General features: G+C 64.8%; 82 protein-coding genes. 54 read left to right on the top strand and 28 right to left on the bottom strand.

The window, feature by feature from the left end; translation table 11 throughout:
- Positions 1–191: 191 nt before the first annotated feature.
- The 4 genes from B2747_RS02080 to B2747_RS02065 are packed head-to-tail and all read right to left on the bottom strand — an operon-like array spanning position 192 to position 5,959.
- Positions 192–1,340, bottom strand: a complete 1,149-nt coding sequence (locus B2747_RS02080) for an aminotransferase class V-fold PLP-dependent enzyme (protein ID WP_291156233.1) — start codon at positions 1,338–1,340, stop codon at positions 192–194.
- On the bottom strand, positions 1,337–2,518 hold the full coding sequence (locus B2747_RS02075) for a glycosyltransferase (RefSeq protein ID WP_291156231.1): 1,182 nt from the start codon (positions 2,516–2,518) through the stop codon (positions 1,337–1,339). The genes B2747_RS02080 and B2747_RS02075 overlap by 4 nt, the downstream gene beginning before the upstream one ends.
- Positions 2,519–2,521: 3 nt before the next feature.
- Positions 2,522–4,402 (bottom strand): ABC transporter ATP-binding protein, encoded by a 1,881-nt coding sequence (locus tag B2747_RS02070; protein ID WP_291156229.1) that lies wholly within the window; start codon positions 4,400–4,402, stop codon positions 2,522–2,524.
- Positions 4,403–4,408: 6 nt separating this feature from the next.
- Entirely contained in the window at positions 4,409–5,959 is a 1,551-nt protein-coding gene (locus B2747_RS02065; RefSeq protein WP_291156226.1) for a response regulator, read from the bottom strand.
- Positions 5,960–5,993: 34 nt separating this feature from the next.
- Between B2747_RS02065 and B2747_RS02060 the strand changes: the two genes are divergently transcribed.
- The 5 genes from B2747_RS02060 to ruvA all read left to right on the top strand — a co-directional run bounded on the left by B2747_RS02060 (position 5,994) and on the right by ruvA (position 9,281).
- Positions 5,994–6,386: a hypothetical protein gene (locus tag B2747_RS02060; protein ID WP_291156224.1), complete on the top strand. Its 393-nt coding sequence runs from the start codon at positions 5,994–5,996 to the stop codon at positions 6,384–6,386.
- Positions 6,386–7,273, top strand: a complete 888-nt coding sequence (locus tag B2747_RS02055) for a DnaB-like helicase C-terminal domain-containing protein (RefSeq protein WP_291156222.1) — start codon at positions 6,386–6,388, stop codon at positions 7,271–7,273. Before B2747_RS02060 ends, B2747_RS02055 begins: the two co-directional genes overlap by 1 nt.
- 81 nt (positions 7,274–7,354) lie before the next feature.
- Positions 7,355–8,098, top strand: coding sequence for a YebC/PmpR family DNA-binding transcriptional regulator (locus B2747_RS02050; RefSeq protein WP_291156220.1), 744 nt, complete (start codon positions 7,355–7,357; stop codon positions 8,096–8,098).
- Complete coding sequence (gene ruvC, locus B2747_RS02045) at positions 8,095–8,682, top strand: crossover junction endodeoxyribonuclease RuvC (RefSeq protein WP_291156218.1); 588 nt, start codon at positions 8,095–8,097, stop codon at positions 8,680–8,682. The genes B2747_RS02050 and ruvC overlap by 4 nt, the downstream gene beginning before the upstream one ends.
- Entirely contained in the window at positions 8,679–9,281 is a 603-nt protein-coding gene (gene ruvA, locus B2747_RS02040) for a Holliday junction branch migration protein RuvA (RefSeq protein ID WP_291156215.1), read from the top strand. The genes ruvC and ruvA overlap by 4 nt, the downstream gene beginning before the upstream one ends.
- Before the next feature lie 130 nt (positions 9,282–9,411).
- Here ruvA and B2747_RS02035 read toward each other — a convergent pair whose 3' ends face one another.
- The 4 genes from B2747_RS02035 to B2747_RS02020 form a co-directional block, all read right to left on the bottom strand.
- The gene (locus tag B2747_RS02035) at positions 9,412–11,043 is read right to left on the bottom strand and encodes a M28 family peptidase (RefSeq protein ID WP_291156213.1); all 1,632 of its coding nucleotides are present in this window, start codon (positions 11,041–11,043) and stop codon (positions 9,412–9,414) included.
- A gap of 95 nt (positions 11,044–11,138) precedes the next feature.
- Positions 11,139–12,707, bottom strand: coding sequence for an ABC transporter permease (locus tag B2747_RS02030; protein WP_291156210.1), 1,569 nt, complete (start codon positions 12,705–12,707; stop codon positions 11,139–11,141).
- Positions 12,704–13,414: an ABC transporter ATP-binding protein gene (locus B2747_RS02025; protein ID WP_291156208.1), complete on the bottom strand. Its 711-nt coding sequence runs from the start codon at positions 13,412–13,414 to the stop codon at positions 12,704–12,706. Before B2747_RS02025 ends, B2747_RS02030 begins: the two co-directional genes overlap by 4 nt.
- Complete coding sequence (locus B2747_RS02020) at positions 13,411–13,956, bottom strand: DUF3299 domain-containing protein (RefSeq protein WP_291156204.1); 546 nt, start codon at positions 13,954–13,956, stop codon at positions 13,411–13,413. The genes B2747_RS02025 and B2747_RS02020 overlap by 4 nt, the downstream gene beginning before the upstream one ends.
- Before the next feature lie 150 nt (positions 13,957–14,106).
- On the opposite strand from B2747_RS02020, the gene ruvB reads away from it, so the two are divergent.
- The 19 genes from ruvB to B2747_RS01925 all read left to right on the top strand — a co-directional run bounded on the left by ruvB (position 14,107) and on the right by B2747_RS01925 (position 36,807).
- Positions 14,107–15,135, top strand: a complete 1,029-nt coding sequence (ruvB, locus tag B2747_RS02015) for a Holliday junction branch migration DNA helicase RuvB (RefSeq protein ID WP_291156202.1) — start codon at positions 14,107–14,109, stop codon at positions 15,133–15,135.
- A 118-nt stretch (positions 15,136–15,253) separates the two neighbouring features.
- Positions 15,254–17,536: a GWxTD domain-containing protein gene (locus tag B2747_RS02010; RefSeq protein WP_291156200.1), complete on the top strand. Its 2,283-nt coding sequence runs from the start codon at positions 15,254–15,256 to the stop codon at positions 17,534–17,536.
- 92 nt (positions 17,537–17,628) lie between these two features.
- Complete coding sequence (locus tag B2747_RS02005; protein WP_291156196.1) at positions 17,629–19,833, top strand: GWxTD domain-containing protein; 2,205 nt, start codon at positions 17,629–17,631, stop codon at positions 19,831–19,833.
- Positions 19,830–22,139, top strand: a complete 2,310-nt coding sequence (locus tag B2747_RS02000) for a GWxTD domain-containing protein (RefSeq protein WP_291156194.1) — start codon at positions 19,830–19,832, stop codon at positions 22,137–22,139. Before B2747_RS02005 ends, B2747_RS02000 begins: the two co-directional genes overlap by 4 nt.
- 7 nt (positions 22,140–22,146) lie before the next feature.
- On the top strand, positions 22,147–24,099 hold the full coding sequence (locus tag B2747_RS01995) for a GWxTD domain-containing protein (RefSeq protein WP_291156191.1): 1,953 nt from the start codon (positions 22,147–22,149) through the stop codon (positions 24,097–24,099).
- 126 nt (positions 24,100–24,225) lie between these two features.
- Positions 24,226–25,317 carry a tRNA preQ1(34) S-adenosylmethionine ribosyltransferase-isomerase QueA gene (queA, locus tag B2747_RS01990; protein WP_291156188.1) on the top strand — a complete coding sequence of 364 codons (1,092 nt, stop codon included), beginning with the start codon at positions 24,226–24,228 and terminating at the stop codon, positions 25,315–25,317.
- 458 nt (positions 25,318–25,775) lie between these two features.
- Complete coding sequence (gene tgt, locus B2747_RS01985) at positions 25,776–26,924, top strand: tRNA guanosine(34) transglycosylase Tgt (RefSeq protein ID WP_291156186.1); 1,149 nt, start codon at positions 25,776–25,778, stop codon at positions 26,922–26,924.
- Positions 26,921–27,277 (top strand): preprotein translocase subunit YajC, encoded by a 357-nt coding sequence (gene yajC, locus B2747_RS01980; protein WP_291156183.1) that lies wholly within the window; start codon positions 26,921–26,923, stop codon positions 27,275–27,277. Before tgt ends, yajC begins: the two co-directional genes overlap by 4 nt.
- A gap of 8 nt (positions 27,278–27,285) precedes the next feature.
- Positions 27,286–27,870, top strand: coding sequence for a peptide deformylase (gene def, locus B2747_RS01975; RefSeq protein ID WP_291156180.1), 585 nt, complete (start codon positions 27,286–27,288; stop codon positions 27,868–27,870).
- Positions 27,871–27,884: 14 nt separating this feature from the next.
- Positions 27,885–28,871: a methionyl-tRNA formyltransferase gene (gene fmt / locus B2747_RS01970; RefSeq protein ID WP_291156177.1), complete on the top strand. Its 987-nt coding sequence runs from the start codon at positions 27,885–27,887 to the stop codon at positions 28,869–28,871.
- 22 nt (positions 28,872–28,893) lie between these two features.
- Complete coding sequence (gene rsmB, locus B2747_RS01965; RefSeq protein ID WP_291156174.1) at positions 28,894–30,267, top strand: 16S rRNA (cytosine(967)-C(5))-methyltransferase RsmB; 1,374 nt, start codon at positions 28,894–28,896, stop codon at positions 30,265–30,267.
- A complete protein-coding gene (locus B2747_RS01960) occupies positions 30,267–30,839 on the top strand; it encodes a PASTA domain-containing protein (protein ID WP_291156172.1) in 573 nt (190 codons plus the stop codon). Before rsmB ends, B2747_RS01960 begins: the two co-directional genes overlap by 1 nt.
- 2 nt (positions 30,840–30,841) lie before the next feature.
- Positions 30,842–31,507: a ribulose-phosphate 3-epimerase gene (gene rpe / locus B2747_RS01955; RefSeq protein ID WP_291156169.1), complete on the top strand. Its 666-nt coding sequence runs from the start codon at positions 30,842–30,844 to the stop codon at positions 31,505–31,507.
- Positions 31,504–32,055 carry a TlpA disulfide reductase family protein gene (locus tag B2747_RS01950; protein WP_291156166.1) on the top strand — a complete coding sequence of 184 codons (552 nt, stop codon included), beginning with the start codon at positions 31,504–31,506 and terminating at the stop codon, positions 32,053–32,055. Before rpe ends, B2747_RS01950 begins: the two co-directional genes overlap by 4 nt.
- Positions 32,056–32,120: 65 nt before the next feature.
- Positions 32,121–33,227 (top strand): tRNA (adenosine(37)-N6)-threonylcarbamoyltransferase complex transferase subunit TsaD, encoded by a 1,107-nt coding sequence (tsaD, locus tag B2747_RS01945; RefSeq protein WP_291156164.1) that lies wholly within the window; start codon positions 32,121–32,123, stop codon positions 33,225–33,227.
- A gap of 4 nt (positions 33,228–33,231) precedes the next feature.
- Positions 33,232–34,044, top strand: a complete 813-nt coding sequence (locus B2747_RS01940; RefSeq protein WP_291156161.1) for a prolipoprotein diacylglyceryl transferase — start codon at positions 33,232–33,234, stop codon at positions 34,042–34,044.
- Between the two features lie 131 nt (positions 34,045–34,175).
- Entirely contained in the window at positions 34,176–34,457 is a 282-nt protein-coding gene (locus tag B2747_RS01935) for a FeoA family protein (protein WP_291156158.1), read from the top strand.
- 50 nt (positions 34,458–34,507) lie between these two features.
- Positions 34,508–36,670, top strand: a complete 2,163-nt coding sequence (gene feoB / locus B2747_RS01930) for a ferrous iron transport protein B (protein WP_291156155.1) — start codon at positions 34,508–34,510, stop codon at positions 36,668–36,670.
- 5 nt (positions 36,671–36,675) lie between these two features.
- The gene (locus B2747_RS01925; protein ID WP_291156152.1) at positions 36,676–36,807 is read left to right on the top strand and encodes a FeoB-associated Cys-rich membrane protein; all 132 of its coding nucleotides are present in this window, start codon (positions 36,676–36,678) and stop codon (positions 36,805–36,807) included.
- 254 nt (positions 36,808–37,061) lie between these two features.
- Here B2747_RS01925 and B2747_RS01920 read toward each other — a convergent pair whose 3' ends face one another.
- The 3 genes from B2747_RS01920 to B2747_RS01910 are packed head-to-tail and all read right to left on the bottom strand — an operon-like array spanning position 37,062 to position 39,523.
- The gene (locus tag B2747_RS01920) at positions 37,062–37,811 is read right to left on the bottom strand and encodes a hypothetical protein (RefSeq protein WP_291156150.1); all 750 of its coding nucleotides are present in this window, start codon (positions 37,809–37,811) and stop codon (positions 37,062–37,064) included.
- Between the two features lie 36 nt (positions 37,812–37,847).
- Complete coding sequence (locus B2747_RS01915) at positions 37,848–38,537, bottom strand: HAD family hydrolase (protein WP_291156147.1); 690 nt, start codon at positions 38,535–38,537, stop codon at positions 37,848–37,850.
- The gene (locus tag B2747_RS01910; RefSeq protein WP_291156145.1) at positions 38,534–39,523 is read right to left on the bottom strand and encodes a DMT family transporter; all 990 of its coding nucleotides are present in this window, start codon (positions 39,521–39,523) and stop codon (positions 38,534–38,536) included. Before B2747_RS01910 ends, B2747_RS01915 begins: the two co-directional genes overlap by 4 nt.
- A 53-nt stretch (positions 39,524–39,576) precedes the next feature.
- Between B2747_RS01910 and B2747_RS01905 the strand changes: the two genes are divergently transcribed.
- Entirely contained in the window at positions 39,577–40,011 is a 435-nt protein-coding gene (locus B2747_RS01905) for a DUF6941 family protein (RefSeq protein ID WP_291156143.1), read from the top strand.
- A 267-nt stretch (positions 40,012–40,278) separates the two neighbouring features.
- Here the strand turns inward: B2747_RS01905 and B2747_RS01900 are convergent, their stop codons facing one another.
- The 4 genes from B2747_RS01900 to B2747_RS01885 all read right to left on the bottom strand — a co-directional run bounded on the left by B2747_RS01900 (position 40,279) and on the right by B2747_RS01885 (position 52,031).
- A complete protein-coding gene (locus B2747_RS01900) occupies positions 40,279–41,007 on the bottom strand; it encodes an SH3 domain-containing C40 family peptidase (RefSeq protein WP_291156140.1) in 729 nt (242 codons plus the stop codon).
- Between the two features lie 281 nt (positions 41,008–41,288).
- Entirely contained in the window at positions 41,289–45,146 is a 3,858-nt protein-coding gene (locus B2747_RS01895) for a PAS domain S-box protein (protein WP_291156137.1), read from the bottom strand.
- Between the two features lie 55 nt (positions 45,147–45,201).
- Positions 45,202–49,785 (bottom strand): translocation/assembly module TamB domain-containing protein, encoded by a 4,584-nt coding sequence (locus B2747_RS01890; protein WP_291156134.1) that lies wholly within the window; start codon positions 49,783–49,785, stop codon positions 45,202–45,204.
- Positions 49,785–52,031 carry a BamA/OMP85 family outer membrane protein gene (locus B2747_RS01885; protein WP_291156131.1) on the bottom strand — a complete coding sequence of 749 codons (2,247 nt, stop codon included), beginning with the start codon at positions 52,029–52,031 and terminating at the stop codon, positions 49,785–49,787. Before B2747_RS01885 ends, B2747_RS01890 begins: the two co-directional genes overlap by 1 nt.
- A 297-nt stretch (positions 52,032–52,328) precedes the next feature.
- On the opposite strand from B2747_RS01885, the gene B2747_RS01880 reads away from it, so the two are divergent.
- The 10 genes from B2747_RS01880 (at position 52,329) to B2747_RS01835 (ending at position 62,898) form a co-directional block, all read left to right on the top strand.
- Positions 52,329–52,757: a four helix bundle protein gene (locus B2747_RS01880; RefSeq protein WP_291156128.1), complete on the top strand. Its 429-nt coding sequence runs from the start codon at positions 52,329–52,331 to the stop codon at positions 52,755–52,757.
- A gap of 198 nt (positions 52,758–52,955) precedes the next feature.
- Complete coding sequence (locus tag B2747_RS01875) at positions 52,956–53,501, top strand: cob(I)yrinic acid a,c-diamide adenosyltransferase (protein ID WP_291156125.1); 546 nt, start codon at positions 52,956–52,958, stop codon at positions 53,499–53,501.
- Between the two features lie 11 nt (positions 53,502–53,512).
- Positions 53,513–54,619 (top strand): 3-dehydroquinate synthase, encoded by a 1,107-nt coding sequence (gene aroB, locus B2747_RS01870; RefSeq protein ID WP_291156121.1) that lies wholly within the window; start codon positions 53,513–53,515, stop codon positions 54,617–54,619.
- Positions 54,620–55,010: 391 nt separating this feature from the next.
- On the top strand, positions 55,011–55,919 hold the full coding sequence (locus tag B2747_RS01865; protein ID WP_291156118.1) for a sigma-70 family RNA polymerase sigma factor: 909 nt from the start codon (positions 55,011–55,013) through the stop codon (positions 55,917–55,919).
- Between the two features lie 151 nt (positions 55,920–56,070).
- Positions 56,071–56,454 carry a response regulator gene (locus tag B2747_RS01860; protein WP_291156115.1) on the top strand — a complete coding sequence of 128 codons (384 nt, stop codon included), beginning with the start codon at positions 56,071–56,073 and terminating at the stop codon, positions 56,452–56,454.
- Between the two features lie 228 nt (positions 56,455–56,682).
- Positions 56,683–58,080 carry an FAD-binding oxidoreductase gene (locus B2747_RS01855; RefSeq protein ID WP_291156112.1) on the top strand — a complete coding sequence of 466 codons (1,398 nt, stop codon included), beginning with the start codon at positions 56,683–56,685 and terminating at the stop codon, positions 58,078–58,080.
- An 8-nt stretch (positions 58,081–58,088) separates the two neighbouring features.
- Positions 58,089–59,321 carry an FAD-binding oxidoreductase gene (locus B2747_RS01850; protein ID WP_291156109.1) on the top strand — a complete coding sequence of 411 codons (1,233 nt, stop codon included), beginning with the start codon at positions 58,089–58,091 and terminating at the stop codon, positions 59,319–59,321.
- A gap of 10 nt (positions 59,322–59,331) precedes the next feature.
- Positions 59,332–60,789, top strand: a complete 1,458-nt coding sequence (locus tag B2747_RS01845; RefSeq protein WP_291156106.1) for a (Fe-S)-binding protein — start codon at positions 59,332–59,334, stop codon at positions 60,787–60,789.
- Positions 60,790–60,836: 47 nt separating this feature from the next.
- Entirely contained in the window at positions 60,837–61,355 is a 519-nt protein-coding gene (locus tag B2747_RS01840; protein ID WP_291156103.1) for a hypothetical protein, read from the top strand.
- 439 nt (positions 61,356–61,794) lie between these two features.
- Positions 61,795–62,898 (top strand): YgfZ/GcvT domain-containing protein, encoded by a 1,104-nt coding sequence (locus tag B2747_RS01835; RefSeq protein WP_291156099.1) that lies wholly within the window; start codon positions 61,795–61,797, stop codon positions 62,896–62,898.
- A gap of 61 nt (positions 62,899–62,959) precedes the next feature.
- On the opposite strand, the gene B2747_RS01830 is transcribed toward B2747_RS01835, so the two are convergent.
- Positions 62,960–63,151, bottom strand: a complete 192-nt coding sequence (locus B2747_RS01830) for a hypothetical protein (protein ID WP_291156097.1) — start codon at positions 63,149–63,151, stop codon at positions 62,960–62,962.
- Between the two features lie 245 nt (positions 63,152–63,396).
- Here B2747_RS01830 and B2747_RS01825 point away from each other — a divergent pair, with 245 nt between their 5' ends.
- Together B2747_RS01825 and B2747_RS01820 are read left to right on the top strand one after the other, a co-directional pair.
- A complete protein-coding gene (locus B2747_RS01825; protein WP_291156094.1) occupies positions 63,397–64,842 on the top strand; it encodes a magnesium chelatase in 1,446 nt (481 codons plus the stop codon).
- 229 nt (positions 64,843–65,071) lie between these two features.
- Positions 65,072–67,186, top strand: a complete 2,115-nt coding sequence (locus B2747_RS01820) for a TonB-dependent receptor plug domain-containing protein (RefSeq protein WP_291156092.1) — start codon at positions 65,072–65,074, stop codon at positions 67,184–67,186.
- Positions 67,187–67,432: 246 nt separating this feature from the next.
- Here B2747_RS01820 and B2747_RS01815 read toward each other — a convergent pair whose 3' ends face one another.
- Positions 67,433–68,971, bottom strand: a complete 1,539-nt coding sequence (locus tag B2747_RS01815; protein ID WP_291156089.1) for an MFS transporter — start codon at positions 68,969–68,971, stop codon at positions 67,433–67,435.
- Between the two features lie 24 nt (positions 68,972–68,995).
- Here B2747_RS01815 and B2747_RS01810 point away from each other — a divergent pair, with 24 nt between their 5' ends.
- A complete protein-coding gene (locus B2747_RS01810) occupies positions 68,996–70,270 on the top strand; it encodes a vWA domain-containing protein (RefSeq protein ID WP_291156087.1) in 1,275 nt (424 codons plus the stop codon).
- Between the two features lie 70 nt (positions 70,271–70,340).
- Here the strand turns inward: B2747_RS01810 and B2747_RS01805 are convergent, their stop codons facing one another.
- The gene (locus tag B2747_RS01805; RefSeq protein ID WP_291156084.1) at positions 70,341–71,066 is read right to left on the bottom strand and encodes a sugar transferase; all 726 of its coding nucleotides are present in this window, start codon (positions 71,064–71,066) and stop codon (positions 70,341–70,343) included.
- A gap of 491 nt (positions 71,067–71,557) precedes the next feature.
- On the opposite strand from B2747_RS01805, the gene B2747_RS01800 reads away from it, so the two are divergent.
- Entirely contained in the window at positions 71,558–72,433 is an 876-nt protein-coding gene (locus tag B2747_RS01800) for an FkbM family methyltransferase (RefSeq protein WP_291156081.1), read from the top strand.
- A 60-nt stretch (positions 72,434–72,493) separates the two neighbouring features.
- Here B2747_RS01800 and B2747_RS01795 read toward each other — a convergent pair whose 3' ends face one another.
- Positions 72,494–72,748 carry a hypothetical protein gene (locus tag B2747_RS01795; RefSeq protein WP_291156077.1) on the bottom strand — a complete coding sequence of 85 codons (255 nt, stop codon included), beginning with the start codon at positions 72,746–72,748 and terminating at the stop codon, positions 72,494–72,496.
- A gap of 9 nt (positions 72,749–72,757) precedes the next feature.
- On the opposite strand from B2747_RS01795, the gene B2747_RS20210 reads away from it, so the two are divergent.
- The gene (locus B2747_RS20210; RefSeq protein ID WP_414652165.1) at positions 72,758–73,540 is read left to right on the top strand and encodes a glycosyltransferase; all 783 of its coding nucleotides are present in this window, start codon (positions 72,758–72,760) and stop codon (positions 73,538–73,540) included.
- A 229-nt stretch (positions 73,541–73,769) separates the two neighbouring features.
- Positions 73,770–74,606: a glycosyltransferase gene (locus B2747_RS01790; protein WP_291156074.1), complete on the top strand. Its 837-nt coding sequence runs from the start codon at positions 73,770–73,772 to the stop codon at positions 74,604–74,606.
- A 63-nt stretch (positions 74,607–74,669) separates the two neighbouring features.
- On the opposite strand, the gene B2747_RS01785 is transcribed toward B2747_RS01790, so the two are convergent.
- Positions 74,670–76,574, bottom strand: coding sequence for a bifunctional homocysteine S-methyltransferase/methylenetetrahydrofolate reductase (locus tag B2747_RS01785; protein ID WP_291156071.1), 1,905 nt, complete (start codon positions 76,572–76,574; stop codon positions 74,670–74,672).
- Positions 76,575–76,589: 15 nt separating this feature from the next.
- Here B2747_RS01785 and metH point away from each other — a divergent pair, with 15 nt between their 5' ends.
- On the top strand, positions 76,590–80,276 hold the full coding sequence (gene metH / locus B2747_RS01780) for a methionine synthase (RefSeq protein WP_291156069.1): 3,687 nt from the start codon (positions 76,590–76,592) through the stop codon (positions 80,274–80,276).
- On the opposite strand, the gene B2747_RS01775 is transcribed toward metH, so the two are convergent.
- Genes B2747_RS01775 through B2747_RS01765 form a run of 3 tightly spaced genes read right to left on the bottom strand, consistent with a single transcriptional unit; the run spans position 80,263 to position 83,770 of the window.
- The gene (locus B2747_RS01775; protein ID WP_291156066.1) at positions 80,263–81,384 is read right to left on the bottom strand and encodes a glycosyltransferase; all 1,122 of its coding nucleotides are present in this window, start codon (positions 81,382–81,384) and stop codon (positions 80,263–80,265) included. The two genes, metH and B2747_RS01775, sit on opposite strands and share 14 nt — an antisense overlap.
- Entirely contained in the window at positions 81,381–82,613 is a 1,233-nt protein-coding gene (locus B2747_RS01770; protein ID WP_291156063.1) for a glycosyltransferase, read from the bottom strand. The genes B2747_RS01775 and B2747_RS01770 overlap by 4 nt, the downstream gene beginning before the upstream one ends.
- Positions 82,595–83,770, bottom strand: coding sequence for an ATP-grasp domain-containing protein (locus B2747_RS01765; RefSeq protein WP_291156061.1), 1,176 nt, complete (start codon positions 83,768–83,770; stop codon positions 82,595–82,597). The genes B2747_RS01770 and B2747_RS01765 overlap by 19 nt, the downstream gene beginning before the upstream one ends.
- A gap of 60 nt (positions 83,771–83,830) precedes the next feature.
- On the opposite strand from B2747_RS01765, the gene B2747_RS01760 reads away from it, so the two are divergent.
- From B2747_RS01760 to B2747_RS01750, 3 genes are read left to right on the top strand one after another with little or no spacing between them, the layout of a single operon-like run.
- On the top strand, positions 83,831–85,423 hold the full coding sequence (locus B2747_RS01760; protein WP_291156058.1) for an exosortase C-terminal domain/associated protein EpsI: 1,593 nt from the start codon (positions 83,831–83,833) through the stop codon (positions 85,421–85,423).
- Positions 85,424–86,578: a GNAT family N-acetyltransferase gene (locus tag B2747_RS01755; RefSeq protein WP_291156055.1), complete on the top strand. Its 1,155-nt coding sequence runs from the start codon at positions 85,424–85,426 to the stop codon at positions 86,576–86,578.
- A complete protein-coding gene (locus B2747_RS01750; protein ID WP_291156052.1) occupies positions 86,575–87,672 on the top strand; it encodes a glycosyltransferase family 4 protein in 1,098 nt (365 codons plus the stop codon). The genes B2747_RS01755 and B2747_RS01750 overlap by 4 nt, the downstream gene beginning before the upstream one ends.
- A gap of 26 nt (positions 87,673–87,698) precedes the next feature.
- Here B2747_RS01750 and B2747_RS01745 read toward each other — a convergent pair whose 3' ends face one another.
- Complete coding sequence (locus B2747_RS01745; protein ID WP_291156049.1) at positions 87,699–88,910, bottom strand: DegT/DnrJ/EryC1/StrS family aminotransferase; 1,212 nt, start codon at positions 88,908–88,910, stop codon at positions 87,699–87,701.
- A gap of 400 nt (positions 88,911–89,310) precedes the next feature.
- Between B2747_RS01745 and B2747_RS01740 the strand changes: the two genes are divergently transcribed.
- The gene (locus B2747_RS01740; RefSeq protein ID WP_291156046.1) at positions 89,311–89,967 is read left to right on the top strand and encodes a hypothetical protein; all 657 of its coding nucleotides are present in this window, start codon (positions 89,311–89,313) and stop codon (positions 89,965–89,967) included.
- A 57-nt stretch (positions 89,968–90,024) separates the two neighbouring features.
- On the opposite strand, the gene B2747_RS01735 is transcribed toward B2747_RS01740, so the two are convergent.
- The 4 genes from B2747_RS01735 to B2747_RS01720 all read right to left on the bottom strand — a co-directional run bounded on the left by B2747_RS01735 (position 90,025) and on the right by B2747_RS01720 (position 95,503).
- Entirely contained in the window at positions 90,025–91,050 is a 1,026-nt protein-coding gene (locus B2747_RS01735) for a GNAT family N-acetyltransferase (protein ID WP_291156043.1), read from the bottom strand.
- An 80-nt stretch (positions 91,051–91,130) separates the two neighbouring features.
- Positions 91,131–92,066, bottom strand: coding sequence for a polysaccharide deacetylase family protein (locus tag B2747_RS01730; protein ID WP_291156040.1), 936 nt, complete (start codon positions 92,064–92,066; stop codon positions 91,131–91,133).
- Between the two features lie 135 nt (positions 92,067–92,201).
- The gene (locus B2747_RS01725; RefSeq protein ID WP_291156037.1) at positions 92,202–93,026 is read right to left on the bottom strand and encodes a polysaccharide biosynthesis/export family protein; all 825 of its coding nucleotides are present in this window, start codon (positions 93,024–93,026) and stop codon (positions 92,202–92,204) included.
- Positions 93,026–95,503 carry a polysaccharide biosynthesis tyrosine autokinase gene (locus B2747_RS01720; RefSeq protein WP_291156034.1) on the bottom strand — a complete coding sequence of 826 codons (2,478 nt, stop codon included), beginning with the start codon at positions 95,501–95,503 and terminating at the stop codon, positions 93,026–93,028. Before B2747_RS01720 ends, B2747_RS01725 begins: the two co-directional genes overlap by 1 nt.
- 359 nt (positions 95,504–95,862) lie before the next feature.
- Here B2747_RS01720 and B2747_RS01715 point away from each other — a divergent pair, with 359 nt between their 5' ends.
- From B2747_RS01715 to B2747_RS20195, 8 genes are all read left to right on the top strand, one after another.
- Positions 95,863–97,359 (top strand): sigma-54-dependent transcriptional regulator, encoded by a 1,497-nt coding sequence (locus B2747_RS01715; RefSeq protein WP_291156031.1) that lies wholly within the window; start codon positions 95,863–95,865, stop codon positions 97,357–97,359.
- A gap of 115 nt (positions 97,360–97,474) precedes the next feature.
- Entirely contained in the window at positions 97,475–98,845 is a 1,371-nt protein-coding gene (locus B2747_RS01710) for a citrate synthase (protein ID WP_291156028.1), read from the top strand.
- Between the two features lie 35 nt (positions 98,846–98,880).
- The gene (locus B2747_RS01705; RefSeq protein WP_291156025.1) at positions 98,881–99,750 is read left to right on the top strand and encodes an XrtA system polysaccharide deacetylase; all 870 of its coding nucleotides are present in this window, start codon (positions 98,881–98,883) and stop codon (positions 99,748–99,750) included.
- Positions 99,747–100,781, top strand: coding sequence for a GNAT family N-acetyltransferase (locus tag B2747_RS01700; protein WP_291156022.1), 1,035 nt, complete (start codon positions 99,747–99,749; stop codon positions 100,779–100,781). The genes B2747_RS01705 and B2747_RS01700 overlap by 4 nt, the downstream gene beginning before the upstream one ends.
- 50 nt (positions 100,782–100,831) lie before the next feature.
- Entirely contained in the window at positions 100,832–101,635 is an 804-nt protein-coding gene (locus B2747_RS20205) for a polysaccharide deacetylase family protein (RefSeq protein WP_414652164.1), read from the top strand.
- Positions 101,636–101,679: 44 nt separating this feature from the next.
- Entirely contained in the window at positions 101,680–103,482 is a 1,803-nt protein-coding gene (locus B2747_RS01695; protein WP_291156019.1) for an ABC transporter ATP-binding protein, read from the top strand.
- A gap of 3 nt (positions 103,483–103,485) precedes the next feature.
- Entirely contained in the window at positions 103,486–104,664 is a 1,179-nt protein-coding gene (locus tag B2747_RS20200) for a glycosyltransferase family 4 protein (RefSeq protein WP_414652162.1), read from the top strand.
- 6 nt (positions 104,665–104,670) lie between these two features.
- Complete coding sequence (locus B2747_RS20195) at positions 104,671–105,555, top strand: glycosyltransferase family 2 protein (protein ID WP_414652161.1); 885 nt, start codon at positions 104,671–104,673, stop codon at positions 105,553–105,555.
- Positions 105,556–105,583 lie beyond the last annotated feature (28 nt).

Here is a 105,583-nt window from a genome sequence, read left to right as displayed (position 1 = left end):
TAGACATTATTCAGGACGCGACACGGCGGTAGGGGGTCGATGCCAACGTCAACGTTGACTGCAGTACCAGTCGCACACGATCGCATCTCTGAGCTCATTGGTTGCCCATCTCGCATTCATCCATTTCTGTCTCGTCTTCACAACTCGCACCATCTGGCTTCTGGATATCTCAAGACACGAGCAACGAGAAATCAAGCGTCGAGGAGTGCCAGCGCCCGGCTGATTTCGTCGGCGGTGTTGTACATATGCGGCGACAGCCGGATTGCACCCTCTCGCACCGTATGCACCACGCCGCCCTCACGCAGCCGGGCATGCATGCCGTCCAGGTCAGTGGGCGTGAATGAGAGCACGCCCGCGCGGCGGGCGGGCTCGGCCGGCGTTACCAGCGTCACGTCGCGGCGGCTCTGGGCCCAGTCCACCACCATGTCGCCGAGCTGCGTGAGGTGCTGCGCCACCTGTGCCACGCCTGCTTCGAGCAACAGGGCCGTGGCCGCATTGGCCACCGCAAAGTCGTGGTAGGCAATGGTCACCACCTCGAAGCGTCGCGCGTCGTCGAAGAAGTCGAACTCGTAGTCCGTGAGACGCGTGTAGTCCGTGCTGCTCTTCATGCAGGCCCAGCCCACATCGTGCGGCTCGAGGCTGGTGATGAGGTCGGGCCGCACGTACACGAAACCCGTCCCCCAGGGTGAGAGCTGCCACTTCTGCGCGCCGCTCGCGAACACATCAATGGGCAGCGCGTGCACGTCGATGGGTCGCACGCCGCAGCCCTGGATGCCATCCACGATGAAAAACACACCCTTGGCGCGACAGGCCGCGCCGATGCGCGCGAGATCGGCCACATAACCCGTGGCAAACTGCACCCAGCTCACCACCACGGCCACCACGTCGCTGCGCTGCTCAATGGCGGCGACCAACGCGTCTTCATCCGGCAGACCGTTCGTGCGCGGAATGAGATCGAGCGAAATGCCGCGCGAACCCAGGGCCTGAAACGGATACACACAACTCGGAAACTCACCATCGAACGTGAGTATGCTGCCCGGCCTGAGTGGCAACGCTCGAGCGGCGAGATTGAGCCCGTAAGTGGTGTTGGGCATGAGCGCGATTTCCTCGGCACGCGCACCGATGAGCGCGGCAAACTGCGCGCGCGCCGTGGCCGCGGCGTCCTGCATGCGCGGCACCGAGATGTGATGCGGCTGCTGCCGGAGGGCCGACCATTCGTTGGCCGCGGCCACTGCGGCAGCCGGCAGGGGGCCCACGGAGGCGGCGTTCAGATACATGGACGCGTCGTTGTCCATCCACCCGTATTCGCGGGCGCGCAGCTGCAGAAGACTGGGAGTCATGAGAGCGGAGAGGAAGTCGGGTCGAGCATCACGCGCAACCCGTGAAGTATGGCACGCGGTGCACGAACGCGGTGGACGTGTCGCTGGGCGGCCGCCCCCATACCGCGCCGCCACTCGGCGTCGCCCAGCACGCGCGCCAGATCAGACAGCAACTGGGCGCCGTCGTCCATTGGCGAGACCTGATGACCGACTGGAGGCGCGTGCAGTCCCGTGACACCCGGCAGTACCAGATCGGCCTGCTGATGTTTGCTCGGCACGACGACCGGCGTGGCGCGGTGCATGGCATCCAGCAAGGCCAGCGTGCCGGCATCGCCGCCGTCCACCACCCACAACACATCCTCGCCGCGCGGTGAGGCCGCGATCCACTCGTCGAGCGACTGTACACACAGCGCGCCGGCCATGCCCAGAGCGGCCGCATGGATCCTGGCATCCTGCAACGAGGGCGCCTTGCCACGCTCCCCGCCCTCGGCCACCAGCGTCAGCTGCAATGACGGTTGGCGCTCATGCAAAGCCCCGACGACACGCAATGCATGCCGGCCCTCGTCATCGAGCTTTGGGGGAAGCAGCAATGTCACGCTCGGCGAGGCGACGGGCGATGATACCGCTGGCAGAGGCGCCGTTGGCAGAGGCGCCGTTGGCAGAGGCGCCGTTGGCAGAGGCGCCGCTGAGAACACGTCGGCGCGCACGGGGCCGGTCGGTGTCAGCCGCAACACGCCAGTCGCAGAAGCGGTATCCTCCGCATCTGGCGGTGGCCAGTATACCGTATGCTGGCCGGCCTCCATGCGCCGTACCGTGCCACGGACCAGTGCCGCGCGCTGGCGCCATCCCGCGCGTTCTGTGCGCGAAGCCGCAGATTCACGCCACACCACCGGACCGCGTGTCCCCATGGCCAAGGCCGCGGCGGCCGCATCATCGCCGCTGCACACCAGCACGGCATCAGGTCGCAGCGCCTGTACCACCTCGCGCACACTCTGCGTGCGCCGCCACCACCCGTCGGCCCGAACATCGCGCAGGGAAAGCCGCGGCCATTCAGCGCGCGCACCGCGGGCCATCGCCGATCCGGGCACGCAGGCCAGGGCCACCACGTCGCCCTCGGCGGCGAGTGCCTGCAGCCAGGTGCCGAGAATGCGGGCGTGCGCGCCCCAGCGCGGGTCGGTGCTGAGTCCCAGCACCCGCATGACTCAGGCCGTCGTGGCGACGGCCACGTCGTCCGCCCGGTCGACGGCGCGCTCGGCGCTCCGGTCAAACTGCAGCGCGTGCAGGCGCGCGTAGGCTCCGCCCTGTGCGATCAGTTCCCCGTGTGTGCCCTGCTCCACCAGACGCCCGGCATCAAACACGAGAATGCGGTTGGCGTGCTGAATGGTGGCCAGTCGATGCGCGATGACAAATACCGTGCGGCCTTCGAGCAGGCGATCAATGGCCTCCTGCACGAGACGCTCACTTTCCACGTCGAGTGCGCTGGTGGCCTCGTCGAGAATGAGCAGCGGCGGGTCACTGAGCAGCGCGCGGGCAATGGCCAGACGCTGACGCTGGCCGCCGGAGAGACGCGTGCCGCGTTCGCCCAGGTTGGTGTCCCATCCCTCCGGCATGGCCTCGATGAACGAGAGTGCATTGGCGGCGCGTGCCGCCGCTTCGAGTTGCGCCTGAGTCGCGTCCGGCCGCCCGAAGGCCACGTTGGCGCGCACGGTGTCGTTGAACAGCACCGTGTCCTGACTGACAATGCCGGTCAGTGCGCGCAGCGCATCGAGACGGATGTCGCGCAGGTCCACCCCATCGAGGCGAATGACGCCACCCGTCGGGTCGATGAAGCGCGGCAGCAAGTCCACCAGCGTACTCTTCCCCGCGCCACTCGCCCCCACGAGCGCCACCACCTCGCCCTTTCGGGCGGTGAAGGTGACGTCCTGCAGCGCGTAGCGATCGGACTCATAGGCAAAGCTGACGTTCTCGAAGGCGATGCTGTCGTTGAACGTGGCCGTATGGCGCGTGCCACGATCGCGGGCAGTCTCGGTTTCCGCGTCGAGCACCTCGAAGATGCGCTCGGCGCTGGCGAGAGACTGCTGCGCCGCGGCAGGCGCCTGCGAGAGCTGCTTGAGCGGCTGCAGCAGACGCATGACCTGGATGAGGAACACCAGCAGCTCGGCGCCAACCATGGCCTTCTGATCCACCAACTGCGCGCCATACCAGAGAATGGCCACCGCGGTGAAGGTCCCGAGTGTTTCGGTGACCGGGCCCGACAGCAACGCGAGCCGCCCCACCCGCACAAAGCCCTTGGCAAAGGCGCCGTTGCGCTCGGTGAACTTGGCTTCTTCGCGCGCCTCGGCACGATACGACTTCACCAGCCGCACCCCACTCACCACTTCCTGCACAAGACTCGTCATCTCGCCCTGTTCGTTCCCGAGACGGCGATAGCCCTTGCGAAGCTTGCGGAGCACGGGCTGAATGGCGCCAACTGTTATCGGTGCAATGACCAGAGCCGCAATCGAGAGTTGCCACGAGAGCGTGAACATCGCGACCAGCGTGGCTACTACCTGTGCGAAACTCCACAGTGACCGCGTTACCAGTTCAGTAACGACGGTCTTGGCGCTGGCCGTGTCATTGAGCACGCGAGCGATGATCTGCCCCACCTTGTTGCGCGTGAACCACGGCAGCGGCAGCCGCAGCAAGTGCGCATACAACGCGTCGCGCAGATCGCGCACGACGAACTCCTGCAGCTTCACACCCACCTGCCCACTCAACCAGATGAGTGTGTTCTTGAGTGTGACGGCGGCAATGACAATGCCCATGACGCGGAGCAGTGAGCCCTTGCGATCCTGCTCGTCCAGAAGGAAGCCGATCGTGGCATCAAGGACTCGGCCAACCGTGCCCGTCGCCGGCAAGAGCGAGTCGGCCTCGAACAACGCATTCAGAAACGGAATGAGCAGCGTGAACGAGAACACATCGGCAAAGGCCGCGGCCGCATTGAGCAGCACCACGGCCACCAGCTTGCCCTTGTGTGGTCCGACAAAACGCCAGAGACGGCGCCAGAGCTGCGATGCGGGCGTGCGATAGGTACCAGTACTCACGTCGCCTCAGCGCTTGGGCGTGAGCAGGGACACCGGCAGGATGCATTCCTCCGGTGACACGCCGCCATGCAGGAAGGACCCGCGGTACCGGCCCTGATACTCGCGCAGCTTGGTGGGATACACAAAGAACGTGTCGCCGGCAGCCAGCAGCGTGTTGGTGCCCGGCGAGCGATGCGGCAGACGCAGGTCGTCGGGATTGCTGAACAACAGCGCCTGCTCGGGGCGCTCGGCACGGATGTCTTCGCCGAATTTGTAGCGCAGGTTGGCCGTGGCGTCGCGCTTGGCAAACACTGTGGCCGGCGTGTTGCAGTGCAGCGCACCGTGATCGCTGGTCACGACCACCGCAACGTTGCGACGCGATGCTTCCTTGAGGAGCGAGAAGAGCGCCGAGCGTTCGAACCACTGCCGCGTGAGCGCACGCAGCGCGATCTCGTCACGCGCCACCTCGAAGAGAATCATCGACTCCGAGCGGCCGTGCGTGAGCATGTCGACGAAGTTGAACACGAAGGCATGCACGCCGTCGCCGGCAATGGCCGCCGGCAGATGCCGTTCGAGGTCGTCGCTGTCGGAGGCCGACGTGAGCTTCTGATAGCGCACCGGCACCGGATGTTGCAGTGCGGCCAGCTGCGCCACCAGCAAGTCCTTTTCGTGCGCATTGAGCGCCTCGTCGTCTCGCTCACCCCACCAGTCGGGATGGCGCGCGGCAATCTCGCCCGGGAAGAGGCCGGAGAACAGCGCGTTACGTGCGTAGGGTGTGGCCGTGGGCAGAATGGAGAAGTAGTGCGAGGTCTCCACCTCGAACCACGGCGCCAGCAGCGGCTCGAGCACGCGCCACTGATCGAGGCGCAGGCAATCGATGATGACGAAGATGACCTTGCGATCGCGCGAGAGTACCGGCAGCACGAACTCGCCGAACACGTCCACCGAGAGCGGCGGCCGATCGCCTTCCTCGTCGCGCAGCCAGCGCGGATACTCGCTGCGCATGTAGGTCGCGAACTCGCGGTGCATGTCGGGATAGAGGCCACGCAGCGACTCGTGCAGGCCCAGCTCTCCCGCTTCCGCGAGGTCCACGTCCCACTGCATGAGTTCGGAGAAGCGCTCGATCCAGCCACGCCAGTCGAGCCCCGCATAGCGCTCGGTCTCAATGGCGCGGAAGCGCTCCACGAAGGCACGAGCCAATGCCTGCGAGCGGATGAGCGGGCCGTCGAGAATCTTGGTGATGACCGACAGCACCTGCCGCGGCGTCACCGGTTTGACGAGATAGTCGCGGATGTTGGCACCGATGGCTTCCTTGAGCGTCGCGTCCTCTTCGCTCTTGGTGACCATGACCACGGGCAGAGCCGGCGCGAGTTCGCGGATGTCCTTGTAGGCATCAAGCCCGCGGGTACCGGGCATCTGCTCGTCCAGCAGGACCAGATCGAAGGGGTGGCGACGGAGCAATTCGAGGGCGTCATCGGCGTTGGTGGCCGTTTGCACCTCGTAGCCCTTGTCTCCCAGCAAGAGGCGATGCGGCTCGAGCAGCTCCGCCTCGTCGTCCACCCACAGAATCGTCTTCATCCCGAAAGTTACCACGGCGTGGTAGGTTTGTGCCGTGCAACGACTCCCCTACGCTCTCGATTCCCTGCGTTTTCCCCTGCCCGCACTGGCATCGCTGACGGGCCGCCTGCCGCTCGGCGGCGGGCGCGAGGTGGCCCTGGCCGCGCTGCTGGTGGCCAGGCTGGCGCAGGGTGTGTTACCCGACGAAGGCCTGGCACCGGCCGATCGTGCCACGCGTGCGGCGGCGGCCAAGGTTTGGCTGGCCTCCCTTGCGCTGCCGGCGCCCACCCGGGTGCCCTTTGCCCGCTGCCTCGACGCCACCGCAACCTCTCCGCTGGCGACGGCCGGCGCGCTGCGTTCGCTCATTGCCGCCGTCAATTCCTATCTCGACGGGGCGGCGGTGCAGGAGCTGGAGAAGCTGGCGCGACAACTGGCGGCGGTGTCGTGATGCACGACAGCGACATCTCGCCGCTTACCCGGTTGGTGTCGCAGTTGGCGGCGCGCATGGATGCGGGCGAGTCCTCACCGGCCCACGCCGGCCTGCAGCTCGCAGACGACCTGGTCCCGAGCGGCTTTCGGACGCTGGACCGGGCGCTGGGCGGCGGATTTCGCCGCGGTGATCTCGTGGTGCTGGGCGGCGATCATGCGGCGGGCTGCAGCGCGCTGGCACTGGCCATTGCGCAGCGGGCCGCCCTCGGGCCCACCGGGCGACTTGGCCGCGCGCTGCTGGTGAGCTCCGAGCAGTTGCCGTCGCGAATTCACGAACGCCTCCTGGCCGCCGAGGCCCGGGTGCCGCTCGACTTGCTGCGGCTTGGTGCCGTGTCTGAGGAGGAACACGTGCGCCTGGCTGCGGCGGCCCTCGCTCTGCGTGATCGCGTGCCGGTGGTGGAGACGGTGTGCAGCGGTCGGGTAGACGACGTGGCCACGGCGCTCGATGCGAGCCCCGGCACAGCGCTCGTGGTGGTGGATGCCCTGAGCGGTTTTGTGCATGGCTCAGGAGGCCTGGACGACGCACTCGCACAGGCGGTGCTCGAGTTCAAGCGGCTGGCGCTCAAGCGACAGGTCGTCGTGCTGCTGACCACACATCTGGGCGCGCTGGATCGCACACGGCGCGACCTACGGCCTCGACTGGCGGATTTCGGCATGCGCGACGCGGTGGGTGCCCACGCCGATGTCGTGCTCGGACTCTACCGCGAGGAGCTGTACGAGGCCGACCTCGGGGTGGCCGGCGCGGCGGAACTGGCGGTACTCAAGCAGCGGGACGGGGCGCGGGGCTACGTGGATCTGTACTTCGAGGGGCGGTTTGTGCGCTTCGAGGATGTGCTCGACGGCTAGTCCGGGCAGGAACAGCCACGGCGGTAGCACTGCCCCCAGCCCCCTTGATACATTCCGCGCGTACCCCTGCAAGAGGATCGCATGGCTGGCCATAGCAAATGGAAAACGATCAAGCGGGCGAAGGCCGCGACCGACAAGAAGCGGAGTTCGCTGTTCACGCGTCACATCCGCGAAATCACCATGGCCGCCAAGCTTGGCGGCGGTGACCCCGGCGGCAATCCGCGCCTCCGCACCGCCATCGACAACGCCAAGGCGGTCTCGATGCCCAAGGACAACATCGAGCGCGCCATCAAGAAGGGCACCGGCGAGCTCGAGGGCGCAGACTACACTGAAGTGCTCTACGAAGCGTATGGACCGGGCGGCGTGGCCATCATGATTCAGGCCGTCACCGACAATCCCACGCGCACCGTGGCCGATGTGCGGCACAAGCTCTCGCGCAACGGCGGCAACATGGGCACGTCCAACTCGGTCGCCTTCATGTTCGACCGCAAGGGGCAGATGACCGTGCCCGCCGACGGCGTGAATGAGGACGCGCTCATCGAAGCGGCGCTGGAAGCCGGCGCTGATGATGTGTCGAACGAAGGCGAGGTGTTCGTGATCACCACCGAGCCCGCGTCGCTGCACGCGGTGAAGGAAGGGCTCGAGTCGAAGAAGTACACCATCGACGACGCGGAACTGGCGTGGGTGCCCAAGAACACCGTGAAGGTGGAAGGCGACAACGCCACCAACCTGCTCAAGCTGCTCGAGGCACTCGAAGAACTGGACGACGTGCAGAAGGTCGACGCCAACTTCGAGATGGACGAAAGCGCCATGGCCGGCGCGTGACCCACGTGGCCGGTCGGCCGAGCCACGGTCGTCCGGTGGTCGGTCGACCGTCGTTGGTGCTCGGCATCGACCCGGGCACCGCCGTGACCGGCTACGGGGTGGTGGCCTTCGACGGGCGCACACCAACCCTGGTGGAATGCGGGGTGCTGCGCACCGCGGCGCGTGAACCGCTGCCCAATCGACTGCACGACATTCACGAGGGCGTGCGCGAGGTCATTGAACGGCATCGCCCCGACACGCTGGCCATCGAAGATGTGTTCTACGCGCGCAATGTGCGCACCACCATCGTGCTCGGGCATGCGCGCGGTGTGATTCTGCTGGCGGCGCAACAAGCCGCGCTGACCATTCACGAGTATCCGCCGGCCGAGATCAAGAAGGCCATCACCGGCCGCGGCAGTGCCACCAAGGAGCAGGTGCAGTTCATGGTGGCGCGCTTGCTGAAACTCAAGGCCGCCCCGCAGCCCGCTGACGCCGCCGATGGTGTGGCGGCCGCACTCTGCGCCTGCCTGCAGTCCTCGCTTCCCCGCCCCGCGATGCCGACGCTGCCGTCGCTCGCCTCACTTGCTGCCAAACGTCGCGCATGATTGCCCAGGTTACCGGCACCATTGTTCACCGTGAGCTCGAACGCGTGGAACTGCTCACCGCGGGCGGCGTGGCCTACGAGTGTCTCATTCCGCTCGGGGTGTTCGAAGCCTTGCCGCGCGACAACGGCCCCATCACGCTGCACACCCACCTGGTCGTGCGCGAAGATGCCTGGCACCTCTACGGCTTTCTGCAGCCCTACGAGCGGGCGGTGTTTCAGAAGCTGCTGGTGGCCAAGGGCGTGGGGCCGGCGCTGGCACTCGGCATTCTCTCGGCCCTCACGCCGGATCGTGTGGTGCGTGCGCTGCGCGACAAGGACATCACGACGCTCATGCGTGTGCCGCGCGTGGGCCGCAAGAAGGCCGAGCAGATCATTCTCGACCTGGCCGACAAGATGGACAGCATCGGCTCGGCGCCGACACAGGCGGGTGGCGTGGGCGGCGGGTCAGCCGTCAGCGATGACAGTGTGCGCGCACTGGTGGCGCTGGGCTACAATCAGGCCGAGGCCGACCGTGCGGTGCGCGCGGTCATGGAGGCCGGCAGCGCACGCGAGGTGAGCGCGATTGTGAGGGCGGCGCTGGGGATGCTGACGGGGAAGTAGAACAAACCCAAAACTCAAAACTTGAACTCAAAGCTCAAAGCTGACGGATGCCTGCGGCGCGCATATCAGCGCCGCCAGATTAGGTCAGCTTTGAGCTTTGAGTTGAAGTTGTGAGTTTTGGGTTTTCCCGTTACCGCCGGTACCCCGCCGACTCGCGCTGCGGCCGCCCGCAGTTGGGAATCGAAATCGGCGGACCGTTCGGCGCGCTCGGCGGCAGCGGATTGAGCAGCGTGCGCGAGCTGGGCTGCGGATCTTCGCTGGCCAGGTACGCGAACATTGCGGTCAGCGTCGCGTTGTGCTTGAGGTCATCCTGCATGACCTTGTCGAACGAATCGCGATTGGTGTGCCAGGTGGTGAGACTGTAGTCCCAGGACAGCGCACCGAGACTGGCGGCCGGCGCTCCGTGGCAGAGGAAGCTGGCGTGATCGGAGCCACCGCCCACCCCACTCGGGCCCGACAGCCGCAGATACTGCGTGAGCTGCGACGGCATCTCCGCCATGTACTGCGCGAGGCGCGGGCCGTTCTCCGGCAGAATGCTCGGCCCCGTGTTCACCACGCGGCCCGTGCCATTGTCCTGATTGAAGAGGAACTGCAGCCCCTTCACCACTTCCGGATGATCGGCCGCGAAGGCGCCCGAGCCGTTGAGGCCCTGCTCTTCGCCACTCCAGTGGCCCACGAGAATCGTGCGTGACGGATTCGGCAGCACCGTCTTGAGAATGCGAAGCGCCTCGAGCATGGTCACGGTGCCCGTGCCGTTGTCGGTGGCGCCGCTGTGGCCTTCCCAGCTGTCGAAGTGCGCCGAGAGCACCACGTACTCATCGGGCTTGGCCGAGCCCTTGATCTCGGCGATCACGTTGAACACCGGCTGCTCGCCGAGGAACTCCGACTCGGCCGTGAGCTTGACCTTGGGACCCTGCTTGTTCTGCGCAAGGCGGAACAGCATGCCGTAGTCTTCGCACCCGATATCGAAGGTGGGCAGTGCGCTGTTGCGCGGCGAACCGAAGATCTTGTCGATGCCGGGATAGTTGGACCAGTACGATTCGAACACCGCGAGTGCACCGGCCGCCTTCACATCGGCGTAGAACGTGGGCACGCGCTGCGTCAGACCCCGATAGGTGGCGTCAAGATCACGCTGCACCGTATCGAGGGCGGCGGCCGAGGCGGGCGTGGCAAACTCTGCGACCTGCTGCGGCATGCGGCAGGTGAGACGAGGCGCGCTGGCCAGTACAATCTTGCCCTTCACCGTGGGCAGCCAGGCCTTGAACTCCTCCGGCGAGCTGTAGGGCTGCAGCGTGATAACCTCGCCCTCCACCCACTTGCCGCCGGTGTTGCCGCTCCACGAGAGCATGGTGGCTTCGAGCGGCTTGACGCGCGGCGCGGTGAGTTGCGCAAACGCGGCGCCACGTCCCCACGAGTTCCAGGTGCCGTAGCGCTCCTTTCGCGCGGTCACGCCGAGCTGCTTGTACGTGGCCAACAGCCAGTCCTGTCCGCGATTCATGCCCGGCGAGCCAGTGAGACGCGGGCCGACCGAGTCCATGAGCTGCTGCGCAAACTTTGCCGCCTGCGAACGCTGCATGCCCTCTTCCCAGATCTTGAGGATCGCCGGATTGGTGGGCGCATCCTTGCGCACGTAGTCCGGGAGGGGATTCATGGGCAGGGCCTGCGGATTGGGCTGCACCGGCGGTCCGCCTCGGCGCGGCTGCGCAGCGAGCGGTGACGAGAGCGCGGTGAGTGCCAGCAGCGTGGCAAGCGACTTGTTCATGGGGAGCGTTGGGTGGATGGGACGACTACGGTGGATCAACTAGCAAGTGAACCGATGGCACATGACCTGGATCATCCTCGCCGCGCTGTCGCGCGTCACTGCCGCGGCGAGAGTCCGTCGACGAGCGAGGTGCGGTAGGCCTTCCACGCCGGCACGAAGCCAATGAGCATGCCCGCGCCCATGACGATACCGAGGTAGAGGTACTCGGTGCTGCCCAGCGCGCGCAGCGCGAGATGCAGACCGAAGCGCTGCTCAACGGGCCCCTGCGCCAGCGCGAGGCCGGCGTACACGAGGGCCACACCAATCACGCAGCCGAGGAAGGCCAGCAGCGTGCTCTCGAGCACCAGCAGCGAAAGAATGGTGCGCGGGCCCGCACCGATGGCTCGCAGAATGGCCATCTCCCGGCGGCGTGCCTCGAGCGACGAGTAGAGCGACACCAGCATGCCAGTGATGCTGATGGCCACCGCGAACATCGCGATGATGCGCAGGCCCACCTCGGCGTTGCCGATGTTCTGCCAGAGCTCCCCAAGCGCGACACCGGGGATGAGCGCGGTGAGCGGCTCGACGAGATCGGTGTTCATCTCGCGTTGCAGCATCAGCGCTTCGAAACGGTTCTTGGTGCCGACAAAGAATGCGGTGATCTGATCATCGCCGTGGTCGTGCTCTTCCTTGGCGGTGTCGGCTGCCACTGGCTTCGGCTTGGGCGCAGGACGCGGCGCCTGCCTGACCTCAGGCGGCGCCTCCGCCCCCGGCATTACGAGCGGCGTACCCGCTGGCGGCTGCGCCCCCGGCATGACCATGGGCGTGCCCGGCGGTGGCTCCGCACCCGGCATGACCATGGGCGTGCCCGGCGGCGGTTCTGCGCCCGGCATCACCGTTGACGCCGGTGTCTTTGCCGACGTCGCCGCTACCGTTTCTCCGCCCTTTGCTCCTGCCCCCTCGGCTCCTGCCCCCTCGGCTCCTGCCCCCTTGGCTCCCGGCTCAATGGCTTCTGCCGTCCCGGCTGCCGCCGTTTGCTGTTCACCCTCCTCGTGCATCGCCTCGATCCCCTCCAGCGTCACGTAGACACTGCGATCGATGGGCGTGAACGTACGCGCGAGAATGCCGACGACCTTGAAGGGATGCGCTTCATGGCTGGACGTCCCGATGTCCTGCAGTCCATGTACGACCACCACGGGCGTGCCCACTGCATAGCCAAGGCGCTGCGCCACGTCGTAGCCGATCACGACGTCCGTGTCACCCACCGCCGGTCCGCCGGCCGTGAACGTCAGCGATGCATTCTGCCGATAGCGGTAGCGCTCGAAGAACTCGGGCGTGGTGCCAATCACGCGGAACCCACGATGACTGTCACCCAACGAGTACGGCACCACCCACTTCACTGCCGGATGTTCGGCCCAGCGCTGCATGGTGGACAGCTTCACACTGCCCGCCGGCGACCCGATGCCAAACACGGAACTCAGTAGAATCTGCAGCGTGCCACCGCGCGCGCCCACGATGAGATCGACACCACGAATGGTGCCGGCAAAACTCTCGCGCACACCGGCGCGCACGGTCTCAATGCCCACCAGCAGCGTCACGCTGAGCGCAATGGACGCCACTGTCAGTCCGGTGGTGAGCTTGCGGCTCTTGAGCGAAGCCAACGCCAGACGCAGAATGAGACTCATGCGCCGCTCCCCACCGTGGCTGCCGTGTTGATCTCGCCGAGCTCCACGATGCGCGAGAACAGCGGCATGAGCGTGTGATCGTGGCTCACGAACACCAGTGTGGCCTGCGCCTTCTCACACGAACGGAAGAGCAGTTGCAGAAACTGCTCACGCCGGTCGGTATCGAGCGCACTCGTAGGCTCGTCGGCAATCACCACTTCGGGGTGTCCGATGAGCGCCCGCGCCGCCGCGACGCGCTGCTGCTGACCCACACTCAGCTCGCCAATGGGCGTGTCGAGATAGCGCGCAATATCCAGCTCACCGGCCACCTCGCGCACAGCCGCGTCGAAGGACTGAGTGCCCAGTCGCGCGCGCCGTCCGGCATCGAGCCGGATGGGCAGCAGGATGTTCTCCTTCACCGACAAGTACGGGATGAGATTGAACATCTGGAACACGTAACCCAGATGCCGCGCGCGAAACGCGTCGCGGGCGCCACTCGACATGCGTGTGAAATCCTCACCCAGCACCTGGACCTGCCCGCGATTGGCCTGCAGCACTCCTGCAAGAAGGCCGAGCAGCGTGGTCTTGCCACTGCCGCTCGGCCCATGCAAAAACACCGTCTCACCGCGGGCGATGGTCAGCCGCTCAATCGCCAGGACGTCGCGCCCCGCCTTGTAGGCGAAGCGCACGTCAGAAAGGGCGACGGCGGGCGCCGTCGCCGTACTCATTTCGCCGAGTAGGGTTCGACCTTCAGGCCTTCGAGCTGGTAGCCCACCGTGCCGTAAGGGCTCTCCACCGAATTGATCTTGAGACGGCCCGACATCCACACCGCATCGAAGAGGTTGAGCTTGATGGCCTTCTTGCCCGTCATCTCCACCATCACGATCTGGTTGGGCGGCGGCGGCGGCGTGTGCACGCAGGCGCCGTAGTAGGGCACCAGCAGGAACTCGGCGCCTTCCTCCTGGAAGTCATCGAGCGGCACCACAAAGCCGGGGATGCGCACCAACTTGCCGTCGAGCTTCTTGAGCGTGTCCGTGGCCTTGCCGTTGGAGTAGTCGAGACCAGCCAGCACGCGCCAGTCGATGTTGACGGCTTCCTCGGCAGCCACGCCCGTGACGGGCAACGCCGTGATGCGCGGCCCGGGCACAGTGGCCGGCACACGGGCAGCGCCCTTTGCGGCAGCACCCTTGGTGGGCGGCACGAAAGCCGAGCTCACCGCCACGAGGGCGGCAATGCCGGCGAGAGACAGCAGGGAGGATATGCGACGCATGATGGCAAGCTCGGGTAGGCGGACGGGCCAGTCTCTAAACATACGCAGCCCGTGGTCAAATGCTGGATACCCCAACGCGGGTGCCCAGTGCCCAATGCGGTGCCCGATCTGGTGCCCGGCAGGGCCGCGATCTTCGGTATATTTCCGGGCATGAGTCGCGCCGAAATCACCACGCCTGAGGCCCTGTCCGACGAAAGTGTCGTCGAACTGTCGCTGCGTCCGCAGCGGCTGGCCGAGTTCATCGGACAGCGCAAGGTCAAGGAAAGTCTGGGCATTGCCATCGAGGCCGCCCGCGTCCGTCGTGAGCCACTCGACCACATTCTGTTTTTCGGCCCGCCAGGTCTGGGCAAAACCACCCTGGCCGATCTCATTGCCCGTGAGCTGGGCGTCAACCTCACCACCACGTCGGGCCCGGCCCTCGAGAAGCCCGGCGACCTGGTCGGTCCCCTCACCAACCTGCGTGAAGGGGACGTGCTGTTCATCGACGAAATCCATCGTCTGCGGCCAGTCATCGAGGAGTTCCTCTATCCGGCCATGGAGGACTACCGCATCGACATCCGCCTGTCCGAGGGCCCCAAGGCGCAGACGGTGACGATGAACATCGAGCGCTTCACCCTCGTGGGTGCCACCACACGGCTGGGCATGCTCACGGCGCCCATGCGGGCGCGCTTCGGGCTCATGCACCAGTTGGCCTTCTATCCCGTGGAGGAGTTGGAGGTCATCGTGCGCCGCACCGGCGAGGTGCTGCGGGTAGAGATGGACGCGGCCGGCGCCCACGAAATTGCCAAGCGCTCCCGCGGGACGCCGCGTGTGGCCAACCGCCTGCTGCGTCGCGTGCGGGACTATGCCCAGGTGCGCGCCAACGGCCGCATCACGCTCGATGTGGCGCAGGCCGCCCTGTCCCTGCTGGACGTGGACCATTTTGGTCTCGATGACATGGACAGCCGCCTGCTCAAGGCCATCATCGAGAAGTTCGACGGGGGCCCGGTGGGGCTCGGAACCATCGCCGCGGCCATCGGCGAGGATCCTGGAACGATTGAAGAGGTATATGAGCCATTCCTTGTGCAACACGGTTTTCTGCAGCGGACCCCCCGGGGGCGCGTGGCCACGGCCCACGCCTACCGGCACCTGGGGTTCGTCCCACCCGCAGGCGCCGCGGAGCAGCCCGGCCTCTTCTGATTGGAGGCGGCCGGTTTCCCCACCCGCCCTCCCTTCAATGTCCCTCCCCTCCCATTGCCGCACTCCGGGCCGGAATTGCCGGTGGCGGTCACGCACGTTGTCTGCAGTGCTTGTTGGCATGGTCGCCTGGCCTCATGGCCTGCGCGCTCAGCCGGTTCTGTCCACGGTCCCTGCCGGCTCGGCGGCGGCCGAGGCCGATGCGCTGGTGGCCCGCGGTGACACCGCTGGCGCGGTGGCGTTGCTGGAAACGCGCGTGCGCCGCAGCATGCGCGACGGGGTGAGCTGGCACCGGCTGGGGCATCTCTACTGGGAGCAGGCCCGGTCCAGCCGGCGCGGCGGCTACATCAGTGACCCGCGCACTATTCGCCTGCTGCAAGCCGCCGACTCAGCCCTCCGCCTCGCCACACAGTTTGCGCCCGACAGTGCGCGCTACTGGCTCAATCTGGGGCGCTTCAACCTCGAGTCGGGCGTGTCCACCATGCGCTTCTCCGGCACACAGCAGGCGGACAAAGCGCTGAGCGTCGCGAAACGCCACGGTGACGCGCTGCTGACGGCTGAAGCCGAAGATCAGGTCGGGCAGGCGGCGTGGCGTCGCTTCGAAGCCACGTCCAACCGCGCGCTCATCGATCCGCTCAACCGCATCCAGCTTGGCGCCAACGGGGCCCCGACAGCGTCCGACCCCACCGCCCTGCTGAATCCGGACAACGGCCTCAATGCCGGCGCGTTCAACCGCAACCTCGGTCGCGACTACGTGATGAGTGTTGTCAAACATCTCATCAAACCACCAACGGGTGCCGCCGATCTGGAAACGGCGCACGCGCACTTCCAGCGCGCCGTGCAGCAGAATCCGTCCTCGCAGCGATACGCGCGCCATCTCGCCATGACGATGGCCACGCGCAAACAATGGGAGGAGCTCCGGCAGTTGGCGTCAGAACGGGCGAAGGCATTTCCCTTCGATGCCGAATCGCGCCTGCTGCTTGGCCTCGCCCTGTGGCGCAGCAACCAGGTGAGCGCCTCCCGCGCCGCCTTCGACAGCGCCCTGGTGCTGCTCGACGAACGCGAGCAGGCACGCCTCACCAGCATCACGCGCGTTCTTCGGCCCGGCAGCCCCATTGCCAAGGCCCGCGCGGGCACTGGCATGGACTCGCTCACCTACAGCAAGCTGCCTGTCGGTCAGCAGCAGGCGGTGGCACGCGCGTTCTGGGAATCCAACGATCCGCTGGCCAGCACGACCGAGAATGAAATGCAGTTGGAACTGCTGGCCCGCGTGGTGTACGCCGACCTGCGTTGGACCGATGATATGCTGGGATACCGGGGAGCCGACACCGATCGCGGTCGCATTCTGGTGCGCTATGGTCCACCGGATCTCGAAATCACCATGAGCAGCGCCTTGACGGCCAGTCGATCTGGTGGTGAAGCCGGCGTGACGCTCGTCTGGTCCTACGATTTTGGCATCACCTTCTTCTTCGATCTGCGCCCGGGCTTCGCCAGCGCCGACATCGCCATGTACGATCAGCCCTTCGTGGAAGGCGTGTTCGAACAGCGGCCGCTCTCGATGCACAACCTGGCGGTGGCCCGGGATGTGGACAGTCTGCCACTGCGCCCCGTGCAATTCCGTGCCACCGGTGACTCGACGGATGTGGTACTGGTGGGCGCCTTCACGCCTCGGCAATTGCTGGGCGACCTCGAACTCGAGTCGGTCACCATCGCGTCGCTCGTCAAGGCCACGGATTTTCTCGCTCCCAATCCATCGGCCCAGCGCGGCGAGTTTCGCGTCGCGTCGGCCGCGCTGGACACCCCGACGTCGCGGCACTGGACGCAGCGTGTTGGGCGCAACGTGACCATGCTGCGGGTTGAACTCACCCAGGACGACTCGCGGCGCGCGTTGCGCAACACACAGCTGCTGCAGGCCGACAGTGGCCGCGGCTTCGGCATGAGTGACGTGCTCATCACTCGCCCCTTGCCACCAGAACGCGCGCCCAGCGCCACCAGCACGCAGCGCTGGTCTGCGCTGGGCCTCACTCCGGTTGGGGATGTGGCCGATTCGGGGTCCACCATTGGTCTCGTGTGGGAGGTGTACGACCTGGCGCCCGGTGAAGCAGTGACCGCACGCAACGGCCAGTACCGGGTGTCCGTGCAGTTGCAGTCCGAGCGCGGTGCCCTGGCCACTGCCACGCTGCGCCTGCGGGACGGACTGGGCCGCCTCATCGGCCGGCCCGGTAGCAACGACCCGTTCAGCATTGCCTTCGACCGCACGGCTGTGGTGCAAACGCTGAGCCTCGACTACGTATCGCTGGACCTTGGAACGCTCCCCCGTGGGCGCTATCGCCTCCGGGTGGACATTCTGGATCTGAACTCGCAACGCAAGACATTCCGTGATACCGCACTCGAGGTGCGGTAACGTGTCGCAAACGTGTCGCAACTGAATCCCTCCTGACTGTGCTGCGCCTCCCGCCCCTCCGCTTCACCCTCGCCCTTGTTGCTGCCGCCACCGTGCCGCTCTCTGTTCGCACGGCTGAGGCCCAGCGCCTCCCCATCGGCGCCGCAGCCGGCAGCCCCGCCGCCATTGCCGACTCGCTCGTCATGCGCGGCGATACGGCCGCCGCCATGACGGTGCTCACGAGCGCGGTCAAAGCCAACTTCAAGGACCCGGCCGCCTGGTACCTGCTGGGACTCATCAACTGGGAGCGCGTGAAAGACGTGCGCTCGGCGGCCTACATCAAGGACAAGAACAAGCTCAAGATGGTGGCCGCAGCCGACAGTTCGCTGCGCATTGCCACCCAGCTCGCGCCCGACAGTGCACGCTACTGGCTGTCGCTCGCGCGCTTCAACATCGGCTCGGGCTATTCCACCGTGCTGTTTGCGTCGCAAGGCAACGCCAAGGAGGCCTATCAGGCCGCCGAGTCCACGGGCGACAACCTGCTGCTGGCCGAAGCGGCCGACCTGCAGGGCATGGCCATGTGGCGCCGCTATGAAGCCAGCGCCAACCGCGGCTTCACGCAGGACGGACAGCGCGTCCAATTGGCCATGAACAACAACTGGCCACGCGACAAGGCGCTCGACTACGTCAAGAGCTTTGTCAAGAAGATCGAGCCGCCCACCGGTGAGAGCGACTATCAGGCCGCCTTCGAGAAGTTCATGGTGGCTGTCGATCGCGACTCGAGCAATCAGCGCTACAGCCGGCATCTGTTCATGGCGCTGGCCGAGCGCGGGCGGTGGGAGGAACTGGAGGGCGTGGCGTCGCGTCGCGCGCGGCAGTTCCCGCTGGACTGGCAATCGCGCCTCGTGCGGGGCATGGCCCTGCACCGCCTGCAACGCTACGCCGATGCGCGCGTGGCGTTCGACAGTGCACTGGCCATGATGGATGAAAGTGACCGCGAATACATCACGCGTTTCACGCGCATTCTGCGCCCCAAGGCCTCGAAGGATCCGCAGTTGGCCGGCGGTGATGCCAAGACCTTCAGCGAATTGCCGGAAGGACAGCGTCGCGGATTGGAAGAGATGTACTGGTACATGAATGACCCGCTCACGCTCACCAACGAGAACGAAATGCGCCTCGAGTTTCTGGCGCGTGTGGTGTACGCGGAGTTCCGCTGGACCGACGATGATCGCAATCTGCGCGGCGCGGAGAGCGACCGGGGCGACATCTACATTCGCTACGGTCCACCCGACTACCAGGTGGCCGTGCAGGGCAACGCCAATTTCCAGGCCGCGACGCTCACCAGTGGCGCCACGGTGGTGTGGTCGTACAAGATCGGCCTCACGTTCTTCTTCCAGCTGCAGCCCGGCTTCGCCAGCACACGGCTGGCCCTCAACGATCAGGACGCGGTGGAGCAGATCAAGCAGGCCGTGCCCGTGTCCTGGGCCAACCTGCCCGGCTCGGCCATGATCGACACCATCCCCATGCGGGTGACGCGCTTCCGTGCGCGCGGCGATTCGTCCGACGTGGTGATTGCCACCCGCATGCCGGTGGACTCACTGCTCAAGGGACTCGATGTGGACCGTGCGCCCATCGACTTCGACTTCCGCGTCTTCGACCAGTTTGTGCGCGTGCAGGGCGTGGAATCCGACCAGCAGTCGTTCCGCACCGATACGGTGATTGGCCGTCCGGCCCGCGAGTGGACGCGTCGTCTGGGTCCGGGCATCAACGTCGTGCGCGTGGAAGCCATGCAGGGTGATTCGCGACGGGCGGCACGGGCCATGATCCGTCTCATGCCCGAGGCGGCCAGCGGCTTTGGCATGAGTGACGTGTTGCTGGGCAGCAAGCCCTCGCCGCGCAGCGAGGCCAGCGCACCACGCAGTTGGCGTGACGTGGCCATCACACCGGGTGTGGGCGAGTTTGCCGCCGGCGGGACGCTGGGCCTCTTGTGGGAGGTGTACGATGCCGGTGTCCGCGATGGCAACGCGCGCTACCGCGTGACCATCACCGTGGAACGTGTCGATCGCAGCGGGGTGTCCGGTTTCAGTCTGCGCGTGCTCGAGGGCCTGGGCCGCGCGGTCACCCGCACCCAGCGGGGACGCGACAAGTTCAGCATCACGTTCGACCGCACGGCGGCCGCCGCTCCCACCCTGGTCGAATATCTCTCGGTTGACCTCGGTGGCTCACCGGCCGGCGCCTACACGTTGCGACTCGAGGTGGAAGATCTGGTGAGTCGCAACAAGACCAGCCGCTCCACCACCTTCCGTATCAACCCATGATGCGCTGCCTCGCGGGAAGCCCCGGTTCACGCAGCGTCAGGACGTGTGGCCTGTTGCTCGCCCTGAGCGGGGCACCTGCGGTGGCGGCGGCCCAGCCCATGGCGCTCGACGGGCCGCCTGCCCCACGTGTGGGCGCGCTACCTGGCTCTCCCACGGCGCGCGCCCTCGAGATGATCGACAATGGCGACACCACGGCCGCGGTCGATTTCCTGCAGGCTTCGGTGAAGCGGCAGTTCAAGGACGCGTCGGCCTGGCATCTGCTTGGCCTTTTGCGATGGGCGCGTATTGCGGAGGTGCGCGGGCAGGCGTACGTGCCACGGCTCGATCAGATCAAGGAGATTGCCGCCGCCGACAGTTCACTGCGCATTGCCACCCAACTCGCGCCGGACAGTGCGCGTTACTGGCTTTCGCTGGCCCGTTTCAACATTCGCTCGCCGTACAGCACCACGCTCTACGCCTCGCAGTGGAACGCGCGCAGCGCCTACAACTCCGCCAAGGCCAACGGCGAGGTGGACCTTCTGGCCTTGGCCGCCGACCTCCGCGGCATGACCATGTGGCGGCGATACGAAGCGGTTGCACACCGCGGCTTTACCATGGAAGGCCAGTCCATCAGTGACACGGCACTGCGCAATGTGCCGCGGGACAAGATCGCAGAGGCCATTTCGTCGGTGCTGGTGCGACCCAAGACCTTCACGGGGCTGGTGGACTATACCGGAGCCATCGATCGCTTCACCGAAGCCACCGAGTACGAACCCACGAGTCAGCGCTATGCGCGGCACCTGTTCATGGCGCTGGTGGAGCGCGGGCAGTGGCCGGAGCTGCTGAGTGTGGCCACGCGGCGCGCGCAGACTTACCCCTTCGATCACTCGTCACGTATGGCGCGTGGCTTGGCCCTGCACCGCCTGCTGCGCTATGACGAGGCACGGGCGGCCTTTGACAGCGCCTTCGTGCTCATGGATGACACCGAACGGGAATGGCTTACCAGTCTCACCCGCATACTCAAGCAGCGCGCTTCCACTGATCCTCGGCAACAGGGGCTCGACTCGGTCAGCTATCGCCGCATGACACCGGCGCAGCAGCAGGCCTTTGCGCAGATGTTCTGGTTCCTCAATGACGATGTATCGCTGAGCGGCACGTCCATTCATCATCTCGAGTTCCTGGCGCGCGTGACCTACGCGGACCTGCGATTCACCGATGAAGATCGTGGACTGCGCGGCGCGGCGACGGACCGGGGTGATGTGTATATCCGCTACGGTCCACCGGATGACCAGTACACGCAGGGCAGCGGAGCAACCGTCGCACTCAACTGGGTCTACTTCCAGCCGAAGGCGCTGTTCTCCTTCTTCATCACGTCCGGGTTTGGCAGTGCGCGATTCAGCCAGACAACGAGGACTGAGTTCGAGTATCTCACCGAGGGTCGCCCGGTCTCGTGGAGCAACGTGCGAGCCCGAGCCCCCCTCGATACCATTCCTCTGCACATCGCACGATTCCGTGGCAGCCGCGACTCAACCGATGTCGTGGTAGCCGCCCGCGTTCCGCTGGATTCGTTGCTGGGGAACGTCGAGATGGACGAGCTGCCCGTGTTGTTGCGGGTGAAAGCCATGGATGCCGCCGCCCGCACCCGCACCATCGATTCCGCCATGCAAACCGTAGTGCGGCCCGTCGCCGCACCGAGCCGTGAGCAGTCCTGGCGGCTACGTGCGGATTCGGGCGCGAACATTCTGCGCGTCGAGGCCCTGCAACCCGACGTGGACCGTGCGGCACGCGCCCTGTCCGTTATTGCGCCGCTCTCCACGCGTGGCTTCGACATGAGTGACATCATGCTGGGAACTCCGCCGGGTGACCTGACGGGTGCGGCCGCCAGCGCGCCGCGTCGCTGGCATGATGCAGGGATGTCCCCGCGCACGGGCCTGCTGGGCGCGCAGCGCGTGCTGGGTCTGTTGTGGGAGGTCTACGAGCCCAGCGTGCGTGACGGTGCCATGCAGTACCACGTGGATATCACGCTGCGTCCCATTGCTGAGCCAGGCACCATGTTTCCGCTCGTGCCGCTTCCTGAGCTGGCGCTGGGCCTCAAGCTGGTGGAGAAACTCGGGCGCGCCATCAAGCAGCGCGTGAGTCCCGGTGGCATCAGCATTTCGTACGAGCGGGCGCCGCCGGTTCCACCAGACGGACCGGTCGTCTCCGTCGAGTATCTCTCGATTGACCTGTCCAACATGCCGAAGGGGCACTACGAACTCACCGTGACGACAGAAGATCCCGTCACGAAGAAGCGCAGCGCGCGGACGGCCAACCTGGTGCTGCCGTGAGCGCGCGATGAAGGTTCTTTTTGTGAAGGGGCCACGTGCATTGCGTCTGCTTGTTGGATGGTTTGGCATGGTTGCGCTTCCGTTGGCCACGGCGCAGACCCAGTCCCCTGCCGACACCGCCGGCCTGCTGGCGTTCCGCCGTTACGAAGCCGGCGCGCACACTGCCGTGCCGCGCGGCAACGAGCGCGCCATGATCGCCGCTGCCACGCCGCGTGAAGCAGACCGATTGTTCTCCGGCGGCGCGCTGGACATCGTGGAACGCGACGGCCTCGATCGCCGTGATCAGCTGCGTGCTGCGCTGGCGCGCAACTACGTGTTTCTCGATCCGCCGCCGGGGCAGGCCGATTTCCTCGTTGCGCTGAAAGCGTTTCGTGACGCGGTAGCCAGTGAGCCACGCAATCGCACGGCCTGGCGACACCTGTTCATGGCGCTCGCCGAGTCGGGAGATTGGGTGTCTCTCGCGTCCGAATCGCAGCGCGCCATGCGGCTCATTCCGGAGTTTGCGCCGGCCCATCTGGCCTTGGGCCTCGCGCGCGTGCGGCAGGATGATTTTGACGGGGGCGCCGCGGCGTTTCGCGAGGCGCGGCGCAGCATGGGGGCCGGCACCTGGGCACAGTTCACGTCACTGACCCGCCTGCTGCAACCCAAGGCGTATACCGTGCAGTTGCGGCATGTCGACTCGGTGTCATTCGTGGCGCTTTCGCCCGAGCGTCAGCAGCAGGTGGCGGAACGCTACTGGACGCTGGCCGATCCCCGCCCACGTACGGCGTTGAACGAAGCCGAAGTGGAGTTTCACGCGCGCCTCGCGTATGCCGCGCTGCGCTACGTGGTGCCACAGGGGGAACTGGGCGGTGTGGATACGCACCGTGGTCGCATTCATGTGCGCTATGGTCCGGCCGAGCGTATCTATCGCTTTGGCTCGATGTACTGGTGGACCTACGAAGACGGCACGGTGTTCGGGGTGCCCGCCATAGGGTCGTATTCTGTGAGTACGCTCCGCGACAATGTCCTGGAGGACTCGCTGCTGGTGCAGGCGCCCATGAGCTGGAAATCCATGTCGCTGGTCAAGCGTACACTGGGCTTGCCGGCGCGTGCCGCGCGATTCCGCGCCAGCGGCGACTCCATGGACGTGGTGTTGGCGGCCACCCTGCCCACGGCGGCGCTCATCGGCAACAGCGACTTGGGTGGCAAGCTGCCACTCGATGTGCGGGTGGATGTCACCGGTTCGTCCGGGCAACGCCTGTACGAAAGCGCACGCGCCGAGTCGGTGGACAGTGAGAAGTTGCCGGTGGCCATCAACGGCAGCTGGCTCGCGCGACTGCCGGCTGGTCGGCATGTGCTGCGTGTGCACGCCGAGCAAGTGGATCTCGAGCGCGCGGCGCGCACGCTGCTCGATGTCACCGTCGATTCCACCACAGGCTTCGGCATGAGCGACATTCTGCTCGGCACCGAGGCGACCGCCGTGAGCGGCACACTGCCCACACGCTGGCGCGATGTGCGCGTGGCGCCACTCAGTCAGTTTGTTGTCATGAACACACCGCTTTCGCTGGTGTGGGAGGTGTATGACCTCAAGACGGAACCTGAAGGCGTGCGCTTCCGCACGAGCATTGCACTGCGGCGCACATTCAAGAACAACCTGCCAGGAATCGTGGCCCGCGTGCGCGCCAACCTGCGGGATATCATTATGCGGGACGCCAGTGGCACCGGCACGGTGGAAGTGAGTTTCGATCAGAGTCGTCCGACGGGCCGCGTCCCCGGTGTCACCGCCGACTACGTCTCCATCAATCTCGATGGGCAGCCGGCCGGCACCTACATATTGGAATTGTGCATCACCGACCTCGTGAGCGGGCGCGCGACGTGGCGTTCGGTGCCATTCACGCTGGTGCCCCGTGACGCGCCAACCACGCCGCCGGCCGTTACACCAGCGGCCGATAGCCTGAGCGGCCGACCGCGGTCTTGATCGGCATTTGATGGGCGTTTGATAGGCGTTTGATGGGCGTTTGATGGACATGCGCGCATGGCCGGCTGCGCTTTACCTGGCCGCCGGTTGCGCCCGCGCAAAGTTTGGGTTGTTTTACGCGTTCTGATGAGCAACCCGCCCGCCTCCCCTCCCACCGCACCGGACACGCTGCCGCGTGGCGCACGCGTGTCCGACTACGACTATCCTCTGCCGGAGTCGCGCATCGCGCAGCACGCGGTGGAGCCGCGCGATGCCAGTCGGCTCATGGTGGTGGATCGCGCAACGGGCGCCCTGTCGCATCGCACGTTCCGCGACGTGCTCGATCTCATTCCCGCGGGCGACGCGCTCGTGCTCAACACGACGCGCGTGTTTCGCGCGCGTCTGCTGGGCCAGCGGGAGAGCGGCGGGCCGGCCGAGATTCTGTTGCTGCGGGCCATCGACGCCACGCACTACGAGGCGATGATTCACCCGGGTGGCAAACTGCGTCCCGGTCGTGTGGTGACCATCGCGCCCGACTTCAAGGTGGAGATCGTGGACACCACACCGCGTCGCACGCGCGTGGTGCGACTGCTCACCACGGGCCCCTACGAAGGGCGCGCCGATCTGGCCATTGAGCAGCACGGACACATTCCGCTGCCGCCCTACATTGAGCGCGCCGACGACGCGAGCGACGCGACGCGCTACCAGACGGTATATGCCAACACGGCCGGCAGTGTGGCGGCGCCCACGGCGGGTCTGCACTTCACCGACGAGTTGCTGGCGGCGCTTGATGCCAAGGGTGTGGAGCGGGTGAACGTGCTGCTGCATGTGGGGCCCGGCACCTTCCGCCCCATCAGTGTGGACGACCCCGCCGAGCACGTGATGCACGAGGAATGGTGCGAGGTCACACCGGAAGCGGCGGCGCAGCTCAACGCAGTACGCGCACGCGGCAACAAGATCTGGGTGGTGGGCACCACGGGTGCGCGCACGATGGAAACGGCCACCGACGCGCACGGCGTGGTGCAGGCGTTTCGCGGCGAGACCAACATTTTCCTGCGGCCGCCGATGACGTTTCGTGGGGTCGACCGGCTGATCACGAACTTCCATCTGCCGAAGTCGACGCTGATCATGTTGGTGGCGGCGTTCGCGGGCTATGAACTGACGATGCGGGCGTACGAAGCGGCGGTTGAGGGGGAGTATCGGTTTTATTCATATGGGGATGCGATGCTCGCGCTTTAACTGCTACCGCAGTTTGGGCTAACTGCCACCGCAGTCTGGGCTTACTGCTACCGCGGTCTAGTTGCCACCGCAGTTGGGGCGCTGCTACCGCGGTCGGAACCGCACCCGCGGTCTGGGCTACCGACACTGCGGTTCTTGACCGCTACCGCAGTGGTGGACTGCCACGGCAGTCTGGGTCAAACTGCAGTCGAGGTCCTCAGCCCAGGCAGTGGGTCGGGGCCCCGACCCCGACCAGAACCATGACCCACTGCCCGGGCGGACGACTCCGACCGCGGTTTGACCCCAACGGCGGTAGCTGTCCCCAACTGCGGTAGCAGTCAAAGACCGCCCGTTCGGTAGCCAAGACCGCGGGGGCGGTTCCGACTGCGGTAGCAGCGCCCCAACTGCGGTAGCAACTAGACTGCGGGTGCAGTAAGCCCAAACCGCGGTAGCAGTTCACTCAACAAAAGCGGTAGCCCGTGTTCCACTTCTCCCTCGAGTCCCGCACCGACCGCGCCCGTTCCGGCGTCTTCCACACCCCCCACGGCCCCGTGGAAACGCCGCAGTTCATGCCCGTCGGGACCCTCGCGTCCGTGAAGGCCCTCGACCCCGATGACCTCCACCGTCTCGGGGCCTCCATGATCCTCGCCAACGCCTACCACCTCCGCCTCCGGCCCGGCGACGACCTCGTCCGCACCATGGGCGGCCTCCACCGCTTCATGCAGTGGGATGGCCCCATCCTCACCGATTCCGGCGGCTTCCAGGTCTTCTCGCTCGAAGGACTGAGAAGAATTGAAGAAAGCGGGGTGGAGTTCCGTAGCCACATCGATGGCTCGCTCCAGCAGTTCACCCCCGAGTCCGTCATGCGCATCGAACGCAACCTCGGCGCCGACGTCATCATGCAATTCGATCACGTCGTCCCCGGACAGTCACCCCACGACCTCGCCCAGGTCGCCATGGAGCGCAGCCTGCGCTGGCTGGACCGCTGCAAGGTCGAGTTTGACCGCCTGCAGGACGAGGACCCCGATGCCCCCACCCCCGTCCAGGCCCTCTTCCCCATTGTCCAGGGCGGCATCCACGCCGATCTGCGTCAGGCCTCGGCACGTGGCATCAAGAGCGCCGGCGATTGGGTGGGCTACGGCATTGGCGGGCTCTCGGTGGGCGAGGCCAAGCCCGACATGTACGCCATGCTCGACGTGGTGGACCTCGAGCTCCCCGAAGACCGGCCCCGCTACCTCATGGGCGTGGGCTTCCCCGAGGACCTCGTGGAAGGCGTGGCCCGCGGCGTGGACCTGTTTGATTGTGTGGCCCCCACCCGCATGGGCCGAACCGGCGCGTTTTTCACCACCACCGGCCGCCGCAGCATCAAGAACGCCCAGTGGCGCCTCGACCCGTCCCCGCTCGAGGAGTCCTGCACCTGCGTCGCCTGCGCCCGCTTCAGCAAGGCCTACATCCGACATTTGTTCATCACCGAAGAAATTCTCGGACTCCGCCTCCTGAGCCTGCACAATGTACATTTCCTTGTTGCGCTGATGCGCGACGCCCGGGCCGCCATCCAGGACGGCAGCTTCGCGGGCTGGAGCCGTGACTGGCTCGCCCGCTATCACTCTCGCACCACCTCGTCATGACCGGTTCCATCATCGCCAGTTTCGCGCTCCTGCAGGCCCCCGCCGGTTCGGCTGTGCCGCAGATGATCTTCATGTACGGCGCGATCTTCGCGATTTTCTACTTCGTGCTCATTCGCCCGCAGCAGAAGCAGCGCAAGCAGCACGAAGAGCGCGTGAAGAGCCTCAAGAAGGGCGACGAAATCGTCACCGCCGGTGGCATCGTGGGTGAGGTCATGCACATTGCCGGCACCGGCAATGACGGCGTCGCCAAGCTCACCGACCGCATCACCATCAAGTCGGGCGAATCCAAGCTCGTCGTCGAGCGCGGTCGCATCGCCGCCGTCGGTGGTGGCAACGCCACGCCCAACGCCTAAGGTCGCCCGTGGCTCGTCTCGATATCCACGTCCTCGGCTCGCCCATTCTTCGTCAGGAGACCGAGCGCGTTACGCAGATCACGCCCGAGCTTAGGCGTCTGGTGGACGACATGTTCGACACCATGGACGCCGCCAGCGGCGTGGGCCTCGCGGCGCCGCAGGTGGGGCGCAGTGAACGGCTGGCCGTCGTGGATGCCGACGACCAGCGCCTCGTGATCATCAATCCGGAAATCGTGCACCACGAAGGTGGCCTGGTGCGCGCCGAGGAAGGCTGCCTCTCCATTCCCGAGGTGTACGCGGAAGTGGACCGTCATGCGCGTGTGACCGTGCGCGCGCAGGACATCGACGGCACCTGGTTCGAAATCGAGAACGCCGGGGATCTGCTCGGTCGCTGCCTGCAGCACGAAATCGATCACCTGCATGGCAAGATCTTCTTCGACCGACTGAGTCTGCTCAAGAAGCGGCGCGCCATGCGCGAGTGGGAAGACGAGAAGCGCAAGTATCCGCAGAACGTGCGGGTCCTGCCGGTGGGTGACCTGCCGCCAGAGAAGTCGGCGGCCATCAAGGCCGGCAGCAAAGCCGACGCCAAGTAACGGGGACTGGCCCCATGCGCATTCTCTTCTGGGGCACGCCCGACTTCGCGGTTCCGCCGCTCCGGGCCCTGCTCGGCGAAGGCCACGATGTCGTGGCGGTGGTCACGCAGCCCGACAAGCCACGCGGCCGCTCACGCACGCAGCTCGATCCGTCGCCGGTCAAAGTGGTCGCGCTCGAAGAAGGCCTGCCCGTACTGCAGCCCATCAAGCCGCGCGGTGAGGAGTTCATCGCCGAGCTCAAGGCGCTCGATCTCGACTTGTCGGTGGTGGTGGCCTATGGCCATATCCTGCCCAAAGCCGTCATCGACCTGCCGCGGCTTGGCACGCTCAACATTCACGCCTCGCTGCTGCCCGTGCTGCGCGGCGCCGCACCCATTCAGGCCAGCATTCTCGAAGGACACGCCGAGACCGGTGTGACCATCATGCAAATGGTGCCCGCGCTCGACGCCGGTGACATGCTGCATGTGCTGCGCACGCCCATCGGGTCCGACACCACCTATGGCGAACTGCATGACCAGTTGGCCGAGATGGGTGCGCTGGCCATCGTGCAGGCCCTCACGCTCATCGAGGCCGGCGCCTCGCGCGCGGTGCCGCAGGACGACTCGCTGTCCACTTACGCGCCCAAGATCGATCGCGACATGGCGCGCGTGGATTTTGCCTGGCCGGCCACGCAGGTCTCGCGCGTCGTGCGCGCCTTCGACCCGAGGCCGGGCGCCTTTGCCACGCTTGCCGGCAACACCGTCAAGCTCTTTGGTGCGCGCCTCGTGGACGACGGCCACGACGCGGCACTCGACGAGCCACTGCGCGAAAGCCCGCCGGGCACGGTGCGCAGCATCGACGAACAGGGCCTGCTCGTGCGCTGCGGCAGCGGCGCCGTTCGCATCAGTGATGTGCAACCCAGTGGCAAGGCGCGCATGACCGCCCTCGCCTGGGCGCGTGGCCGCGGCGTGCAGGTGGGCGATCAGTTTGAGCCCGGCCTCGCATCACGAGGCGCGCCGTGACGACGATCGTGAGTACCCGACAGTGAGCGCCACCGCACGTCCACCGCACCGCGGCTCCGCTTCGTCGGGAGCAGCCGGTGTCACACCGTCCCGTGTGGCAGCGGCCATGCTGCTCACCGACCTGCGGCAGGGCCACCTGCTCGACGCGTCCTTCGATCGTCACGCAGGCCCGCTCGATGCGCGCGATCGTCGTTGGGTGCAGGAACTCGTGTGGGGCATGCTGCGCAGTCGCGCGCGTCTCGACGCGCAGCTCAGTGGCCTCGTACGCGGCGGACTCGCTGTGCTCGACGCCGATGTGCTCGACCTGCTGCGCATGGGCGCGTATCAGCTCCTGCACATGGGTTCGGTGCCGGCCTACGCTGCCATCGGGCAAACCGTGGAGCTCAGCAAGCGCCGCCATGGTATTGGCGCCAGCAAGCTCGTGAACGCGGTGCTGCGTCGCCTCGATCGGGAGCGCGATACGCTGACCGCACAGCTTGCGCAGCAACAGCAACGCGGCGACATGTTCGACGCCCTCGCGCTCGAGTATTCCCACCCGCGGTTCATCGTGCAGCGCTGGGTGCAGCAGTTTGGTGAAGCCGACGCCGCGCGATTGTTGGCGGTAAACAACGCGGCCGCGCCCATGGTGCTGCGTCCGCACGCACGCAGCGTCGAGGTGCTGGCCGCCGAACTCGCGGACTCTGGTGTGACCGGCACGCCCGTGCCGCTCGTGCCCGACTCGCTGCAACTGGACGGGCCGGTGGCGCTCGCCGACCTCGGTGCGTTCCGGCAGGGCCACTTCTACGTGCAGGATCCGGCCGCCACACTCGTTGTGCAGTACGCGCATGTGCCCGAGCACGCGGTGGTGGCCGACCTGTGCGCGGCCCCCGGCAGCAAGGCCCTCGAACTCGCGCGACGCGCCCGTCTGGTCATCGCCGCCGATCGCAGTCTGCATCGCGTACGGCGCATGCAGGCCGGCTTTGCACGCCTGGACAGCACCAACGTGCTGCCCGTGGTAGCCGATGCCCTCGCGCCGTCACTGCCGCTCATGGACGCGGTGCTCGTTGATGCGCCGTGCACCGGCACCGGCACCTTCCGTCGGCACCCGGATGCGCGCTGGCGACTGCGCGTGAGTGATGTGCCCGTGCTGGCCGCCGTGCAGAAGCAGATTCTCAAGTCGGCCGCCACGCTCGTGCGTCCCGGCGGTTTGCTCGTCTACAGCACCTGCTCGCTCGAACCCGAAGAGAATGAGGAACAGGTGCAGTCGTTTCTCGCTTCACACCCTGACTTCATGCTCGACGCGCCCCCACAAGGCACCGTGCCCGATGCCGTGCTCGACGCCGGCCTGCTGCGTGTGCTGCCGCAACGCCATGACGCCGACGGGGCATTTGCTGCTCGCATGCGGAGGCGCGCCTGATGGCCAACCAAACCACGAAGACCAGCGGCACGGCGAAGAAGAAACGTGGCCCGGTCACAACACGCACCTGGCTCATTCGTCTCGGCGTGGCGGTGCTGGCGGGCCTCGCCATCGGCGGCGCCGGCGGGGTCGTCACCGTGAACACGCTTGAGCCGGGACGTGCGGGCAGTGTGGATTCACTGCAGCTCATGCTCGACAGCCTCGCCAGTGGCCAGCAGGCCAAGGCCGACGCGGATCCCATCGACTCGGCCATCAGGGCGGCCGAGGCCCAGCAGGCCGAACAGGCCAGACTGGAGGCCGAGGCCAATGCGCAGGCCGATGCGGTGGGCCTGCTCACGGTGCCGTCGCTGCTCGATCTCGAGGAAGGCGAAGCGCGCAACCGCATCGTCGATGCCGGCCTGCAGGTGGGCGAGGTGCAGTTTCAGTCGAGCCCCAAACCGGCCGGCGTGGTGCTGGGCACCTTTCCGGTCTCGGGCGCGCGCGTGAATCGCGGCGCCACCATCACGCTCGTGCTCAGTGATGGACGACCACAGGCCGACACGCTGGCCGTTTCTCTTTTCTCACTCCGCTGATCATGTCCGTACGCATCGCTCCATCCGTTCTCAGTGCCGACTTCCGAAAGCTCGGCGATGAGCTGGCCATGTGCGTGGCCGGTGGTGCCGACTGGATTCACGTGGACGTCATGGACGGCCGCTTCGTACCCAACCTGTCATTCGGCACCAAGGTCATTGAAGCCGTGCGCAAGAGCACCGACAAGGTGGTCGATGTGCACCTCATGGTGGTGGAGCCGGAGAACTACTTCGACGACTACGTGAAGGCGGGCGCCGACGTGCTCACCATTCACGCCGAGGCCGCGCCGCATCTCGACCGTCAGCTCATGCGCATCAAGGAGCTCGGCGCGAAGGCCGGCGTGGCCCTCAACCCCGGCACGCCGCTCAGTGCCATCGAGGAAGTCGCGCATCTGCTCGATCTGCTGCTGATCATGAGCGTCAATCCGGGGTATGGAGGGCAGAAGTTCATCGAGTACTCGGTGGACAAGATCGAGCGCGCGCGGTTTCTGCTCGATCAGGCCGGCAGCTCGGCGGTACTCGAAGTCGACGGCGGCATCAGCCGCGAGACCATCGCGCGCTGCTGGCGCGCCGGTGCCGACACCTTTGTCGCCGGCAACGCGATCTTCGGCGCGGCGCATCCGCAGTCGGAGATCGCCGTGTTGCGCAACCTCTGCTCGGAAAGCGTATGACGGTCAAGCAGCAGTGGATGATCGTGCTGGGCATCGTGGCCGTGCTGCTGGGCGGCGCGTTCACGGCCTCGCACTTCCTCAAGGACGAACTCACCAGCGTGACCGTGGGCTCCGATGCGCCGGGCTTTGCGGCCAAGACGCTGACGCAGCCCGCGGCCATGAAGTCGCTCACCAACTATCGCGGCGAAGTGGTGCTGCTCAACATCTGGGCGACCTGGTGCATTCCCTGCCGCGTGGAAATGCCGAGCATGGACTCGCTGCACCAGGCGCTGGGCCCCAAGGGCCTCAAGATCGTGGCCGTGAGCGTGGACAACGCCGGCCAGGAGCAGGCCATCCGCGATTTTGTGCAGGAGTACAAGCTGGGCTTCGAGGTGTTGCACGATGAGTCGGGCAGCATTCAGGGCATCTATCGCACCACGGGTGTGCCCGAAACGTTTGTCATCGACCGCAAGGGCGTGATTCGCCGCAAGTCCATCGGCGCCGAAGACTGGAACTCCGAGGGCAATCGCAAGCTCATGTCGATGCTGCTCGACGAGCCGCGTCCCTGACGCGTTGTCATGCGCGACACGCCGTAAGCGATACGTCATGAGCGACACGCCTTGAGTCACACACTGTGAGCGACACTGCACGTCCACTGCGCCTGCTGGGCATAGAAACGTCCTGCGACGAAACGTCGGCGGCGGTGGTGTGTGGTGTGCAGCAATATGGTGCCGACGGCGAGGTGACACTCGGGCAGGCGACCATCGAGTCGTTGGTGATTCTTTCCCAGGACGTGCATCGGCTCTTTGGTGGCGTCGTGCCGGAAATTGCGAGCCGTCAGCATCTCACCGGCATCGTGCCGGCAGTGGATACGGCGTTGCGCGAAGCCGGCGTGAACATGGCCGACATTGATGCGGTGGCGGTCACGCACGCACCGGGTCTGGTTGGTGCGCTGCTCGTGGGCACGAGCTACGCCAAGGGCCTTGCGCTGGCGCATGGCAAGCCGGTGGTGCCCGTGCATCACATGGAAGGGCATCTCTTTGCCACGCTGCTCGAACATCCCGACGCCGCGCCGCCGTTCACCGCCCTGCTGGTGAGTGGAGGGCACACGCTGCTGCTCGATGTGCCGGCCTGGGGCCACTATCGCCTGTTGGGTCAGACGCGCGACGATGCCGTGGGGGAAGCGTTTGACAAGGTGGCCAAGCTGCTGGGCCTGCCCTATCCCGGCGGACGTCCCATTGAGCAGTTGGCGGCCACGGCCGAGTCGCCGGAGTACGGCCACGCGCACTGGTTCGCGCGGCCCATGCTGCGCAAGCGCGCCGTGGTTACCGACGCGGACTACTACGACTGTTCGTTCAGCGGCCTCAAGACGGCCGTGCTCTACGCGGTGCGTGCCGCAGAAAAGGACGGCACGTTGGATGCCCAGCGCGCCAGCATTGCGCGCGGCTTTCAGGATGCCGTCATCGACACGCTCACCGAGAAGGTGTATCGCGCGGCCAAGGCCCACCGGCGCGGCCGCATCGTGCTGGGCGGTGGCGTGGCCTGCAATGGCGCGCTGCAGCAGGCGCTGCGCGAACGCTTTGCCGGGCGAGGGGGGACGGTGTTTGCGCCCACCCCGCGTCTCAGTACCGACAACGCCGCCATGATCGCCGCGGCGGGGTTATATCGTTTCGGTCGCGGCGAGTTTGCCGCGCCCAGCATGACGGCTACGGCGTCCTTGCCCATTCCCGGTCTATCTTGAGTTGATGTCGCCCATCGTTCATCACCCCACGAGTTTCTCGCTCGGTCCGCTGGAGCTCACCGGCTTCGGCCTGGCTGTGCTCGCGGCCTTCGCCATTTCGCAGATCATCTGTCAGCGTGAACTCTGGCGCCGCGGGCAGAACGCGGAGGCCGAGGCCATACCGGATATCGTCATGGCGGCGCTCATTGGCACGCTCATTGGCGCCAAGAGCTACTATGTGGTGCTCACCGGCGACCCCGGCGCATTCTTCAGCCGCGGCGGCTTTGTCTTCTGGGGCGGCTTCATGGGTGCGGTGGCACTGTGCTGGGCCGTCATCAAGTACAAGAAGCTCGACTTCCTGCGCATTGCCGACGTGGCCGGCATTGCCATTGCCGCGGGTTATGCCGTGGGACGCACGGGCTGCTGGGCCGTGGGTGACGACTATGGGCGGCCGTGGAACGGCTTCCTCGCCACCCAGTTTCCCGAGGGCGCCCCACCGAGCACCGTAGGCGTCATGAGCTCCATGTTCGGCGTGCAGTTCCCCGAGGGCAGCGATCCGGCTTCGGTGGTGGCCGTGCACCCCACGCAGCTCTACGAGACGGTCATGGGCTTCGGCATGTTTGTCGTGCTCTGGGCCCTGCGCAAGCATCCCCACAAGGCCGGCTGGCTGTTTGGCCTCTACCTCATTGTGGCCGGCATCGAGCGCTTCGTCGTGGAGTTCTTCCGCGCCAAGGACGACCGCTTCTTTGGCCCGCTGACCGCCGCGCAGGTGATTGCCATCGTGCTGGCCGTGCTGGGCACGGGCGTGATGGCAGCGCGGCGGCAGACGGCTCGCTAGTCCGCGTGGCGGGGCGTCAGGTTACAGGCGCCCCGCGCGCAATCCCCGATTGGAGTTCTCCCCATTGCACATCCACCCTTGGGCTGAGTACTATTCATTGTCACCTTTGAGAAACATTCTCATCTAGATCCGTGAACCACGCCAGCCTTCCCACCCTGCAGTCGACCGAGAGCGCCACGCGCACCTGCGCGCTGAGCAGCTGCCGCGCCGGTACGCGCGTGACGGTCGTCGATATCGAGTGTTCGGGCGACGAAGCCTGCCGCCTCCGCGCACTGGGTTTCTGCGAAGGGACGTCGGTCAATGTCATCGACGCGCGCGACTCCATGCTCCTCGAAGTGCGCGGCACGCGCCTCGCCCTCGGCGCGGCGCTCACGGCGGGCATCACCGTTCAGCCGTCTGCGGCCCGCGCCTGAGCGCGGCGCTGCTGTGCTGAACCTCGCGGCGTGAACACCACGGTGCGGCCATGACCGCTCCAACCGCCGAGTCTGCTTCGGGCGCCACTGCGCCCCTGCCGCCAAGCGGCACGTTGCGGGTCGCCATCATCGGCAACCCCAACACCGGCAAGACCACGCTCTTCAACGCGCTCACCGGTCTGCGCCAGCGCGTGGGCAATTTTGCCGGCGTCACCGTCGAGCGCGTGGAAGGCGCCTTCAAGGGCCCCGGCGGTCAGCGTGTGGCCGTGCTCGATCTGCCCGGCAGCTATTCGCTGTCTGCCGGCTCGCCCGACGAACAGATCGCACTCGACGTGCTGTTGCAGCGTGACGCCGATCGTTGGCGCCCAGACGTCGTGCTGGTTGTGATCGACGCTTCGCACCTCGAGCGCAATCTCTTCCTGGCGGGCCAGGTCATCGAACTCGGGGTGCCCGTCGTCGTAGCACTCAACCAGATCGATGTGGCGACGGCGCAGGGCATCAACATCGATGTGCCCGAGTTGTCGCACGAGTTGGGTGTGCAGGTCATTCCGACGGTGGCCAAGCGCGGTGAGGGGCTCGACCCACTCAAGTCGGCGCTGGTGCGCGCCGGCACGCTGCCGCTGCCCGAGCGGCGCTTCCGCTTGCCGGCCGATGTGCAGCGTGCACTCACACCCGTGGAACAGTGTCTGCTGCGTGAAGGCCTGCATCCCTCGGCCGCTGGCATGGAGGCGCTGCGTCTTCTGGGTGTGCAGCGCACCGAGCCGCATCTCGCGCAGGTGCCTGATCTGCGCGACGAAGTGGTGGCTGCCATGGAGAAGCTGCGCGGCGCCGGCTACACGCCCGCGCGTCTCGAAAGTGAAATCCGCTACGCGTGGATTGCCGATGTGGTGGGACGCACGGTCACGCGCTCGGCGCAGGACAGCGTGTCTTTCAGTGATCGGGTGGACCGGGTGGTGCTGCATCGCGTGTGGGGGCCGCTGATTTTTCTGCTGCTCATGGCCGTGGTGTTCCAGGCGGTCTTCACCTGGGCGGCGCCACTGATGGACGGCATCGAGGTGCTCATTGGCGCACTCGGTGGTGCGGTGGCTGAGCGCATACCCGAGGGCGACCTGCGCAGTCTGGTGGAAGGCGGCCTGTTTGGCGGCGTCGGGTCGGTGCTCGTCTTCCTGCCCCAGATCGCCATTCTCTTTGCGTTCATCACGTTGCTCGAGCACTCGGGCTACATGGCACGCGCCGCGTTCCTCATGGATCGTGTGATGCGCCGCGTGGGGCTGCACGGCAAGAGCTTCATTCCCATGCTCTCGGGTTATGCCTGCGCCGTGCCGGGTGTCATGGCCACCCGCACCATTGAGGACCCCAAGGACCGTCTCGCCACCATCATGGTGGTGCCGCTCATGAGCTGTTCGGCGCGCCTGCCGGTGTACACGCTGCTCATTGGCGCCTTCGTGCCCACCACAGCGCTGCTGCCCGGCCTTACCATGCAGGGCGCCACCATGCTGGGCATGTACCTCCTCGGCACGGTCACCGCGCTGGTGGTGGCGGCCATCTTCAAGCGCACGCTGCTCAAGGGCCCGGTGCGCCCCATGATTCTGGAGTTGCCGCCCTATCGCTGGCCGAGTGTGTGGTCGTTGCTGGTCTCGGTATGGCAGCGTTGTGCGCTCTTCCTGCGCCGCGCGGGCACGGTCATTCTCGCGCTGTCCATCGTGCTCTGGGCCATGGCCACCTATCCCAAGGCCAGCGTGGATGCGTCGCTGCCGGAGGAAATGCAGGCCGAGCAGCAGCTCGAGTACTCGCTGCTGGGTCGCGTGGGCAAGGCCATTGAACCCGCGGTGCGTCCGCTGGGGTATGACTGGAAGATCGGCGTGTCCATCGCGGCCAGCTTCGCGGCGCGCGAGGTGTTCGTGTCCACCATGGGCACCATCTACGGTGTCGGTGGGGAGAACGAAGCGGCACTGAGCGAGAAGTTGCGCGCCGAAGTGGACCCGAACACGGGGCAGCGTCGCTACACGCCGCTTGTCGCCATCGGGCTGATGGTGTTCTACGTGTACGCGCTCATGTGCATCAGCACGGTGGCGGTCACGGTACGTGAGGCAGGCGGTGGCGCGGTGGGATGGCGCTGGGCCGGCATCCAGTTCGTGTACATGCTGGCGCTGGCGTGGGTGGCCGCCTGGCTGGTGTACGCAGGCGGACGGGCACTCGGCTTCGGAGGATAGCGCAGATGTCAGTCGATACGCTGGTGGTGTTCGGCATCGTGGCGGCGGCCGTGGCGTTTACGGCGCGACGGGCATGGAAGGCGCTGCGGCCGGCGCGCAAGACCGGTTGCGGGTCGGACTGCGGGTGCGGGCATTAACAGCCAACTGCGACAAGCCAACTGCGGAACAGCAAACCGCGACAGCCAACAGCGAAACGGCCAACCGCGATAGCCTGCGCGTCGGAAGCCATTACCTCAGCAGCCGTAACACGGAAGCCTCAACCGCAGCCCTGCAGTTGAGGCTTCTGCCATTAAGGCTTCCGAGCATGCAGGCTTCCGGCGCGCAGGCTATCGCCGTTGGCTGTTTCGCGGTTTGCTGTTCCGCAGTTGGCTTCTCGCTGTTTGCTGTTCACCTAACCCCGAAGCACCATCGAAATCTCCGACCACGCGTCGTCGGCAGCGGCAAACACCTCTCGCGCCTGCTCCACCCATCGCCGCCACTCGGCCAACTGGCTGTCCATCGCGCTGCCGCGCAGCGCCTCGCCGGCCACCCGCATGCGCGCGAGCGCCTCGAACAGCGGCGCCGCCTCGTCCTCCATCACCGCTTCCAGCGCACGCTGCTCGGCGGGTTGGCTGGCCAGCGTACGGGAGAGATCGGTGAGCACCTGCTGCATGCGTGTGCTGAGCGCCGCGCCATCGAGCAGCGCGACCTGCCGCAGCGGATCACTCACGCCCTGCACCGCCCGCCGCGCATCCAGCAGTGGCGCAAACCACGCGTCATGCGCGGCCGCCAACGGATCGTCGGGTCCGGTGGCCGGCACGCGCGTGAGACCGAAGGCGCGCAGCCCGCGTGTGAGTTCGGGCATGAGGCAGGCCGCCGCGAGCAAGGAAAGCGCGAGTGGGCGCAGGTCGTCACCACCCGTCAGTTCGAGCACATCGTGATCGCGCAGATACAGCGTGCAGCGCTGCGGATGGATCGCGAGCCCTTCCAGTCCATCGAGTGCGAGCCGCCACGCGGCCGCCGCCGGCCACTGCAGCAGCAGCGCCCCGTCATCGAGTGAGGCCTGGCCCGCGGCATCGATATCGCGGCCGCGCACGATGCCGTGCACATGCACGGCGACCGTGGGCAGGGGTGGGGCGGGTGGCAGCGCGGAATCGGCCATGAGCGTCACGTGTGCGTTACGTGTGTTACGTGTGCGTCAGGCGAGAATCGCGTCGAGCGCCGCGTCGGTATCGGCCAGCGACTCGAGCACCGCATATGGCGCATGCTGCGAAAGATCGTGGGTGCTGAACCGACCGGTGGCCACGCCAATGGCGCGCACGCCGAGGCTGCGGCCGCAGTGAATGTCCGCTGGCGTGTCACCAATGATCACCAGCTGCGAACCGTCGATGTTGCGCCCAAGCAAGGTGTTGGCGCGCTGCTGCGCCACGGCGGGCAGTGCGCTGCGCTCTTCGTGGTCGCTGCCAAAGGCGTTGGCGCGGAACTGCTCCCAGGCAATGTCCACCGCTGCGAGCTTGCGCTGTGCGCCCGGCTCGATGTTGCCGGTCAGCAGTCCCAGGGTTACGCCTTCGTGCGCGCGCAGCCGTTCCAGCAGTGACGGCACACCGGCCAGTCGTTCAGCCTGGGCCGGGTTGTGGTCGAGCTCACGCGTGAGCTGCGCGAGATAGAGATCGAACACATCGTCCATGCGCGCATCGATGGTGGCATCCGTGAAGCCGGCGGCACGCATCTGCTCGCGGGTGATCTGCCGGTCCGTCTTGCCATCGTAGCGATAGTCCGGGCTGCCGGTGGTGCCGAACACGGTCAGCAGCGCACGCTCCATGGAGCGGCGTCCGGCGCCGTCGGTGCGCAGCAAGGTCCCATCGATATCGAACAGAACGAGCTTCATGATGTGGTGCGAGGACGAAGATCCGGCGTGCGATGCGCACGACGGGACACGAGCAACCCACCCATGATGCAGGCCGCACCCAGCAACTGCCAGCCGGTGGGGCGTTCATGCAGCAGCAGAGCGGCTACCGCGAGAGCAATGATGGGCTGCAGGTTGCCGTACATGGCCGTGCGTGTGGGGCCGAGGACCCGCACACCGCGATAGAACAGCAGATAGGCAATGACGAGCGCGCCCACCCCGGCATACACCACAGCGCCCCAGGCCTTCCAGTCGAGCGTCGTCCAGTCCAGACGCAGCAGGTCGGGCACGGCCACGGCACCAATGAGCAGCGCCCCACTGGCCATGGTGAGTGCCGAGAGGTGCAGCGGGTGAGCGCGCTGCGTGTAAGGCTGCAGCAGCACGCTGAACACGGCCCAGGTGATGCTCCCCATGGCGATGAGCGCGGCGCCCAGCATGACCGTGCCGCCACCTGCGAAGCCGCGCGTGCTGCCCACCACGCAGCCCACACCCACGAGTTGCAAGGCAATGCCGGACCAACCAACCAGCGGCAGACGCTCGCGTCCAAGGAGACGTGATACGATGGCAATCCACGCCGGACCCGCGGCCACGATGAGTGCGGCCACGCCGGCCCGTGTGTGGGCCATGCCGAAGATGAACAGCAGCTGATAGATGCCGTTGCCCATGAGCCCGAGCCCCAGAAGCTTCCAGGTATCACGCTTCGTGGGCCAGGCGCGATCGCGCACGGTGGTGGCCACCGCAAAGAGCACCGCCGCGGCGAGGGTCACGCGGGCGCCGTTGAAGGCCAGCGGCGACATGACCGCGAGGCCAGCCTTGACCACGGAGTAGTTGACGCCCCAGATGACCGCCATGAGCACCAGCCCGAGGTCGGTAGCCCCGAAGGCGGGGCGCGCGGCGAGTGCCGTAACGGCATCCGTTGCGGTATCCGATGCGGCGGCGGTGCGCGGTGGGGACGTGGCCAGAGACATCCCGAAATCTAGGCGGGCCTCCGCCCCGGGCGGGAGCCGATTAGCTTTGCGCGATGCACGTATCCTTTGCGCTCTTCGCCGACGCCGCCAACCTCTCGCAGGAAGGCAAGCTCAATATCCTGGGCATCTTCGACGCCCTGCACGTGACGCAGTTTCCCGCGCTGCACCCGCGGGCGACGTTCGTGCTGCGCATGAAGGCCTCCACGCGCGACGCGGGCACGCACCCGATGCTGCTGCGCTGGATCAACCCGCGCGGCGTGGAGCTCTGGCACTCGGAGGCGCAGCTCGACATCGGCGCGCCCGCGCCAGGGCAGCAGGAGATCGACATGCCGATCATCGTGCAGCTCGACCTGCCGCTGGACATGCTGGGCGAGTTCACCATGCGCGTGTCCATCGATGGCCGCGAGGCGACGGTGTCGTCGCTGCATGTGCGCGGCACGCCGCCGGCGCCGGTGGTGCCGGCGGGACCGGGGCAGCTGCCGGCTTGAACTGCGAAGGGCGACAGCCGAACAGCAAACCGCGATAGCCAACGGCGAAACGGCCAACCGCGATAGCCTTCGCGCCGGAAGCCTGTACCTCAGCAGCCGAATCACGGAAGCCTCAACTGCAAGTCCTGCAGTTGGGGCTTCTGCCGTTGAGGCTTCCGAACATGCGGGCTGCCGGATCAACGGCTATCGCCGTTGGCTGTTTCGCTGTTGACTGTTCCGCTGTTGGCTGTCGCCGTTGGCTGTTTCGCGGTTGGCTATCGCAGTTGGCTATCGCAGTTGGCGGTTCCCCGCCCCAACATACTCGGCCGCCAAGTAGTCCGGCCGCTCCTCCACCACGCCGCCGCGCCGCAGCGCACTGTGCACCATGCCGCCGTCGCCGGTCGCCAGGCCTACGTGGGTGATGCGCCGATCCTCGCGATCGGAGAAGAAGAGCAAGTCGCCGGCCGCATGCGGGGCGTGCAGATCCACCGACGCACACTGCGTCGCCTCCGCCTGCTGCCACGCATCGCGAGGCAGGGCCACACCATGCAGGGCATAGCAGCGCTGCACCAGGCCCGAGCAGTCCACGCCCCACGGCGTGCTGCCGGCCCAGCAGTAGCTGGTACCCGTGAAGAAGCGGCGCGCCGTGTTCACCACCGCCTCAACGTTTGCGGGGAAGTGCTCGGGCAGCGCATCAATTGGCAGCCACTCACCAGACACCACCTCGCACTCCGCAGCGAAGCGGGCGCCGAGCGGCAACGCCTGCACACCCGAGGCGCGGCGGACCACGCAGCCGAGGGAGACATGCCACGCCGCCTCATCACCTTGCGTTGGCGCGAGATAGCCACGATGCGTCCATCCCTCGTAGGCATCGGGGCCACGCACGTGCAGCCAGTCGCCGCGCTGCTCGAGCACGGCAAGCACCTCACCCGCCAGCAACTGCGAGGTGAGCGCGGAGGAAACGCGGGGCTCGCCGAACAGGGGGGCGAGAGCGGATTTTACGGTCTGACGGGACATGCCTTGAAGCTATAGGGAACGGCAAACCGCGGAACGGCCAACCGCGGAACGGCCAACCGCGACAGCCAACGGCGAAGCAGCCAACCGCGATAGCCGGTGGTCCGGAAGCCCGCATGCTCGGCAGCCTCAATGACAGAAGCCCCAACTGCAGGCCCTGCGGTTGAGGCTTCCGTATAGCGGCTTCTGAGGTAAAGGCTTCCGGCGCGAAGGCTATCGCCGTTGGCTGTTTCGCCCTTTGGCAGTCGCGGTTTGCTGTTCGGCTGTCGCTGTTTGCTGTTCCGCTATCGCAGTTTGCTGTTCATGGCGGACAGCAACGACCCCACCCTCCCCTCCATCTCCGCCAGCGTGAACGGCTTCGCAATGACCGGCCGCCCCGTGAGACGGATGAACCGCGACGCGCTCGCGCTGTGCAGATCGCCCGTCATGAAGACCACTCGCGAGGCCTGACGGGGGAACGAGGTCTGCAAGGTATCGTACACATCCTCGCCCGACAGCCCGCGCATGCGCAGGTCCAGCAGCACGAGATCGTACTCCGCCGCGGCCAGGCACTCCAGCGCGGCCGCTCCATTGTCCACGCTGTCCACCGCGTAGCCCTTCTTGGTGAGATAGCGCTGCACGGCCATACGCAGCGTGTCCTCGTCCTCGATGAGCAGAATACGACGAACGGGTGCCGTCGCCTCACCGGCCAGCGGCTCGCTACCAAGGCCAGACGTGGCAGCGGATGTCTCCGCTGCACTGACCAGCAATGCCTCCGGCACTGCCTCACCAGTCGACAACGCCGGCAAGCGCACGATGGCCGTGGTGCCCTCGCCGGAGACTGACTCAACCGTCAGCGTGCCGCCGTGATCGCGCACAATGGTGTGTGCGATGGTGAGCCCAAGCCCTCGATGCCCACGATGTCCGCGTGTGGTGAACATCGGCTCGAACACCCGTGAGAGCTGCGACGCCGGAATGCCGGGCCCCGTATCGATGACCCGCAACACCACGCCCCGCGCATCCCGCGCCGTGCGCACCATCATCTTGCGAACGCCTGCCCGCTCAGCCAGTGCCTCTTCGGCATTGGCCAGCAGGTTGGAGAGCACCTGCTGCAACTGCAGCGGATCGCCGTGCACGGTCGGGAGGTCGGCCTCGAGCTCGGCCAGCACCTCCACCCCTGCGGCCCGCAGCGAGAAGCCGTGATGCTCCAGCGCGCGGCGCACGATGGCGTTGATGTCCACCACCGTACGTGGTCCGCCGGCCTCGGGCGACTCGCCCGTGGTCTCGAGCAGATGCCCGACAATCTGCGACGCCCGACGCGCCTGCTCGATGATCTGTTCGAGCGCCAGCTGGTCTTCGCGACCAAGTGTCGGTGATGACACCTGCAACTCCGCGACAGCCAGCAGACTGGTGAGCGGATTGTTCAATTCGTTGGCCATCTGCCCCAGCGACTGACCCACCGCGGCGAGACGCGCCTGCTGCAACTGCGTCTCGTGCAGGATCTCATCGCTGGTGATGTCGCGCACGATGCACAGCGCACCGGTGACCGCGCCGTTCTCGTGCAGGGGCGCTGCCGTCACCATGGTAAGCCGCGAACCCTTGGCGCCGAGGCAGCGCAGCTGCAGCTTGCGATGCTCGCCGGCAAGCACCGCCGCCATTTCGTGGCGCGCGATGTCATGATCCACCGAATCGACGAGGGTGAGATACGGCGCGCCGATGATCTGCTCGCTGCTGAGACCGGACTCGTTCAGCATGCCACGGTTGACCGAGGTGAAACGGCCCTCGGCGTCCAGCGTGAAGATCGCGTCGGTCGCGTTCTCGATCACGCCACGATAGAGCTGCTCGGAGCGCTCACGGGCCACCGCATCGGCCCGCTGGTCGGTCACGTCGCGCAAACAGGCCACCGACCCGATGATCACACCCAGTTCGTGGAGCGGCGCCGTGGCCACCTGCACGCTGCGGCGTGTGCCGTCGCGGCGCAGCACCTCACACTCGTAGCGCGGCTGTTCCCCACGCATCACCGCCTGCTCATTGGCACGCACCACCGGCCACCACTCACCGGGCACCAGCGGCTCCGCAGTCTCCCCCACCAGGTTCAGACGCTGAAACAGCGCGTGCGCCGCGGGATTCGCAAAGGCAATGCGCCCGTCCACCTCGGTGATCACGATTGCATCGGACACCGTATCCAGCACCTTGCCATGCTGTTCGGCCAGACGCGAGGACTCGGTGACATCGTCGAAGGTGATGACCAGGCCGCCTGCCGGATGCGGCGCGGCCAGCAGGGCAAACAGACGGCCCGTGGCGAGATCACGCACGGCTTCCCGCACCGGGACGCCATCTTCGAGGGCGCGCTCCATGAACGCGTCGAGCGCACGGCCATCGGCCTCGTCACCCGGGCCCAACAGCGCCACGCGAAAACGCGTGCGCAGCAACGCCGACACCGAACGACCACACATTTCCGCCGCGCGCGTATTGCAGCGCACCACGCAGCGCGCCTCGTCCAGTACCACAATGCCGCTGGCGGTGCTGTCAAAGGCCACCTTCCACTCCTGCGTGGCCTTTTCGATCTCCTCGAAGAGGCGCGCATTGACGATGGCCACCGACACCTGATCGGCCAGGCGCTTGAGCACCTTGGCATCGTCCTGATCGAAGGGGCGCTCGCGGTTGATGACCGCAATACCGCCTATCGTGCCCTGGCCCGTGACCAGTGGCGCGATGACGGTGCGCTGAATGCGCGCCAGATGCTGCACCGTCTTGTTGAGCGCCACCTCACCCGTGAACTCGTTGGCCAGCACCAGTTCGTTGCTTTCCACGGCACGGCCAATGAGACTCGACGCCACCGGGAGATGCACCCCACTCAACACATCGGCGCTGCCGTGCGCCGCCACGATGTGCAGATAGTCGCCATTGCGGAGCGCAATGCAGGCGCCTTCGACGCCAAGCAGCGACACCGAGTGCCGCAGAATCAGCCGCAGCACTTCACCAAGCCGCAGGGACTCACCCACAGCGCGCGCCACATCGGCCAGCGCTTCGGTGGTACGACGCTCCCGCTCACTCTCGGCGTAACGACGCGCATTGGCGAGGGCCGTGGCCGCCTGCGACGCCATGGTCGACAGCACCTCTTCGTCTTCCGCCGAGAAGACGTTGACATGCGAAGAGTGCACGGCCAGCACGGCCAGCAGCCGGATCCCCACGCGCACGGGCACCACGATGACCGAACTGGCCGGCGTCGCCTCACCCACGATGTCGTAGAACGACAGCGGTGCCACCAACCCCGCACGCTCGCGGGCGCGGTCGGCATCACGGTCGCCGACACGCACCGGGCGGCCGGTGCGCGCCACTTCGGCCACGAGGCCATCGCCGAGGCGCACGGTGGCTCGCGGTCGTTCAGCGCCGCGCACAATGCGCAGCGTGGTGGTCAGCAGGTCATTGGTGAGGTCGGGCACCATGAGCGCCACCCCGTCGCATCGAACGGCGCGCTGCGCCTGACGTGCGAGCTCACGCACGATCTCCTGTTCGTCGAGCGAACGGGCCAGCGAAGCGCCAGCCTCCTGCAACAATTGCAGGCGCGTATGGCGCTGCTGCGCCACCGCTTCAAGGGCGTCATGCCCCACACGTGCCGCCAGATGGCGCACAATGGCCGCCAGATCACGCTGCCGAATGTCGCTCGGGCGCCGACCATCGCGCGGATTGGCAATCTTCACGAAGCCCAGCACGTCGCCGTGCGGGCCACGCATGACACCGATGATGAGATCCGTGGGCAGCCAGCGATCGTCGTCGGCCGATGCACTGGGGTCGGTGCCATAGAACTCAAGCGCCACCCACGGGTCGCTGCCATCGAGCAGATAGAGGTCCCCGACCTTGAATCGATCGAGATGTTGCAGGCGTCGCCGCCACACCGCACCCGGCAGCGCCTTGAGTGGCATCGGGCCAGGGGCCCCGACCTGCGGAAACACCTGCGAGTCCGTCTCCACCACCAGCGTGGTGTTGAGAGACTGATCGCGCAGGGATACGACCACCTGCTCGAAGCCCAGGTCCTGCAGGCCATGGACCGCCGCCTGCACACGCCCCGCCGTGGAATCGGCGCGGTCGATGGAATCCAGCACCCCGTGAAGGGCGGGCTGGGTATTGGCGGCGGGCAGGAACTGGGGCGGAGAGACCATGGCGTAGAGAGACGAGCCAGCGGCCTCGACCGTTACAGAATGCGCCCCGATCCGTTCAGAAGGTCCAGAAGCGGAAGAAATCGATACCGATCTGCGGCGGCGTCTGCTGGAACGTGCGGGAAATGCCCAGGCGTCCGCAGGCCTGCGCCGACGAGCCGGGTTCGAGGCCGGCCTGTACCGACAGCCCCCCGTCAAAGCGGCGTTCGACCTTCACGCCAAGCCCCTGCGCAAACAGCGACAACGCGTCCCCGCTGCCGGTCTGCGGCGCAAGGCCACACAGGCCGGTGCTGAAGGTCAGGAAGGTGTTGCGCGCCACCTGACCGCCAACACCCACGCGCGTGGACGCGAGAATGCCCAGGCCGTTCTGGCGCAGGTTGGCAGCGTCGCCGGGATTGAGTGCCGTGGGCTCCACCTGCACCACATCAAAACGCCCACCCGCCAGACGACTCGACAAATACGAACCCGCCAGACGAAGTGCGAGCGTGGCGCCCTGCTCGGCATATGTACTGCCTAGCACCGTGTACGCCGGTTCGCCGGTAACCAGATAGCTCAGCATGTCGCTCTCGGGCAGCGGCGGATTGTCGGCGCTGGTGAGCGCGAGCGTGGGACGCTCCACGGTGCCGCCGATGTTCACGCGAATGCGCACGTCCTGGCGATTGGAGTTGGCACGCGTCTCGCGCACCGTGTGCAGCGCCGCAATATCGAGCGTGGGCTCGAGGTCCGGGTCACCGAAGAATCGCACCACCCCGCGCTCCACCTCGAAGGTGGGACGGGCAATGCCGAGGTTGAGCTGATAGGTGCCACGCTCCACGGTGAGGGAGTCGGCCAGCGCGAGTCGCGCACCTCTCACATCGCGCGGCGCCGAGCGGGTGAGCCGCAACTGGCCACCCAGCTTGAGGTTGGCCTCGGGCGAGCGCAGCCACACGTCATCCCCGATGCGCAGGCGCACATCGTCAAGCTGCAGATTGCGCATGATCATGCTGGGCGCATTCGGCAGCAGCGCATTCACCCCAAAGCGTGTGGTGTCGATGAGATCGAGATCTTCGGGCACATCCAGCGCGCGGCGCTGTGCCAACTGATTGATGTACACGCGCCCGCGGTCCACACGCACGGCGCCGCGCAGCACCGGCGCCTCACTCGAACCCTCGAGTGTGATGGGCCGTGTGGTGGTGAGCGTCAGTGAGGCCGACCGGGCCTTGTCCACCGCCAGGAAGTTGTTGGCCGTCAACGTGAGGTTGAACGAGGGCTTGGCGATTTCGGTAATGCCAATAACACCCGAAAGACCCAGCGAGTCGGTGGGTGCCCCACTGCTGGCACCAAAGCGCCGAATCTGGATGGTGTCGCCCAACAGACCCACATCGGCTGACGCCTTCTCGAGGCGGATACCGAGATTCTCGAGCGACAGCGAGGCGTTGTCCACGCGCAGCTGACCACGCAGCCTGGGGCGATCCCAGGTGCCCGTGAGCGCAACATCGGTTTCCAGCGAGCCACTGGCGCGCGTCACATCGGGGAAGAGCGACTCGAGCAGCGAAAGATCCGTGCGCGCACTCTCGATGCGACCCGTAAGTGGCTGATCGATGGTGCGCCGTTCACGAGGCGCGAGGGCCAAGTCCATGGGCAGCGACGCCGACATGACGAGGGCGGACTGCCCACCCACTTGCAGCGACCCTTCGACGCCGAGCCTGAGTGAATCGTAGTGTGCGCGCGCGAACAGCTCACCGAAGCGCACTCGGCCAAGGACCGCGTCCGCGAGGCGCACGGTGCCATCCATGCGCGGGGCCTCACGAGTGCCGGACAGCGTGAAGTCGGCATTCATCGCGCCACGGGTTGGACTCTCACGGCGCAGCAATCGTCCGATGTCACTGAGCGGCACACGGTCGGCGACAAACTGTCCGCCCACCCGCCCACTGTCACCAAGCGCTCCGCGCAGCAGCAACCGGCCGGTGTCGGTGTGCTGCAGCACCAGCGAGTCGAGCACACCACGACCGCCACCCAGGAGCCGCAACGTGGCCGGCGCCACGAGGGCAAAACCACGTGGTCTGGCCAGTCCGCTGTCCACCCGCACCGACACCGTATCGAATCGCACGTCGGTGCTGTCCCCCACGCGCGTAACGCCGCCCGCCACCTGCAGGCGACTCTCCGACGGTGTGCGCAAGGCCACCGAGAAACGTTCGGCCAGCCCACCCTTGAGCGTGGACCGCGCCGTGGCCGCCGACACATCGAGACCCAACAGCAGGGCCGAATCAGCCGTGGCGACCAGCATCCCGTTGGCCCCGCGCAGGACATCGGCCACCTGCAAGTCAAAGCCGGCGCGCAAGGAACGCGTGCCCGCCACCACCACGTCCCGCAGATCGGCGCGCGCGTCGAGATCGAGACCGCGCGTGTCGAGCGAATCCACGGAGCCGAACAGCGTGCCACTCATTTCCACGGTACCACGCAGGGTGTCGGTGGGCAGAATGAACGGCGTTCGGGTACTGTCGCGTGGCGAAAGCCAGGGACGCAGGCCGCCCAGCGAATCAATCACGAGATTGAAACGCAGCGCATCGCGGCGCGCCGCATCGAGTCCGAGACCGCCGCGCGCAACGAGACGAAGTGCCGAGCTCTCCACCTGCAGCGTGTCCACCCGCACGTGGCCCGAATCGAAGAGCACCGACACGGTGCCGCCAAAGAGCCGCGCATCGGCAATGCGCGAGAACTGATCGACCGTGGCCGTGAGCGGACCGCGGATGCTGCTGGTGATGAATTCGTCGGTGGTGCTGTCCACGGTGGCCTGGAGGTTGACCAGACCGGCCATGGTGAGTGCGCTTGCGGGCAGGCGCGTGTCGCCAAAGAGTGACTGCAGGTTGGCACCGCGTGCGCGCCAATTGCCATTCGCGCCCATGACCGGCACCAGCGCATCGGCCGTGCCCGTGAAACTCAATTCGCCGCCTTCACCGGCGAGCGTGGCCTGCAGGTCGAAGGCATCGGCCATGCCCTTGGCCACAATGCGCCCCACGGCCGACCCGCGCAGCGGCATATCGGGATACGACCGCGACAGCGTGGTATACGACAGGGGCACGGCCTGCAGATCCACATCGAAGAACGTGCCCTCGGGAACCAGCGTGTAGCGACCAGCGCCGGTGAAGCGCGAGGGCTGTCCCGGTCCGTCTACCAGCTCGAGATCGGCGTTGCTGAAGAAGGCGTCGTACCACAGCGAATCGAGTCGCACCCGGCCGCGCGCAAAGCCGTTGAGTTCCGCAAACAGCGGGTTCACATAGCGTGGCGTGCGGAAGTCGAGCTGTTCGATGTCCAGATCGACGCCTTTGAGCACCGCCTCCGCGGGAGCAAAGATGTTGAGTCGCCCGCGCGCCCGTGCGCGACTCACCGCACCCGGTACGTGCTCATCGAAGTAGGCCAGCTGGGCATCATCGAGTTGCCAGTCGGGCAGGAATCCGCCGCGTCCTGTTACCCGTCCGCGCAGAGCGCCCTGCCAGTCGTACGGGAAGGGCTCCCCATTGAACCAGCGCAACAAGTCGGTGTGTGCCGGCTCCAGCTGCAGGTCCACGTCTGACAAACGGGTGACCGGCCCACCAACCCCCCAGGTCATGCGCCCCATGAGCCGCGAACGCAGGGAGCGCGCGTCCATGTTGGTGATCTGGTAGTCGATGATACTCAGGTTGCGCGGGTCGTTGCGCATGGTGAGGAAGGCACGCCCGCCACCCACGTGGGGCACGGTCTCATCAATCCACGCCAGATCGGTGAGTGACACGGTGTCGAGTTGCAGCCGGATGTCGTAGCGCACCGGCTTGCCGCCGCCCCACACGATCTTGGCCCCTCCATGCGCACGCGAACCGGGCAAGGCAAAGCGGGCGCTGTCCACGAACAGCGAGTCACCCAGTTTGAGAAAGCGCCCCTGCAAACCCTGAAACCAGAAGGGCGGATACACCCACATCACGTCCAGCTTGCGCACGGCGAAGGCCTGGCCGGCGCTGTCCGGATCGGCGAGGCGGCTGCGCCCGAGCGCCACGTTACCTCGCACAAACCGATACACCTGCACATAGCGCCCGTCTTCAGCGCGGCGTTCACCGTCGAGCCGCGTGAGGTTGTAGCGCAGCGCGCTGTCACGCTTGGCGCCGCGCAGGGTATCCGACAACTGCCACGGCAGACGGGCAACAAATGTGGCCTCGTGCAGCGTGGTGGTGTCGATGACGATGTAGCGCCCGAAGCGATTGGGCGTGCCCTTGGGTTTCGACGGGCCACGCCGCAGCGCACGCTTCCAATTCCAGTCGTCGTTGCCGTAGTCAATGAGCGTGATGCGGGGCCGCGTGACTTCCAGCGACTTGATGACGATGCGCGCATCGAGCAAATCGCGCGGGTCGTAGGTCAGCCGAATCGGGCCCGTGGTGAGGAAGGGCTTGCCGTCGGCGGTGCGCAGGTCCAACGAGTCGATGGCCAGCTCGGTGAACAACGTGCCGTGCAGCCCACTCACGTGCAGCGTACCGGGAATGGCAGCGCGCGCAATGGGCAACACCGTGCGCAGAATGAACGCCCGTCCGCGATCGGTCTGCGTGAGCCCCACCACGCCACCCACCGCCGCGACCAGCAGCAGCAGGAGCACCGTAGCGGTGCCCAACACGACGGTGCGGCGGCGCGGTGCCATCAGAAGGCCTGCCCGATCCAGATGCTCGGATTCAGTCGTCCGAGCAGACCCGTGCGCCGCGTGGGTCGGAACGTGGCCGGGCAGGAGCCCGAGGCCTGCACCGGCGGCGCGCCCGGCTGGATGCTCTCGTTGATGGCCAGCTGATTGCCCGGGCTCACGCAGTACAGCGGCGCCACTCCAGCCTGCAGCGGTGCATTGAAATACGCCGCACCGGCCGGCAGCGCATACGGGTTGTAACCAAAGTCAACGCGAATGGCGCCGAAGGGAGAGGCCACACGCACACCGAGACCCGGCGTGACCTTGATGATGGGTCCATCGCTCGCAAGCGAGGCGCCGCGCGCCACGTCACCGCGGTTCCACAAGCGCCCGGCGTCGGCAAACGCCGCCAGCTGCAGCAGACGCGGCAACACCGGACTTGGCCACTGTGCCTCGAGGTTGGCGACAAACAGCGTGTTGCCACCCGTGGGAACCACGCGCTCGGTGACCGTGGTGGAATCGACGCGGAAGAACTGACGTCCTCCTTCATCCACCGCCTGATAGCCGCTCACGATGTACACGGCGGGGCCCAACTCATTCTGACGGAAACCACGCACGGTGGTGGGGCCACCGGCGTAGAGTCGTTCCTGCGGCGGAATGAAACTGCCCACGCCGGCGCCGCTGCCCTGCCCCTGCACCAGTCCCCCCCGCACATGGGCGGTGACGGTGGCGCTGCCCAACTGGTGATACCACGACACATCGGCCGTGGCACGATTGAACTGCTGGGTACGGTCGCTGCCAATGAGGGTGCTTGCATGGCGCAGCGAGACGCGGGCGAGCGTGCCCCCCGACGGACGCAACGGGTCGTTCAGTCGCTCGCGCGACATGCTGAATTCGAGCGCCGCCAGTCGATTGTTGCGCTGCAGGAAGCCGCGCAACTCCGCGTCACAGGCGTTGAACACCGCGCAGAAGAACGCCGGCTCCGCTTCGGTACGTCCAAGCTCCAGCTGATACGACAGTGTGCTGGGCGTGCGCGTGGCCGCTCGGCGTGCAAACGGATCGGTCACGGAGAACACGCCACCAATGGGCGTGCGACGCAGGAAGGCGCGGTACTCGCTGAGCGTGGAGCTGAACACGGTCAGCGAGGGCACCCGCGCCTGCTCGGCACGCACCGGCTGCCGCAGCGTCATCGAGGTGTAGTAGTTGAGCGTGCGCGAGTACGGATCGGAGCGCGCCTGCCCCTGACACAGTTCCGGGAATCCATCCACCGGCGCACCGAGTCCGATCTTGCTCACGCGCGCGGTCAGCTCGAGACGCTGTGCGTAGGGCAGGAAGTCGCGATCGGTCAGCGAGGCCTGCGTGCGAAAGCAATCGAGTGTGGCCCAACCCATGCCACCGCGCACGGCAAACCGGTCGCCTTCCACCAGGCGCGCCGTGAGATTCACCAGCGTATCGCCGGCCGGCTGCAGGCTGTCGGGTTGAATCTCGACACGTTGAAAGACGTCGGTCTGATAGAGATTGCGCTGCGCGTCGATGATGGCGCGGGCGCTGTACCAGTCGCCAGGCGACACATTGAGCGCGCGACGAATCATGGCATCCGACACCTGACGACTGCCGTCGGGCGACTCCACCTGCAGGGCAATGCGTCCGATGCGCGCCCGCGCGCCCGGCACCACCGACACTTCCACATCGGCGGTGCGCGCGCGGGTGTTGGTGGTGTAGGCCAGCAGCGCCTCGGCCTGCGGCCAGCCGCGATTGCGCAGACGGCGCACCAGCGTGTCGCGACCCGCCTCGAGCGCCGAGCGATCAAAGAGGCCGCCCACCTGCAGCGGGAAGTCACGCGCCGCGGCCGCGATTTCCGGGTTCTCACTCGTGCCGCGCAGCACCAGCGCGCTCACGCGCATGGGCTCCCCTTCGCGTACGACAAAGGTGATGTCGATCACCTGCCGCTTCTCATTCTGCTTCACGGTCCGCACCAGCGTATCCACCTGCACATCGGGATAGCCGCGGCGGCGATAGAGCGAGGCAATGCGCTGCACGTCGCGCGCGAACTCCACCGGATCGAGGCATCGTCGCTGCCCGACGAGTGGCACACCGGGAAAGGTGGAGGGCAGCGTGGCGACGGTGGCGGCGAGTGCGGACGCCGAGTACTCGCGATTGCCCTCGAATCGCAGGGTGCGCACCTCGCGATCGCCGCGCTCGCAGGACAGGTCCTGGGCGGCGAGGGGACCCGCGAAGGCGAGGGCGAAAAGCAGGAGTGAGGGGCGCACGACGGAGGGAAGTTAACAGCCCGCAGCTACCGTCGAACAGCGGAATGGCCAACTGCGGAACAGCCAACTGCGAAACAGCCAACTGCGATAGCCGGGGGCTCGGAAGCCTGTGCGCCAGAAGCCGGAGGGCAGGAGCCTTGACTGCAGGACTGCAGTTGGGGCTCCTGTGGTAGCGCTTCCGGCGCACAGGCTTCCGAGCCCCCGGCTATCGCGGTTGGCTGTTGCCCATGCGTTCCCATGTCCCAACTCTCGTCGTTCTGATGTCACACCATCTCATTTCTCAGCGCATGCTGGGGCATGAGCGATTCCCGCCATCTCCGCGTGCTCTCCGCCGCCGAGGACCTCGCCGTGGCCGTGCTGTCCGTCGTGCCGCTGGTCAATGCCCGCCGTGCACCCGGTGTGCGCGGCCAGCTGGCCCGCTCCGTGACGGCCATCGCCGCCAACGTAGCCGAAGCGGCCAACCTGGGCACGGACCCGAACTTCAAGCGTCAGCTGCGCCTGGCCCTGGCGTCCGCCAATGAAACGGGCAGCCATCTGCGGGTGCTCGAGCGCACCGGCGCCATACCGCGGCAGCACATCTGGCGCTGCGAAAACAAGCGGGTGGCAGTGTGCAAGATGCTCGTGAACCTCATTCGCGCCATTGAGGAGCGGGAGGCACACGAGGAGGAGGAACGGCGGAATGGCAAACCGCGGAATAGCCAACCGCGAAACGGCCAACCGCGATAGCCGTGCCTCGGAAGCCTTGACGCCAGAAGCCATAGACCAGAAGCCCCAACCGCAGCCCGGCAGTTGGGGCTCCTGCGGTAGCGCTTCCGGCGCAAAGGCTTCCGGCGCGAAGGCTATCGCGGTTGGCTGTTCCGCGGTTGGCTGTCGCAGTTCGCTGTTCCGCCGTTCGCCGTTCCCCCCCCAATTACCTTGCCAGACATGAAGATCTATACCCGGACTGGAGACGAAGGGGGTACCGCCCTCTTCGGCGGCGGGCGCGTGGGCAAGGACCATCCCCGCGTCGAAGCCTATGGCGACGTCGACGAGCTCAATGCCTCCCTCGGCCTCGCCCGCAGCATCGACATGATGCCGCGCATCGACGAAGTCCTCGTGCCCATTCAGCGCGATCTCTTTGCCATTGGCGCCCTGCTGGCCACGCCTGATCACGAAAAAATGCGCGAGCAGCTCGCCAAGGCCCGCATCGACGACGGACGCATCGCGGAACTCGAGCGCGCCATCGATGCCTGCGAGTCCGAACTCGAGCCCCTGCGCAGCTTCATCATTCCGGGTGGCACCCCCAAGGCCGCCGCGCTGCATGTGGCCCGCACCGTGTGTCGTCGCGCCGAGCGTCGTGTCGTGCATCTCGCCAGCACCGTCGAGCTGCCGCACCTCGTCATCATCTATCTCAATCGCCTTTCCGACCTGCTCTTCATGCTGGCCCGCGTCGCCAACAAGCGCGCCGGTGCCGGTGAGGTGACCTGGTAACAGCAGTGGACGTGGCACCGCTCACGCCCCTGCCGCTGTCCTACCCGGTGTACTGCGCACCGGGCGCGCTCAGTGCGCTCGGCCACATCGTGCAGCAGCACGCGCCCGCGCATCGTTATGCCGTCATCTGTGACGACGTCGTCGCCCCGCATCATGCCGCGCGCGTCATGGCGGCGCTGCAAGCCATTGCGCCGGCCGAGCGTGTCAGCTTGCTCACGCTGCCCGCCGGCGAGCAGCACAAGACGCGCGCCGAGTGGGCGCGGCTCAGCGACGAGCTGCTGGCCTGGGGCGCGGGACGCGACACGACCATCCTCGCACTGGGCGGTGGGGTGGTGGGTGACCTCGCCGGTTTTGTCGCCGCCACCTTCATGCGTGGCGTGCCCGTCGTGCAAATCCCCACCACGCTGCTGGCCATGGTGGACGCCGCCGTGGGCGGCAAGACGGCCGTCGACACACCGGCCGGCAAAAATCTCGTGGGCGCGTTTCATGACCCGGCCGCGGTGGTCATGGACACCGAGGTGCTGAACACCCTGCCGCCCGAAGTGCTGCGCACCGGGCTGGCCGAGATGCTCAAGCACGGCGTGCTGACCGACGCGGACTACTTCGTACGGGTGCAGGACACGGGAAGTCGGCTCGCCGAACTTGATGACCGATCGCGAGCTGCAGCCCTCACGCCGCTGGTGGCCGAGAGCGTGCGCATCAAGGCCGCCGTCGTGGCAGAAGACGCACGCGAAGGTGGCAAGCGGCAGGTGCTCAACTTCGGGCACACCATTGCCCACGCCATCGAAAAGCAGCTCGACTATCAACTGCCGCATGGCGACGCGGTGGCTCTGGGCATGATTGCCGAAGCCCAGCTCGCGGAACTCGCGGGTGTGGCGCGTGAGCCGCTGGCCGCTCGCATACGCGAGGCCGTGGCCGCGGTGGGGCTGCCCACCGTGATGCCCGCAGGAGTGAGCCGGGACGCTGTGCTGGCCGAGACCCATGGCGACAAGAAGGCCCGCGCCGGCGCCGCCCGCTACGCCCTGCCCGTGGCCTTGGGCGAAATGGACCCGGGCGACGGGCGCTGGTCGCGCCCCGTGTCCGACGCCCTCGTTCGACAGGCCCTCGACGCGATCTGACTGCCGTGTCGAGTCGCTGAGTTCGCGAGTAGGATGGGCCGATTGAACTGCCTTGTCGCGGATGACGCGGATGGGGCGGAAACCGCACGGATCACTGCATTGAAATCACCTCGCTTCCAAACAATGCGGTTTATCCAGACCGCTTGATCCGTGCGGTTTCCGCCCCATCCGTGTCATCCGCGACAAAGCAGTTAAACCAACCCAAGGCAGCCAAGCGCCTTATTACTGAGGCAATACCACAAGAAATGTCACAAAGGTGGCGCCGGACTGTCCCATTTGCGCCATCGCGAAAATTTTCATTGACCGCCCGGAACCCGTGTCGTATAGTGGCGCTCCCACCTCCTTCCGGGCCCACTGCGCTCGGACATCTGGACACGTTCGGCGAGGACGTATGCAGGCAGCAGCTGCGACCAGGACACCCGAAGCTCGCGCGAAGGGCTTCTTCCGTTCCGCTCCTTCCACCGCCTTCGATCAGTACCTCCACGACATTCAGAAGCTGCCGCTGATCACCGATGCCGCCGAAGAGCGGCGTCTGGCTCGCCTTGCCCAGAAGGGTGACGAATCCGCCGCCGAACGGCTCGTCACGGCCAATCTGCGTTTCGTGATCAGCTACGTGAAGAAGTATCAGGGACACGGTCTCGACCTCTCCGAACTCGTGGCCATCGGCAACGAAGGCCTGCTCAAGGCCGTGCGCAAGTTCGATCCCGACCAGGGCGTCAAGTTCATCTCCTACGCCGTGTGGTGGGTGCGTCAGGCGGTGCTCAAGGCGCTGGCCGAGCAGACACGCAGCGTGCGCATCCCGCTCAACCAGAACTCGCAACTCATTCGCCTCGCGCGCGGCGAGATGGTGCTCTCGCAGGTCCTGAACCGCGAGCCCACCGACGAGGAAATGGCCAAGCTCCTCGGCGAGCCCCTCGAGCAGGTGCGGCAGGCACGACAGATCTCCAGCACCGAAGTCTCACTCGACGCGCCCATCGACCGTCAGGACCGTGAGGCCTCCACTCTGGGTGAGCGCTTTGCCGGCGAGACCCACGCCGACATTGAGGAAGGCACCGACTTCCGGCTCATGCGCGAGTTCATCGACCGTGTGTTCCGCAAGTACCTCACGCCGCGTGAGCGCAAGATCCTGTACCTCTATTACGGGCTCGACGAAGGGGCGGAAGCCATGACCCTCGAGCGCATCGGGGCCCTCATGGGTGTCACCCGTGAGCGCATCCGGCAGATCCGCGAGCGGGCCTTCGAGAAGCTGCGCGAGTCGCCTGACGGGCGCGCGCTGGCCGGGTTCTGGGGCGCGGCGTAAGCCAGCTCATCTGTTTTGAGCGCGACGGTTAAAGCGAGCTCATCCGTAAGTCATTGCGTTGTGCGGATTTCCGCATTCGTCTAACTTTCAGGAACGGCGGCACCCGGACGAACGGGCAGTCGCCGTTTCCTGTTTCAAGCGGAGTAGTGCAGTGCCTCGTGCGTTGATCGTGGATGATGAAGCCGGGATACGGTTCGCCCTCAAACGGTGGTTCGAACGCCAACAGTATCAGGTGGACGAAGCCGATGACGGTGAAGTCGCGCTGCGCATGTTGCGCGAAAGTCCCGACGCCGAGGACCAGCGCTACGAGGTCGTGGTGTGCGACCTGCACCTGCCGCACCTGAGCGGCGAGGCCGTCCTGGGGCTGCTGCGCACCGAGCGTCCGGACCTTGCCCAGCGCATCATCCTCACCACCGGCGACGCGGTGGCGGATGCGCCGGCAGGGTCGGTGATGGCGGAACACCCCTACGTGCTGCAAAAGCCGTTCGACCTGGCAACGCTCCGCGATATGGTGGCGACAGTCCGAGGGGTTTGAACAGCGACTGCAAACTGCGGCACAGCAAACAGCGAAACGGCAAACGGCGGCAGCCTTTACGCCAGAAGCCATTACCTCAGAAGCCACACCCCGGAAGCCCCGACTGCAGTCCTGCAGTTGGGGCTTCTGCCTTTCAGGCTTCTGGCGTAAAGGCTTCCGAACCACGGCTATCGCGGTTTGCCGTTTCGCGGTAAGGCCGTCGCTGTCTGCTGTTGTAGATTCCGCCGCATGCGCAATCGTTTGTCCTCCATCGTCGGGGAACGCTGGGTCAAGTCCCGCCCCGCCGCCCTCGCCCCCTACGATGCCGACGGTCTGCCCGGCTACCACGCCACCCCGTCGCTGGCCGTCTTCCCGGGCACACGCGAAGAACTGATTGCCGTGGTGCGTGAACTCGCCCGCACCGGCACCCCCTTCGTGCCCCGCGGCGCCGGCACCGGGCTCTCAGGCGGCGCCCTCGCCGACGGCGTCGTGCTCATCGGCCTCAATCGCCTCACGCGCATTCTCGACGTCGACCCGGTCAACCGACTCGCGCGCGTGGAGCCCGGCGTCGTCAATGCGCGGCTGTCGCGCGAGACCGTCAAGTTCGGCCTGCACTACGCGCCCGACCCCAGCAGCCAGACGGTCTGCACCATTGGCGGCAACGTGGCCGAAAACGCCGGTGGACCACACTGCCTCAAGTACGGCGTCACCCTCAATCACGTGCTCGAGTGCGAAGTGCTGCTGCCCGATGGCTCGCTGGTACGCCTTGGTGACGCCCACGGCGAAAGTGAAGGCTACGACCTGCTCGGCACCTTCGTGGGCAGTGAAGGCTGCTTTGGCGTGGCCACGCAGGTCACCGTGCGCCTCGTGCCGCTGCCCGACGCCGTGCATACCCTGCTGGCCGACTTCTCGCAGGTCACCGACGCGGCACGCGCCGTCTCGCGCATCATTGCCAGCGGCATTGTACCGGCGGCGCTCGAGATGATGGACAACGCCACCATCCGCGCCGTCGAAGCCAGCATCTATGCCGCCGGCTATCCCGTCGATGCCGCAGCCATCCTGCTCTGTGAAGTGGATGGCCCTGACGCGGGTCTGGACGAGGACGTGGCCATCATACGCGAGGCCTGCATGGCCAACGGCGCGCGCGCCGTACGAGTCGCCACCGAGCCCGCCGACCGCATGCGACTCTGGCAGGGCCGCAAGAAGGCCTTTGGTGCCATGGGCCGCATCGCGCCGTCGCTCGTGGTGCAGGACGCCGTCGTGCCACGCACCCGACTGCCCGAGGTGCTGGAACGCATCGAGGCCATTGGCATCCGGCACGGGGTGAAGGTGTGCAACGTGTTTCACGCCGGCGACGGCAACCTGCATCCCAACATTCCCTACGACGCGCGCGATGCCCAACAGGACGCCCGCGTGCATGCGGCCATGAAGGACATCATGCAGACCTGCATCGATGCCGGCGGCACCATTACGGGTGAACACGGGGTGGGCCTCGACAAGATCGGCTACATGGACCGACTCTTCGACGCACCCACACTCGATGCCATGTGTCGCTTGCGCTCGGTCTTCGACCCCGATCGCCGTGCCAATCCCGGCAAGGTCGTGCCCGTGCACAGCTGCCGCGAATGGGCGGGTGTGGTGCGATGACTGACGTGATGTCTGCAACAACGCATGCCGTCACGCCCGTTGCCCACATCGTGCGTGACCACCTCGAAAGCCAGCGTAGCTTCCGCCCCCTGGGCTCCGGCACCTGGCGGCACGGTGGCGGCCCCTTTGCCGACGCCACGCCGGTGTCGGTACGTGCACATCACGCCAACGTGGTGGAATACGAACCCGGGGACCTGGTCATTACCGTGGGCGCCGGCATGACCTGGCGTGAACTCACGCAGGTCACGGCCGCACATGGGCAGATGTTTGCGCTGGCGCCCTATGGCAGCGAAGAGAGCACCCTGGGCGCCATGGCATCCACCGCCGCCACTGCACCACTCGCACTCGGCGATCTGCTCATGCGAGATCTCGTGCTGGGACTCGAGGTGGTGGACGGCACGGGTGAGGTGCTGCGTGCCGGTGGCCGCGTGGTGAAGAACGTGGCCGGCTTTGATCTCGTGCGCCTCTTCACCGGCGCGCACGGCACCTTGGGCATCATCACGCAACTCAGTCTGCGTCTGCATGCCAGGCCGCCGCATGATCAGCTCATGCGCGTGACGCTCGAGCAGCCCGTGGTGAACGCGTTGGCCACCTGCCTGCCCGCGCTCATCGCGCAGCGTGCGCCGCTGCCCATGCTGCTCTGCCACACGCCAGGTCAGCCGCTCACTCTCTGGGCGCGCGTGAGCGGCAACGCTGCGCGTGTGCAGGCGCTGCGTGCGCATCTCGCCGCACTCGCGGGCGTGAGCCCGTCTGACGTGGAGGACCTGGGTGCCATCGACGCCAACGTGGACGCCAACGTGGACGCCAACAGCGGAGCATCGGGTAGCGCCAACGATCCCTCGCCACTGGACGGCCTGCGTCACACGCCGGTCGACGCCGCCGTGATGCGACTCCGCACGCCGCGAAGCGACGCCCTGCCCTTTGTGCAGGCCGTACACCGCACGTTCACGAATGCCTCCTGGCAGTATCACGTGGAGCGCGGCGGCCTGCGACTGGTCGTACCGCGTGATCACGCCTCGCACGAATCGCTGGACACACAACTCGATCTGCTCTACCACCACGCCGCCGCGCAGGGCGCACTGCATCGCATCAGCATGGCATGGGATCAGGGGCGCGCCGTGCCCGCACCGCGTTCCGCTCTCGATCAGCAGGTGAAGGCACGATTCGACCCGGCAGGGCTCTGCAGCCCATGGCGCGTGGCGCCCGAGTTGCTGCACGACGCCGTAGTGCAGACGCCATGAGCATCAATCCATGAGCAACGTGTCAGCCAACATCGTGTCAGCGAACATCGTGTCAGCCAACATCGTGTCAGCCAACGTCGCGCCCAGTCCCTGTGCCCTGCCGCATACGCCGCTGGCCGATGCCGCCAAGGGCCTCGATGCCTGCGTGCACTGCGGCTTCTGTCTGCAGGCCTGTCCCACGTATGTGAACCTCGAGGACGAGAACGACTCACCGCGTGGTCGTCTCGTGCTCATGCGTCGTTTGCTCGACGGCGACATCGCCCCCACCGACCCCGAGGTGGGCGCGCACTTCGATCGCTGCCTCGGCTGCCGCGCCTGCGAAACCGCCTGTCCGTCGGGTGTGCCCTATGGCGAGCTGATCGAAGCCACACGCGCCACGCTCGCGCCGCTGCGTGGCCTGCCACTGGTGGCACGCGTCATTCTGCGTGTGTTCCGCATGCACGCGCTGTTGCATACGGTGTTGTTCGCGGCGCGCCTCTTTCGCGACACGCGCCTGCCCGCTTGGCTCGCGCCAAAACTGCCGCGCCGTCTTGGCTTTCCCCTCGCGATGTTGGCCAGCACACGACCAACGCCACTCACGCGCACCCACGGCTCCCGCCCTTCAGCTACCGCAGTGCCGTCCTCGAGCGGCTCCCACTCTACGGCTTCCGGAGTTGCTGCAAGCAACGGCTTCCGCGACACGGCTATCGCTGTTTCCTCCGCCAACGGCTTCCGTGACACGGCTATCGCTGTTTCGCTGTTGGAAGGTTGTGTCATGCACGGTCTGCTGAACCACATCAACCACGACACCCAGACCGCCGTCCAAGCCAACGGTGCCAAGTGCATCGACACGAAAGGCCAGCGCTGCTGCGGCGCTCTGCACGCTCACGCCGGCGACATGGACGGCGCGCGCGCCCTCGCCCGCGCCAACATCGCCGCCTTCGAGCGCAGCAACCCCGACGTCATCATCGTCAACGCGGCCGGGTGTGGCGCCATGCTCAAGCAGTACGGCCATCTGCTGCACGACGACCCGTCCTGGGCCGAACGCGCCACGCGCGTTGCACAAAAGACCCGCGACGTGAGTGAGTGGCTCGCATCGGTTGGCCCAAAGACCGGCAGCACCGCGTTGCCGCTGCGTGTCACCCACGACCCGCCCTGTCATCAGATGCATGCGCAGCGTGTCGTGCGTCAGCCGCTGGCCGTGCTCGAGCACATTTCGGGTCTCGAGCTCGTGCCGCTCGAAGACGCCGATCAATGCTGCGGGAGTGCGGGCATCTACAATCTCGTCGAGCCCGATACATCAGACGCCGTGCTGGCCCCCAAGCTGCAGCGCATTGCCGAAACGCACGCCGAGGTGCTGGCCACCGGCAATCCCGGGTGCCTCATGCAGATTGGCGCGGGCCTGCACCTCGCCGGCTCGAGTGTGGTCGTCAAACATCCCATCGAGTTGCTGGCCGCGTCGTACAACCAGTCAGCGGCAACGCGGTGAACGCCGGCCCACCCGTCCAGCACGCAGTCATTCTCGCATTTGACGGCGTGCTGTTCGACACCCTGCCTGCGCGCACGGCGGCGCTGCATGAAGCGCTGGCTGCAGAGGGTATGCCCATCGCCGAAGAGCTCGTGCGCGACGCGCTGCCCGGCCGCGCCATGGCCGAGGCCCTGCAGCAGCTCGACCCGACGCCACAGGATTTCACACGACACGACCTTGTGCTGCTGCGCGCGCAGCGTCTTTACGCCGGCATCATCGCGCATGGTGTGCCCCTCGTGCCTGAGGGACTCGCGGCGCTGCGCGATGCCGTGGCGGCGGGCCATCGTGTCGTGCTGCGCAGCGACAGCGAACGCCGTCATGTCGAGCCGCTCTTGGCGCTGAGTGGGCTCGACACACAGGTCAGCTTGCTGCGCTGCGCCGACGACCCGCCTCGTGGCGCCGGCAGCAGTTTCGACCGCAGTTGGCAGCACATCGACGAGCGGTTGAACCGACTTGGAGTTGCCAGTGCGCAACGTCAGGTACATGACCTTACCGCTCGTCCCCCTCTACCGGCAGTCGATCCTTGACCTTCTTCGATGTTTTTCAGTACGCGCTGAAACGAAGCCTTTGAGCCTTGCTCTGCGCGAGCTCTCGACGATTCGGCTTCTGCACCGACACTCGTTACTACCGCGAGATCGTCAACCGCTCACGCAGAGAACTGCAGGAGAACAGCAGAGAGCGCAGAGGAGTCGATCGTCCACGGATTGGCTCTCATGTCTGATCCGTGTGGTTTCCGCCCAATCCGCGTCATCCGCGACAAGGCAGTTTGACCCAGACAGTTGCTCTCTGCGCCCTCCTTTCCTCCTTGTCTCAGCGTGAGCGGTTGACGATCTCGCGTAGGCCGCGAGGTCGGTCGGTGCAGCCGGATCGTGAACAGCTCACGCAGAGGGAACGAGGACGCAGAGGGCGCAGAGGAGGAAGGCAAGGTCAGTCGTTTCTTGGCTGCAGGTCGATAGATTTCCAACCATGCCCATCGACTCGACCGACCTGCTCTATCCGGCGCCGCTTGGCGCAGACGACGTGGAGGCCTACCACGACCTCCGTCGCCGCGCCGTGTGGTTCGAGGCGCAGAACCATTGGAGCACCATTGCCGGCCCCAAGGCCGCCGAAGCGCTGAACGGGCTCGTCACCAACGACGTGGCCGCGCTCGAGGTGGGACGCGGCCTGCACGCCGTTGCGCTCACGCCCAAGGGCAAGGTGGTCTGCGACATGTACGTCGCGCGCCTCGACGACGAGACCTTCCTCTGCACGGTCATTCGCGACTGCGCCGAGGCCTGGCTGAGCATGGCGCGCAAGTACATCAATCCGCGACTCGCCAAGGTGCACGACGACCACGAGTCCTGGGCCACCTGGCTGGTGTACGGCCAAATGGCCGCCGACGCCGTGGCGCGCCTCGGCAGCGAGAACAGCGCCCGCTCGGAACCGGATGCCCCCGGCGGCGCGTTGCAGGAGCGTATCGCGAAGCTGGACGCGTGGCCCGTGTGGGGACACGCCCCGTGGAGCGTGGATGGCATCACCGTGCGGCTCATTCGCGCGCCGGTCATGGGGGCACTGCCGGGCTTCGTCGTACTCGCCCGCGCAGAAGATCGCGAAACACTCTCGCGTTTCGTGCAGGCCTCCAGCTACCGTCGCGGCAGTCGGGCGGTGTGGAACGTGGCACGCATTGAGGGCGGCCGACCCGCCTACGGGGTGGACATGGACGAGAACACCATCCCGCAGGAAGCCAATCTCGACATGCTCGGTGCCATCTCGTTCACCAAGGGCTGCTACACCGGACAGGAGACCGTCGCGCGTGTGCATTTCCGTGGGCATGTCAATCGCCATCTGCGGGGACTCACCGCACAGGAGGTGCTGCCACAGCACGCGCGTGTGCTGGACGGCACCGGCAAGGACGTGGGTGACGTACGCAGTACCGTGGTCTCGCCGCGGCTCGGCGCCATTGCCATGGCCATGATCCGTCGCGAGGTCGCGCCTGGCGACACGGTGCAGGTGACGGGAAGCAACGGCAGCATTTCCGCGACGGTGGTGGCGCTGCCATTCGATGAAGCCACGACCGAAGCGGCCGGATAAAAAACTGCGGGCGGAAGCCAGAAGCTCCCGCCCGCAGCTCAAAACCCCGAAGGGTCTCGAATTACATCTTCTTGGTCGTGTCAGCCGTGGAATCCGTGGCCATCGAGTCAGCCGGCGGAGCCATCATGGCCGAATCCGTGGCCGGGGCGGCGGCGGCCGGAGCAGCCATCGCCGAGTCAGCGGCGGGCGCCTCTTCCTTGGCGGAGCAGGCGGCGAGAACGAGGGCAGCAGCGACGAGGGCGATGCGCTTCATGGAGAAACCTCAACGGGGCGGTGTTTGCGCCGTGCGGCCAGAAAAGCGCACGGCCCCCTCGGCGGATGTGCCGACGGGGATCTTGCACCTCCAAACTACGGTCAGGTCACACCCTGTCAAGTGAAAGGTGGTGCTAAGAATCACTTCAGGCTGCGATCTGCAAAGCGTTACACCCCAAGCATTTTCTCAACTCCGGAAGGCGCTGGTCCCCGGATCGGCGCTCCACTTCTCACCATTTTGAACCTGTGACGCGACTTCCTGACACCCTGGGCGCCCTGAAACGTTCCGGCTACGCCGCCAATCGGCCCGGATCCGTGAAGGAAGAAATCCGCCGCAACCTCATCGCCCGCCTGCAGGATGGCGGCCCGCTGTTCCGCGGCGTGCTGGGCTATGAAGACTCGGTCATGCCGCAGATCGTCAACGCCCTGCTGGCGCGGCACAACTTCATCCTGCTCGGGCTGCGTGGTCAGGCCAAGTCGCGCATTCTGCGTGCGCTCATGACCCTGCTCGACGAAGCCATGCCGGTGGTGGCGGGCAGTGAGGTCAACGACGACCCGTTCCGCCCCATCAGCCGGTATGCGCGTCTGCTCATCGACGAGCACGGCGACGACACGCCCATTGCCTGGGTGGCCCGCGAGCAGCGCTACGTGGAGAAGCTGGCCACGCCCGACGTCACTGTGGCCGACATCATCGGTGACGTGGACCCCATCAAGGCCGCGCGTGGTGGGCATCTGCTGAGCGACGAGCTGACCATCCACTACGGCATGTTGCCGCGCGCCAATCGCGGTATCTTCGCGCTCAACGAACTGCCCGATCTCGCCGGCAAGGTGCAGGTGGGCCTGTTCAACATCATGCAGGAAGGCGATGTGCAGATCAAAGGCTATCCGGTGCGTCTTGCACTCGATGTGCTGCTCTGCTTCACCGCCAACCCGGAAGACTACACGGCGCGCGGCAAGATCATCACGCCGCTCAAGGATCGCATCGGCAGCGAAATCATCACGCACTATCCGGAAGATGTGGACCTGGGCGTGGCCATCACGAAGCAGGAAGCGTGGACGGCACGCACGGGCAGCGTGGAGATCCGTGTGCCCGATCTCGTGTCGGAAGTGGTGGAGCGTGTGGCCTTCGAGGCGCGCGAAGACAAGCGCATCGACAAGCGCAGTGGGGTGTCGCAGCGCATGCCCATCACCACACTCGAGAACGTGGTGTCCAACGCCGAGTCCCGCGCGCTGCGTCAGGGCGATCGTGAGGCCGTGCCGCGTCTGGGCGACGTGTATGCGGCGCTGCCGGCCATCACCGGCAAGATGGAGCTCGAGTACGAGGGTGAACTCGTGGGTGCGGCGGCCATCGCGCGCGAACTCATTCGCCGCGCCTGTCACGCCACTCTCGAAGCGCGCGCCGGTGATCTCGACACCGACAGCATCGTGATCTGGTTCGAGCAGGGCAACCTGCTGCAGATCGCCGATGACATGGCGGTGGATCTGGTGCGCAAGGGCTTTGATCTGGTGCCCGGCCTCGTCGATCTCGTCACGGCCGTGGGTCTCGCGCCGCGCGACGACGATGCGCTGGTGGTGGTGGCCTGCGAGCTCGTGCTCGAGGCGCTCGTGGCGCGGCGGCGCATCTCGCGCTCCGACGTGGGCATGTACACGCGGCCGGAGCGCGAATCGCGCCGCAAGCGCGACGAGTACTGATTCGCTCGGCGGGCATCGGCTGTACTGATTACCACGGATTGCGCGGACAACACGCGGAAACAACAGGAAGACAGCGTCTCCTTGTCTTCGGAGGTGCTTTCCTGTGGTTTCCTTTGTTGTCCGCGGAATCCGTGGTAGTCAGTAACGAGCCGGGCCATTAATCGACCGTTTAGGTGCGCGCGCTAGGCTTCAGGGCTGAACACTCCCCGCCGGTACTCAGCCCCGCCGCATGCGCCGACCTTCGGTTCTCCCCCCCGTCCTGCTGACCCTGTTGCTGCCTGCCGCGCTTGGCGCGCAGCAGCGTGACGCCAAGCGCAGCACACCCGACACCTCCGCCCGACGCATCGAGCCCATGGCGGTGCGCGGCAGCCGCGCGCCCTCGGTGACGGGCGGCGCCACGGCCGTGGTCATCCGTCCCGATTCGCTGCCCGTGCCGCTGCAGCCTGCGCCGGCGCTGGCCGACGTGCTGCGCCAGACGGCCTTTGTGCTGGTGCGCCAGAACTCACGCGGCGAAACGGAAATCGGTGTGCGTGGCAGCGACTCACGGCAGGCAGCCGTGCTGCTGGACGGCCTGCCGCTCTCGGTGGGATGGGACTCACGCATGGACCCGTCCATTCTGCCCACCACCGGCATCGAGCAGATCACGGTGGTGCGCGGTCTCGCCACCCTGCTGGGCGGCGCGAACACCCTGGGTGGTGTCATTCGTCTCGACCTCAATGCCCCGCTGCCCAGACGCGCTGGTGGCATGGCGCCGCTCTCGCGCAGCGCCACACTGGGCACGGGCATCGATCAGTACGGCAGCCGTGTGCTCTCAGCCAATCTCTCGCAGCCTTTCGTCCTGGGCAACGGCACGCTGCGGGTGCGCGGCGGCGTATCGTCGCGTGCGCGTGACGGCTTCGCGCGATCGGGCGGCAACCCGGGCAATGGTCTGACTGGTGGCGCGGCCGATCCGGGTGATTTGCGCAATACGCGGCTGCGCACCAACACCGATCAATCACAGCTCGACGGTTTTGCGGCGCTCAGGTGGGACAATGCGGACGGCGCCTATGTGGGACTCACCGCCACCGGCTATACGGCTGAACGTGGCGTGGCCCCCGAGCAGCACATCGCGTCGCCGCGTTACTGGCGCTACCCGGCGCAGTCGCGCGCATTGGGTCTGCTGACCGCGGGCACCGGCGTGCGTCAGACGCCACTGGGCTACGGCACGCTGTCAGCGAGTGTGGGACGCACCACGCAGGATCTCGAAATCGAGACCTACGCCAATCGCGACTACGCCACCGTGACCGCGCTCGAACTGGGTGCGGAAACCACCGACATCGCGCGCATTGAGGGCACGCACTCGTTGCCCGGCAACCTGCAACTGCGTGTCGCGGCCACCGACAGTCGCGTGCGGTACGACGAAACCATGGCCGCGCAGAACCCCGCCTCGGTGGCCACACGCTACGAGCAGCGTCTCACCAGCGTGGGCACGGAGCTCGACATCCCGGTGCACGAGCGGGTGCTGTTCAGCGGCGGCGTGGTGCACGACCGCGCCAGCACACCGCGCACCGGCGGACGCGAGTCGCTGGGCACCCTCACACAAACCGGCTGGCGCCTGGGCACCACGCTGCGCATCAACGATGGCATTCGCCTGCACGCGTCGGCCAGCGAGCGCGCGCGTTTTGCCGCGCTGCGTGAACTCTACAGCGGCGCGCTCAATCGCTTTGACCCGAACCCCACGCTGCGTCCTGAAACCCTGCTGGGATTTGAAGGCGGCGTGACCCTCGACGGCGGTGCCTTCGCGGCGCGCGGACTGCAGTTGCAGCTCGTGGGCTTTGCGCACCGCCTCGACGACGCCGTAGTGCGTGTGACCCTGCCCAACCGCCTGTTCCGCCGCATCAACCGCGATGAGATCAGGAGTCATGGCGCCGAGGCGCTGGTGAGCTACAGCCCGGCGGCGCTGCGCGGCGCGACGATAACGGGCGACGTGACGCTGCAGCGCATTCGTGTGCAGGACCAGACCATCACCAATGCGAGCGACCGCTTCGCGGAGCACAATCCCGAGCAGCGCGCGTCGCTGGCATTCATCTCGCCGCTCATGAAGGGCATTCGCGCGAGTGCGATGACGCGCTACACGGGCGCGCAGTACTGCCAGCATCCGGACTTGGGGCGCCAGGTGAAGCTCGACGCACAGACCGTCGGCGATGCGGCCCTCACGCGCACGTTTGCCTTGCGCGGACGCGGACTGCTGCAGCGACTCACGGCGCTGGTGGCCATGGACAATGTGAGCAACGCGACGGTGTACGATCAGTGCGGGTTGCCGCAGCCGGGAAGGACGCTGCGGTTTGGCCTCACTTTGGGTTGAGCGACGGCACAGCAAGGAGCGGCACAGCAAACAGCGGAACAGCTGACAGCGAAACGGCCAACGGCGGCAGCCTTAACGCCAGAAGCCTGTACATCAGCAGCCAAGACGACAGCAGCCCCAACTGCAGGACCTGCGGTTGGGGCTGCTGTATTCAAGGCTTCCGGCGCAATGGCTTCTGGCGTAAAGGCTGCCGCCGTTGGCCGTTTCGCAGTTTGCTGTGCCGCTGTTTGCTGTCGCCGTTTGCTGTTAGACCACCCGCCAGAACATTCCCCGCCTCCACGCCGCCCCCGACGCCACGGCCAGCACCAAGGCACAGGCCGCAATCGCCTCCCCTCCCCCGATGAGCCGCGCCAGTGCGCCCAGCGCCAATGCGCCCACGGCCTGCGACAGCCCCACAAACACCAGCGAATAGAACGCCATCAGACGGCCGCGATAGCGCTCGTCCACCAGCAACTGCAGCACGCCATTGCTGAGCGAGTTGAACATGATCATGGCCATGCCCGTGAGCAGCAGCAGCGCATAGGCCAGCCATGGGGTGCGCGTAAGGGCAAAGGCCAGCAGCAGCAGCGGAAAGGCCAGCGCTGCCCCGATGAGCACGCGCCCCCTATGGGGTTTGTGCGACACCGGGCCGGCCACGAGCAGGGCGCCGATCAGTCCCCCGATTCCGACCATGGCCAGCATGGCGCCGTAGCCCTCTGCCCCGAGCCCCAACTGCTCCCGCGCCACCACGGGCATGAGGGCAATGAAGGGACCGCCGAGTATGGCGCCGATGGTGACGAGCAGCAGCAGCTCGCGCACGGGACCGGGGAGGGCGAGGTACCGAAGGCCGTCCCATGCGCTGCGGTTGGTCGCGGAGAGCTGGACCAGCAAACTGCGATAGCCGGGCACCGAGAGCCTACTGCGAAACGGCAAACCGCGAGAGCCCTCACGCCGGATGCCTTCATGCTCGGAAGCCCCAACCCCAGAAGCCCCAACCCCAGTCCCTGCCGTTGAGGCTTCTGCCCCAATGGCTTCCGGCGCAAAGGCTTCCGGGGCCGCGCTATCGCCGTTGGCCGTTTCGAACCCCGCGGCTGTCGACCCACCGCTGTCGCGGTTTGCTGTTTCGCCGTTTGCCGTTTCGCTGTTTGCTGTTCTTACCCGCGCCAACCCCCACAATACCCACCCGAATGACAAGGCATTGAGCCCAAAACACCACGCAATGCCGAGCTTCCCGATGACCGCTCCCCCCACCGCCGGCCCCACCACCCGCGCCAGATTGAACCCGCTCGAATTGAGCGCAATGGCCGGCTGCAGGTCCTCCCGTCCCACCAGCTGAATGATCAGGCTCTGCCGCGCCGGGATCTCCACCGCGCTCAAGGTCCCCTGCACCAGCGACAGCCCCAGCAGCAGCCCCACCGTCACATGGCCGCTGAGCGTCACGCCAAAGAGCACCAGCGCCTGGAGCAGAAACAGCGTCTGCGTGATGCGCACGATGCGCAGTTTGTTGCCCCGGTCCACCAGCGCGCCCGCGTGCATGCTGAAGAGCACGATGGGGAGAGCCCCCATGCTGGCCACCAGGCCCACCACGAAAGCCGAGTTGGAGAGTTCGAGTGAGAGCCAGCCCACGGCCATGGTCTGCATCCAGGTGCCGACCAGCGACGCCGTCTGGCCTGTCCAGAACAGGCGGAAGTTCCGGTGGGTGCGGAGCACGCGGAACGGGTCCGAACGGCGGGGACCTGAGGTGCCCCCCACGTTCGTGGGATTCATTTCGGGATCGCTTTCGACGGGCCGAGCGTACAGACTCATGGGAGAAGGTTAACCGGAGAGCATATGCGGTCTCACACGTACACGAAGTTCAATCCGCAGTGGGCGGACGCGGTGGACCTGCAGGCGCTGCTCGACCAGCTGGCGGATTTCCTGCTGCAGTCGGGATTTGCCGGTGGCCAGGGCGCCTACTGGGGCGAACCCGACGAAGAGCCCGACAAGTCACTCGATGCCCTCAAGGAAGCCATCCTGCGGGCGCTCATCGAGAGCGGGCAGCTCACGCCCGAAATGCTCGAGGCCCTGCGCGGCGAGGGCGATTCCGTGAGCGAGGAGCAACTGGCCGAACTGCTCGACGGTCTGGTGCAGCGTCTCATGCAGGACGGCTACCTCAAGCTCTCCGGTGATGCCAACGGTGAGGGCGGCGACCGTCCCCTCACCGGCAAGGGCTCCATTGGCCAGGCCGCCGCGCGCGACGTGCAGTTCTCGCTCACGGCCAAGGGCATGGACTTCCTCGGCTACAAGACCCTGCGCCATTTGCTGGGCAGCTTCGGCAAGGGCAGCGTGGGCAGTCACGACACGCCGCAGTTGGCCACGGGCGTGGAGAGCGACGCGTGGAGCAAGCCCTACGAGTTTGGCGACACCTTGAACCTCGACGTGCCGGCCACCTTGGCCAACGCACTCGGGCGCACCGGATCGCTGGACGTGCCCATTGATCTCGACTACAAGGACCTCATGGTGCGGCAGAGCGAGTATCGCTCGAGCTGCGCCACGGTGCTCATGCTGGACTGTTCCCACAGCATGATTCTGTACGGCGAAGATCGTTTCACGCCGGCCAAGAAGGTGGCGCTCGCGCTCACGCATCTCATTCGCACGCAGTTTCCTGGCGACACCATTCGTGTGGTGCTGTTTCACGACAGCGCCGAGGAAATTCCGCTGGCCACGCTGGCGGGCAGTCAGGTGGGGCCGTATCACACCAATACGGCGGAAGGGCTCAAGCTCGCGCGGCGTTTGCTGATGGCGCAGAAGAAGGACATGCGGCAGATCATCATGATCACCGACGGCAAGCCCAGCGCGCTGACCATGCCCGACGGGCAGATCTACAAGAACAGCATGGGACTCGACGGGTACGTGATTTCCGAGACTCTGCGTGAGGTGGCCGCGTGCCGCAAGAGCGGCATCATGATCAACACCTTCATGCTCGCACGCGATCGTGCGTTGGTGGAGTTCGTGCGACGGGTGAGCGAGATCAGTCGCGGCAAAGCCTACTTCACCAACACCATGAGTCTCGGGCAGTTCGTGCTCATGGACTTCCTCAAGAAGAAGACGAAGCGGGTGAGCTGAGCCTATAGGCCCCGCCCACCCGCTCGTTATGTCGTCGTGCCGCCCATTGGGCGGCGAAATCAAGTCTGCCTTACCAGCCGCCGATGCGCAGCAGCATGACCGGAACCGTGCGGGCCATGATGCGAATGTCCTCGGCCAGCGACTGCCGCCGCATGTAGGCGATGTCGTAGGCCACCTTGCGACGCACGTCGTCGATGGTCTGGTCGTAGGGGTTGGACACCTGCGCGAGGCCGGTGATGCCGGGGCGCACGCGCTGACGCACGGGGTACTCGTCGATCTGCTCGCGCAAGCGGACAAAGATGGACGGACGCTCGGGGCGCGGGCCCACGATGTTCATGTCGCCGCGCAGCACGTTGAAGAGCTGGGGCAGTTCATCGATGCGCGTGGCACGCAGGATCTTGCCGACCCGCGTGACGCGATCGTCGTTTTGCTTGGCCCACACCGCCTGGCCATTGGCCTCGGCGTCTACCCGCATGGAGCGGAACTTGAAGATGGTGAACGGGGCCCCGCCGAGGTCTTCGCGGCGGCGCTCGTTGAGGGCGCGGGTCCGGGTCCAGCGGCGGTCGAGGCCCACCCGCTCCTGCATATAGAGAATGGGGCCGCGTGAGCTCAGGCGAATGGCGAGGGCCGCCAGCAGCATGACCGGCGCGGCCAGGACGAGCATGAGACCGGCGACGATGATGTTGAAGACCCGGGTGGCCAGCTCGGAGCGGGGCCGGGGTTCGAAGTCATCGTAGGGTCCCGGCGTCGGGACCACGGCCAGCGGGCGTACAGCGTCCCGTGACCTGGGGGTCACGCGACGCGGGCCGGGACGCGGGCCGCCTGCGAGCGAGGAGAGGGAATGGATACCGGACATTGTGGGGAGAACCGGAGAGTGGCGTATTCCGGGGTTACCGTCAAGACGCAGTGATGGGGCTCAGTGTCACACTGGGAGCAAGAAGCCGGCCAGACTGCTGCGGCAACACAAACCCTTATTTTGTATGAAGATTCCCTCAGCGGGACCATAGATGGTGACTTCGCGTCACTAGTTTAGGACTAGGCAGTCCGAAGCGTGCGCTCAACGGCTGACGTTCTCGGACTACACGTTGGCCGCTTGCAGAGGAACACTTAGGGCAAACATCTCAGCAGACATCCGGCCAAGGCCAGCGGCTCGAGTTGCCGACTTCTTTCGACTGCGACAGTATCCAGAGAAGCCGAAATCGCAAGCGACTTAGCCGTCCGCTGGTATATGTTAGCAATGCTCATCCTGCCAAAAGACACTTCACTTTGGGTAATCCACTTAGTTGTATGAACGACCTGCCAACTGGCGTTACCCGCCCCTCGATCGCGCTGTTTCGACCAACACCCACCTCTGATCTCACGCGAATCGGTCGGGCTGGTGACGGTGGCTACGTTATTCCAAGTCGAGTACTAGCGCAAACAGATGTACTCATCGGTCTTGGAATTGAGAACGACTGGTCATTTGAAGACACTGTTCGCAGGACTGCTCGCCCTCGCCTGACCCTGGGAGTAGACGGCACTACAGGGAGCCGGGTATACCTCTATCGAGCTTTTCGGTCCCTCATCGGAGCAGTGAAGGCCCTTATAAGACTCAAGCGGAGCGAGGTAATCTCGTCGATTCGGTCAACCGCGCTTAACATTCGCCGGCTCAAGTCTTTCTCGTTGTTTTGGTATGCGAGTGATGCGCGCTTTATCGAAAAGATGATTCGGGGCAAATCAGTTGTGCGCTCGCCACTCGCCGATGAGGTTACGTGGGCGGAGATCGAAGCCCATTGCAGGCCATCTGACCGAATCGTACTCAAGATCGACATTGAAGGCAGCGAGTATGAAGTCTTGCCCGATGTCCTCTCAAGTTGGGCTAAAGTCATTTGCATCACAGCGGAGTTCCACGACCTCGGAGAGCGCTGGACAGACTTTTGCCGCATCATCGAAAACCTTTCGGACAGGTTTATTGTCGTACACGCTCACGCGAATAACTTTGCAGGAGTCGTTCCCGAGACAAACGTGCCTGAAGTAGTGGAGATCACGTTCCTTTCGCGTTCCCTTCTTTGCGAGAATGAACATCTCGAACCTACTTGCGTTCGATACCCGATTGCCACTCTCGACGTAACTAACAACAAAGATCGTCCTGACCTCGCCCTCAGATTCGATCTACTCGACTGACCAATAGCGGATCGAAGCCAGATGATCTCCTGGAAACGGAACTCGGCAACTCAGGAAACATCATTTCGCGTCTGCATCCATGCCGCCTCCAGCGGTGGCATGGGTGTCGACATCGAAGTTTTGACGAAGGCCCTCGTTGAACTGGGGCACCGTGTTTGGGTTCGTGGCAAGGCTCAGGATTCCGCGTTGAACAAACAATTGCCGAAGGTTGCCACTGCTCTTGAAGTCGCACGACGGCGTTCGTCTCGCATACTTCGGCGACCGCTTTTCGACCTGAACGTGCACATTGAAACAATCAATGAACACCACGCGCATACGGCGGCGATGAATGTACTCATGCCGCATCCCGAGTGGTTCATGCCTCACAATTTGGTTCACCTTAACGCTGTCAATCTTCTCTGGGGAAAGGCGCGCGACACCTTAGACCAGCTGGGGCACCTCGGGAAGCCGATACGGCTGGTAGGATTCACCAGCCTAGATCGAGGAGCAGAGTTCTCCCACGAGCTTCCATCAAACAACCTTTGTCTGCATATCGCGGGACACAGTCACGTCAAAGGTACATTTGCCCTCGCAGCGGTATGGAAGCGACACCCGGAGTGGCCTACCCTTACCATTGTCGGAGACCTTGCAAACGGGGGGGAAGAGTGTTCTCGAATCGACTTCTCCTCAAACAATATCAGACACATTAGGAACAGGATTCAGGAAAATGAGCTGACTCAACTAAGGCGTGTACATGCCTTTCACCTACAACCGTCCGAGTCCGAAGGTTTTGGGCACGTAGTTAATGAAGCATCCAGTTGCGGTCGCGTATTAATAACAACAGACGCACCTCCTATGAACGAGCTCATCCCACCAGGATGCGGACTACTTGTTCAGCCGCTCGATTCATCGCCTTTGAACTTTGGACGCAGATATCAACTGGCACCCGATCATCTTGAGCAGACCATAGCCAAAGCCTTCGCTCTCTCGCTTGAGGAACGTCGAGCACTTGGTTGCCGTCTCCGCGCTGAGTACCTGGCTCGCCACAAGCTATTTATGCAGAATTTGGACCTCGCACTCCGAGAGCTTTTCACTGTGGCATCAACAGACGGAGGTTTGCGTGTTTAGGGGATGGGGTCGCATCAGCAACATGCTGCTTCAGGGAAGTCTTTCTCGCGCTACGGGCATTTTGCCCCGGTTCTCAAGAGACGCCAACTGCATCCACTTGGTGTCTCTTGGATGCAACGAGGTCCCGCCTTCCCGTTACGGGGGAATAGAACTCGTTGTGGCGAACCTAGCAGTCGGACTTCGAGATCTTGGCTTAAGGATTCGGGTTTACTCTCCTGGCACGTTGCACGTGTCGGGCATTGAACACTCACAAACTCTTCTCCAACCTTCGACCAAAGTTGACGGCAGAGCCAACGCGAATGACCCAGCTCACTTGAATGCGGTTAGGAAGGAGCTGGAGCAGCGTGTCAAGCCTGGAGATGTCGTGATCTTGAACCATCCGGACCACTACTCGCACTTGCACAGTGGTATCCAGTGGAGATGGCGTGCTCACGTACTTGAGATCGCGCATTGGACGTTTGTCTCACTTCCTGACCACATAGTCTATCCGTCGCACGCACTACAGGCTGAAATTTCCAAGCCTGGCTGGGTTATTCCGCATGGCATCGACCTTCAATTCAAGTCTGCTGATGTTGAGCGCGACAGCTTTCTGTTCTTCGCGGGAAGACTAACGCGTGACAAAGGCCTGGACATTGCCTCAGAGGCTGCACAGTTAGCTGGAGTTGAACTGGTGCTTGCGGGTCCGAGACCAGACCAATCGTTCGCAGCAGAGCTTCTATCGCGCTCTCACGTTAAGTATGTTGGCGAACTCAGTTACGCCGAACTCCTTGAGTACTACGAGCGGGCGGCTGCCGTAGTTTATATGACGCAATACACCGAACCGTTCGGCCTGACAGCGATTGAAGCCATGGCGATGGGCTGCCCAGTCATTGCAACTGGATTGGGTGGAACAGGGGAAACAATTGTTGACGGTCTGACGGGCTACTACTGTCAAACTGCGGATGAGATCGCTGCGATTATTCCTCGTTTAAGCTCACTAGCTGAAGAAGCCATCGTGGCACACGCACGAAGGTACACGCGTGAACGCATGGCCTCTGACTATCTCGCGCTATTTGCAGGTTTGTAGCGTCGCGACGATTGTCCTCCATGAAAAACGTGTGGTATCGCGGTGACTACTTTGCAGTTTGGCTCACCCAAACACCTGCAACGCCAACTCCGCCTTCCCAAACGGCGCGCTCACCTGCACACCCTGCACCACCCCGCGCACCCGCTCCAGGGCTTCGCGTGCAATGGCAATGCCTTCGGCCACAGCATGTTCCTTGCTCTTTTCGTTCGCCCTGCGCATACGGTCCAGGACCTCCTGCGGCACCGTGACTCCCGGCACCTCGTTGGCCAGAAACTCCGCGTTGCGCGCACTCACCAGCGGCCAGATGCCGGCAATGATGGGAATGCGCACATCGTCAATGCTCGCAACAAAGGCCTCAAGCTGCGCCGGGTCGAACACGGGTTGCGTAATGGCATATTCGGCCCCCGCCTCCACCTTCCAGTGAAAACGTCGCAGCTCATGGTCCGGGTCGATGGCCACCGGATTCACGCCCACGCCAATGACAAAGCGCGTCGGCTCCCCAATGGGGTTGCGACCGGGGTCGAGGCCACGATTGAGCTTGGCCACCAGGTTGGTGAGGCCAATGGCATCGATGTCAAACACCGCCGTCGCATCGGGATAGGGCCCCATCTTGGGTGGATCGCCGGTAATGAGCAGCATGTTGCGCAGTCCCAGCGCCCCCGCACCCAGCAGGTCACTCAGCATGCCCAGCAGGTTACGATCGCGACAGGCATAGTGCGTCACGGCTTCAATGCCGTGTCGCTCGATGATGAGACTGGTGGCAATGGCCCCCATGCGGCTCTGCGCGCGTGGGCCATCGGGCACGTTGATGGCATCCACGCCCGCCGCGGCCAGCATGGCAGCGTCCTGTTCCAGCTTGGCTGTGTCAATACCACGCGGTGGCACGATCTCCACGCTGGTCACAAACGCCCCCGCCGCCAGCTTGGCCCCCAATCGCGAGCGCTCGGCCAGTGGCACGGGCTCACGCCCCGGCGCCCCCTGACCTGTGGCCAACATTTCTCGCGTGGTGCCCACGCTCACGCGCGTACGTGGCGCCAGAGGACGAATGCCCTCCACCATGGCCTTGATGTGCTCGGGCGTGGTGCCGCAGCAGCCACCCACCACCTTGGCGCCGGCCTGCACCAGGTGCCGCGCATACGTGGCCATGTACTCGGGGCTGGCCATGTACATGCTGCGTCCGCCCACGTCACGCGGCATGCCGGCGTTCGGCTGGGCCGACAGCTTGCAATCGGTCACCACCGCCATGCGTTCGATGGCCTCGAGAATGGTCTGCGGCCCCACCGAGCAATTGAGCCCGATGATATCCACGCCCCAGCGCTCCAGCACCCGCGCTACATCCTCGGGGGTGGCGCCATAGGCCGTGCGCAGGTCCGGACCAATGGTGGCCTGGGCGATGATGGGCACACTGGCCTGCACCTCACGCGCCGCCATGATGGCCTGCTGCAGCTCCTCCAGGTCGCCAAAGGTCTCCAGCACAAAACAGTCGGCGCCGCCCTCCAGCAGGGCCCGCATCTGCTCGGCAAAAATGCCGCGCGCCTCTTCACGGCTGGTGGGCCCATAGGGCTCGAGACGCACACCCAGCGGCCCCACCGCCCCGGCCACGAGGCGATGCTCCCCGGCCGCCTCGCGCGCCAGCTCCGCCGCCTTGCGGTTGATTTGCGTGACCTGCGTGTCCAGACCATACTGCGCCAGCTTGAGACGATTGGCGCCGAAGGTGTTGGTTTCCACCACCTCCGCACCCGCCTTTACGTACTCCGCGTGCACCGCGCGCACGAGATCGGGGCTGCGCAGCACGAGTTCATCGTAGCACTGGTTGATGAACACCCCGCGGTTGTAGAGCATGGTGCCCATGGCCCCGTCAAACACCACCACCTGTTCGGGGTCGAGAAGGCGCGCCAGCTGTTCGGCGCGGGGCGTTGCGGCAGGAACGGAAGGCGAAGCGGGGTGCTGCTCGGCGGCTGTGGTCATAGGTAGTTTGAAGATATGCACGAAACCCTTGTTGCCGAGCGGGCCGTGAACATCGAGGCCCGATCCCGCCGTCTGGCGGCCCTGCCCCACGCCCTGACCTCACGCATTCTCGTGATTGACGGCGCCATGGGCACCATGCTCCAGCGTCATCGCCTCACCGAGGCCGACTACCGGGGCACGGGCCGCTTTGCCGACTGGCCGACGGACCTCAAGGGCAACAACGATCTGCTCGTACTCACGCAACCGGCGCTGGTGGCCGATGTGCACCGGCAGTATCTGGCCGCCGGCGCCGACATCCTCGAAACCAACACCTTCAATGCCAATGCGGTGTCCATGGCCGACTATGGCATGGAGGCCCTGGCCTACGAGCTGAACGTGGCCGGCGCCGCCCTCGCCAGGCAGGTGGCCGACGAATTCGACACCCCCGAGCGCCCGCGCTTCGTGGCCGGTGTGCTGGGCCCCACCAACCGCACAGCGTCCATTTCCCCCGAGGTGGAGAACCCGGGCGCCCGCAACGTGACCTGGGCGGCCCTGGTGGAGGCCTACAGCGAGGCCATTCGCGGCCTGGTGGACGGCGGCGCCGACCTGCTGATGGTGGAGACCATCTTCGACACGCTGAACGCCAAGGCCGCGCTGTTTGCCATTGCGCAGTATGCCGAACGCACGGGCTTGTCGCTGCCGGTCATGATCTCCGGCACCATTACCGATGCCTCGGGGCGCACGCTGTCGGGGCAAACCGCCGAGGCCTTCTGGTATTCGGTGTCGCATGTCAAACCCCTGAGCATTGGCCTCAACTGCGCGCTCGGCGCTGATCAGCTGCGCCAGTATGCGCAGGAGCTCGCGCGCATTGCCGACTGCCACGTGAGCGCGCACCCCAACGCGGGACTGCCCAACGCCCTGGGTGGCTACGACGAGTCGCCCGAGCGCATGGCCGAGCAGATCGGCGAGTGGGCACGGAGCGGCCTTGTGAACATGGTGGGCGGCTGCTGCGGCACCACGCCCGAGCACATTGCCGCCATTGCCGCGGCCGTGCAGGGTGTCGCACCACGCGCCGTTGTCACGCCGGAGCCGCGACTCAGGCTGAGCGGTCTCGAGCCCTTTGTGGTGGGCCCCACCACGAACTTCGTGAATGTGGGTGAGCGCACCAACGTCACCGGGTCGGCGCGCTTCGCCAAGCTCATTCTCGAGGGCAACTACAGCGAAGCCCTGGCCGTGGCACGGCAGCAGGTGGACAGCGGCGCGCAGGTCATTGACGTGAACATGGACGAGGGTCTGCTGGATGCCCAACACGCCATGGTCACCTTCTTGAACCTGGTGGCCAGTGAGCCCGACATTGCGCGTGTACCCATCATGGTGGACTCGAGCAAGTGGAGTGTGATCGAGTCGGGCCTGCAGTGCCTGCAGGGCAAGGGCATTGTGAACTCCATCTCGCTGAAAGAAGGCGAAGCGGAGTTTCTGCGGCAGGCACGTCTGGTGCGGCAGTACGGGGCCGCCGTCATTGTCATGGCCTTTGACGAGGAAGGCCAGGCCGACACGGTGGAGCGCAAGGTGGCCATCTGCACGCGCGCCTACCGCCTACTCACCGAGCAGGCGGGGGTGCCGGCGCAGGACATCATCTTCGACCCCAACATCTTTGCCATTGGCACAGGCATCGAGGAGCACGCCGACTATGCGGTGGCCTACTTCGAGGCCACCCGGCGCATCAAGGCCTCACTGCCCGGTGCGCGGGTCAGTGGTGGGGTGAGCAACGTGAGCTTTGCCTTCCGCGGCAACAATCCGCTGCGCGAGGCCATTCACGCTGTGTTCCTCTACCATGCCATTGCCGCCGGCATGGATATGGGCATCGTGAATGCCGGGCAGCTCGTGCCCTACGAGGACATTCCGGCCGACCTGCGCGAGCGGGTGGAAGACCTCGTGCTCAACCGCCGGCCCGATGCCACCGAGCGGCTCATGGAAGTGGCCGAGCAGGTGAAGGGACGCACGGCCAAGGTGGTGGAGGATGCGGCATGGCGTGCACTGCCGGTGAACGAACGCCTGGCCCACGCGCTCGTGCATGGCATCGATGCCTGGGTGGTGGAAGACACCGAAGAGGCTCGGCAGCAGGTGGACCACCCCATTGAGGTCATTGAAGGCCCACTCATGCAGGGCATGAACGTGGTGGGTGACCTGTTTGGTGCGGGCAAGCTGTTCCTGCCGCAGGTGGTGAAGAGCGCGCGTGTCATGAAGAAGGCCGTGGCGCATCTCATTCCGTTCATTGAGGCGCGCAAGACCGCCACCAGCAAGCCTGCCGGGCGTGTGCTCATGGCCACGGTCAAGGGCGATGTGCACGACATCGGCAAGAACATCGTGGGCGTGGTGCTGCAGTGCAACGGCTACGAGGTGATCGACCTGGGCGTCATGCAAAGCTGCGCCAACATTCTCGACAAGGCGCGCGAGCACAACGTGGACGCCATTGGTCTCTCGGGACTCATCACGCCCAGCCTCGAGGAGATGACCTTCGTGGCCAGTGAGATGCAGCGTCAGGGTTTTGCGTTGCCGCTGCTCATTGGTGGGGCCACCACCAGCAAGGTGCATACGGCGCTCAAGATCGAGCCCGTGTATAGCGGCCCGGTGGTGCACGTGCTCGATGCCTCGCGCGCGGTGGGCGTGACCAGTCAGCTGCTCAGTGACGAGCGACGCGATGGTTTTGTGGCCGACCTGCGGCGGGAGTATGCCGGCATTCGTGAAGCACGTGAAGCGCGAGGGAGCAACGAGCGTCTCATCTCCATTGAGGCGGCGCGGGCCAACCCGGTACGCATTGACCTGAGCGTGCCGGTGCCGGTGCCCACTTTCACGGGTGCACGCACGCTGGCGCCTTATCCGCTGGAAGACCTGGTGCCGTACATCGACTGGACGCCGTTCTTCCAGACCTGGGAGCTGGCGGGCCATTACCCGGCCATTCTGCAGGATCCGGTGGTGGGGGAGTCGGCGCGTACACTCTATGCCGATGCCCAGGCCATGCTGCACAAGCTGGTGAGCGAGGGCCGCATTGAAGCACGAGCGGCCTTTGGCTTCTGGCCGGCCAACGCCACTGGCGATGACATCGTGCTCTGGGCCGACGAGTCGGCAACGGAGCGCGTGGCCACGCTGCATATGCTGCGTCAGCAGCTCGACAAGAAGGGCGATGGCCGCCCCAACTCCTGTCTGGCCGACTACGTGGCGCCCATGGGCAGCGGGGTGACGGACTATGTGGGCGCGTTTGCCGTAACCACGGGTCATGGTGTGGAGGCGCTGGCGGCCGAGTACCGTGCGGCGCATGACGACTACAGCGCCATTCTCGTGCAGGCCCTGGCCGACCGACTGGCCGAGGCCTTTGCCGAGCGGCTGCACCAGCGCGTGCGTACGGAATTCTGGGGCTATGCGTCGGGTGAGGCGCTGGACAACGAGGGGCTCATCAAGGAGCGCTATCAGGGTATACGGCCGGCGCCAGGGTATCCGGCCTGCCCGGATCATAGCGAAAAGGGCACGTTGTTCCGCCTGCTGGATGTGCCGGAACGCGCCGGCATTCGTCTAACGGAGAGCTTTGCGATGACCCCGGCAGCCGCGGTGAGCGGCTGGTACTTCTGGCGTCCGGAGAGTCGGTACTTCGGCGTGGGGACGGTGGGGGAGGATCAGCGCACAGACTACGCGAAGCGTCGAGCAGAGTCGCTCAGCGCGGTGTAGCTCCCGCGCTGACCATTCTGTATATCGCCTCGTGCCGCGCAATCCATGCGGCCGGTGCAAACTGGGCAGCAACGCGCGCGCGCGCTGCGTGTGCGCGCTGTTGCATGCCACCTGAATCGTGCAGGGCCGCATTGAGCGCCCGTGCAATGGACTCAACATCTGGTGCGCACAGCATGGCGTCGGCGTTGGAAAGCAGTTGGGGAACACCACCAACCGACGTGGCGACAATGGGCACGCCTGCCCACATGGCTTCGAGCAGAATCATGGGCGTCCCCTCGGTACGCGAGGTCAAAGCCAGCAGGTCAAACGCCGCGAGATATTTGCTGGCCTGGGGCACAAGTCCGGGAGCATGAAGTACTGGCGAGCCATTGAGTGTCGCATGCAGTGACCTCGCCTCTGCCATGGCTGGGCCATCACCAAGTACCACGAGGCTCGCCGGTTTCTCAAGCTGGGCTGAGGCACGAATAAACAGGTCGGGGCCTTTCTCGTGACTGACCCGCCCGACCCATCCAATGAGTGTGCCCTGAACGGGGAGCCCAAGCGCTTCACGAGCCGCTTCGCGTGAAAGCGCCTGCGGATTGGGAGCCACGGCGTTTTGCAGCAGATGAACGTTTCGCTCAATGCCATGACGAGCCAATCGGTCAACGATAGGCTGTGAAACCGCCACCACCGCGTTGGCACGGCGCGCTGCCTGAATCTGCAGCCACTCGTAGAAGCGTCCGCGCCGCGACCCACCCACAAAGCCGTGCAAGGTCATGACGTGGGCCCGGCCCGCCGAACGCGCAACGCCGCCGTTAACGGCATCAGCCCGGTAGCCATGGGTATGCACCACGTCAGCATTGATCGCTGCACCAAGCTGCCGCACCGCCCGTCGCTCACCGAGATAGTCCCGCACCCCAAGCACCAGAGGGTGCACGGCAACACCGGTGTCTCTCAGCGCCTCGACCACGGGATGCCCCGTTTCGCTTCCAGGCACCAAGACCACGGCCACGTGAACCGCATGGCCCTGACCGCGCAGTCCGACTGCCAGCTGCACCAGTACCGATTCGAGGCCACCAGTTCGCGCCGGCGCCGCCACCTGCAGCACACGGAGTGCCGGGTTGCTCATCCGGCCGACGGCATGTCGGACACCGGCCGCTGCGTGGGCTCCCACACCGCCGCCTTTTCATTGCGCAGCAGATGCAACCAGGCGCGCCAGCCCGCCACGATGCTGATGAAAATGTAGCCCGGGAATGCCACCAGCTTTGGCAGACGCTTGTTTTCTGGCCACACAATCACCAGACGTGCGAGGGCGAGACCCACCAGCATGCCCAGCGTGAGCACGAGCGTATAGGGCGCGGATTGCAGCAAAAACAGCGGACCGAACACCCAACCCAGCAGCGAAGGGAACAGCATCCAGCGTACGAGCTTGTGCGAGAACATCATCCACGCATAGCTGCCATACTTGAACGGGTTCATCATGTCACGCAGGTACAGCAGTGTGGCCAGGCCGCGCCCCATGGTGCGGCTCTTGCGCCGCAGTTCCGCCTTGAGGGTTGGGGTGCGTGGCACGAGGCAGGTGGCGGCATCGACACTCACCGCACGATAGCCATGTGCACGCGCCACACTGGCTGCGGCAAAGTCGCGAGCCAGTTCGGGTGGCAATTGCACCATCTGCAAATGCCGCCGGTTGGCATAAAAACATCCACTCGCGCCCACAATGCTGTGCACCTGCGTTTCCCACGAACGCAGTGTCATTTCCATGCCCACATAACTCGACTCGGCCTTGTTGCCCTCGCGCGCCTCGTCACCAATGGAGATGTCACGCCCCGACGCGAGACCCACGCTGGGGTCCAGCAGAGCGCGCACCAGCGGCTTGAGTGAGTCACGCGGAATGAGAATTGACGCGTCGATGGAGACCACGATGTCGCCCTTGAGATGCGGACCGGCCGCATTCTCTCCGGCCGGTTTGCCGCTACGCTCGGGCATGCGGAACAGACGCACCCGCGGGTCGCCGTAGTTGAGCACGAGGTCGTCGGTGCCATCGCTCGAGCAGTCACTCACCACCAGCACGTTCAGCTTGTGCGCGGGATAGTCGGTGGCGAGGGCATGGTCCAGCGTTTTGCGCAGACGCTTCTCCTCATTGTAGGCCACAATGAGCACGGAAAGCTCCGGCCAGTCGTCATCACGCGTCGGTTCCGGTGGCATGGCAAAGGGCCTGCGCAGACGGGCCAGCGCCCACACCAACGCCGGATACAGCACAAAGGCGTAGCCACCCAGCAGCAGCGGCATGGCCACCAGGGTCCAGCCAATCCAGTCGGTGGCGCTCAGGGATGCCGTCACTGTCGTCGTATCCATCGCAGAAGTTCTACCACAAAAGGCATGGGGTCGGACCAACGAAACACTTCGGGGCGGTCGGCCCAGCGTCGGTCGGCCAGCGCGCGCAGTGCCGCACGCGCGCCAAGCCGGAGGTCCGGGGGCGCCGCCAACTGCTCGGCCGACTTGCGCCAGATGGCCAGGGCATGATCCAGCTCCCCCAGCTCCCAGTACGTCCGTGTGCCATGACGCACCACCGGGGACTCAGGTATCGGCTGGCCAAGCGTGGCGGCCACCAACGCAGCCGGGAAATCCACTCCGGCATCGATGGCCAGTTGCACCGAGCCCCAGAGCCGCGCGTTGATTTCCATGAGTACCGGCTGGCCCGTGGCCGCGTCCTCCTTGAACTCGATCATGGCCGGGCCTTCGTAACCCAAGCTGTCCAGCAACGCCTCACAGCGCTGCACCAGATCGACGGAAGGGGCCAGCGCCTCACGATACGTACTCACACCGCCGGCCGGCGGCTTTTCACGCAGACGCCGATGTCCAAAGCTGAGCAGCGTGTGACCTTCGCGGCGCAGCAGGAACACCCCGAGGCCCTGACCGAACACCCGTTCCTGAATCATGAGCGGATAGGCGGCCGGCGGATAGGCGGCAACGGCCTGCACCACCTCGGCCCAGTCCGCCGCAAAGCGCACACTCAACGAGAGGCTCTTCCCGTTGTGCTCCACCACGGAGCGGGCCGGCTTGATGACCCAGGCGCCAGCGCGGGGCTCGGCCTCTTGCAGGTCGGATGGATGCTCCAGCACCACCTGCCCCGGCACTCGAATGCCCAGCTCAGGCGCCCGCTGCATGAGCAGGGCCTTGTCGCTGGCCACCTCGTAGGCCTCGGGTGTTGGGCCGGCCACCAGGGCCCCATGCAGATGGGCCCCCAGCAGCGCTCGTGAGGCCCGGTCGGTAACCGGCAACACCACCTGTGCCTTGTGAGCCGCCACGGCTTCCCGTACCGCCTCGCGCAAACGCTCCGGCGCATTCTGCGACGGGGCGGGCAGGGTGACATGTACCGCAACGGCCCGCGAGGCGGCCGCCAGACCAGGCTGCACGCCAATGGTCACCACCCGGTATCCCGCACGGGCGAGTGATCTGGCTGCGGCCAGAGCCGCCCGTTGTTCGGGATCCGTGACGAGAACCGTAACCATCGGTCTAGGAGAAGTGAAACGCGCGCGTGCCGCGGCGCTCGTCTAATTTATCGTTGATACATGACCTCTGTCTCCGCCACCGCCTTCGAAACCTCTGCGCCAACCCAATCGCGGGTATTCGTGATTGGTCTGCTGGTGTCAACGCTGGCCCTGGCGGCCACGTGGTGGTCGTTCCCCTCGGTGTGGCTGGACAATCGCACCCACGGATTTCTGGCAGCGGCGCTGTCCGGATACATGCTCTGGACCCAGCGGCGCGCATTGTTGTTGCAAGGTGAACCCCAGTGGGCGGCATTGCCTCTGGTGCTCGGTGGCTCATTTCTGTGGTTGGCCGGGCAGATCATGTCCGCGCAGGTCATCCATCAGTTTGCTGCCCCGGTGTTGCTCTGGTGCTGGCTGCTGGCCGTGAAAGGACCGCGGGCGGCGCGGGCGGCCGTGCCGGCGGCACTGGCCCTGTCGCTGGCGCTGCCGGTGTGGGAGGTCCTGACCTGGACCTTGCAGCTCCTGGCTTCGTCGATTGGTGGCATGGTGGTGCGACTGGCCGGTGTGAAGGCCACAATCACCAAGGAAATCATCACCACGCAGTACGGCACCTTCATTGTGGCCGATAGCTGCTCGGGGCTGGGCTTCTTTCTCACCGCACTCACGCTGGGACTCAGCTACGCCTTGCTCTTTACCACCCAGTGGACGCTGCGCTGGCGCATTGTGGCCACCGCGGCTGCGCTGGCGCTGGTGGCCAATTGGGTGCGTGTGGTGGGCCTGGTGCTGATTGGGCATCACACGCGCATGCAGTCACCGCTCATGCAGGATCACGAGCTCTTTGGCTGGGTGATTTTTGCTGTGGCCATGGGACTGTTCTTTGCGTTGGCGGCGCGCATGGAACGCTCGTACCGCGCAGCCAACCCGTCTGGCCCCGATCACGAGCAAGCGAGCGCGCATGCGCGGGCAACGGATCGAGTGACCATGCCGTCACGGCAGCCCATGCTGCCGCTGCTGCTGGCCACGGTAGCGGCGCTGGTAGGCCCGCTCTTGCTGTATGGCGTGCGGAGCAGCCCCAACGCACCGGATATTGCGCCGCGTGTCCTCGGCATTGCCCCACGCGCCGACTGGCAAACCGTTGCACAAGACAGCACGGCGCTTCCCGCCGATTCCGCCTGGGCCCCGCGCTTTCAGGGGCAGAGCGCGCATGCGGTGCAGTACTTCGCGCGCACGGGGAATGTGGCGCAGCAAGTCGTGCGGGTCGACCGACTGGTGTACAACCAGGAACGACAGGGCGCCGAGCTGGTGGGCGGTGGCAATCGGGTGGCGGCTGACTCCACGGTGCTTGAGCAGCGTCTTGTTGGCCCCTTGGACAATCAGGCCCGCACGGTGTCGCAGTGGGTGGTGCGTGAAGGGCAGCGCGCGCGCGTGGTGTGGTCGTGGTATCGTGTGGCCGGCATGGAGACCTCATCCAATGCCAAGGCCAAGCTCATGAGCCTGATCGCGTTTTTTGCGCGTGAGGAAGGCGGTGAAGCCGTAATGGTTTCCACGCCCTGCGACGGTGGCGCCTGCGCCGAGGCCAGCGCACGCCTGTATGAATTTGTCACCGGACGACCGCTGCCTTCGCCACAGGGTCAGGCACCAGACGCAGCGTCTCGGGTCAACTCGGCGTCGTAGGTGCAGAGTACCACGGGCGGACTCAGGCTGGAGCTGGCCACGTCGCCAACCGCGCTGGGCGCTCACACGGCGGCGTGGCAGCAATTGGCGGCCGAGTGTGAGGTGGGTGATTGGTTCTGCTCTCCGCTGTGGCTGATGCCCTGGTTTACGCATTTTGCCACCACCATTCCATGCCGCGTGCTGTTCGGGTACGAGGCCGAGCAATTGGTGGGAGTGCTGCCACTCGTCGGGCCCGTACCGGCTGGCTTCGGGCGCGGGTCGCTGTGCAGCCCGGTGAATGTGCAGGTGCGTCGCGTGGGCCTCATGATGCGGCGACGGGACTCGGATTTCGCCAGTCTGGCGCTGCACGAAGCCCTGCGCCTTGCCCCCAATGGCTGCGTCACACTGGGTCGTGTACCGCTGCATTCGGATGTGGACGCGGTGCTGGATGCCTGTGTCGGCGCTCTGGGTCTTGAGCACTATACCACGCCGGAAACCAGCAGCGCCGTGAGCGACCTGCGCGAAGGCTGGCCCGCCTATCTGGCCACGCGCGACGGCAAGCTGCTGCGCAACTTGCGCGCGCGCGAGCGCAAACTGCTGGCCGATGGACAGTGGCAGTTTGTTGACGTCGCCGCAGCAGAGGAGCTCGATGGCTTCTGGATGGCCGTGCTGGACATTGAGGGGGCAAGCTGGAAGCAGGACGCGCACTCCGCACTCACACACGAACCCATCGTGGCAGATTTCTACCATGATGTGCTGACGCGGGCCGCGCAGCAGGGGGCGCTGCGCTGCCATCTGCTCCGGCACGAGGGGCAAGCGGTGGCCTATGCGGCGGGTGTGGAGATACGCGGCGTGTACTACCTGCTCAAGAACTCCTACAGGGCATCACACAAGACCTGGGCACCCGGCATGCAAGTGGTGTGGTACGCCATGCAACAGAGCGCACAGCGAGGCGCGCGGGTGTTCGACTTTCTGGGTGATGTGGCGCCGTGGAAGCGTGACCTGGCCACTGACGTGCCGGCCTACAGCAGCCGCACCCTGTTTTCCCGTGGCAACCTGGGCGGGCGGCTTCGTGCGTGGATGGAGATGCAAGTCAAACCGGCGGTCCGAGAGAGCCGCTGGTGGCAGCGCTACAGGGCCCGCGAAACCGCAAACGCCCGGTTGAACGAAACATGACCACACGACGCATTCTGCAGGTCATCGAAACCGGTGGTCCGGGTGGGGCAGAAACCGTCTTTGCCCGCCTTTCGAGTGGCCTTGTCGAGCAGGGGCATGCCGTGCACGGCGTCATTCGCGACGGCAGTTGGCTGCCGGGTGAACTCAAGAAGCGCGGACTGCCGTTCTCTTTCTTTCCGCAGGGCGGCTCCTTCAATGTGGCAGCGGTGAAGGAGCTGCGTGCGCTCATTCGTACGCACGCTATCGATGTGGTGCACGCGCACCTCTTTGATGGCGCCGTGTACGCCTCCATGGCGGCCCGCAGTCTCGGCGTGCCCTGCGTGGTAACGCTGCATGGCCAGGTGGACGTGGCTCGGCGCAACTGGCGCATGGCACTCAAGCACCGCGTGTTTACTGCCTGTGTGGACCGGGTGGCGCTGGTATCCGATGCGCTGCGCCGAGACCTGAGTGGGGAGTTGGGGGTAAGCGCTGCTCGGCAGGTGGTCGTACACAATGGTGTGCCGGTGCCTCCGGCATTGACGCAGGGCTCAGCAAACGAGGACGTGAAGCGGGTGCTGGCCATCGGCAACATCCGCGCACCCAAGAATTATCCGCTGCTGCTGGAGACGCTGGCCGGCCTTCGCGAGCAGTTGCCTCGCGTGGAACTGCACATTGCCGGTGAGCCCGACCGCGGCGGACTGCAGCAGCACCTCGAGCAGCAGGTTCGCCAATTGAGGCTCGAGGATGTGGTGACCTTTCACGGTTTTGTGGCCGACCCCAGCGCCCTGCTCAACATGGCCGATGTGTTTGTGCTGGCATCGAGCAAGGAGGGCTTTTCGCTGGCCACCATTGAGGCCATGCTGCACGGCGTCCCGGTGGTGTGCACACGCAGCGGTGGTCCCGAGGAAATTGTGCGCGATGGGGATACCGGTGTGCTGGTGTCCGTGAATGACGCCTCGGCCCTGCGTGACGCGCTGCTGCAAGTGCTGCGAGACCCTGAGGGCGGTCGCGCCATGGCAGAGCGCGGGCGGGCCGATGCCGCCGCACGATTCAGCCTGGCGCACATGGTGGCGCGCTATGAAGCCTTGTACGAAGAGGTCATTGGGCCGCGCTGATGTGCTGCTGAGACGGCGTTGCTGTGTCAGCGCAGCCGCAGGAGTGCCTGCACAATGCGCCTGCGCAGCGCCTGCGTGGTGCGTGCATGCGTGGGCAGGGTAAACAGTGATTGGGCGAGCTGCATGGCTCCGGGCATGGGCACGCGCGCGTTCACGATGCGCGCCGCAATTTCCGGATAGGCGTGCAGGGTGCGTGGATACGACCGCACCACACCCAGTCCATCCAGTTCTGCCGCTTCTGGTGGAAGGTGCACTGGAAAACGCAGGGCGCCCTGATGCGCTTCGTCGGCGCAGGGTGCCACGAGCAGTTCCGGGCGCGCACTCAGTTGTTCGCGATACCAGGCGTTGGCGGCGCGCCGGATGGCGAGTTGCGCAGGTTCCTGCAACAGCGCTGCGCGCAGCAGCGCATACATGCTGGCGGCCGGCGCGCCGATGTGGGTGAGCTCGTGGTAAGTAGTTGCGCCCACCCCAAGCGCCGGGACTCGGCGTACACTGCCATAGAGCAGCGGATGCGACAACCACTCCGTGAGGGCCGCTTTGGCAACGTGACTCAGTGCCTGAGCGGTGGTGGGAGTGTTGTCGGCGCCGGTGAGCCAAGCAGAGTCAACGTGTGCGGTGCGAGGGCAGAGCAGCAAGCCACCGCCACCTGCGTTGAGCCCCTTGCCACGTCCAAAGCTCAGGATGCTCCACGCCGCCTGTGCTCCTGCGCGCACGCCATGCAGACTTCCGCCGGCATGCTGCGCCGCATCTTCGATGAGCACGGTGCCAAACTCGCGGGCCAGCGTGGCCAGCGGCCCGAGGTCCAGTACGCGGCCGAACAGGTGGGTGACCACCAGGTGGGTGCAGCCCTCGTCCAGCGCCGCCCGGAGCGACTCAGGATCGGGGGCCAGCGTTTGGGGGTCGAGGTCGTACAGCAGCACTTGGGCGCCGACGTGGTGTGCGGCGCTGCCCAGGTCGGGACAGGCATAGGCAGGAAGCGCCACGCGCAGCGCAGCGGGCGTGACTGGGCCTTGGCCGGAGGCCCTGAGGGCCAGCGCCAGTGCGGCGGTGCCACTTTGCGTCCACACGGATTGACGGCCGGGGTAGTGGCCGAGGAGCAGTTGCTCAACCCGTGCCCGTGCCGAGCCGCTGGAGACGCCGGTTTGGGTCGGCTCTTCCAGTCCAGCGATGGCCGCCACCAGGGCGTCGCCCAGGCTGCCGGGGGAAAGCGGTGAATAGACTGGGGGGTAGCTGAGCACAGGGGCAGTTTAGCGCAGTGGCCAAGGATTATGCGCGGCGGGTTCGGGAGTTGAGGTGCGCAGCGCAGCACCCTCTTACTGCTGAGCTGTGACAATCTGCCTCAGCCGCTGCTGCCGGTCCGCACCATGAGGCATGAATGCAACAACACGAACCGTTCCACATACGGGATTGCCGTTAGTAGGGTTGCTGCAGCGATTCCGCTGCCCCCCCGCAAGGTGTTGTAATTTATTGACTTGTGATGTGCGAAGGGATAAGATGCTCGTTCGGCATGAAGCACGAATCACGATACGGCGTCGGCATGGAGCTTGCTCTTGTATCGTGTGAGGCGGAGAGCGACCCAATGCCAGGAAACGGGCTTCCGCTGCGACGTCACCTTTTTCCCAGATCAGGGGCAAGCATATGAAGCGTTTCTTTGGAGCACTCGCGGCTGCGGCGGTTATGGCCGCTCCGATCACAGTTCAAGCACAGGCGCCAGTAGACCCGACCGTTTCGGTGGTGATCACCGACAACATTTTCCCTACGGGTGGAACTGGCTATGCCCAGAACGGTGGCGGTTACTCGGCCAACTTTACAGTGAATTTCCCGGCACCAGTCGGAGACCGTACCTTCACTGACTACCTGATCTGGTGTATCGACGCTGGTCGTGGTGTGACACTGAATCAGCCGACGAACTTTGCGCTGTACACACTTGCTGACTTTGCGGCAACGAATTTGGGTTCAGCTAACGGACACAATCCCGATCTCGCAGACATGACGCGTTTGGCGTCTCTTCAGGCGGCTTTGGCCGCAGGCTGGAACAACCCAGGGATTAATCAGGCTGACTATCAGGGCAGCATCTGGTCCGAGTTCGATGGCTACGCGAACTATGGTAACGATGCAAATCTCGGTTCGATCATCGCTGGCGATCCCTACTTTAACGTCAGCGAGTACTATGTGCTGTGGAACGGCACCAACCAGACCTTCCTGACTAAGATCTCTGAGCCTTCTTCGGCACTCCTCGCTTTCGCCGGAATGGGTGCGTTCCTTGTTGCGGTGCGTCGGCGTCGAGCCAGCTGAACGCTTTGCGATTGGAAACTGAAGCGGGCCCGGAATTGCATCGATTCCGGGCCCGCTTCAATTCTCTATCCGTCGACGGACTATACGTTGAGCACGGTCAAGAATTCTCCATCCAAGCCGCGGCTCGAGTAGCAAATCACTACCGACACGCGCAACATTTCCCCCAAATTGCATCTTGAAGCGGCTGATACCGGCAACGGCACTTCCTTGCAGATCACCATCGAGCACCACACCGCCGAAGTCAAAATGCGTCGCTCCTAATTCTCGGGCCCAGCCAAACATGTCGAGCATTATGGCGGGCATCATGGGAATCTGTCCGCTTTCGTCCACCAAGCGTGTTGACGCAGCCAACAGGTCGAAGGCATAACATCCTGCACGGCCGCACCAGCGAAATGCCATGAGACTTTCCGGATTGTCATCCCCCTTGTGAAAGAGCCCTAACAGATGGTACCGGTCGGGCCGCTGCGCCGCGCTACGGATGACCGCTACCATGTCCGGTGTGTCTACACGGGCACCTGTTCGACTCATTGTCTCCGCATACAACGCGGCAAGGCGATCGAAATAGCGCTGGTCCGTGATAGGGCGAATCGCATGACCAGCCCGTTCAAGCTTTCGTGTGTTCTTGAACACACTGCGATGAAACTGTATCAATGCCTGGTCAGCAGTCTCCGGTAAGGGCACCACCAGAGTGTGCTCGTATTCAAGTGGCGGAACGACAGAGTATCCCTGCTTCTTCGCCTCTCTCTCGAACTCCGCCAGCATGTCCGGATTGCCAAGCAGGCAGAGTTCAATTCTGACTCGCGCCACTCGCCACCATCTCGCTGCCAATTCCCGAAGAGCAAGCATGGTGGCCTGTACTGCCCACTCGGGTATGCCTACACCAAGCTTGGGTACCTGCAGGTACCACGCGCCCGGAAGCGAACGCAAGCGGTGCAGGCGCACACCGACATGGGCCACCTCTTGCTGCCCAATGGAGTCAAGGCGAAGGAGGATTCCTTGTTGCGCTGCTCCAGCCAGAGGCCAATCTTCCCGCTGTTGAAGCGGGAAATGTGCCGATACCTGCTGCCATTCCTTGAGCCACACAGCGTGCGCCACACTGTCATTTCTTGCGGGCTGGGGAAGAACGTGCACCCGACACGTGCCTAAGTTCAACTGCATGGCCTTCAGGCGATCAGTAGTTGTCGCAACGCCATGGCCGGTCTGCCATCAAAAGCAAATCGCGGGATCCGCCATGGCAACTCGCCAAGCTCCGCCCCCTTCTCTGCTGAGGGACCTATCAGACCAGGCATGGCGCTCACTGCATGTGTGACCCCGCCAGCGCGTAGTATCTCAACCTCACGGCTGCCAAAGTCACTGGCCAAGCCATAGGGATAGCAGAAGACTGACGATGGATTGCGGAGTTCAGTCTTGAGCCGCTGCACAGAGCCAAGAATCTCCTGCTCGGCACTGGTGCTCGACACCTGACTCAGAACGGGATGCGAAAGACTGTGTGCACCGAACCTCACGCCTCGAGTTTCGCACTCGCGGATGGCATCCCAGGTCATGACCCGGTACTCCTCGGGCACGTCCGATGGAATTGCGACATTCGCGCGGGCCTCGAGCTCAGCCAGAAAGTCGGCTCTGAACGCCTCGGTTCGCCCCTTGAGCATGCTCACCGCAGGCCGCTGCCATGAGTATTCATTTGTGCTACGACGAACTTCGAAGCGCTCACCCTGAACATTCAGCGCAAGTTGGTCCGCAGGCAGCCTACGAAGCATGAAGTCCAATCGATCCCACCAGAACCAGGTTTTGCCGTCGATCACATCTGGAACGATGAAACAAGTTACTGGACAGTCAAAGGCCTCAAAAGTGGGAAGGCCAGCATCCATAAAATCGCGGTAACCATCGTCCACCGTGAAACACACTGCCGGTCCTCCGGCGGCTCCCGAGCGATCACCATGTAAGTATTCGGCAATCGCCTCATCAAGCGAAAGCAGACGGACGCCACTTGCCCGCAACAGCGCAAGAACAGACCGGAGATCAGTGGGGCTGTGCCCCTTTGTATGCTGCGGGCAGGTCGCAAAACGGTGCAACATGAGTACGGCCAGGCGATCCGACATGGCGCCTACTGCGAGCCGAGCGGCCCAGGGGCGCGATAGCAGACTTAGGACGGCGCCGGCCAGAGCGGACTTGACACGCACTAGACCGCTACTAGGCAGTACGAAACATCGACTGTTGGGCGAGCCTGCATTGGCTCACTCCTCGCGGCCGTAGTACCACTGCATGAACTGAAAAACCGCGAAGAAGAGCGACGAGGCGATGAAGAAGAGCTGAATGACGAGCCCCCAGTTCACCTTGCGCTTCATCGGGATGCGAAACTCGTCACCACTCTGCACATCCAATTGCTCGAGCGTACGCCCCGACTCAAGAAGCTCCCGCGACTTCTTTCCGGTTACCAGTGTCGTGGTACCGCGCCGCAGCTCGAATCTGCCCAGGTTGGCCTCTGGAGCGGGGCCACCGGCCAACATGAGGATGTCGCTCACGGGCCTGTCCGGCGACGCATAGTAGAAACCAGGTGCGCGCACTGCACCCAACACGGCAATGCGCGTTAGCACATTGCTGCGTATCGACGCATTGCGAATGAAGCGAGCAACGTGCTGGTTGAGTTTCTCGTCCAGTTCGGAACGCAGCACGCCCTGCAGGCGCAGGTCGGGCAGGTTAAGAATGGATACAACCAGACTGTCGCGTACGGACGCCGTATCCACACGCACGGAATCGAAACGCACGGTCATCACGAAGCGGTCGCCCACCTTGAAGTCGCCGTTTTCAAGACGAGCGCGAATGGCCGTCTGCTCTGCTTGCAACTTGCTGCGTTGATCGGCCTTGGTCGCCGATGCAAGGAGGCCTTCCAACTGTTGTAAACGCGCGGCCAGTTCAGTTCGCGCTGCGCGCTGTGCGCCAGCCGCCGGAGCTGACTGCGCGATGATGGTCGTGGGAAGGAGGCACAGGAAGAGCGCAAAGCGAATGGCGCGCATGGCGATCAGGTTGAACGTTTGTCGTGCTGCACAGTGCTTCGCCATCACGCCTGCCCACCCTTGCCGCCGGCGGTGAGTTTGCCACCGCTTTGCGACTTCTCGGGGAGGCGCGCTGGCAACTCTTCGTCCTTGGCCGCGTACTCCTGATAATAGGAGTAGTACTCGTAGGCCCCCGTAAGCTGAATTCCGTTGAGCACCGCGCCCATGATGCGAACCGGCAGCGTACGCACCGTGGCCAGCTTGGCTTCGGCCATCTTGCGGTCGGTGATGCCCGCTCGCATGACGAGTGCCATGTTGCCGGTGGCTGTTGAAAGGGCAAACGCGTCAAAGCCTGCGCCCAACGGTGGCGAGTCCACGATGACCACGTCGTACTCAGCCGTCATCTGATTGATGAGCTGCGTGAGGCGCGGTGTGGCGAGCAGTTCCGGACCCCTTCGCTTTCTGGCTCCGCCAGGCAGCAGCGTGAGATTCTCGTGCGCGGGTACGGGCTGCAGTACCTCGGCAATGAGGGCGGTGCCTTCCAGATACTCCACGAGGCCCGGCTTGGCGTTCACACCGAAGGTGTTACCCAGCGCGCCGCGGCGAATGTCGCCATCAATGAGCAGCGTGCGCGCGCCCGACTCAGCAAACGACAGCGCCAGGTTACTGGAAATGAGGGACTTGCCATCGTTGGGGCCGGGTGAGGTTACCGTGATGGCCAAGGGACGCGAAGGGTCGGCCGCATAGCGCACATTCATGCGAATGGTGCGGAAAGCCTCCACTACCTGCGCCGCCGTATCGCTGGTGCGCCGCTTGCCCTTCTTGGTGTCGATGACCGGCACCACACCCAAGATGTAGAGCCCCAGGTCCTTGGTGGCCTGCTCCGGATAACGAAAGCGCTTGTCCACCATGTCCAGCAGAATGGCCAAGCCGAGGCCCAAACCCACAAAGGCTGCGAACACACCGGCAATAATGACAGGTGCAGTGTTCTGGGTGGGGAAAAGAGGCGGAACAGCAGGGTCCTGCACACTGACATCCGGCACAGTGGCCGCTTCGGCGAGACGGGCCTTGGCTGCTTCGAGGTTGAGCGTACGGTAGAGCTCCGCCTCAACCTCAACCTGGCGCTTGAGGCGCTGCTCTTCGATGGTGCGAACCGGGATGCTGCGCAAATCCTTGCTGCCCTGCTCAACTGATGCGTTGAGCGTTTGCTCACGAAGACGCAATTCGCGCACATATGCCTGCAAGGCATTGGGCACGCTGGTGGCGCGCAACTGGCGCAGCGCTTCGGCCTCTTCGCGAACGCGCGGGTAGTCGTCCGTATAGGTTTCGCGCAAGCGACGGAGTTGCGCATCCCGCTCAGCCTGCTCCGCCAACAGCCGGCGCAAATCCTCTGCAGCAGGATCACCATTCACCAATGGCACCGATAACACGGCCTCGCGCGTGATGGACGTGCCGTTGGAAGCACTGGCCAGCAGTCGCTCAAGGGTTTCGCGATCGCGGCGATAGTTGTCAGCCAGAATGCGATCGCGGAAATAACTGTCGAACACCGGGCTGTTGGTCATCTCGATGCCCGGCGCGATGGTCTGCCGCTCATTGGGCTCGGTGACAGTACGCACACGAAACTGTTCGAGCGCTGACTCCGCACGCGACAGGTTGCCCGCAGCATATTCCAACTGGCCCTGCAGAATGGCCGCCACCGTAGACACATTGCGCTTTTTCTGCGATGTGGCCACCGCGACAAACTGATCCACCCAGGCGTTGAGCGTAGTAGCGGTACGGCGAGCGTCCTTTCCAGTGAGCGTCAGGAACAGGAAGGGGCTGTTGGGCTGCAACTTGATGCCCAGCTTCTCAATGAGCCCCTTTGATGCCTCACGCGGCGTCTGCACGTTGAACTCAATGTCGCTGCGCGTGCCAAACTGGTTGCGCTGCGGCGCCCACAGAAAACCGACCGGACGACCAATAGAGTCGCCCACCACCCCCGAGTCCACCGCCACACCATCGGTGGCCTCTACCGCGGTGCGCAGGCTGAGTGACCAACGACCGCCCTTGAGTGCGAGCTTGTAGCTTCCGGGGCGCAGGCGACCCTGATCAACTCGGAACTGCCCAAACAAAGTGCTGTCCCCACGCTCCGCCGGTGTCACGAACAAGCCGAGTTCCGTGACGATGGGATCGACGATGGCGTAAGAGCGTAGCAGGTCCTGCCAACCGCTGCCCTGCAGGAACTCAGCACCTTGAATGGGACCGGAGTTGCCTCGCCCCTCCTGCACACCTGTGCCCTGTTCGAGCAGAATGGTGGCCTGCACTTCGTATTCCGGATCGATGAAGCGACTGGCTCCAATACCCGCGAACAACCCCACGGCGCCCAACACCAGAATGAGCCACTTGAACCGCCGGATGGCCGCGAGATACCGCGACAGACTCGGCCCACCACCTTCCTCAGGCTCAGGCTGCTGCCCACCACCCCAATCCGCCGGCGGGCCCTCCTGATAGAGGTCCACCGCCGTCTCTCGCGGCGTCGCGGGCTGGATGTTGGAACCGGTCATTCGAAATGAGGGCTGAGGTCGGATTCGTGCCGGGAGTATGACGGTCCAACACGGCCCCGGGCAACACGTCATTATCGCTCCAGCACACGCGATGCACAATCGCAACAGGGTGGTGACTTTTGCGCCACTGTTGCAGTCATGGGACAGAATTGTTGGTCCGGTTCCACGCTTTGCCCTTGACGGCAGCCTGAACCTAGCGTAATTCCGCTGTCTCAGGCTGCATGTTCGCAGCAGGGCCGCCACAGATTGCGGCCTGGTTGTTTGATGTTTGCCTCACCGTTGAACCAGTACCGCAGTCTGTCGCACCACCGCAGCACCCAGGCTGCGCCCCGGTTGCACCCAGGTTGTCCACTCCGCTCATGACCGAACCCTTCCTCGCCGACGCCGGCTCGCCACCCATCCCCGACAAGGGGACGGGCCTGCGCATCCTCGTAGTGGACGACGATCGCACCCTGCGGGAAGGCTGCGCCTCGGTCCTCCAGATGGATGGCCACCAGGTCAGCTCCACCGGCCGCGGCGAAGAGGCCCTCGACCTCGTCAAGCGCAAGCGCTTTGACCTCGTGCTCGTGGACCTCTACATGACGCCCATCTCCGGCATGGAGGTGCTCAAGGCGGCCGTGGAGGCCCACAAGGGCGTGATTGTGGTGGTCATGACCGGCAATCCCACCGTGGCCAGCAGCATCGAGGCCCTGCGCGCCGGCGCCTGGGACTACCTGCCCAAGCCCTTCAGTGCCAGCCACCTGCAGGTGCTGGTCGGCCGCGCCGCCCACGCCTCGGCCGCCTCGCGCGAGCCGCGCGAAGCCATCAAGCCGGGCTCCCTGCTCACCCCCAGCAACAGCGGCGACACTTTCAGCCTGCTGGGGGTGTCCGCCGCCTTCCGCAAGGCCGTGGACCTGGCCCAGAAAGTGGCCGGCACTGATGCCAGCGTGATGATCAGTGGCGAAAGCGGGACGGGCAAGGAAATGATCGCCCAGTTCATCCACAAACACAGCCGGCGCGCCCAGCGCAAGCTGGTGCCCGTGAACTGCGCGGCCCTGCCCGACAACCTGCTCGAGTCGGAAATGTTCGGCTATCGCAAGGGCGCCTTCACCGGCGCCGATCGCGACAAGGCCGGCCTGCTGGAAGTGGCCAACGGCGGCACGCTGTTTCTCGACGAGCTCACCGAAATGCAGCAGCCGCTGCAGGCCAAGCTGCTGCGCGTGCTGCAGGACGGCGTGGTACGCCGACTGGGCAGCGAAACGCAGGATGCCGTGGTGGACGTGCGCTTCATTTCCGCCACCAACCGCGACCCGCAGGAGGCCGTGCAGCAGGGCATTCTGCGCGAGGACCTGTTCTACCGCCTGCGCGTGGTGCCCATCAAGCTGCCGCCTCTTCGCAAGCGCGTGGAAGACATTCCGCTGCTGGCCGAGTTCTTCCTCAAGCGCTCCTGGGAGCGCCACCGCGCCAGCGGTGCACCGGCGCCGGGCTTTGACGCCGATACCATGGCCTATCTGCAGACGCGGCCCTGGCGGGGCAATGTGCGCGAGTTGCAGAACGTCATTGAACATGTGGCCGTGGTGGCCGACGCAGGACGGCCCATCACGCCCGATGACATTCCGGTGTACGACGACGGCCCGCTGGAGGGCGGACAGGCGGAAACAGGTCTGCCGGCCAACATCATGAACGATGCCTTCCACGTGGCCAAGGACAACCTCATCGCGCATTTCGAGAAGGAATATCTCTCGCGGCTGACCAGTCGAGCGGGTGGGAACATGTCCAAGGCAGCGCGTCTGGCCGGCATCGACCGGACCACGCTCTACCGCCTCATGGAGAAGCACGGCTTCCGGCGGGACGCGCTGTCCGGCGTGGTGGATTAGTCCCCGGAACGGACCAGGACTGGCGGGCGCATAGCCCCGTGCAGGCATTTACCTTACAGGAACGAGCCGGCGTGGCCGGCACCGCCCCGAGACACTCCCAGAACGTCGTATTCTCATGAGCCAGCCCAGTTCTGCCCCCGCCGCGGCCGCCGATACGCTCGAGCTCCGCGATAACCGCACCGGCTCCACCTACAGCGCCGCCGTGCGCACCGAAGGGCCGGAAGGCGACACCTACATGCGCGCCATGGACCTGCGCGCCGTCAAGCGTGAGCCCGACGAGTTCGGCCTGCTGAGCTACGATCCGGCGTTCATGAACACGGCCTCGTGCCGCAGCGCCATCACGTTCATCGATGGCGACAAGGGCATTCTGCGCTATCGCGGCTATCCCATCGAGCAGCTGGCGGAGAACGCCACCTTCCTCGAAGTGGCGTACCTGCTGCGCAATGGTGAACTGCCCGACCAGAAGCAGTACGACGCCTGGGTGCACGACATCACGTACCACACGTACGTGCATGAGAACATCCGCAAGTTCCTCGAAGGCTTCCGCTACGACGCGCATCCCATGAGCATGCTGTGCAGCGCCACGGCGGCCCTGTCCAGCTTCTATCCGGAGGCGCGTGACATTCACGACCCGCAGCAGCGCTACATCAGCACCATTCGCCTGCTCGCCAAGCTGCCCACCATTGCCGCGTTTGCCTATCGTCATGTGAAGGGCCTGCCCTTCATCTACCCGGACAACGACCTGAGCTACACGGAGAACTTCCTCTCCATGGTGGCGCGCATGTCGGAGCCCAAGTACGAGGCCAACCCGGTGTTCGTGAAGGCGCTGGAGGTGCTGTTCATTCTGCACGCCGATCACGAGCAGAACTGCAGCACCAACGCCGTGCGCGCCGTGGGCTCTTCGCACGTGGATCCCTTCTCGGCGGTGGCTGCCGGCATTGCCGCGCTGTTTGGCCCGTTGCATGGCGGCGCCAACGAAGCCGTACTGCGCATGATCACCGAGATTGGTGATGTGAAGAACGTGCCGGCCTTCATCGAAGGCGTGAAGAGCGGCAAGGGCGAGCGCCTGATGGGCTTTGGCCACCGTGTGTACAAGAGCTACGACCCCCGCGCGCGCATTGTGAAGAAGTTGGCCGACGAGGTGTTTGCGCAGGTGGGCATGGACAAGGACCTGGAGATTGCACTCGAGCTCGAGCGCATTGCCCTGTCCGACGACTACTTCATTGCCCGCAAGCTGTACCCCAACGTGGACTTCTATACGGGGCTCATCTATCGCTCCATGGCCTTCCCCACCGACTTCTTCACCGTGCTGTTTGCGGTGGCGCGTGTGTCGGGCTGGCTGGCGCAGTGGGAGGAGATGATTCTCGACAAGGAGCAGAAGATCGCCCGTCCTCGGCAGATCTACATTGGCCACGGCGAGCGCGAGTACGTGAACCCGCTGTCGGACAAGTTCCCGAGAGCGCGCAAGGACAGCATCCGCAAGTGAGAAGGGATTGAGGCTGCGCTAGTGCAGAACGCGCCGTGAACACCGACCCTACGCTGCGTCCGCCCGGTTTCGGGCGGGCGCTGCCGGTGTTCACGGTGGACGTGGAAGACTGGTTCCAGGTGAATGCCTTCGAACCGCATGTAGCGCGCTCGCAGTGGGAGCAATTGGAGTCGCGGGTGGAGCGCAACACCGACCGCCTGCTGCAGCTCTGTGCCGACACGGGCGCCCGCGGCACCTTCTTTACGTTGGGATGGGTGGCCGAGCGATTCCCGGCGTTGATTCGGCGCATTGCACAGCAGGGGCATGAGGTGGCCAGTCATGGTTACTGGCACCAGCGCATTCCCACCGTCAGTGAGTCGGAGTTTCGCGAGGATGTACGACGGGCCCGGGCCGTGCTGGAAGACGCATCGGGCACGGCGGTGCGCGGCTACAGGGCACCCAGCTTTTCGCTGACCGACGAAGTGCCCTGGGCAGCCCGGGTCCTGGTGGAGGAGGGCTACACCTACGACTCCAGCCGTTTTCCCATTGCGCGCCGAGGCTATGGGTCTGCCGTGGCCGATGTGGCGCCGCACGTGCTGAGTACACCGGCTGGCCCGCTGCATGAGTATCCGCCGGCGGTGTGGCCCATTGCGGGCTTCAAGGTGCCGGTGGCGGGTGGTGGCTGGTTCCGGCAGTTCCCCGCGTGGGTCACGCAAACCGGCCTCGCGCAGGTGTTACGCCACGGGCGCCCTGCGGTCTTTTACTTGCATCCCTGGGAGGTGGACCCGGGCCAGCCTCGGCTGGCCGTGGGCGCGCTCACGCGCGTGCGTCACTACCGGGGGCTCGATCAGTGTGCGACGCAGCTGGAGGTACTGCTGCGGCGCTTTGACTTCGTTTCCTTTCGCGAGCTCTTTGCCGCTTCATGAGCGCACTCCCGTTGATCATATCGCAAGCCACAGACGCGGACGCGATGGCGTGGAACGCCTTCGTGGACGCCCATGTGCATGGCAGCACGTTTCACCGCTGGGAGTGGCGGGGCGTGTACCGCGATGTGTACGGGCATGATTGCCCGTACCTGATTGCCAGGCGTGGCGGCGAGCTGGCCGGCGTGTTGCCGCTGGTGCGGGTCAAGTCCCTGGTGTTTGGGCATTATCTCGTGTCGCTGCCCTATGTGAGCTACGGCGGGCCTCTGTCTGACGCCGAGGGAGAGCGTGCACTTACGGCGGCGGCGGCCGACCTGGCGCAAGGCGCCAAGCTGGTGGAGCTGCGCACGCGGCAACCGGTGGCCACCGACAGCCTGGTGCCGGTGAACCGCAAGATTACGGTGCTGCTGGACCTCGTGCCCGGCGACTATGAGGCCACCTTCAAGCGTTTTGACAGCAAGCTGCGCAGCCAGGTGCGGCGCGGCGAGAAGGAAGGCCTGGTGGTGAAGTTCGGGCGCGAGCATGCGGCGGCATACCACAAGGTGTTCACGGAGCACATGCGCGATCTCGGGTCGCCGGCACATGGGCTGCGCTTCTTTGAGCGCCTGGCTGATGCGCTGGGTGAGCGGGCCTGGATTGGCGTGGCCTACATGGGCGACACGCCGGTGGCCGGGGGCTTCGGTATTGAGAACGGTCGTGAAGTGGAGATTTCGTGGGCGTCGGCACTGCGGCGCTATCAGAAGATCTCGCCAAACATGACCTTGTACGGTGCCTTCATTCGACGCGCGTGCGAGCAGGGCTTTGATGTGTTCAACTTTGGCCGATGCACGGCGGGGTCTGGGACGCACAAGTTTAAGCTTCAATGGGGCGGCCGCGATGAATCCTTGCCTTGGGTACACTCAGCGGATTCAACCAGCAGCTCCCTCCCAGTACCTACCGAAAAAGGATTCGGGCTAGCCATCGAGGTTTGGAAGCGTGTACCACTACAAGTTACGGGGCCGCTTGGGGCTCTATTGATCCGGGGGCTTCCTTGATTCGGGAGTTTGCGAAACGTGTAGCATGTAAATTCCTTTGCCAACTCCCGATGCGAGTCCCAAACTCCGGGAGTTTCATTCTAGCGTATCACGGCGTGCAGGAAGGTAGGGAATCTGAGGGCGAGCGCGGCTTACACATTTCACACGAATCGCTACACAATCAGCTCAGCACGGTCGGTCGGCATTTCGATGTAGTTTCACTTGAAGAAGTGTTGCGGGTGAGCGACACGCGTTCTGCGCGAGTGGCCATCACGTTCGACGACGCATATCTCGGTGCGCTAACTCTCGGCGCATCAGTATGCGAGACACTCGGATACCCCTTCACCGTTTTTGTCGCTCCCGGGCTTCTTGGGACGATTCCAGTGTGGGACGAGCGCTCATCAAAGGGCCAATGGACTATCTCTCATCGCCAGACTTTCCTTTGGGATCAGAAGGGGCGTGCCCGACATCGCTTGGCAACGTCTAGTAGCTTGTGCCTACCACAGATAGGCACTGAGTCTGACCTGCTTGCATTGCGAGGATCCAAGTATGCCACATTCGGAAATCATACGTACTCGCACCCGAATCTACGCAGTCTTTCCGACGACGAGGTTTCGCTTGAGATTTCAAAGGGAAGGGCGTGGCTGGAGACCCGCTTCCCCACTCAGTTTCTGAATGTGGTCGCTTATCCGTATGGACTGGCCCCACGAAACGCAGAACGATTGATGGCTGAACCGCATGCTGCTGCTGGGCTCCTCGTTCATGGGGGATGGTTTCGACGCGGCAACGTTCCGACCTTTGCCGTCCCTCGCTGGAATGTGCCATCCGCTGTGGGGCGCGACCGTTTTCTAGCTAAGCTACGGGGTTGGTTGTGACCGAGCGTTCAAACAGAGAAGATTCGGGTCCACGAATCAAGCAGATGCTTGCTCTTCTGTCTTCCAGACAAAAGAGACTCTTTGTGGCCATCCAGCTCTTCTTCGTCCTAGTGGCGATGTTGCAAGTCTTGGGCGCAGGATCTGTCGCGCCTTTCCTCGCACTTCTGTCTAATCCGACAGTTCTCCAGGAGAACGAACTCGCAATTACGATTGTGAAGTGGCTGGGCATTGAAACAGACCTTCAAGCGGTTCTTGTATTCGCGATCGCTATGATGGTGCTGGTTGCGTTCTCCAATATGATGGCTGCCGCTGCCGTTTGGGTTACGTATAAGTTCTCTCTTTCTGTTGGCCATTCCATCCAGAAAGATCTGCTGACCTATTATCTGTACCGGCCTTATGTAGAGATTGCTTCGACTAATTCATCCGACCTAATTAGCAGGGTGTCTGTAGGTGCACCGCGCTTCGCGTTTAACGTCCTTCAACCTGCCCTCATCATCACAAGCCAAGGCGCAATCGCCTTGGTGATTTTTGTTGGGCTTTCCTTGTACAAGCCTCTAATTGTACTGTTTCTCGGAGGGTTGATTGGCGGGGGCTACGCTATTCTATTTCTTGTTGTGCGGACGAAGCTAGTCACACATGGGGAGAACGTATGGCGACTCGGCCAAAGAAAGCTTCGATTGCTTACAGAGGGCCTCGGCGGCCTCAAAGAGATACGAGTCGCCGGGCGAGAAGAGTACTATCGTGTTGCCTACTTGGCGTCATCCTCAGCCGCGAACGCATCGGAATCGGTAATTGGCGTTCTCGGAGATGTGCCACGCTTTCTGCTTGAAACCATTGCATTCTCGTCTATGCTACTTCTTGCTACAGTTCTGCTGTATCAGGGTGAGAGCCGAGCCAACGTTGTCGCATTGCTAAGTCTCTTCGCAGTAACAGGCTACCGTCTGCTTCCGGCTGGACAAGCAATATTTAAGGCGATCTCGCAGATCCGTTCTAACCTGCCCGTAATTGATGAGATCTCTGCTGACGCACTTTCCGGCCGCGCTCTTACACCGCACGACGGAGCTGTGCGCTATCGTGATGCGGGGCTCATCTCCATAGGCGCGACAGAGTGCATTACCGTCGATAGCGTCTCGTTTAAGTACCCTGGCACCAGTACCGCCGTCCTTGAAAGAGTGAGCGCCCACATACCAGGAAATGCGCTAACGGCGATAGTTGGAGTCTCTGGGTCAGGCAAGAGCACCCTCTCTGATATCCTTTTGGGCCTGTTGCCCCCAGAGTCTGGTGAAGTGCGAATCGCCGACAAGAGTCTGGCTGAAGTTGGTTCGGCTTGGCTCGCTTCGATTGGATACGTTCCTCAAGGAATTTTTATCGTCGATGGTACGATCCTGGACAACATCGTATTTGGGGCAGAGGGTCCGGTTGATCACGTACGGCTCCAGAAGGCGTTAGTAGCAGCACAACTCCTAGAATTCGTCAGAAGTACCGCCGAAGGAGTTGAGTTTCGCGTAGGAGAACGCGGGTCCCGGCTCAGTGGTGGCCAGCGCCAGCGCCTTGGCATAGCTAGAGCGCTTTATCGCGAGGCGAAGGTCTTGGTGTTAGACGAACCCACATCAGCTTTGGATAATCAAACGGAATCAGAGATCATTGGAACGCTCGTAGATTTGAAGCGCAACCACACGATCATTATGATTACGCACCGACTATCAACAATTGTCGCCTCAGATCACCTCATAGTCATGGAGAAGGGACGAGTTGTAGCCGAAGGGCATCATCGCGAACTCTCACAATCAAGCGAAGGCTACCGGGCACTTTTGGAGCGTGACGCTGCTCACGCCTCTTCGACCTGAGCGATGAGCCCCTCCAAGCTAAAGCCCAACGGTCTCCTGCTTTTTCACTGCGAGAGCAATACGGGTTACGCAATTCGCAATCTGGAGCTCGCATTTGCGCGTGCCATGAGGCTGCATCTTGGCGCCGGTGGTAGAATCTTTCTGGGCTATCGTTCTCTTTCTGGCGGTAGATCTTGGCTTCTAGACGAGCACGCCGAAGAGGTGTTCGAGGTTGCCTACCGACAGAGCTCTAGCGCTCAGCTTGCTGATTTCTCTCGATGGCTTTGCGAGAGAAATATCGGATCTTGCCTTGCTTTCGATCTGCCAGTTTCGGCAAGCATCAACTCAGCACTTCGGGGTGGTTGCATACAGAATGTCGTTTCATACTGGGGGGCGTCGATAAGCTCGATATATCCGTGGCTGCTTCGACCCGCAAGGAGGCTTCAGTTCTTAATGTCGAAGCACCGACCTGACGTTTTTGTCTTTGAATCCGAAGGCATGAGAGAGCGAGGTGTTCTCGGAAGTGCAATTCCACCTAAGCGCACTGTAGTGTGTCCAATTGGCGTCGATACCGAGAGGTATTGTCCCTCAGCCGAAACTTCCGAGTACGCGTACAATTTGTTTGGCATACCTCGTGATCGTAGTATCGTGTTCTTCTCTGGGCATATGGAGGAACGCAAAGGTGTCCATGTCCTAATTGATGCGTTCCAGACTATTGTCAGGCGTGGGATCACAGATGCTCACCTCCTCCTTGTTGGAAACACGGAGAGCGATAAATCGCGGCTGGATGGTAGGATAATTGACCCACGGCTGAGAGACTACATTACGTTTGGAGGATACCGATCTGACATATCTGAGATCCACAAGAGCGTCTCCATAGGGGTAGTTGCTTCAACTGGATGGGACTCGTTTACCGTCTCTTCGGTGGAGTTAGCATCGTCTGGCATTCCACTGATCGTTTCGGACTTGCCAGGACTCAGAGAAGCAGTAGATCCTGAAGTCACTGGTCGGCTCGTCCGCCCAGGTGACACTGTCGGGTTAGCGGACGCAATCACCGAACTCCTACATGATCCTCAACTGCGGCGGAGATTTGGGGCAGCAGCGCGAGATCGGACACTGCGGCGATTTACCGAGACTTCGCAAGTGGACGGCCTTGTGTCTGCTCTATCTCTGGCGGAGTCGCTAGGTGGAAGAGGCCGCTAAGTCGCTATGATTCTTTCTATCGTCATCTGTACCTGGAATCGTGTGGCACTTCTGGAACAGACGCTCCGTTCCCTCAAGGCCAGTACTTTTCGTGCTGGTGACAGCGTTGAAGTACTCGTCATTAACAACGCCAGCACAGACTCGACACCGGAGTTTCTAAGAGATAACGCGAGCGCTCTTGGCTTCCGTTGGCTCACTGAGGACCGCCCGGGACTTTCTAACGCTCGGAATCGTGGTGCCGTCGAAGCGAGTGGCGAATGGGTTCTTTACCTCGACGACGACGTATTGGTCGAACCACACTTCGTCGAGGGCTATATCGCGGTTCTATCAGATCCCGGACCGTCAGTTTATTTTGGTGGCCCAGTAATCCCAAGATTCTTGGGTCCAGAACGAACTTGGACCTCACACGTCTTCGAGGTGTTGCCTTGGCTGTATTCCGGTTTGGACCTGGGAGAACCAAGGCGATTCTTTTCAGGCAACCAGCACCCGTTTGGCGCCAATATGTGCATACGTGCTGATCTGGTACAGCAGTTCCCGTTTGACGAAATGTACGGATATCGAGAGGGCGCTTTGACTCCAGGAGAAGAGTCTTCACTTTTCTCGCAATTGACAGCCCAGACCTTTCGTGGTGAGTGGCTCCCAAGTCTTGGTGTTGTGCACGTTCTTCCTGCGGCTAGAAACTCTCTGAGGTTCCTAGTTCGCAGGTCTTTCGCTCAGGGTGTCTACGAGGGAATGGCGGCATTCGAGGCTAGTCGGTCAAGACTTTGGGCCGTAAGGGCGTTAGCACTACAGTTCGTTAGGATTCCGCTTGCGCCCCTCATAGGTACCCATCCTATAGTGGAGTTGCTAAAGGCTTCCGTTTTCGCCGGCGTTCTCCTTTCACGTCGATGAACCTTTAGCAGGGTGCTGAAAAACCGGT

This window comes from Gemmatimonas sp. UBA7669, assembly GCF_002483225.1.
GTDB lineage: Bacteria > Gemmatimonadota > Gemmatimonadetes > Gemmatimonadales > Gemmatimonadaceae > Gemmatimonas.
Note: the sequence above shows the minus strand (reverse complement) of the source record. Positions and strands in the feature narration are given on the sequence as shown.

Bases quoted from the DNA above. Each gene is read 5' to 3' on its own strand.
- rpe (WP_291156169.1), top strand. From the start codon at position 30,842: ATGTCCGTACGCATCGCTCCATCCGTTCTCAGTGCCGACTTCCGAAAG.
- B2747_RS01880 (WP_291156128.1), top strand. From the start codon at position 52,329: ATGAGCGATTCCCGCCATCTCCGCGTGCTCTCCGCCGCCGAGGACCTC.
- B2747_RS01830 (WP_291156097.1), bottom strand. From the start codon at position 63,151: ATGAAGCGCATCGCCCTCGTCGCTGCTGCCCTCGTTCTCGCCGCCTGC.
- B2747_RS02000 (WP_291156194.1), top strand. From the start codon at position 19,830: ATGATGCGCTGCCTCGCGGGAAGCCCCGGTTCACGCAGCGTCAGGACG.
- B2747_RS01915 (WP_291156147.1), bottom strand. From the start codon at position 38,537: ATGAAGCTCGTTCTGTTCGATATCGATGGGACCTTGCTGCGCACCGAC.
- B2747_RS20210 (WP_414652165.1), top strand. From the start codon at position 72,758: ATGAATGTACTCATGCCGCATCCCGAGTGGTTCATGCCTCACAATTTG.
- B2747_RS01905 (WP_291156143.1), top strand. From the start codon at position 39,577: ATGCACGTATCCTTTGCGCTCTTCGCCGACGCCGCCAACCTCTCGCAG.
- B2747_RS02050 (WP_291156220.1), top strand. From the start codon at position 7,355: ATGGCTGGCCATAGCAAATGGAAAACGATCAAGCGGGCGAAGGCCGCG.
- B2747_RS20200 (WP_414652162.1), top strand. From the start codon at position 103,486: ATGAGCCCCTCCAAGCTAAAGCCCAACGGTCTCCTGCTTTTTCACTGC.
- B2747_RS01950 (WP_291156166.1), top strand. From the start codon at position 31,504: ATGACGGTCAAGCAGCAGTGGATGATCGTGCTGGGCATCGTGGCCGTG.
- B2747_RS01920 (WP_291156150.1), bottom strand. From the start codon at position 37,811: ATGGCCGATTCCGCGCTGCCACCCGCCCCACCCCTGCCCACGGTCGCC.
- feoB (WP_291156155.1), top strand. From the start codon at position 34,508: ATGACCGCTCCAACCGCCGAGTCTGCTTCGGGCGCCACTGCGCCCCTG.
- ruvB (WP_291156202.1), top strand. From the start codon at position 14,107: ATGAGTCGCGCCGAAATCACCACGCCTGAGGCCCTGTCCGACGAAAGT.
- B2747_RS02055 (WP_291156222.1), top strand. From the start codon at position 6,386: ATGCACGACAGCGACATCTCGCCGCTTACCCGGTTGGTGTCGCAGTTG.
- B2747_RS01835 (WP_291156099.1), top strand. From the start codon at position 61,795: ATGCCCATCGACTCGACCGACCTGCTCTATCCGGCGCCGCTTGGCGCA.
- B2747_RS02075 (WP_291156231.1), bottom strand. From the start codon at position 2,518: ATGCGGGTGCTGGGACTCAGCACCGACCCGCGCTGGGGCGCGCACGCC.
- B2747_RS01800 (WP_291156081.1), top strand. From the start codon at position 71,558: ATGAACGACCTGCCAACTGGCGTTACCCGCCCCTCGATCGCGCTGTTT.
- B2747_RS01865 (WP_291156118.1), top strand. From the start codon at position 55,011: ATGCAGGCAGCAGCTGCGACCAGGACACCCGAAGCTCGCGCGAAGGGC.
- B2747_RS01795 (WP_291156077.1), bottom strand. From the start codon at position 72,748: ATGCGCGTGGTGTTCATTGATTGTTTCAATGTGCACGTTCAGGTCGAA.
- B2747_RS20195 (WP_414652161.1), top strand. From the start codon at position 104,671: ATGATTCTTTCTATCGTCATCTGTACCTGGAATCGTGTGGCACTTCTG.
- B2747_RS02010 (WP_291156200.1), top strand. From the start codon at position 15,254: ATGGTCGCCTGGCCTCATGGCCTGCGCGCTCAGCCGGTTCTGTCCACG.
- B2747_RS01995 (WP_291156191.1), top strand. From the start codon at position 22,147: ATGAAGGTTCTTTTTGTGAAGGGGCCACGTGCATTGCGTCTGCTTGTT.
- B2747_RS02080 (WP_291156233.1), bottom strand. From the start codon at position 1,340: ATGACTCCCAGTCTTCTGCAGCTGCGCGCCCGCGAATACGGGTGGATG.
- B2747_RS01720 (WP_291156034.1), bottom strand. From the start codon at position 95,503: ATGACCGGTTCCAACATCCAGCCCGCGACGCCGCGAGAGACGGCGGTG.
- B2747_RS01700 (WP_291156022.1), top strand. From the start codon at position 99,747: ATGAGCGCACTCCCGTTGATCATATCGCAAGCCACAGACGCGGACGCG.
- B2747_RS01695 (WP_291156019.1), top strand. From the start codon at position 101,680: ATGCTTGCTCTTCTGTCTTCCAGACAAAAGAGACTCTTTGTGGCCATC.
- B2747_RS02065 (WP_291156226.1), bottom strand. From the start codon at position 5,959: ATGAAGACGATTCTGTGGGTGGACGACGAGGCGGAGCTGCTCGAGCCG.
- B2747_RS01875 (WP_291156125.1), top strand. From the start codon at position 52,956: ATGAAGATCTATACCCGGACTGGAGACGAAGGGGGTACCGCCCTCTTC.
- B2747_RS01740 (WP_291156046.1), top strand. From the start codon at position 89,311: ATGAAGCGTTTCTTTGGAGCACTCGCGGCTGCGGCGGTTATGGCCGCT.
- B2747_RS02030 (WP_291156210.1), bottom strand. From the start codon at position 12,707: ATGAGTCTCATTCTGCGTCTGGCGTTGGCTTCGCTCAAGAGCCGCAAG.
- B2747_RS01900 (WP_291156140.1), bottom strand. From the start codon at position 41,007: ATGTCCCGTCAGACCGTAAAATCCGCTCTCGCCCCCCTGTTCGGCGAG.
- B2747_RS01895 (WP_291156137.1), bottom strand. From the start codon at position 45,146: ATGGTCTCTCCGCCCCAGTTCCTGCCCGCCGCCAATACCCAGCCCGCC.
- B2747_RS01710 (WP_291156028.1), top strand. From the start codon at position 97,475: ATGAGCCAGCCCAGTTCTGCCCCCGCCGCGGCCGCCGATACGCTCGAG.
- B2747_RS01725 (WP_291156037.1), bottom strand. From the start codon at position 93,026: ATGGCGAAGCACTGTGCAGCACGACAAACGTTCAACCTGATCGCCATG.
- B2747_RS01890 (WP_291156134.1), bottom strand. From the start codon at position 49,785: ATGGCACCGCGCCGCCGCACCGTCGTGTTGGGCACCGCTACGGTGCTC.
- B2747_RS01815 (WP_291156089.1), bottom strand. From the start codon at position 68,971: ATGAGTCTGTACGCTCGGCCCGTCGAAAGCGATCCCGAAATGAATCCC.
- B2747_RS01785 (WP_291156071.1), bottom strand. From the start codon at position 76,574: ATGACCACAGCCGCCGAGCAGCACCCCGCTTCGCCTTCCGTTCCTGCC.
- B2747_RS01820 (WP_291156092.1), top strand. From the start codon at position 65,072: ATGCGCCGACCTTCGGTTCTCCCCCCCGTCCTGCTGACCCTGTTGCTG.
- B2747_RS01760 (WP_291156058.1), top strand. From the start codon at position 83,831: ATGACCTCTGTCTCCGCCACCGCCTTCGAAACCTCTGCGCCAACCCAA.
- B2747_RS01765 (WP_291156061.1), bottom strand. From the start codon at position 83,770: ATGGTTACGGTTCTCGTCACGGATCCCGAACAACGGGCGGCTCTGGCC.
- B2747_RS01855 (WP_291156112.1), top strand. From the start codon at position 56,683: ATGCGCAATCGTTTGTCCTCCATCGTCGGGGAACGCTGGGTCAAGTCC.
- B2747_RS02025 (WP_291156208.1), bottom strand. From the start codon at position 13,414: ATGAGTACGGCGACGGCGCCCGCCGTCGCCCTTTCTGACGTGCGCTTC.
- B2747_RS20205 (WP_414652164.1), top strand. From the start codon at position 100,832: ATGCGAGTCCCAAACTCCGGGAGTTTCATTCTAGCGTATCACGGCGTG.
- B2747_RS01715 (WP_291156031.1), top strand. From the start codon at position 95,863: ATGACCGAACCCTTCCTCGCCGACGCCGGCTCGCCACCCATCCCCGAC.
- B2747_RS01910 (WP_291156145.1), bottom strand. From the start codon at position 39,523: ATGTCTCTGGCCACGTCCCCACCGCGCACCGCCGCCGCATCGGATACC.
- B2747_RS02020 (WP_291156204.1), bottom strand. From the start codon at position 13,956: ATGCGTCGCATATCCTCCCTGCTGTCTCTCGCCGGCATTGCCGCCCTC.
- B2747_RS01925 (WP_291156152.1), top strand. From the start codon at position 36,676: ATGTCAGTCGATACGCTGGTGGTGTTCGGCATCGTGGCGGCGGCCGTG.
- B2747_RS01750 (WP_291156052.1), top strand. From the start codon at position 86,575: ATGACCACACGACGCATTCTGCAGGTCATCGAAACCGGTGGTCCGGGT.
- B2747_RS01770 (WP_291156063.1), bottom strand. From the start codon at position 82,613: ATGGATACGACGACAGTGACGGCATCCCTGAGCGCCACCGACTGGATT.
- yajC (WP_291156183.1), top strand. From the start codon at position 26,921: ATGACCGGTTCCATCATCGCCAGTTTCGCGCTCCTGCAGGCCCCCGCC.
- metH (WP_291156069.1), top strand. From the start codon at position 76,590: ATGCACGAAACCCTTGTTGCCGAGCGGGCCGTGAACATCGAGGCCCGA.
- ruvA (WP_291156215.1), top strand. From the start codon at position 8,679: ATGATTGCCCAGGTTACCGGCACCATTGTTCACCGTGAGCTCGAACGC.
- B2747_RS01845 (WP_291156106.1), top strand. From the start codon at position 59,332: ATGAGCAACGTGTCAGCCAACATCGTGTCAGCGAACATCGTGTCAGCC.
- B2747_RS01960 (WP_291156172.1), top strand. From the start codon at position 30,267: ATGGCCAACCAAACCACGAAGACCAGCGGCACGGCGAAGAAGAAACGT.
- B2747_RS02035 (WP_291156213.1), bottom strand. From the start codon at position 11,043: ATGAACAAGTCGCTTGCCACGCTGCTGGCACTCACCGCGCTCTCGTCA.
- queA (WP_291156188.1), top strand. From the start codon at position 24,226: ATGAGCAACCCGCCCGCCTCCCCTCCCACCGCACCGGACACGCTGCCG.
- B2747_RS01940 (WP_291156161.1), top strand. From the start codon at position 33,232: ATGTCGCCCATCGTTCATCACCCCACGAGTTTCTCGCTCGGTCCGCTG.
- B2747_RS01810 (WP_291156087.1), top strand. From the start codon at position 68,996: ATGCGGTCTCACACGTACACGAAGTTCAATCCGCAGTGGGCGGACGCG.
- fmt (WP_291156177.1), top strand. From the start codon at position 27,885: ATGCGCATTCTCTTCTGGGGCACGCCCGACTTCGCGGTTCCGCCGCTC.
- B2747_RS01730 (WP_291156040.1), bottom strand. From the start codon at position 92,066: ATGTCGGATCGCCTGGCCGTACTCATGTTGCACCGTTTTGCGACCTGC.
- B2747_RS01775 (WP_291156066.1), bottom strand. From the start codon at position 81,384: ATGAGCAACCCGGCACTCCGTGTGCTGCAGGTGGCGGCGCCGGCGCGA.
- B2747_RS01850 (WP_291156109.1), top strand. From the start codon at position 58,089: ATGTCTGCAACAACGCATGCCGTCACGCCCGTTGCCCACATCGTGCGT.